Origin of the sequence: Thalassolituus pacificus, from assembly GCF_025318105.1 — a bacterium.
In the GTDB taxonomy this organism is placed as follows: Bacteria; Pseudomonadota; Gammaproteobacteria; order Pseudomonadales; family Oceanobacteraceae; genus Venatoribacter; species Venatoribacter pacificus.
Genome location: NZ_JAOANI010000015.1, coordinates 73725 through 157419, shown reverse-complemented (window position 1 = coordinate 157419; position 83695 = coordinate 73725). Strand labels below are relative to the sequence as shown.

Below are 83695 nucleotides of genomic sequence, written 5' to 3'. Positions count from 1 at the left end.
GCTGTTCGCTCGCTTAACCCGTTAGGCCACACTCTCAGCGCCTTGCCTGAGAAATTTTTAGCCGATAACAGGTCTGTTTAATTAATGTCGACAGGCCCTAGGATAAAAGCGATTGTCAATTTCGTAGGTGCCGATCACCCTTTCTTTCGTTATCGGAAAATGTGAGTAAAGCGAAAAACCAATCAGAACCCCGGGCAATATCAAGATTGTGCTGAGTTTTTTCACATAACTTAAATCTTTTGTTTTTATGTAATTCCATGTCAACACAATCGAATACAGTCCGGTGGCGACCACAAGAAGCAAGAAAAGAAAAATCCCAAAAGATGGCAAGCTATATACTCCATTTCTGAAAAGCGAATGGTATTCATATCAACTCCGCTCATCCTGAGCTGCGAGGCACGAGCGTGTCGAAGGGCTGCAGGTTTGTTTATTCCCATGCATACCCTTCGACAGGCTCAGGGCGAACGCTATTCATATCAACTCCGCTCATCCTGAGCCGCGAGGCACGAGCGTGTCGAAGGACTGCAGGTTTATTTATTCCCATACATACCCTTCGACAGGCTCAGGGCGAACGCTATTCATATCAACTCCGCTCATCCTGAGCCGCGAGGCACGAGCGTGTCGAAGGGCTGCAGGTTTATTTCTTCTCATACATCCCCTTCGACAGGCTCAGGGCGAACGCTATTCATATCAACTCCGCTCATCCTGAGCCGCGAGGTACGAGCGTGTCGAAGGACTGCAGGTTTATTTATTCCCATACACCCCTTTCGATAAGCTCAGGGCGAACGGTAAATAAAAGCCAACCCGCGACGTGGCTGCAAAATAAGCCGACATTATCGCGGCTGAAAGCCGCTCCGGGTACCCGTTTTATCACGAAGCGATTTCTGCACAGCGCGTAGCAGGCCATTGTATATGGCTAGCCTTAGCCCTGATTCCTGCGCCGGTACTCCGTTGGCGTACAGCCACTGAAGCGGCGGAATGCGGTGTTAAAGGTCGATTTCGAATTAAAGCCCACATCAAAACAGATGCGCGACACCGGCGTATCACTGTCGCGCAGTGCCTGCTTTGCGGCTTCAATCCGGTGCTGGTTGAGCCAGTCGTAAAAATTACTGCCTGAGCACTGGTTAATGGCGGCCGATGCCTGATGGCTGGTCATGCCGCAGATGCCGGCAAGTTTACCGAGTGACAATTCGTTATCACGGAAGGCTCCGTTGGCCAGCGCCTGCTGCAGCTCGGCGAAGAGTTCCTGCTGGGCATTGTTGGCGGCAGCTGCGCTGGCATCTGCTGGTGTGGCGTTGCTGCTGGCCGGGTCTGTGCTGCCTGGTTTGGGTGACATTGCCAGCGGCTGGCGCGGCGGATGGCTTTGCGGCAGCTGCACGTGGCTGAGCATCAGATACAGCAGGTAAGCACTGGTCGGAGCGAGGGCAAAGGCCACCGACAGGTTCCAGCCAAAGCCAGTGCTGAGCAGAATACGGCCCAGCAATGACAGGGCAATAATCAGCTGTACGGTCTGCAGTTTATTAATCCAACTGCCGAGTCTGGCTTTGCGTCCCTGGTAGCCCAGAGTGCGCTGCCGCCACCAGTACAGCAGGCTGAGTCCGGCGATAATGGCGAGGTAGTCGTTGCCGTAAGGGGCCAGTGGCTGCCACAGGCTTTCGTCGATCCGTACCTTCAGCATCCAGTCGATGCGTTCGGCGGCGGGCAGGTTCCAGTAAGGAACGTCCATTAAGGCGACGATAAAGGCCGGAGATAAGTGCAGCAGCATTTGCCTGCGCGGGTGAAAAATATTGTCGCCCTGCAGCGCGCGCTGGTAGCCGTACAATGTGAGTGGCAGCAGCACAACCAATGGGTCGACCAGCTTCAGAAAAAACGGCCAGCGCAGAAACATATCGGTGGCGTGATAGAGAAACTCCAGTGATTGCAGCATCACCAGTGTTGCCAGCCCCAAAAGCCAGGCGATGGTCAGGCGGGTGTGGGCATGATTTACCATCCAGCTCAGGGTGGCCAGCAGCAGTACACTGCTGAGGCACAGTCCGATCAGCGCTGCTGCACCTGCTTCGTAGTTCATCAATACCTCTCAGAGAGACCAACTAAAGTTCGGATGGATCGAACTGTACGTCTAAGTTGTTGTTTTTAAAGTTATTTTTCTTTGGTGTCGGATCTATCGATACGGACGATCCTGTTGTCGTTCCGGCGTCTAATACTATTTCCTGTCACATAATGATAACAAGTGAGGAAACCTCAATGCATTTAGGCACCGTCCTGAAGAAGCCCGGCCTGTACGCGCTGAGCGCGTTAAGCTGCGCCTTATTAACAGGCTGCAATGACGATAAGAGCAATGCAAGCCATTCCTACGATGCACAGATTACTTACACCGCCCATGGTGTGCCGCATATTGAAGCCAGGGACTATCCCAGTCTGGGTTACGGTATCGGTTATGCGCAGGCCAGAGAAAACCTCTGCACCTTGTCCGAACAGCTGCTGAAACTGAAATCACAGAAATCCGAATACTTCGGTGCCGGTAGCGGCAACGCGAACCTGTTGTCGGATCTGGGCTACAAAGCCATGGATTATCCGGCTGAAGCCGCCCAGCTGTACAGTGGTTTATCAGTAACGACCAAAGGGCTGCTGCAGGGCTATGCCGCCGGTTTTAACCGCTCGCTGAGTGAGCGTGCCGGTCCGCAGGAATATCCGTCGCCGTGTCGCGGTGCCGACTGGGTCACCAGCATTACAGCGCAGGATCTGCTGGCTTATCAGCTGGATCTGGCCGGGCTGTCGAGTGCACGTAACTTCCTGCCAGCGATGGCTGCGGCACAGCCGCCGGTAGCAACGGTTGCTGCGGTCGACAGTGCACAACTGGATGCCGGTCATGTTTTTACCTCTGAAGGCATTGGCAGTAATGGTTGGGCGCTGGGCAGTGATCGTGTTGATGGCGCGAGCTCTGCGCTGTTAGGAAACCCTCACTTCCCATGGGACGGCGAGCTGCGTTTCTACCAGCAGCATCTGACCATTCCCGGTGAGCTGGATGTCAACGGCGTGGGCATGGTGGGTCTGCCAGCGGTGGTAATCGGTTACAACCAGAATCTGGGCTGGACGCACACCGTGTCGCAGTCGAAGCGCTTTACCCTGTATCAGCTGCAGCTCGATCCGGCCGATCCGCTGCGCTACAAATTTGATGGTGAATACCGCGAGCTCAGCAGCAAAACCGTTACGGTAAAAGTGAAGCAGGGCGACGGCTCGCTGGTGGATGTGCCGCACACGCTGTACTTCAGCCACTTTGGGCCGATGGTGAACCTGGCGTCACTGTCTCCGGCACTGGGCTGGACAACCAGTTCGGCCGTCACCTTCCGCGACGCCAACGCCGGTAACACCCGCATGCTGGAACAGTGGATGGCGATGAATAAAGCCAAAACCCGTGATGAATTCTTCCAGGCCTTTGCCGACCATCAGGGCATCCCGTGGGTAAATACCCTGATGATTGCCGATGACGGTACGGCCTCTTACCTTGACGGCACGCAGGTACCGCAGCTCAGCCCGCAGGCTGAAGCTTACTGGGGTGTGGCTTCCAAGAGCCCGCAGTTAGCACCGATCTGGCAGGATGGCGCTGGCAGTGTGCTGTTGCCGGGTACCAGTTCGCTGTATGAGTGGGTCGACACGGGCGATGCCGGTGCGCCGGGTCTGGTGCCGTTCAGCAAGGCGCCACAGGTTACGCGCAGCGACTATGTGTACAACGCCAACAGCAGCCACTGGCTGACCAACGTGGCTGAACCTCTGACCGGCTACAGCCTGATGTACGGTCCTGAGCAGATTGTGCGCAGCCCGCGTACCCGCTACAACGCCCAGCTGATCAGCGATATGTCGGGAACCGGTCTGGCCGGTGCTGATAACCGCTTTACCCTGGGTGAACTGGAAACCGTGCTGACCCATAATGGCTCGCTGTTTGCCGGTGATTTCCGCAATGAACTGGTAACCCGCTGTACCAACCACAACAGCATTCAGGTAAACGGCTCGGCGTTTGATTTAACCGCCGCCTGTACCGCGCTGGCCAACTGGGATGGTAAGTACAACCTGAACAGCACCGGTGCGCAGGTGATGCGTGAATTCCTCGCGGCTTTCCGTGTTTCCGGCCACCGTGATTTGTCTGACAGCCTGTTCGCCGTACCTTTCAGTGCCCAGCAGCCGGCGACTACGCCATCGGGTCTGGTGGCAATTGACGCCGGTGATGTGGATAACGACCCGGTATTGCAGGCACTGGCCGCGGCGGCGAAACGCCTGACCGATGCTGGTATCGCACTGGATGCCACGCTGGGTTCGGTGCAGTACGTGATTAAAGCAGAGGGCAAAGATCCGATTGCGATTACCGGTGCTAACTCGTATGAAGGCGTATTTAATATGGCTTCCAGTGCCGTGCCATCACGCTCAACCTCCGAGCTGGCAACCAACCTGGTGGGCAGCAAACGCGCCGATTCGCCGCTGGTATCACTGGATGAAGACGGCAATGGTGCGACCGAGCGTTACCGCATTAACTACGGCTCCAGCTTTGTGATGGCACTGCAATACGGTGACAACGGCCCTGAGGCAGAAATGTTCCTGAGCTACGGTCAGTCACATGATCCTGAGTCGGAATTTTTCACCGACCAGACGCTGAACTACAGCAACCTGCAATGGCGTCCGATGCTGTTTAAAGCGGCGGATGTTAAAGCGCAGGCGGTAGAGACGCTGCAGTTAAAAGGTAAGTAATTACCGGGTTAAGATAAATAAAAAGCCCTGCGTTACACGCGGGGCTTTTTTTATGCGGGATTAAAAAGGAATAATAAATACCGTTCGCCCTGAGCTTGTCGAAGGGTGTGTATGGGAATAAATAAACCTGCAGTCCTTCGACATGCTCGTACCTCGCTGCTCAGGATGAACGGAATCGATATAATGCGCGGTGGCTCTGATAAAACACCGTTCGCCCTGAGCTTGTCGAAGGGTGTGCAGTCCGCTACACGGGTGGCTTTTATTTACCGTTCGTCCTGAGCTTGTCGAAGGGTTGTATGGGAATAAATAAACCTGCAGTCCTTCGACATGCTCGTACCTAGCGGCTCAGGATGAGCGGAGTTGATATAACGCGCCGGTGGCTCTGATAAAGCACCGTTTGCACTGAGTTTGTCGAAGGGTTGTATGGGAATAAATAAACCTGCAGTCCTTCGACACGCTCGTGCCTCGCTGCTCAGGATGAACGGAATCGATATAACGCGTCGTTGGCTCTGATCAAGCACCGTTCGCCATGAGCTTGTCGAAGGGTGTGTATGAGCATAAATAAACCTGCAGTCCTTCGACACGCTCGTACCTCGCGGCTCAGGATGAGCGGAGTTGATATAACACGCCGGTGGCTCTGATAAAGCACCGTTCGCCCTGAGCTTGTCGAAGGGGTGTGCAGTCCGCTACACGGGTGGCTTTTATTTACCGTTCGCCCTGAGCTTGTCGAAGGGATTGCAGTTTCCTTCGATGAACTCTGATTAAATCAAATTACACCAACTGCTCTGCGTCACCGGCAGTGCGGTCAGTCTGCCCGCTATTCAACGGCAACGCCGCCTGCAGGCTGGGATAAAACCCCAACACATTATCCTGTGGTTTGAGCCCGGAACGCGCGAGGGTTTTCAGCGGCTGAAACTGCAGGTCGGCAATACGTACCTCGGTATTGTATTTGGCGCTGGCGTTGAGAAATTTCAGCAAGGCCGCCAGGCCACCGGCATCTATCACGGGGACGGCATCCATATACAGAATCACGGCTTTTTTATCGCGGGTATGAGCGGTTAATTCTGAAAAAATCCGGTCGGCGGCGGCAAAAAACAGCGGGCCATTAATTTTGTATACCGCCCAGCCTGCAGGCAGTGGATTACTGATTAATTTACTGTTGTCGCTGATATCGCTGACTTTGGTCATCTCGGAAATATCGCGCATAAATAACAGTGAGGCGAGGACGATACCGACGCCGATGGCGATCACCATATCAAACAGTACGGTCAGGCTCAGACAGGTTGCCAATACTATAATGTCGCCTCTGGGCGCGGTGCGGAAAAAGTGCAGTACCTTATCGGCTTCGCTGATATTCCACGCCACCAGTAATAACAGCGCGGCCATCGAGGCCATGGGTAAGTGCGCCAGCACCGGTGCCAGTACCAGCAAACCGGCCATCACTACCAGTGCATGGATCATGGCGGCGATTGGCGTTTGCGCACCAGCACGGAAATTGGCGGCCGAACGGGCAATAGCCGCAGTCGCGGTAATTCCGCCAAAAAATGGCACCACAATATTGCCGATGCCCTGACCTAATAATTCGCTGTTAGCGCTGTGGCGGGTATTGGTCATACCGTCGAGCACCACGGCGCAAAGCAGGGATTCAATGGCGCCGAGCATGGCTATGGAAAAGGCGGCGGGCAGTAATAATTGCAACAGTGACCAGGACAAACCAATCGGCTGGCCGTCGGCACCGGGCTGTTCCCAGGGCCAGAAAAATTCCGGCAATATCGGTGGAATACCGGCACCAACCGAACCATCTGGCAATAAATAACTGAAACGGCTGCCAATGGTATCCACTTCGTGGCCCTGTAAGCCCAGCAGCCAGGCGGCGAATACACCGATTAACAGCGCCGGAATATGCGGTGGCAGGCTGCTGATTTTTTTCCACAGCAACAGCGTGGCAAAGGTCGCGAGGCCAACGCTCAGGCTGGCACCATCAAAATCGGGTAATGCCTGCGTCAGGGTATGGATTTTTCCGACATAGGTTTCCGGGTATTGAATAGTCAGCCCGAAAAAATCTTTTAATTGCAGGGTGGCAATTACGATAGCGATGCCGGAGGTAAACCCCAGCGTCACCGATTCAGGTATGTATTCAATAAAACGGCCGAGACGGGCAAAAGCCATGGCGATCAGAATCAGCCCTGACAGTAATGTTGCCAGCAGCAGTCCCCCCAGCCCGAATTTTTCCGCAATAGGATAAAGAATCACTACAAAGGCGGCGGTGGGGCCGGAAATGCTGAAACGTGAGCCGCCGGTCAGGGCAATAATAAAACCGGCAATCATGGCGGTGTATAAACCGTATTGCGGTGCGACACCACTGGCAATGGCCAGCGCCATCGACAGCGGAATGGCGATAATGCCGACGGTGATGCCGGCAATAATATCTTTGCCAAAACGTTGTGCGGTGTAGGGTGATTCTTTCAGTGATTCGCGCAGGGCATTGGCGATGCGCAGGGAAAATAAATGAGCGCGGTGCGGCATTCAGGGACTCCCGGCAGGAGATAAGAGGGCGGCACTATAACACAAAGAGTGGGGTTTTTGTTGGGCGCAAGGCTGGAATAAGGGGCGGGAGAAGAAGGGTGCGGGATTAAGACTGTGTGATCAGGGCTTCTGCCGGCAGCCTTTGCGGTTGTGTGATGCGCACGCGTTTATGGCGATTCAGCTCGCCACTGATAATGCTGACAGCACTTTTGCTCACGCCAAACTGTTTGGCGAGAAATTTAACCAGTTCGCTGTTGGCTTTACCTTCAACCGGTGGCGCCTGAATACGGACTTTCAGGGCATCACCGTGTATGCCAGAGAATTCGCTTTTAGACGCTTTGGGCTGCAGGTGGCAGACGAGGAGTAAATCCCCGTCTGTCCATTGGTAATGTGCGGCAGAGTGTTCGGGTGTGCTCACAGGCCGATGATCAGTCCGCGCGGAATCTGCAGCATCTGCACCAGCGGGCCAAGCAGCATTATTTCGACAATTTTAATTGCCAGAAAAACCAGAATCGGCGACAGGTCGAGGCCACCCATATCCGGCATCATTTTGCGGATAGGGCGTACGACAGGTTCGAGAATCTGGTTAATAAGAATCAGTGCCGGATTGTAAGAGCCTGGCGCAATCCAGGAGGCAATCACGGTAATTACCAGACCCCAGAAGTAGATATTCAGCAGCAGCGCAAACAGTCCGACCGGTGCCCACAGGAGAATGTTGGCCCAGGGCAGGCCATATCCGGCAAACATAAAGATAGCGGCAAACAACAGCGCCTGAACAACATAGGCGAGTACCAGTGATGCAACGTCCAGTCCGCCAAAGCCCGGAATAATACGGCGTAACGGAATTAATACCGGATTGGTGGCTTTGACCAGAAACTGCGAAATCGGGTTGTAAAAATCGGCGCGCACCAGCTGCAGCAGAAAGCGCAGAATAATAATAAACAGCGCCATGCTGCCGATGGTATTGATCAGTAACAGTCCGACCTGAGAGAACGGTGACATGGTAACTCCGTGAATATTTAATGGCTGGCGGCCGCTTATGGCCGTCAGCCTTTAACATATAGGCGCCTCAGCGCCTTTTCCAGTCCTGACAATGGTCTTATTTGTCAGGAAACCTCAGCACAACCCGGTACGGCTATTCAGGCTTTACCCAGCTGTTCACTCAGCTCGGCGGCACGGTCGCTGGCGGCTTTTAAGGCAGCATCGACAATATCGCGCATATGGGCGGCTTCAAAAGTGGCAATAGCGCGCTCGGTGGTGCCACCCGGAGAGGTCACGCGGCGGCGCAGTTCAGCCGGGCCAACATCGGATTGCATTGCCATCTGACCCGCGCCCAGTGCGGTTTGCAGGGTCAGTTTGGTTGCCGTCTGTTCGCTCAGACCAAGCTTTTTACCGGCTTCGATCATGGCTTCCATCAGCAGGAAATAATACGCCGGGCCACTGCCGGAAACAGCGGTTACGGCATCGATTTCGGCTTCGGTTTTTACCCACACGGTCAGGCCAACGGCGCGCAGCAGGGAATCTGCCTGGTTGCGCTGGTCGAGGCTGACGTCTTTGCTGCCGAGCAGGCCGGTTGCGCCCAGTCCCAGCAGAGACGGCGTGTTGGGCATGCAGCGTACGATGGCGCGGCAGCTGCTCCAGCGTGCCAGGCTGTCCATATTGATACCGGCGGCAATGGAAATCAGCAGTGGCTGACGCTTGCTCAGGGTGGCCTGCAGGGGTTCGAGAACCTCTTTCATCATCTGTGGTTTGACCGCCATGATGACGACATCGGCTTTGGCGATGGCATCAAGGTTATCGGCGTGGGTGGTTACACCGAATTCTTTTTCCAGCTTGCTGCGTTGTTCGGCGCCGGGGTCGGAAACATGAATCAGGCTGGCCTTGGTTTCGCCCTGTTTGATCAGGCCGCCAATAATGCTGGAGGCCATGTTACCGCCACCGATAAATGCGATTTGAGTCATGCTGGTTCCTTCTTTTGTATAAAGTCGCAGCGCCCGGTATGAGCAGGAGCTGCATTAATTCTGGTCGATTATGAGCAGTTTGCCGTCTGTTGCGGCATTGCGGTATCAGTTGTTGGGTGGATTGTTGGCTGGATAGTCGCGGGCACCAAAAATATCGGTGCCGATACGGATCTCGGTACTGCCACAGGCGATGGCCAGCTCCATATCGCCGGACATACCCATTGAGAGCGTATCCATTGCCGGAAATTCCGCCGCCAGTTGCTGATACAGTGCCTGCATGGCCTGCAGCTGTGTGCTCAGGCGTTGTTCGTCGCCGGTTGCTTCCGGAATGCACATCAGGCCACGCAGGCACAGATTGGGCAGCTCGCTGATCAGCTGGCAGAGCGCGCGCGCCTCATCGGGCAGCACCCCGGCTTTTTGCTCTTCGGCAGAAATGTTCACCTGCACCAGCACGTTCAGTGCCTTCATGTCTGCTGGACGCTGCTCGCTCAGGCGACGGGCAATTTTCTCACGGTCAACGGTCTCTACCCACTGGAAGTGTTCGGCCACGGGGCGTGTTTTGTTCGACTGCAGTGGGCCGATAAAATGCCATTCGATATCGTGCAGATGGGTCAGGGCGGTGATTTTATCCATGCCATCCTGCAGATAATTTTCACCAAAGCTGCGCTGGCCGAGTGCATAGACGGCTTCGACCATGGTCGCGGGCTTGGTCTTACTGACCGCAAGCAGGCGTACACTCTGGCTGGAGCGGTTGCTTTGTGTACAGGCTTGCTGCAAACGTTGCAGTACATGCTGGTAATTCAGTTCAAGAGTAGACATTTCAGGGGCTTGGTTTATCTTTTTGACCTGCAACCCATTCCGGGTTGGTGAATCCTGATAATATAGAAGCTTGTCGGCTGGCGCACCCTTCGCCGGGCCAGCCAGTTAAAAATAACGAGGAGTGGCTATGGATATTACTGAACTGCTTGCCTTCAGTGCCAAACAAGGCGCGTCGGATCTGCATTTATCGGCAGGTTTGCCGCCCATGATCCGGGTTGATGGTGATGTGCGCCGTATCAACCTGCCAGCACTGGGGCATAAAGAAGTTCATAGCCTGGTGTATGACATCATGAACGATAAGCAGCGTAAGGATTTTGAAGAATTCCTTGAGACTGACTTCTCGTTTGAGGTGCCGGGTGTGGCGCGTTTCCGGGTGAACGCCTTTAACCACAACCGCGGTGCCGGTGCGGTATTCCGTACCATTCCATCAAAAGTACTGACCATGGACCAGCTGGGCATGGGGCAGGTATTTAAAGATCTGGCCAAAATTCCACGCGGTATTGTATTGGTTACCGGCCCGACCGGTTCCGGTAAATCGACCACGCTGGCGGCAATGGTCGACTTTATTAACGAAACCAAATACGACCACATTCTTACCGTGGAAGACCCGATCGAATTCGTACACGAATCAAAAAAATCGCTGGTTAACCAACGGGAAGTTCACCGTGACACCTTAGGCTTTAACGAAGCCCTGCGTTCGGCCCTGCGTGAAGACCCGGACGTTATTCTGGTGGGCGAATTGCGTGACCTGGAAACCATCCGTCTGGCGCTGACCGCGGCTGAAACCGGCCACATTGTATTCGGCACCCTGCACACCAGCTCAGCGGCGAAAACCATTGACCGTATTGTTGACGTATTCCCGGCCGAAGAAAAATCGATGGTACGTTCCATGCTATCGGAATCGTTGCAGGGCGTTATCTCTCAGACGCTGCTGAAGAAAAGCGGCGGTGGCCGCGTAGCCGCGCACGAAATTATGGTCGGTACGCCTGCCATCCGGAACCTGATCCGTGAAGATAAAATTGCGCAGATGTATTCAGCCATTCAGACCGGTTCTGCTTATGGTATGCAGACCATGGATCAGTGCCTGCAGAACTTGCTCAGCAAGGGTCTGATCAGCCGGGATGTGGCGCGCGAAAAAGCCAAGATTCCGGATAATTTCTGAGGTAACTGACTATGGCAATGGATAAGTTTTTACGCCTGATGGTGGAAAAAGGTGCCTCGGATCTGTTTATTACCGCCGGGGTTCCGCCTTCCATGAAGGTGAACGGAAAAATTATGCCATTAACCAAAAATCCACTCAGTGCGGAGCAAACGCGCGAAGTGGTGCTGGGGTTAATGAACAGCAAACAACAGGACGAATTTGAGGAGAAAAAAGAACTCAACTTCGCCATTAATGCCAGCGGTATCGGCCGTTTCCGCGCCAGTGCTTTTTACCAGCGCAACGTCTCCGGTATGGTACTGCGCCGTATTGAAACACGTATCCCAAGCGTTGATCAGCTGGGCCTGCCGGATGTGATTAAAGAATTATCCATGGCCAAGCGCGGACTCATTCTGTTTGTCGGTGCCACCGGGGCGGGTAAATCGACCTCGCTGGCCTCGATGATTGGTCACCGCAATAAAAACAGTAAGGGCCATATTCTCAGTATTGAAGATCCGATCGAATTTATTCACCAGCACGATGGCTGCATTATTACCCAGCGTGAAGTGGGTCTGGATACCGAGAGTTTTGATACCGCACTGAAAAACTGTCTGCGTCAGGCACCGGATGTGATCATGATTGGTGAGGTGCGTTCTGCCGAAACCATGCAGCACGCCATTACCTTCGCGGAAACCGGTCACCTGTGTCTGGCCACCCTGCACGCCAACAACGCTAACCAGGCGCTGGAGCGGGTGATTCACTTCTTCCCGCCGGATCGTCACAACCAGGTGTGGATGGATTTATCGCTGAACCTGCGCGCGATTGTGGCTCAGCAATTAATTGCCACGCCGGACGGCCGTTCGCGCCGGGCCGTGGTGGAAGTTCTGATGAATACACCGCTGGCTTCGGATCTGATCCGTAAAGGTGAGGTTCATGAGCTGAAACCACTGATGGCCAAATCCAACGAGCTGGGCATGCAAACCTACGACCAGGCGTTGTATGCGTTGTATGAACAGGGCGAAATCACCTATGAAGACGCCATTGCTCACGCCGACTCACCTAACGACCTGCGTCTGATGATTAAACTCGGCTCCGAAGCCGATGCCGATCATCTGGATGGAGCAACGCGCAATCTGCGATTGCAGGACTGATGCGTTACATTGCTGCTGTGTAAACCATAAAGGCCTCATCCGGGGCCTTTATTTTGTCTGTGGAATAAACCACCGACAAAGCGGTCAATGGTCGTCTTTGTCCGGGCTGGCCTGTCGCTTGCTGCACCTCTGCAGGTTATTTCACAGAGAGTGTTATGAAAGCACGTAAGTTACGTATCCATGCCCCGGCCATTGCTTACTTCGATAAAGTCCGCCGCTGTGGTTCATTCCGCGAGGCGGCGCGCAGTCTTAATGTGGCGTCGTCGGCGGTCAACCGCCAGATCCTTAAGCTGGAAGAAGAGCTGGGCGCGCCGCTGTTTGAGCGTCTGCCTTCCGGCCTGCGCCTGACGCCCGCCGGTGAAGTGTTTACCCGCCATGTGATTGCGGTGATGCAGGATACCGAGCGCGTCAGCTCGGAGCTGGATGCCTTACAGGGATTGCGCAGTGGTCATGTCGAAATCGCCACGGTGGAAGGGGTCACGGTCGATCTGCTGCCAGCGGTGATTGAGCGTATGCGCGCGCTCTATCCCAATGTGTCCGTGGGTGTTTCCAGTCTGGGCTCGACCGCGATTGCGGCGCAGATCAGCAGCGGTAATGCCGATCTCGGGCTGGCGTTTGCCCTGCAGCGCGACAACGATCTGCACCAGTTAGTGCGTGGTCACTTTCATCTGGGGGCAATTATGTTGCCCGATCATCCGCTGGCGCAGCACCGGCGTCTGAGTTTTGCCACCTGTGCTGCGCACCCGCTGATTCTGGCAAAAGAAGAATTATCCATCGCTCATCTGTTGCGTCCGGCGATGAACCACAGCCCGCAATGGGGACGGGCAGTGGTTGAAACCAGCTCGGTAGAGCTGGCAAAAAAACTGGCGTTGCGCGGTGTTGGCATCGCCTTTCAGACCCGCATTGGTATTGAGGATGAGCTGCGTCGCGGACAGTTGGTGCATGTGCCGCTGGTGCATAACCAACCGGTGCTGAGCGATCTGGGTTTGTATACCCGCAGCCAGCGTTCATTACCGGTAGCGGTGGATGCTTTTGCGCGCATGCTTGTGGATGAAATTGCCCGGCGCGAACAACAGGAGCAAGAGCAGGAACAGGCACAGAGTAACGGCCATACGCTTATTTTATAAGGCTTACCGCTGCCAAAACGGCATCAGGGCGAGCGAAATTCTGTTCTTTGGTGTACGCCACGGCTGACAAATACTGGCGACAGTTTCCACAGCCCGCCCTGATGGCGGTTATCCGGAGAATGTATGTCAGCCAATTCGCACAGCCGTCGTCAGCATGCCGGGGATGTTCTTACTTCGCGTCCGGTTCAGGCCGGTACTCTCGCCCTTATCGACGTTGCACCATTACGCAGTAACGATCCTCAGGCACGCGCTGCGGTTGCTGAACAGATTCGGGCCGCCTGCGTGGATAACGGTTTTTTTGTTATCTGCAACCATGGCATCAGTGAGCACTTACAACAGCAGCTGTTTACTCAGGCCGCCGATTTATTCGCCCTGCCTGACGCCGAGAAGCGCCTGCTGGATAAATCGCTGTCGGCTGCCAACCGTGGTTATGAAGCGCTGGGCAATCAGCAATTACAGCCAGGCAGTCTGCCTGATCTGAAAGAGGGTTATTACATGGGGCGTGATCTGGCTGCGGATCATCCTCAGGTAATGGCCGGAAAATTCAATCATGGCCCGAATGTCTGGCCGGCACAGTTGCCGCAATTCCGGCCGTTAATGGAAAGCTATTTACAGCAGATTACCGAACTGGCGGAACTGCTGATGCGTGGCCTGGCACTGTCGTTAAATCTGCCGGAAAACCATTTTGATGATTTTTGCCACGAGCCTCTGACCACGCTGCGCCTGCTGCATTATCCGCCGCAGCCGGTCGATGCGGCAGCCAATCAGCGCGGCGCTGGCGCGCACACCGATTTCGGCGGCCTGACGCTGTTACTGCAGGATGCCGTCGGCGGCTTACAGGTCTGGAGCGAAGCGGATCAATGTTGGCTGGATATCGCGCCGCAGGCCGGTACTTACATCATCAATATTGGCGATATGTTCGCGCGCTGGACCAACGACCTGTACCGCTCAACCCTGCACCGGGTGATTAATCGCTCCGGGCGCGAACGTTATTCCATTCCTTTCTTTTACAGCGGTAACGCCGACCACCGGGTGGAGTGTCTGCCGGGCTGCTGTGACAGCGGTGAAACTCCGCGTTATGCCGCCACCACCGTTGAACAGCACTACCGCGAAATGTATCGCCGTACTTATTCGGCACAGCCGCCTGCGTCACCGCCGTCTGGACGGCAGGCAACGACGGAGGTGCATTGATGAAGCCACCTCTGAATGTATTGCTGATTCACGGTGCCTGGGCCGGTAGCTGGGTGTGGGATGAATTACAGCCCCGGCTGCAGGCGCTGGGGTACGCCACCTGTGCGGTTGATTTGCCCGGTAACGGCCAGGATCAGACGCCGCCGGAGCAGGTAAACCTGGATCTGTATCTACAGCATCTGCAGGCGCAGATCGGCCGTGCCAGTAGTGCGACCAGTAACGTTGCTCCCTGGGTGGTGATTGCCCACTCCGGTGCCGGGGTGATTGCCACTGCATTGGCCGAGGCCATGCCCGAGCGTATCGCCGGGTTGGTGTACATCGCCGGGATGATGCTGCCGTCAGGGATGGGCTTTGCCGAATTAATCCGCCGTTTGCAGCACCAGCATCCGCAGGTGGCGGGTATCGGCCCTTATTTATTGTGGAACACCGCGCACACGCTGAGCCGGGTGCCACCCATTGCTGCGCGCGAAATCTTTTTTCAGGACATGAACGACGAAAGCGCCATGGCGGCTGCCGTGCGTTTAAGCGCACAGCCGGAAAGCGGCCGGGCATTGGTGGCCGAATGGAGTGCGGAGCGCGCCGGACGGATTCCGCGTTTGTATATCGAAGCCACGCTTGATCGTTCGGTGGTGTTGCCGTTGCAGCGGGCGATGCAGGAATTAGTGCCCGGTGCCCATATTGAGTCACTTATTAGTGGGCATGCACCACAAGTAAGCATGCCGGATGCCGTTATTCAGGCGCTTGAGCCATTTTTGCACGGCCTTGCCCCGGAGCTGGGCGCTTTTCCGCTCAAGATGTGCGGCCACGAAAAATAAATCCGCACGCGGGTACGGTTATTGCTGACAGAGAATAAAACCTGTCCGGTTGATCAGAAAATTCTGCACCGGATAAACGACTTAAAAATCAGGAGAAGACCATGTTAAAGAAACTGACCAAACCTTTATTGCAGGTTACCGCACTGGCGGCTGCTCTGGGCTGCTCGGCCATGACACTGGCGGCAGATAAAGTGACGTTCCAGCTCGACTGGTTGCCCGGTGGTGATAAAGCCCCGGTGTATGTCGGTATTCAGCAGGGTTTTTTTGCGGCCGAAGATCTTGAGGTAAAAATCGCCAGCGGCCGTGGCTCAACCGATGCCGTGACCAAAATGGCAACGGGCCAGTCGGATGTGGGTACTGCCGATATTGGTGCCTTAATGGCAGCCAAAGCGCGTGATGGCGTGCCGGTATCCGCCGTGCTGTCGTACTTTTCTCAGGCTCCCCATGCTTTTTTCACCCTTGAAGGCAGTTCGATTAAAAGCCTTAAAGATGTTGCTGGTAAAAAAATCGCAACCTCACCCTTTACCTCCTCCAATGCATTTTTACCGCTGGTATTAAAAGAAAATGGCATGGCCGCTGACAGTGTGACGCTGGTGAAATCGGATCCGGGTGCGTTAAGCCCGATGCTGATGACTGGCAATATCGAAGGCATTATCGCCTGGGTAACCAACGTGGCGTTATACGAAAAACAAGCAGCAGAAGCCGGAAAAACCCTGCGTGTCATTCCATGGACAGACGGTGGTCTGGATTTATACAGCTCATCGTTACTGGCCGCCGATAAATTCCTCAGCGAACGTCCGGACGTTGCCAAGCGTTTTGTTAAAGCCTTCGCCAAAGCGGTGCAGTTTACCTACGCCAACCCGGATAAAGCCGGTGCCGATATTCACGCCATGGTGCCGGAAGTGGACGCTGCGATTGCGGCTGCACAAATCCGCAGCATTAACGGCCTGGTGTATAACGACGTGACCAGTCACGACGGCTTTGGTGCCTTAACGCCAGAGCGTATGGCATTAACCTGGAAATGGGTATCGCAGGCCAACGATCTCGCGGCCGATGCTATGAACCCGGAAGTCGCTGTTAACCGTGATTTTATGCCGGAGCAAAAGTGATATGACCAAAGCGTCTGAACGTGCCTTTGTGCGCATGGAGCAGGTTGGCCATTGTTATGACCCTGCCGCCGGCAACATGGCCGTACAGCAGATTGACCTGGAAATTCACCGCCACGAATTCGTGGCGGTGGTGGGGCCATCAGGCTGTGGTAAATCGACTCTGCTGCGTATGGTTGCCGGTCTGCTGATTCCGAGCGCAGGCAAAGTGAGTGTGTTTGATCGTCAGGTCACCGAGCCGCGCGATGATGTCGGTATTGTTTTTCAAAAACCCACGTTGTTGCCGTGGCTGACCGTGCGCGACAACGTGTTATTTCCGCTGAAACATAAATACGGATTAGTGACTGCCGCCGATAAAGTTCGTGCCGAAGAGTTACTGGCAATGGCCGGGCTGGCGCAGTTCTCGGCACGAATGCCGGATGAATTATCCGGCGGTATGCAGCAGCGTGTTGGTATTGTCCGTGCGCTGTTATTAAACCCGGATATTTTATTAATGGACGAACCATTTTCTGCACTCGATGCCATGACCCGTGAACAGATTGGTTTTGATCTGCTGGATATCTGGACCGGGCATCCTAAAACCGTGCTCTTTATTACCCACTCGATTTCAGAAGCCGTATTACTGGCCGACCGTGTGCTGGTGATGAGTCAGCGGCCTGGCACGGTACTGGATTTAATTGAGATTGATATTCCGCGGCCTCGCAGTTCAGCCACCATTAACAGCCCACGTTTTGCTGAACTGACGGCACGCATCAGGAAACATATTTATGAGCCAGAAGTCCATGCCTAATAAAACAGCGCTTTCTGATACAGCCACTCTGGCGATTCGCCAGTGGCTGCTGAATTATGCCTCGGCATTATTCTTTATTGTCTTTGTGGTGATGTGGGAGTTGATCTGCCGCTTTGGCAAAGTGCCGGTGTATATCCTGCCGTCACCGGTATCGATTGTGAATGCCTTTTTTGATGTCGAATTCAGCCGCTGGCTGGAGCACTTGTGGGCAACGCTGCGGGTTGCATTAATGGGCTTTGCCCTGTCGATCTGCATCAGCATTCCATTAGCCATTGCCATGGTTCGTTCTGAGGTTTTATCGCGCACCATTTACCCGGCTTTGGTCGTCATTCAGTCCACGCCGGTGGTCGCGGTCGCACCACTGATTATTGTACTGATGGGTACCGGTGATATGTCGCGGGTATTAATTACCTGTCTGATCACCTTCTTCCCACTGGTGGTTTCCACCGCAACCGGCATGCTGGAAACACCGGAAGAACTGATTGAACTGAGCAAATCGTTACGTGCCCCCCGTTACCGTGAAACCTGGCAGATCCGTATTCCGTATGCCATTCCGCATATTTTCAGCGGCCTGAAAGTATCCATTACGCTGGCCATTATCGGTGCTGTGGTGGCTGAGTTTGTCGCTGCAGAAAAAGGCCTTGGTTACTTTATTCAGTTTTCGACGTCGTTCTTTAAAATTCCGCAGGCGTTTGCCGGATTAATTTTCCTCGCGGTAGTGAGCCTGGTGTTATTCAAGAGTGTGCAGTGGGCGCAGCAGTGGCTGTATCCGTGGAGCATTCCGAAGAATAAACGCTGAAAGAAACGAAAGTGAATAAGGTAAACCACGTTATGCAACTGAATGAACAGGATCAGGCATTTATGCGCCGCAGCTTTGAGCTGGCGGCGCAGGCGCGCGAACAGGGGATTCACCCCTTTGCCGCGCTGCTGGTCGACGATAAAGGCAACATTCTGCTGGAGCAGGTGAATGGCTATTTGCCAAAACTGGATATGACCGGCCATGCCGAGCGGGTATTAATGACCCGTGCCAGCCAGGAATATCGCCCGGACTTTCTCGCCAAATGCACCATGTATGTGTCGGCTGAACCCTGCGCGATGTGTGCCGGAGCCGCTTACTGGGCAGGCCTTGGGCGGGTGGTGTACAGTCTGAGTGAGCAAAGGCTGAAACAGATTACCGGTAACCATCCGGAAAACCCGACCCTGGATTTACCTTGCCGGGTGGTGTTTGAATCCGGCCAGCGCAAAGTTGAAGTGATCGGCCCGGTGATGGAAGACGAAGGCGCAGAACTGCATAACGATTTTTGGTAAAACGCCCTTGTATGAAAAGTTGCTGTGTCATGCCCGAGCGGGTACATGACACAGCCTTCATGGTTCTGTCTTAATGGTTCATTATTAATAGCTCAGCTAATAAAACGCGCAACAATATCGCGTATTTTCCGCGCTTTATCTTTGGCGAAAATACTGAGGAAAGAACGGCCATTATTCTGCTCTGCGAGCATTTCTACCAGAGTGGCACGGTTCTCGGTATGCAGGAAGGCGGCACAGGACTTCAGCAGGCCGTCATTGGCCAGCGCCAGTACATAATGCTGGCAGGCTTCGAACTGCTGGTTTTTAACGCAGTACAGCAGGATATGTTCAGGGCGGATATCCAGACGCAGTAACCACAGCAATAAAAAGGCTGCAGCCTGTTCTTCATAGTCGTCTTCATCGGCCTCCAGCATGTCGCTGAAGGTTATTTTTCCCTGTTTAACCTGATCGCTCAGATACCCCTGAACAATAGTGTCACGAACCAGTTTAAAGCCACGGTAATTGTTATTAAAAAACAGCCGTGCCAGACGGTCGCGTTGTGCTTCATCCAGCATCCAGATAAAGCTGTCGACCCCGGTCATGGTGTATTCCGGGGCCTCAAGTTCCAGACCTTCACCCAGCAGATAATGTTCTGCCAGAGTGGCGGTTTGTTCATAAGCGGCATTGCCGTCGAGATAATTCAGAATCTGCTGATAAAGCTGTTGCAGGCAGGCTTCGCTGTCGAGTAATTCGTTTGCGCGGGCCATAACCTGCGAGCGGTCAATGCCTCCTTTAAACAGCAGTACATCACCGCGGCACTGGTGCAGTTCTGCCTGCTGCAGTTCAGGGCCGGCGAATATTTCGTAGCAGTCGCCGATATCTTCAACCAGCCACACGCCGAGCCAGGTCATATCACCGGGAACAAAATCTTCCCGTGTGTGGTAGTCAGCCGTAATACGCAGTGGTTTTTTGCTCAGCACTTTGCTGTCGCAATTAAGCTGGCTTACGCCTCTCTCGCTGGCCAGAATGCTGTGCCAGTGCTTCAGGCTCAGGCACAGGCACAGGTTACGCTTCAGTGTGTAGCGGAAGTCGTGTTGCAGCTCGTCATTATTGCTGTAACTGAAGCGCGGATGGCGCAGTTCCAGCAGCCGATAAAACTGAATTTTATCGGCCTCGTTGATATAACGCAGTCCGTGTTGCAGCTCCTGCGCCAGCTTACGGCTGCGACTGCCGAACATTGAGGTGTCGGTATCATCAATGGCGGCATACTGAACAAGCCAGCTAACGTATTTTTCGGTGTGGTAAGACGGCTGGCACTGGCTGAGCTGGAAGGCCATTAAATACCCCTGATTAATTCCGGCTTTTTCCAGTGCTTCGTAATGATTGATTTCCTGCAGTACATCTTCAAATTCCACATCGTAGCTGTCATCAGAAAATGCCTGCATCACCAGCCGGGTGACCCGTACAGGGGCCAGTGCGATCATCAGTTTCCAGATGCGCTTGGCTGGTACGCTGCAGGGCAGAGGCAGACACTGTAGCCAGAAGCAGATTAACAGTATGCGCTGGTAATCATCGTCGTGGTCGTTGAGAAAGTAATAACCATTCTGGAGTTCGCTGAACTGATTAAACGACAATGAGCTGCGGCGGGTACAATCGTCACGCTGGGCATAGCGGTTGATCAGGTCGATCATCTGTTGCTGATTTAATACCGGTTGCTGTGCGCAGAAATAATCGCGGAAAAGCTGTACCTGTTCCGCACTCATACCACGGCCTTCCGGGCAGTAATGACCGCCCTCAATATAAAAGCGTTCTAATGACAGGTTTGCCGCTTTTAACCATACATTGTCCTGCTGCAGGTATTCAGCCAGAACCGGAGTCTGCTCATCGGAAAAATTCTGCTGCCAGTCGTTGTGCAGAATAAATGCCATCAGAGCAAAGTGGCCGATCTCGAGATCGCTTTGTGCTGCTTCGTCTGCCCAATGGGCAGGGTTGGCCAGAGTACGCTCTGAGCTGATAAGCTGTTGCGCCCGCTGCAGCAGCGCTTTAACCAGGCGCTCATCCATATCGCAGAATTCGTCCAGCAGGCTGTGCAGCACTTTCTGTTGCAGCGCTTTTTCCTGATCTTCGGCCGGAATGCGGCTGAAACGGCGGAAATATTCGGCGGTGGTTAACAGTTCATCGTCGTCGACCAGACGTTCGCGCATGCCATCGGGAAATTCATTCTGCTCCAATACCCGGTAAAAAATATCCAGCAGGCGCAGGTATTGCTGAGCGCGCTGCTCTTCACTGTCGGAGGCTAATACATCGGCAAAGTCTTCGGCGTCTTCATCATCGCTTTGTAATTCGCGGCGTACGCTGTACAGAACGGAAGGCAGGTCATCGCAGATATCTTTGTTGCTGTCACCAAAGATCAGCTCATCCTGTAAATCACGGTAAAATTCCGGCGCTGCATTTTTGGCCAGTGTTGCAAGTTCAGTGACGGGTAATTGCTGCAGGGCATCCTGCTGGCTGCCATCATAAACGTAGTGCCACAGTGCTTTGCCCTGAGGCAGAGCGAGGATCAGCGGTTTAACCCTGCGCAGACCATCACCCCAGGCATCCTCCCGGTCCATGGATTCCCGTGTGCGCAAATCACTGGCGGAATAGCAGAATAACGGCGTGCTGCTTTGTGCCTGAATTCTGTTCTGCAGATCCAGTGCTTCGTCTTCAAGGCTGGCATGAATAAAATGCTGCTGGGCAAATTCTGCGCAATCTTCATCATCAAAACGGTCACCATCCATCGGCAACAGCGTCAGATAAAAATCCAGTACCGGGTTGTGCGCCTCGTCATCATGATGGACCGATTCCATCATTTTCGGTGTATCGAGCAGACGGTTCTGCAGAGCCTGTTTAAACCACAGATATTCCTGCGGGTTGGCACGCAGGTATTCTCCGAGAGGCTGATAATGGCTTTCGTTACCCCACTCGTGACCAAACATCTGATAACGGAACGGGTCGTTATCACACCAGATATAGGCACTGATAACCTCGCGGCACCAGCCATAGCGATGTACAACATCGGCAAGAAATTTATGGTACTCGCCGGCGTGTTCATCATCCCAGTAAGGGATAAAAAACTGAGCCAGTAACGGCAAATAATTCAGATCGCTGCGCGCCAGAATATACAGGGCTTCGGCACCGAATACATTCATATCATCAAGCCACATATCGGCCGTATCGTTATTGTCACGGGCATAGGCAACGATACTGCGGGCACAATGGATAACCTGTTCTTGCAGTTGTGGAAACTGTAGCGCTAACGCAAATAAAATGGGTTCGGAGATATACACCGGGTCATTATCTTCGATTGCCTCATGGGAAGATTCGCTGTAACCATCCGGCGTCAGACTCAGCGCGTCTCTGACATAAGTGCGCAGTGTTTCATCGCTGATATCACTCAATTGCAGGCGATGTTGGTTATCGCCCTGAACAGCAACAAATTCGATATTAAAAACCTGCTTCCTGAAGGCACTGCCATCTTCCAGATGCTGCTGGTACTGCAACAGCGCAGCAGCAAGCGACTCACTGTCGTGTGGATTAAAAGCAATAAGAATGGATTTATCGAACTGATGCATGGGGTTCCCTGTGTGGCAGCGGTCTGACAAGAAACACGATGGTACTGTGCTGACTGCGCTTTTCAATGATAGTGATAGCTTTCTCAGAAGTGGGAATGATAGCAGAGGATGCTCTTTGCTGGGGTGCAGAAATGCTAAAAACAGTAACCTTCGGTAATGTCGGAGTCAGACTCACGGGGCCATCGGTCATGCTCTTAAGTGATTGAATAGCATGAAGTTCTCAGGTTTAAAGTCTGGCATCAAAGTTAAGGAGATTCTGCAGCAATCACGCGAAGCTATGCAGAATTATTCAGCGGCACTCGAAACATTAATGTGCGCAGTCAGACTAATATCGTGTTATATGACCTGTTAGGGTATATCGTTATTCATAGGCTCCTTAAAAGAACGAGCAAAGACTTACGGTAAAAATGATCTTTTTAATGGTCAGGGATTACTGTCTTAAAAATATTACCGGTGATTGTCGTATAGCATTTTATGCGATGCAATCCGGTATGCAGGAGCGACTCTGAAATCTGTTATTTCACTGGACCGGATTCGTTTTATTTTCAGCCGCTTACGTGAACACCTTTGGGCCCGACCATTAGCCATCTGTTTGTTGTCCATTGGTGCGGCCTTTATTGCTAAGCTTGCAGATGACACAGGTTTATCGCAGTTTGCGCCCAGTATCGCGCCGGAATCGATCGAAACCTTGCTATCGATAATGGCAACCAGCATGTTGGTAATCGCCACCTTTTCGGTTGGCTCGATAGTTGCGGCTTACGCCTCGGCGAGCAGTACGGCAACACCACGCTCTTTTGGTTTGGTTGTTGCCGATGATGTTTCGCAAAATGCTCTGTCGACGTTTGTTGGTGCGTTTATTTTCAGTATTGTATCGCTGACGGAAGTTAAAAATAACTATTTCCAGGCTGCGGGTCTATTTATTCTGTTTATTCTGTCCGCCATTGTATTCGGTATTGTGATTATTACGTTTGTGCGCTGGGTTGACAGTATTGCCCGTCTGGGACGCGTAGGGTCGACCATTGATAAAGTTGAAAAAGCCGCCAGTGCTGCTCTGAAACGGCGACATAATGATCCAACATTGCGCAGTGTGCCGGTACAGACGCGCGAAGGCGGGCACGCGGTGTTTGCTGCTGTTGTGGGTTATGTGCAATACATTGATATTGCTGTGCTGCAGACGTGGGCAGAAAAAGCCGGTGTTCACGTAGTGGTTGCTGCATTACCGGGCACGTTTGTCGCTCCTGGCCGGCCTCTGGCTTATATCCATGCGGATGATGGCGAAGAAAGCGGGATTGACTGCAAGCATCTGCCTGATTCATTTAAAATCGGATCTGATCGTCTTTTTGCCGACGACCCACGGTTTGGATTGGTGGTACTGTCGGAAATCGCCGGTCGTGCATTATCTCCGGCAATCAATGACCCAGGCACAGCGATTGATATTATAGGTACGCTGCTGCAGTTGTTTGCTTTATGGAGTGAGCCTGCTGCGGAGCGCGACGAACCCGCCGCCAAATATGACCGGGTGGAAGTGCATGAAATTTCTGTGCGCGATATGTTTGATGATGCATTTACCGCAATTGCCCGTGATGGTGCGGGGATGGTTGAGGTCGCGGTACGTTTGCAAAAGGCGTTGAATAGCCTGGCATCAATTGGTAATGCCGATATGCGGGATGCTGCACGGTATCATGGGCAATTGGCATTAAAGCGTGCAGAAATTGCAATGGAAGTGGCAGAGGATCTGGCCATGGTCCGGCAGGCCGCAACCTTCACAGAGAAAAACGCAGCACTTTAATGCGGGAATGTCATCGCTGTGTAGTAATTGAATTTATTTCCACTTATCCAGCGCCTGTTTGTCTTTATCCAGCGCTTCTACCCAGCGCTCACCATCGCTGGTGACTTCTTTTTTCCAGAAGGGCGCACGGTTTTTCAGGTAATCCATTATGTAATAGCAGGCATCGAAGGCGGCTTCACGGTGTGAGCTGCTGACGCCAACAAACACAATCTGATCGGAAATCGCCAGGGTGCCAACGCGGTGTATCAGGCGCACGCGGTTAACTGGCCAGCGGCTACAGGCATCTGCGACGATCTGCTGCAGCGCTTTTTCGGTCATGCCCGGATAGTGCTCCAGCGTCAGGCCACTCACTTGCGAGCCCTGATTCATTTCACGTACCAGTCCGGTAAAGAACACCACGGCACCGTCACTGCGGTTATCTTTGCGCAGCTCGGCGTATTCGTGGGCAACGTCGAAATCCGCCTGTTGCACCGCAATATAGTGTTGGCTGTTGCTGGCGTTTTCTGCACTCATCGTCAGCCTCCGGTCACCGGCGGGAAAAATGCCACTTCATCACCGCTGTTAATCACGGTGTTTTCATCGTTGATTAAGGTTTGATTAATGGCAGCCAGTGCGCGGCCTTGTACGAACAAGTCTGCCTGCTTCGGAAAATGCTGTATTAATGCTGCACGCACGGTTGCCAGGCTGGCCGGTAACGGCAGGGCGATATCACATTGGGCGCAGCCAAGCTGTTCGCGCAGGGCAGCAAAAAAAAGAATATTCATAAACAGATTTTATCCTGTGCTGTCGGCCTGCCAGTGACCGGTTTTTCCGCCCTGTTTTTCCAGCACACGAATGCCTTCGAGTACCATGGCCGGATCAACGGCTTTGCACATATCAAACAGGGTGAGCGCGGCGACAGATACGGCGGTAAGTGCTTCCATTTCCACGCCGGTCTGGCCGGTGAGTTTGGCCAGACTGGTGATACGCACCCGGTTGTGCTCGGGTTGTGCTTCAAAATCGACGGCCACTTTACTCAGCATCAGCGGATGGCAGAGCGGAATCAGCTGGCTGGTCTGTTTGGCCGCCTGGATGCCGGCAATGCGCGCGACGGAAAACACATCGCCTTTATGATGTTCGCCGGCAAGAATTTTCTGCAAGGTGTCGGCGCTCATGCGCACGTAACCTTCGGCCCGTGCTTCACGCACCGTGGCGGCTTTATTGCTGACATCCACCATGCTGGCTTCGCCGCGCTGGTTAATATGGGAAAATTCACTCATAAGCTTTCATTCTTAAATAGTCACTCACAATATTGGCGGTATTTATGTGCTTTAACCGCGGCTGCCGCAGTTTTCGGTATTTTTTAACTGCGGCACAAAGTTACACGGGCGGTGACGGCTGTCGAGCTGGGTCTGAATAATATCGTTCCAGGCGGTACGGCAGGCGTTGGTGGAACCGGGCATGCAGAATACGATGGTCTGGTTGGCCAGCCCGGCAATGGCACGGCTCTGAATGGTGGAGGTGCCGATCTGGTTGTAGGAAATCTGGCGGAACAGTTCACCAAAACCATCCACGGTTTTATCCAGCAATGGCGTTACCGCTTCGGGGGTGGAGTCGCAGCGGGTAAAACCGGTACCGCCGGTAATCAGCACCGCCTGGGTTTTATCGTCGGCAATCCACTGGGATACGGCGGCACGGATTTTATAGACGTTATCTACCACGATTTTTTTATCGCTTAAAAAATGCCCGGCATCGGTCAGTTTTTCGACCAGCAACTGGCCGGAGGTGTCGGTGTCTTCGGTGCGTGAATCGGACACGGTTAATACGGCGATATTCAGCGGAATAAAATCTTCGGTAAAGGTTTTGGCCATAATGATTTCCTCAGTGTTCAGCCCATTCGTCCGGTGTGTTGGTATTGGTCAGTGCATGATTGCCGGGAGAGGGCAGCTGCACGTTGTCAAAGGTATGAATTAACGAACCGACGGAACGCCGTGCCGCCGGATTCTGCAGTTGTTCGTTCAGCCAGTGCAGCAGTTCCTGACTGACTGGTAAATAAAGTGGCAGGCAGATCGGTAAAGAATCCTGCTGATAGCAGGCGGCTTTATTGGCCGCACGTCCGCTGCTGATCAGTTGCTGTAAATCCTGACTGCGGATATGCGGCATATCGACCGGCAGCAATATTAATTCGTCAATCTGATCGTTCAGTGCTGCTTTAACTGCGGCCTGAATACCGGCCAGCGGACCCGCATCAGATATATCATCAGTCAGTATTTTATAGTGACACCCATCAGGTGCCGATAAACCCAGTTCTGCCTGGTGCGTCTGGCGGCTGAGCCAGAGCGCAGCTGGATTAAGTTCAATTAACTGTTGCCAGTTACGCTCGCCCAGATGACGAAAACCATTCACCGGCAGCAGGGCTTTATCCTGTCCCATACGCTGTGACGAACCACCGGCCAGTAATACGGCAGCAAGTTGTGGCGTGCTCATTCAGCCGCCGATCATCGCAAAGTGAGATATCGCGCCGGTGCGTCCGGCCTGCAGATAATGACTTTCTTTTTTCTGGCCGAGCAGGGTGCGGATATGCTGCTGTATGTCAGCACTGGCATAATGCAGCAGTGGCCGTAATTCATGGCCTTCTTCACCGAATAAACACAGGTGTAATTTGCCCTGGGCAGAAATACGCAGACGATTGCAGCTTTTACAGAAATCCTGACTGTAAGGCATGATCAGACCTATCTGTCCGCTGAAATCCGGGTGATAAAATTCCTGTGCCGGCCCGTCGTGGCTGCCGCGTAATTTTGGCTGCCAGCCATCCTGCAATAACTGCTGCTTAATATCTTCGCCACGCACATGTTGAGCGGCAAAAAATTCGGCGTTGTCGCCGGTTTGCATCAGTTCGATAAAGCGCAGGGTAACGGGCGTGGTTTTTAACCAGTTTAAAAACTGGCTAAGGCCGCTTTCATTAAAGGTTTTCAGCAGTACCGCATTCACTTTGATGCGGGTTAAGCCAAGCTCACGTGCACGTTCAATACCGCTGAGAATTTCCTGCAGCTTGTCGTGGCCGGTAATGGCCTGAAATTGCTGCGGGTCGAGGCTGTCGATACTGACATTCAGCTGGTCGAGTCCGGCGGCTACCCAATCATCAATCTGTTTACTTAAACGATAGCCATTGGTGGTGAGGGCAGCCTGTTCGATTCCCGCAGTGTTTTTCAGGATGCGGATAATTTCCGGCAGATCTTTGCGCAGGCTGGGTTCGCCGCCGGTAATGCGGATTTTACGTGTACCAAGGGCGGCAAAGGTTTGCGCCAGCGTGGCAATTTCATCCAGGCTGAGCGGTTCGGGCGTGTCACTGCACTGGTAGCCATCGGGCAGGCAGTAATTGCAGCGGAAGTTGCAGACATCGGTTACCGACAGACGCAGATAGCTGAAGCGCCGGCCATGGGTATCCTGCAGCGTGGTGTCTGATGATTGCGGCACAATGCCGCTGGCAGACGCCGGGGCTGGCGGAATGTCGGCAACAGGCCGCAGGGGAATCAGCGGTTGTTGCGGTGTCATTGTTCACCTTTCCAAGTGTGGGAGGCCCGGGCATTTCTTTGCGGACCCTGGTGGCCGGACGCTGTGTGGTTACAGAGCGTGGCGGCCACGGCTGACTCACCCTATTGCTGGTCTGTACAGACCCGTAACGTAGGCGGGGCAGCTCGGTGGTTTGCGTTCAGTGTATGAGGTTTGCAGGAAAAGCAGAAGGCGAAATGTGCCACTTTTACCGGCTGTTTCAGGATTGGCAGGAGTGACGGCCGGGCTGCTGAAGGGCGTAACCGCACGGGTTAACAGTCTGTTGCGCATTTGCATCAATCCTGTTGATGGCCCCGATTGCCCGCAGGCCGGGGCTTGCACCATTGTCCCGGCTGATGGATCAGGTTGTTCTTGTCAGACTTATTAATTGTCTTATCAGTGGCTGTTAAGGTGCGCGCCTGATGAGACCGGTTGGTATTTCCAGCGGCTTCTGCTGCTGGGCTCCCCATACTGCCGGTCTCTGCTGTTCTCTCTTCTTATTCTTGGCAGTTACTTATGTTTTCAAAATTTCTGCGCCAGCGGATGGCCCTGCTGTTGACGCTTAGCGCGTTGGTTTTTTCATCATTCTCTGTTCAGGCGGCCACCACTCTGCGTACTCAGGGGCAGTGGTATGGCTACTGGGGCTGGAATAATGCGACCTATTCTAACAGTGATATTCACTTTGACGGCGATGACCACGATTTTACGCTGTACAACGTGAAGGCCCGTGACCGTCAGAATCAGGTGTCGTGGGACGAGGTATTCCATTCGTATCTGAACCCCGGACGTCTGACCATTCCACAGTACAACTGGCGCTTTGGGTATTTTGTTGCTGATAACTGGTCGGTATCGCTGGGTTTCGATCATATGAAATATGTGATGGTGGAAGATCAGACCGTGGATATCAGCGGTACGATTAACCGTCCGGGGTTTGAACGCACCGATCCGGCCCGTGGTCAGCAGAAGCTCAGCGATGATTTTCTCACCTACGAACATACCGATGGCTTTAACATGATCTCGCTGGAGACTGAGCGTTTTCTGCCGCTGTGGTCCTGGGGCAATAAAATGGATCTGGCGGTGTTTGCCGGTGTGGGTGCCGGTATTCTGTACCCGAAAAGTAACGTTAAATTACTCAGCGGTGAGCGTAACGACGAGTGGCATGTGGCCGGTTATGCGACCACGGTAAAAGTGGGTGTGGAAGCCACATTGTGGAAAGGCTTTTTCTTCCGCTTCCTGGGTAAGTACGGGCATGCGGATATGGATGATGTCCTGACCAGTAACAAAGGCGATAAAGCCGATCAGAGTTTTTACTTTGATGAGTATATCGGCGTGTTTGGTTATCGCTTCTGAGGCGAGCAGCTTCTTAAATGGGCTGGCGCAGGAGCTTTACGCACACTCACACAGCAAACCGTGACCGCTTAAACCGCCAGTGGTACATTGCGCGCTGCGAAATCTGAGGCCGGAAATGATCATGCGCTTTACTGTCAGGCAGTGTGCGGTTGCCCTGTTGTTGTTTTGTTTATTACCTCTGCAGACGGTGCAGGCCAATCAGGCTGATGGCCTGCAATCTGGCCCGCAATCCTTCCGTGAAGCCAAGCGTATGGCGGCTAAGGTGTACGCCACTCTGCCCGGTGGCCAGCGCACCTTTTATTGTGACTGTGCTTTTTCCGGCAAACAGATCGATGCTTCGGCCTGCGGTTACAGTGCGCGTAAAAATGCCAAACGCGGTGCACGGCTGGAATGGGAGCATGTGGTTCCGGCCTGGGAGTTTGGCCATCAGTTGCAGTGCTGGCAGAACGGTGGCCGCAAGAACTGCAGTAAAAACGATGCGCAATTCCGCCGTATGGAAGCCGACCTGCATAATCTGGTGCCCGCGGTGGGTGAATTAAACGGCGACCGCTCGAACTACCGTTATGGCATGCTCGAAGGCGAGCCGCGGGTGTATGGCCGTTGTGATTTTGAGGTTAATTTCAAACTGCGCCGCGCCGAACCAAAAGACGACCGTCGTGGTGATGTCGCGCGTATTTATTTTTATATGCGTGACCGCTACGGCCTGAAAATCGGCCGTCAGCAAACGCAGCTGTTTAACGCCTGGCATAAGCTGGATGCGGTGGATGATGCTGAACGGGAGCGCGACCGCCGCATCGGCGCGCTGCAGGGCAATGGCAATTGCTATGTGCGTGACTGCAATATAAAGCGATAGCGCTTCAGCGTTTTATAATGTTGTTTTCTTAAGGCATTGCTGAGTTCTTCAGGGTGCCTGCCTCCTTCTTCAGCGCAGCCTAAGCAGCATGCCTTATGGCTGCTGATCTTCCAGTGGTCATTCCTGTATTCCGTCTTCCATTTTCCAGCGCTGAACTATTGTTTCTTAATCATCCTTTCTGACGCATTGACGCTTGCCACTGTGGTGTTGCTGGTCAGTGATTCAGAGCCCGGTTCGTAACAGGAGGTGGTTATGCGTTTGTGGTGTTTGTGTGTGTTGCTTGGGCTGGCACTGAACGCCGGCGCTGACTCTGTGGCCGGATTTACGGCCAGTCATATCAAAATGGTTAACGTGGTGGCACCGGAGTGGCCGGAGTACAGCAATAAAGATGGCAGTGGCCTGTACTGGGATATTCTGCGTGCAGTGTATGAGCCCGCCGGTATCCGCGTTAAACCGTCCACCGTTCCCTGGAATCGCGCGTTGAAGATGGTCACCGAGTATCGGGTATACAACGCGATTATTGGCGAGACCCGCAACAGCAGCGAGCCTCTGCTTTATCCGCGTTATGCCATCGATGTGGAGTACCTGTCGGTTATGTATCCACTGACGGCGCGTATTAACTGGCAGGGTATGAATACGCTGAAGGGGAACACAATAGGCTGGATGAAAGGCGTTGATGTTATTCCCGCCAAGCAGCGTAATTTTACCCTGCGCGAATACCGCAGCAGCGCCGAAGGCTTGCAGTGGTTACAGCAGGGCAAGATCGACATGATGGTGGATGAATGGGATGCCATCCAGCTGGCACTGGAGGATGCCGGTGTGGGCATGGATTATTTTGAAGTGCGCGATATGCCCAACGGCCGTGATGTATATGTCGCCTTTGCTGAAGGAGCGGTGTCGGAATACCTGATCAGTGAATATAACCGCCGCATTCCGGAGCTGGTGGCCAGCGGTGAGTTGCAGTCGCTGTACCGTAAATGGCAGGCGGGCGAGATGCCCGCGCAGGTAAAGGCGCTGCTGAAAACGGCCAGCGCTCAGTAGGTCAGGCCAGCACCAATAATCGGCATGCAGGCGGAGCTGTCACCCAACTCGAGGCAGGTGGCGCCAAGATTAAAGGTGACCCGCTTGCGGTGTATTTTCATGCCGACGTCAGCTTGCCAGTATGAGTAAACGCTGCTGTCTGAAACAATGTCGAACCACAGATCGTCTTTATCTTCGCTCGACAGGTTGTCTGGCCCATCCCAGTAAACCCGGTTGTAGCGCAGATTACCGTACCACTCCGCCTTACCTTTGCTGTAGCTGAACAATGGCCCCAGATAAAAGCCCTTGCTGTTCGCCAGGTCGGTGGCGCTGAACAGTCCGACCAGCCCGGCTGCTGACCAACCCTGTGCCTGATTTAACAGACTGTGCTTAATCCAGATGGATTGGTTCATGGTGATCTGTTGCTCAATGGCGACACCGGCGTCGGTGTTTTCCCCCAGAGCCGCTGCAAAACTGACAGAGGTTGCCGGAGCGATATGAGCGCTGAGCTGGACATTGTCTTTGCCTAAAGAGCGGGCGCTGGTGGGGGTTGTCAGGGGCGCGACAGAACATGCACTGAGCGTCATAACCACCAGACTGAGGATTGGCAAAAGAAGCGTAGGGCGTTGGAAATTCATCGTGGTTTGCAGACCGGTAAAGGCAAAGGCGGCGGATCATACTCCCTGTGCCTGAACGGTACATTAACGTATCATTCGGCCCTGGTTTTCTTTACCGGGGGCAATATGAGTTCACAGGTTTCTGCCGACAATATCCGTCTGACCGAATACAGCCATGGCGCCGGATGCGGCTGCAAAATATCACCTAAAGTGCTCGACAGCATTCTGGCCTCGCAGCTGACATTGCCCACCGATGCCAATCTGCTGGTGGGTAACAGCAGCAAAGACGACGCTGCCGCTTACGATATCGGTAACGGTCAGGTGATTTTAAGCACCACCGATTTCTTTATGCCCATTGCCGATGATCCCTTTGATTTTGGCCGTATCGCCGCGACCAATGCCATCAGCGATATCTACGCCATGGGTGGCAAACCGTTAATGGCGATTGCGATTCTTGGCTGGCCGGTGAATGTGCTGCCGCCTGAAGTCGCGCAGCGCGTGGTCGACGGTGGCCGTCAGGCCTGCGCCGATGCCGGCATTATGCTGGCCGGTGGTCACAGTATTGATTCGCCGGAACCGATTTTTGGTCTGGCAGTGACCGGTCTGGTACAGAAAGACAAACTGAAGCAGAACAACACCGCAACCGCAGGCTGCAAACTCTATCTGAGCAAGCCACTGGGTGTGGGCATTCTGACCACCGCGCAGAAGCAGAAAAAACTGCGCCCGGAGCATGAATTCCTTGCCCGTGACGTGATGTGCCAGATGAATAAAGTCGGCGCCGACGTCGCACAGCTTGAGGGTGTGGAAGCCATTACCGACGTTACCGGTTTTGGTTTAATGGGGCACCTGCTCGAAGTGTGCGAAGGCAGTGGTGTGAATGCGGTGTTGTACGAGCAACATATTCCGCTGTTGCCACCGGTACGCGACTATATTGCCCAGGGTTGTCTGCCCGGCGGCACCACCCGTAATTTTGATTCCTATGGCGATAAACTGGCGCCGTTAACGGATGAGCAGAAAGCGCTGTTCTGCGATCCGCAAACCAGCGGCGGTTTACTCATTGCCGTACAGCCAGAGCAAGCCGCAGCACTGGAACAGGTATTAACCGCCGCCGGGGTATACGCGCAGTGCATTGGTGAATTGATTGCTGCCCGCAGCGATTACCGCATTGAGGTTAAGGCATGAGCCGGGCGGACAGCCAGGATTTTACCCGTCTGTTTTTAACCGACACGCCGATGATGGATACCCGCGCGCCTCTGGAATTTAAAAAGGGGGCGTTTCCGCATACCGTCAGCCTGCCGCTGATGACCGACGCCGAGCGGGCGAAAGTCGGTACCTGTTATAAACAGCAGGGTCAGGATGCCGCCATTGTGCTGGGCCATCAGCTGGTGGGTGGCAAGGTAAAACAACAGCGGCTGGAGCAATGGCTGGAGTTTGCCCGTCAGCATCCGGATGGTTATCTCTATTGTTTCCGTGGCGGCCTGCGCAGTCAGATCGTACAGCAGTGGCTGAAAGAAGCCGGCTGTGATTACCCGCGCATTACCGGTGGCTACAAAGCCATGCGGCGTTTTTTAATTGATACGCTGGAGCGCATTGCGGCGGATGGCCAGTTCCGCGTACTGGCGGGTCATACCGGCTGCGCTAAAACCGATTTATTAAATGCCCTGCCGCACAGTATTGACCTTGAAGGTATTGCTCATCATCGTGGCAGTACCTTTGGCAAACGCCCGACCGGGCAACCATCGCAGATTGATTTTGAAAATAAACTCGCCGTGGCGTTATTGCGCCAGAATCATGCGCACCCCGAGCGCAGTATTCTGCTCGAAGATGAAAGCATGCTGATTGGCCGCTGTGCGATACCGGAAAGCCTGCGCCTGCGCATGCTGGCCGCACCACTGATTATTGTTGAAGCCTCGCTGGAACAGCGGGTGGAACACAGCTTCCGTAATTATATTCTGCATAAACTGCAGGAGTGGCAGCAGGCTGAAGGCGAAGAGGCCGGTTTTGCTGCGTTCCGTGATGACCTGACCAAATCGCTGCAGAAAATTCAGCGTCGCCTCGGCGGCGTGCGCTATCAACAGCTTGATGATTTATTGCAACAGGCGCTGAACGAACACGAGCAAACAGGCGATAACAGCCTGCACCGCGAGTGGATACGCATTATGCTCAGCGACTATTACGACCCGATGTACGAGTACCAGCTGACGCAAAAAAAAGGCCCGGTTGAATTCCGTGGTTCGGCGGCTGACATTAACGACTACCTGAAAAATAATGAGTAAAACCATGAAAAAGACCTTTAAGTTTGCCGCAGCAGCAGGCCTGCTGCTCAGTGCCTTTTCCACATTCGCCGATACCTTCGTATTTACCGCCATTCCGGATGAAGATGAATCGCGCTTACAGCAACGCTTTAATAAAGTGGCCGATTATCTTTCGGCACAGACCGGCGCTGAGGTGAAGTACATTCCGGTAAAATCCTACGCCGCTGCTATTACTGCATTCCGTAACGATCAGGTGCAGCTGGCCTGGTTCGGTGGTTTATCCGGCGTGCAGGCGCGTAAGCTGGTGGCTGGTTCTGAAGCCATTGCTCAGGGCTATGAAGATCAGTTCTTTAAAACCTATTTTATTGCCAATAAAAGCGCTGGCCTGAATGCAGAAGAAACACTCTCTGCAGCACTGAAAGGCAAAACCTTTACCTTTGGTTCCAAAGGTTCTACTTCTGGTCGTTTAATGCCGGAGTTTTATCTGCGCGAACAATTTAACGCGGCCCCAGAGGATATTTTCTCGCGCGTTGGTTTCTCCGGCGATCACAGCCGTACCATTGCTCAGGTACAGTCCGGCGCTTACCAGGTCGGTGCGGTTAATTACACCGTCTGGGATAACGAGCTGGCGGCCGGCAATATCGACCCGGAAAAAATTCAGGTGATCTGGACCACGCCAACGTATCCGGATTATCAGTGGACCGTTCGTGGCGATGTGGATGCCCGCTTCGGTAAAGGCTTTAAAGAGAAAATGCGCAAAGCCCTGCTGGAAATGAAAGATAAAGACCTGCTTGCCAGCTTCCCGCGTGAATCTTTTGTTCCGGCCAGTAACGACGATTACGCGCCGATTGAAAATACCGCCCGCGCGATTGGCCTGCTGGAAGACTGATAACCATGAGTGTGAACGCGGATGCCGCTATCCTGTTTCAGTTACAGCAGTTTGATCTGACGCTGGGTAAGCACCGCGTTCTGCATAACATTAACCTGACTGTTCGTCAGGGCGAAAAAATAGCCATTATTGGTCCCTCCGGTGCCGGTAAATCCAGCCTGCTGGAAGTTCTGTACCGTCAGCAGCCACAGCAGATTGCCCTCTGCCCACAGCAGGGCGGGCTGGTGGATATGTTGTCGGTGTATAACAATATTTTTATGGGCGGGCTGGAGCGCCACAGCAGTGTTTATAACCTGCTGAATTTAATCCGCTCATTTAATACCCCGCGCGCCGAAATTCAGCAGCTGTGTAACGAGCTTGGCTTGGAAGATAAACTCTGGCATTCGCCAGACCGGTTATCCGGTGGGCAACGTCAGCGGGTGGCCGTTGGCCGCGCGCTGTATCGTCAGCAGCCGGTATTTCTTGGCGATGAACCGGTCTCTGCCCTCGACCCGCTGCAGGCCGAGAATATTCTGCAGTTATTAATCAACCGGCATAACACCCTGCTGATCAGCCTGCATAACCGCCGACTGGCACTTGCCCACTTTGACCGTGTGCTGGCGTTACGCGCCGGTGAACTGGTTTACGATGGCCCGGCCGCAGCATTAACCAGCAACGATCTGGACGCTTTTTATGCGTCCTGACAGCGACGCCTTAGTACTGCTGAACCGTTTACCCGGCGTGCGCCCGGCGCACAGCAGTGGTCGTCGTTTGCGCCGTATTTCACTGTTATTTATTGCGATTGCTCTGGTCTGTCTGTTTCTGGCTGATCTGGCGCTTTATCCGACTGACCCATGGCGTGAACTCGGGCGTATTGGCTGGGGCTTTATTACTCCGTACTGGGCTGACAGCAGTACTCTTTTCAGTGCGCTGGGCCAGACCGTTGCCTTTGCCTTGCTGGCGCTTATTATTTCGGTGCCGCTGGGTTTAATACTGGCGGTGTTTTATTACTGGCGGCCGGTGCGTATGCTGGCGGCGGCGGTGCGCTCGGTACACGAGATATTCTGGGGGCTGCTGTTTATGCAGCTTTATGGTCTCAGCGCCACCACCGGCTTACTGGCGATTTTAATTCCTTACACCGGTGTTTTTGCCAAAGTATTTGCTGAAATGTTTGACCGTCAGGCGCCACAGCCAACGCTCGCGGTATCGCCACTCAGTTCCCGTATCAGCCGCTATGCCTACACCTTAATTCCACAGAGCCTGGGCGAGATGCGCAGCTACTGCCGCTATCGTTTTGAGTGTGCATTACGCTCCAGCGCCATTCTTGGTTTTATTGGTTTGCCAACACTCGGCTTTCATCTGGAAACCGCTTTTAAACAGGGGCAATACAGCGAAGCCGCGGCTTTGCTCTGGGTGTTTTTTATATTAATTGCCAGTATCCGCTTCTGGTTACGTGGCTGGTTATTACCTGTCTATGCGGCATTGGCGCTCTGGTTGTTACCCCAGTCGCCGCCACTGGGCAGCAGCTATGCGTGGCAGTTTATCAGTCAGGATATCTGGCCACGGGCATTACAGCAGGGTGATCTGAGCGCAGCCGCGACCTGGTACTGGCGCGAATTCAGTCAGGTAGCCTGGCCGGCATTATTGCAGACGCTGTACCTTACCCAGATTGCTCTGGTACTGACCGGTGTGATTGCACTGCTGTGTTACCCGCTGGCCAGTCAGGCGATCAGTGGCAGGGCCATGCGCTGGCCGGGGCGGTTATTACTGCTGATTATGCGCTCTACGCCGGAAATGATGATCGCCTTTATTCTGCTGTTACTGCTCGGGCCTTCCGGCTTACCGGCGGTGCTGGCGCTGGCATTACATAACGGTGGTTTAATTGCGTTCCTGCTCGCCAACCACAGCGAACAGCAGCCACAGCGTGCCGATGATCCGAAGGGGATTAACCGTTACCTGTATCTGCATACGCCACGCTTATATCCGGGGTTTCTTGCGTTTCTGTTTTATCGCTGGGAAGTCATCCTGCGCGAAAGCGCGATGATGGGAATTTTAGGTATTGCCACGATTGGTTTTTATATCGACTCTGCGTTTGAAGAAATCCGTTACGATAAAGCCTTCTTCCTGATTGTGGTTGCCGCCGCACTGAATATTCTGATCGACAGCTTGTCGCGCCGTATTCGCCGCCGGGCCGGTGCAGATTTGTCGGCTGGTGTGGGCTGAATTGATTTATTATTAAACTTGATCATAGGTGAGTTGGTTTTCTGGCGTTTACTTTATGCTGAAAGTAATTTGATGAAAATATTCGTTTTGCGCACAACGTTGTTATATCCGGTCGGAGTCTTTTGATGTTCCGGTAGCATTTCAGACTTCGGTTAAAATAATAATTATCAATACAGCCTGGTTGTCGCTGTCATTCAATAATATTTATTTAGGTTAAGCTTGGTATATTATTTCGCAGTTTATCTTGCAGGTTGTCGGACAATTTTGTTTGTTATTGGGTGCATCCGTTGGTGCGTAACCTCTGCTTATTAATGCTTGTTCATAATGCACATCATCGCATTCGTTACAGCAGTGGAATAGATAAATGATACGGGCTTTCGTCCTTCCCGCGCGCTTCTGAGATATTTATGTACCGCCATGCCTACGTCAGGCAAATAACATTCACGCCAGGATTGTATCAGTCATGTAAATGCTAATGATTGTGATAATAAGCGGTTGCGATATCTATATGTTGGGGAGGCAGAATATAGCGATAACCTCAGGGACTGGTGAGCAATGAGGACGATATAGTCTCTGAACAGTAGTGCTTTTGGCCTATATAGATAAGTTTTTGGGGTAAATATTCGATAATCAGAGTCGTACATTTACTTTATATCGCGGTAGGGTTACTTTACTATCCCTTTTTATCTCATTCAGCTCGGATGGGATTATCCCTACCAATCATAAAAATTGCAGATATTACACAAGGATTTGGCATGCACCCATTAAGCTTACCTTTTAAGGCCAGTATTCTGGCAACCACTATTGCGCTGACGGCATGTGGTGGCGATTCATCCGGTGGTAGCTCCACCCCGTCAGGTTTGTCCGGTAATCCGGTTGGCACCGCAGTCATCAGCGTGAAAGGTGGTAACGCTAACTATCAGGCTGGTAGTGGCGGCAGTATTGAGATTGAAAAAAAATACAGTGCGGCTCCGCTGAACATTACGGTTAACGGTTTGCCGGACACTAATCATCAGCTGCCTGCCGTGACGGTTAATCTGGGTTCTAACCCCGCGAATATCACCACCAGTACGACGGTGAGTGTCGATACCACAGGCATTACCAGTGGTACGCTGTATTTGCGGGGTAACCGTATGTTCCGCTACGACGGTGCGGTCAGCGACGGGCCATCTCCTGTACCGGTTTTGAGTAAAGAAAGTACTATGATTACTGGTATTAAAGTGGCTTCCGGTGCCGTGCTGACGCTCGATTATAACGGCTCAAATGGCAACCTGTATTTGTATAACGATATACAGAACGATGGTGAAATCACAGTAGCGGCAGCCGCAATGCCTGCCAATGTTGCTGACTTGAGTTTTTACCTATTCAATTATGTTGGCTCTGGCAGCATTAACTTAGCGGGTAAAGAAACCGGCCAGCGTGGCGGTGATTTTGAGATGTATGCCAATATCGTTAACAACAGCGGCAACATTGTTACATCCGGTGCTGATGGCGATGCTTCAACCGTCGTTGGTAACAGTGGTTATGTCCGTATTTTCAGTCAGGCAGCGATTGCCAATAGTGGTGCCATCCAAACATCTGCTGGCTCCAGTAGTGGTTCTCGTACTGCGCCCGGTGCCAATATCGAGATGTACTCTCTTCGCGATCTGGTTAACAGTGGCAACCTGACTGCTTCTGCCGGTAGCGGTGTAAATAGCACTAGCCGTTACAGCGGTGGGAGTATTCGCCTTGGAGCTGGTAGCCTGCTGTTAAATACCGGAAACCTGACCACAGACGGTGCCGACAGCGTACTGAATGCGACAGAAACCGACGGTGGTGAAGGTGGTTTTGGCGGCGAAATTACTTTATCGCTGAGCGGAGAAGGTGCTGAGGGGCTTGCCTATGCGGCACCGCGTTTGGTGAATACCGGTACTCTGCAGGCGAATGGTGGTGACAGTGCTTACGATTCCTATGTAGCGGGTCGTGGCGGCAATATTCGTATTGATGTTGAAGAGTCTGATTACGGTAATGAAGTACCCTCCAATCCTGCTTTGGTTGTTGTCAGTGGCAATTTGCTGGCAGAAGGGGGGAATGCAACGGCAGTCAGTGGTTCAGGTGAAGGATTCGGTGCTCAAGGGGGGAATATTGATATTAGTCATGACGCCCAGATTAATTCTGAATTGCCGACTCAGATCGTTGGTTATGCCCGTCTTGATGCCTCGGGTGGCGATGCTCTGCGTTCAGGCAGTGGTGGATCTATTGAGATCACTGGCGAGTCTAATTCTGACGACGAGGACGATGCTGTTACCTATGCACCAGCACCATCCATTAAAGTGGCAACCGATCTGCTGTTGAATGGTGGCCAGGTTGTGACGTCAGAAACCCTGAGTGCAATTGCCCGTGCTGGTAATGGTGGCTCTACCTACCTCGGTACTTATACAGGTCATGCTTTCCTGCAGCCAGAGCTGTCATTCAGTTTTGATGGTAACGTATCTGCTACAGCGGATGATGTCAGCAATGCCAGTGATGGTAGTGGTGGATTTTTCTTGATCCGCGCCCCGCACAAAGCAACCATTCGTGGCACGATTAGTCTGAATGGCAGTAACGATACGGCTGTTCCTGCTGATGGCGAGAATGATGGTTACAATGAAGGCGGCAATGGCGGTGCCGTATTTGTTAGCAGTCAATTCAGCCTGGTCGACTTTAATGCTCAGGTGAGCGCCAATGGCGGTGCTGGTCAGCTTGAAGGTGGTGATGGTGGTTTCCTCATGCTTGCAAGCGCCAAAGGTTCTGCGATTAATGGTTCTATCAGTGTTGCCGGTGGAAATGCTTCTGCAACAGAAGTGAACGGAGATGAAACCTTTGGTGGCCATGGTGGTATGTTGTCTATCGACAGCGGTGATCTGCGTAACAACCTGCGCGCAAGCTATACCATTACGGCGGGAACGGGTACCACCGCTGGCATTAGCGGTGGTGTGTATGTTGATACCAATTGCATTGTCGGTATCTGCAGCAACAGGGGACCTATGATTCCATAACGACTGAAAGTTAAAATAGGCCGCGCGGGTTAACCGTTGCGGCCTCTTTTTTTATTATTAATATGTCAGGACGATGGAATGAGATTTTTGCTGAAAACCTGTTTCTTATTCTTGCTGAGTCAGGTTGCTATTGCAGCGCCAACGATCCAGTATCAACATGCTCAACAACGTTATATTTTTCCTGAATTGACGGTATCTGCTGAAGCGTTTTTTACTGAATTCAGTCAGTATTCCGGCATTGTTATTTATTACTACCCAGACCTGATTATTCCAGAAGTATTTCGTGGCGCATCACTGCAGGAAAATGAAGTTCTGCGATTACTGGAACAGAACTTTTCGCTGATAAAATCATTTAAAGATGCGGATTTAGCGGCGTTGCAAATTTTGCCCGAAGGTCAACTGCAAAGTGATGGTCTCAGGCTTGCCGGTTCCACTCTGGTTGAGACTTCACTGACCAGTGATGTTGTGCAGCAACAGCCAGCGTTGTTGAGTGACCAACGTGTACGTGTTTTGGAAGAAGCTGCTAGACGCGAAAAAAAGATTGCCGAGATAAAAGCCCAGCAAGAAGAACAACAAGCAGCCCGCAAAAAAAAGAAAGCGGATGAAAAAGCACAGCGCGAACAACGCCTCGCAGAAGAAAAGAAAAACGAATTTGCCAAGTTGCAACACTACCGTGATACCGACCCGGAAATTTATCAACGATTATTGCCTTTTTACCGTCACCGGTTTGGTGAGCCTGACTTTTCCGAACCTGACAATACTCATCAGCCATGATCAGCATACCAACCCCGGAAGAAGCCACTACCATTGCTATGCAGATACGCTTGCAGCAAAGTGAGCGCTTATCATCGGAGCAGCGTAGTGTGCTGCAACAGCAGTCGGTACAAGCGCTTTTGCAACATGCGCTGAATACCGTGCCCTATTATCAACAACATCCGGCCATTATGGCGATGAACGGAAATATCCAGTGGGATAAATTTCCGTTACTGACACGAACGCAGTTGCAGCGTAACGAAAAAGAGCTGTTGAGCACACAGCCACCGGCGGAGCATGGGCGGCACTTTGAATTCCGCAGCTCCGGTTCGACCGGTCGGCCTGTTCAAACCTGGTCGACGGAACATGCTCAGGTTTATTGGCGTGCATTTACCTTACGCGATCATCTCTGGGCTGGACGTAATATGAACGCCTCGCTGGCGGCGATTAAATTTTTACCGGTCGATGAGGCGCGTTATCCCGGACAACAAGGTGATCGCTGGGGGAAGTCAGCGGCAGCGCTGGGGTTTCGTGCTCCTGCAGGCTTGCTGAACAGCTCCGAACCACTGGATGTGCAATACCGCTGGTTGTGCGAGCGCCAGCCACAATATCTGGTGACCTACCCTAGCGTATTACAGGAACTGGCAAGAATTCAGCTGCGTGAGAAGCGTTTAAATTCACTGCATAACGTTTCTTCTATTGGCGAAAACCTGCCACCGTCTCTGCGTGATTTAGTGCACCGGGCGTTTGGTTGTCGGGTTCATGATGTTTACAGTTCTCAAGAAGTTGGTTATATGGCGCTGCAATGCCCACATCATGATCATTACCATATTCAGCTAGAAAATTGCCTGCTGGAGGTACTGGATGATAATAACCAGCCCTGTGCTCCAGGTCAGATTGGACGCGTAGTAATAACACAGCTGCATAATTATCTGATGCCGCTTATCCGTTACGAAATTGGTGATTATGCAATTCCCGGTGAAAGCTGTGATTGTGGAATTACTTTGCCGGTTTTACAGCGCATTATTGGCCGCACGCGAAATCTGGTGACTTACCCCGACGGCCGGAAAAGCTGGCCGGCGTACAATCCCATGGCGTTGATGGAGCTGTTCCCGCAGGCCAGCTTTCAGCTCGAACAGCTGAGCCTGGAAGAACTGCAGCTGAATCTTCAGACACCGGTTACTCCTGGTGAAGAAGATTACATGCAGGCCCGGCGGATTATTTGCGACGCTATTGGTCATGATTTCCAAATACGGATCTGTCAGGTTGAACAACTGCCCCGCAGCGCGGGTGGGAAATTTGAAGAATTTATCTCAAGGATCTGAGTATGTTTGATTCAGCTGACAGTTATCAGGACATTTTTAATCAACGTGCGGATGCTTATCACCAGGCAATGCTTAATTGGCCGGATGCACGTGAGCAGGAATTCAACGCCATCCTGCAAGGGCTGGTCATAACCGCGGGCACCCGCATGCTCGATGTACCGGCCGGTGGTGGTTATCTGGCGAGCTATCTGCCGCATAACGTACAACTTCATCATCTGGAAACCAGTGAATTGTTTGCCCGCTTGTTTGATCAGCATTGCCACTCTGGAAGTCGTCATCCGCTGAGTTTATGTTCGCTGGATCATCTCCCGCAGGCGGATAACAGTACAGACATCGCACTCAGCCTCGCCGGTCTTCACCATACTCAGAACAAACAACCATTATTTGATGAGATTTACCGCTGCCTGCGTCCGGGAGGAATACTGGTGCTGGCCGATGCCCATGCCGAATCGGCCACGGCCCGCTTTCTCGATGGTTGGGTTAATACACACAACAGTATGGGCCACCACGGCTGGTACTTTGATCAGCAAACCACAGAGCAGCTGCGCAGCAGCGGTTTTAACGATATTCATGCCGCCTGCCGCGACTATCACTGGCATTTCGACAGTGCTTTGCAGGCAGGAGAATATTGCCGCCTGATGTTTGGCATAGACCGGGCTGAGGCATCAGATGTCAGTGCGGCACTGGCCCGGGAACTGGGTTTTGACAGGCTGGCAGATGGGCGGATCGGGTTGCGCTGGCAGCTGAACTTCATCACCGCACATAAGCCAGCAGGATGAATAATCCGGCGTCCGCCCCCTATGTAACGCTTGCTGTAATACTAGAGGCCTTCGGGAAAACCGTATACAATGCGGGCACTTACAGCGTCAGCCTCCCCGGCAGAACTGTAAACCGCCCTTAGCTCAGCTGGATAGAGCGTTGCCCTCCGGAGGCAAAGGTCAGAGGTTCGAATCCTCTAGGGCGGGCCACTTCCAGCAAGACTTTCCGCGATGGTAACCACTAACCAATTTGGTTTTGAGAGCAAATTGAGACCAAAAAGTGGCCATGTTGAAAATACAGATTTCCGGTTGGAGCCGGTTTTGATCGCTGCTTTGCAATGGTCACGGTGCTGCTGCCGCGCTGCCTTCAGACAGATCAGCCGGTTATACTGTCCATTCCCAGGGTTCTTCTCCACGCTGATAAATCGCCTGCGCAGCGCGCTCGGATAAATGCTGAAATAAATCCAGCTCCCAGTTTTCCGGACGGAAACGCCCCAATGTGCGCTGCAATTCGTGCTGAAATACCGTTGTTTCAATCTGCTGGGCAAAGCGCCAGTTGCTGACAATGGCATCTTGCCGGCGGCGCAAAAATTCTGGGGTCGGAACTTTATCGCTTTTAGCTCGGTTCACTGCACTGGCCGCAGGTAATAAATTCCACAGGTCATTGTTGTGCCAAAGGGAGAATGGCAGCACATGGTCAATATCCATCGTTGCCATATTAATGGAGCGATCACTCCAGACGCAGGTAAGCGGCGATGCTTCAGCATATAAGCGCCGTGCCAGTCCTTGCTCACGTTCCGGATCTTCTGGCTGAATTAAATACGGCAGAACGACACCCCGATGAATGGCAGGATTAATGCGCTGGGAAAAACGTTCGCATAATTCCGCCCAACGCAGTAACAGAGAATCACGTATCCAGTAACCGGATAAACAAAACTCCCGCCACAAATCGACCTCCAGCAAGACCAGCTTGCTGGCTTTGTCGTAGCAGAACATTTCTCCCTGAGCGGCGTGTTGTACCGGGCCAACAATCAGCGTGCGACTTAAAACGCTAAGCGTTGTGTGCAGTTGCGTGGCGAGCAATGAGGGCAAATTGTTTTTCTTCCAGCCCAGCATGCACAGGCTGTAAGTCACTACTGGATCAGTACCGTATTCAGCCTGTGCCAAGCGGATCAGTTGTTCCAACGCCTGCCGGAATGCCGGCGGCTTACTGCTGCCTGGTGCATCGATATTGCTCTGCGGAATATGCAGCGGTGCTGCCATCAATGGCCAATAATAGTGCAGCCAGCACTCCGCCAGTGCCTGTACCGGCATGCCGACATAACCGTTGCCAAGCCAGCTTACTGCGCCGGCATCGCGGTCGGCCATATCACAGAAAGCACGCAACAACGCCAGCTTGTAGGTGGCGACTTTTTTATCGTGTTTAAGTACCGACTCAATCCGGTCAAGCGGCCGGTTATGTTCAGCTGATTTTTCAAATAACAAAATATTCCAGCTGACACCGCCACGGCCAAGCGAATCCTGAGTTGTGAATTGGCTGATTAATACCAGGCCTAATTGTTCGGACAGCAAACGAACCCGGTCGGCTTCCATCGGTAAAAATAAGCGCCCCTGAGCATCGCGAAAATCGGCATCCAGATCATCGCGAGCAGCCGGTACGGACATTAATAATCGCCCACCAGCCTTGAGCAGATTGCGCAGATTAACGAAGGCTTCCAGCTGTTGGCCGGCGGGGATGTGCATTAATACGGCGCTGCAAATTACGCCATCAAAACGCTCATGTGTCGGTATGTCCGGAAGATGGCCTGGCTGTATCCGTTTGTATAATTCCGGACTATGCGTGATCGCCATTTCTCTCATCGCTGCGACAGGTTCAACACCATGTGCGTCATAGCCCTGTTTCAATAGCGCTTTAACGTCACGGCCAGAACCACAACCAACGTCCAAAACCCGACTTCCAGGTAAAAACGCCATGGGGAAATAAGGCATTAAAGGGCTTTGCACCGACTCATAACGGGCAAAAACATCCTGTACGTTGCGCTGGTAGAAAGAGAGGGTGTTTGCGTCGGTCATATCCATCGGCCGTGAATTGTTATGAATGTATCAGTAAGTCGCGAGTATGATCAGCCTTGGTCCTCATGAGCGCAACTGTGTTGATTCGCGACACCGTTTTAGATTCGTGTCACATACATAGCGGGCCCGGGACAAAGTCGTTTTTGCGCTCGGAGAAGCTGGTGCCAGGAGCGGGATTTGAGTGCTCTTATCAAGTGAAGACAGAGGAAAGCAGTGGATCTGAGCCCCCAGGAAGACATGCGACTTGCAACCCAATCAGTGCTGCAGTATGTTCAACATCATTGAACGTTCATTTTTATTGAACAATTGGAGCTGGCGATGCCCCACTCAGATTCACTCAACGATGGTATCCATTCACTGGCCACAGCCGTTCAGCTCCCGGTAGAGATCGTTGGGCTTAACAGTCCGTTGTCCAATAACGGCTTGGGTATCAGTATCGGAACAGCAACAGCCATACCGCTGTTCTCTCTGGTTCAGGAAGCTGACAAAGCGGAGTTTGGTGAGCTACTCAGCCGGGATGGTGCGCATCGGGTTGTCTTTATGGATCACATATCACCTGCAAAGGCGACGAAGTTGAGGGAAGCGGGTATCCAGTATCTGGATGCTTCGGGCAATGCCTTTATTCATCAGCACGGCCTGCACATCGTTGTGATCGGAAAGAAGCGTGCGACCGCTGCATTGAACAGAAAACAGCTGCCGGCCGAGATCAAAACCGGAAAGGCTTTTCAGCCGGCTGGTTTGAAAGTTGTTTTTGCGTTGCTGGCCGACCATGAGCTGGCAAGAGCTTCGATGCGGACCATTGCTGAACGGGCTGGAGTATCGTTGGGATCGGTCAGTGCCATCATCAAAGATCTGACTGCCCACGAGTATCTGGTGGGCAGCGGGAATCAGCAGGAACTGATCAACACCAGCCAACTGGCTAACCGTTGGACAGAACTCTACCCCTATAGCATTCGGGATAAGGCTCATATCGGCCGCTTCACGGCTCAGGCCCCGGATTGGTGGCAGGCATTGCCGACGGATGTGGATTATCAGATCAGCGGCGAGATTGCTGCACTCAAACTCACCGGATACCTGAACCCCAAAGACGGCATCCTCTACGCTGAAGACGCTCAGTTGCCTGCCCTTATGAAAGCCGGTCGGTTACGGCAATTGAAAACCGATGAAAAGCCAGAATTCATCATTGATATCTACCGACCCTTCTGGAAAGTGGATAGCGCAAAGCATATTGCGCCTGAACTGATAGTCGTCAGCGATTTGTTGTCAACGAGCGACCCCAGAAATGTGGATGCAGCCAGAAGGGTAATGAATGAATACCTTGATTGATGTGACCGGTAAGCTGCCACGCGGTCTGGTCGAGATGTATCGGAAGGTCGATAACTGTGCCAAAGGTCTGGGCATTGACTACCTGATTGTCGGAGCCATGGCACGAGACCTGGTTATGCACCATGGCTTCGGCGCTCATATTGAGCGCGGAACCCGGGATGTGGACTTTGCGATCCGGGTGGCCTCATGGCAGGAATTCAGTACATTAAAAGAAGCACTGTCTGCCCAGGGGCTTTCCGTGGATCAGAAGCTGGCCTATCGGCTGGGCTTCGTCGATTCAGACAGCTTGCCCTGGGAACTGGATATTCTGCCTTTCGGCAACGTGGTCGATGCGCATCACGACATCAGCTGGCCACCTGATGGTGACTTTAAAATGTCGACACTGGGCTTTGTGGAAGCACTGCATCAGGCATGGCAAGTAAAGATCACGCAGGCCCCTGAGTGCTTGGTTAAGGTCGCAAATCCTGTCGCCATGATCATTCTTAAAATGGTCGCATGGACGGAGCGGGACCGCGAGCTAAGAAAGAAGGACGCTGCAGACATCGGCTACATTCTGCAGAATTACGCCAAAATCCCCTCAGTCCTCAGCCGTCTTTACGAGGATGGGCACATGGAACGTTGCGACTGGGATGAGGACATGGCTTCCGCTGAACTTCTGGGGATTGAAATAGCTGACGTATCAGCAGAGCCAACCCGTCAGTACATCATCAAACATCTGGTGGAAAACCAACCCAACAGGGCAGCTTTTGCCCGGGATATGAATCCCATCCATGGCACTCAATGGTTAGACCGGCTTACTGATCCGCTGGTCTGAAATCATTCTGAACGTTAAGCATCCGGACGTAACGCCTTTAGCGGGTGTCCGGATTTATTGAACCACTACACTCGGGCTGCTTTCGCGAACCCATACTCAAAAACTCATTTTATGGTGCCAACCTGTGTGAGAAATAGATCCGGCCGATAGGGCTTGATGAGTCATTCTCTGGCCACTGCATACTGAGTAAATTGCGCAGTGTTCAGCTTCTCGACTCAAAAAATCCAGTACATGGCCTTCGGCGCCGGGTGTGGTATAGGTAGTCTCAGGTTTCAGACTCAGGTACGGACTTCCGAACAGACTCGGGAGTAAAGCTGAAATAGACGCCGGTTCCCCCTTCGTTACGTCGTTTAATTTCCGCATTGCCGGAAAGCTGATAAGCCCGCTCCTGAATAATCGCCATGCCATAGTGGTTACGCTTTTCCGGATCAGTATTGATACCGATGCCATCGTCTTCGATTTCCAGTGTTACTTCTTGCTGGTCATTACTGCAAAGACTGATGTGTATGTTTTTGCCATGAGAGTGGTGGATGGCATTCTGGCTGGCTTCGCGGATTATCTGTAATAAATGAATTTCTTCCTGAGGTGATAAGGGGATGTTAAAAATATCGTAGTTCAGGGATATCTCCATTTTAGATTGCTCATGAAACTGATCCACGGTTTTCTGCAGTGCATCAAGTAACCCTTTGCCATCGACTTTAAGGCGGAAAGTTGTCAATAACTCGCGCAATTGTCGGTAAGCAGAATCTAAGCCTTGCTTAAGTTCGGTGGATACATCCATCATCATTTCGAAATCTGAATTGCCTATTGCCCGGTTAAGACGGGTTACCTGAATTTTCAGATAAGATAGAGCCTGAGCGAGAGAGTCATGTAGCTCACGGGCAATGACGTTGCGCTCTTTCATCAGCGTAATCCGGCGGATGTTTTCCTCCTCACCCTGCAGGCTCATTGCAATAGCAAAAAGGTTGGCAACGGAGGTAAACAGATCACGCTGCCAGCGCAGCAGCGACTCCGGATGACTGTTTAGGGTCAGAACACCATAGTCTCTGTTTTCTCTTGAGATCGGGAAATTAATCTGGGATGTATTGTCGGTAGTTTGCGTCAGGCAGTCTCGGCAATTGCGTGAGCGGCAGTCATCATCCAGCTCTTTACTGCCATTAATCTGCAGATATGGAATATCCCCGCTTTCTGTCAGCAGGCAGAGTTCAATATTGTCGATACCTGTTACTACGGAAAGCTCTTTCAGGATGTTATTAAAATCTTCTTTCCTGATTTCATGGGTACTGGTTCGTCTGGCCAGATTGTAGAGAAAGCTGAGCGTTTTATTGCTGTTCTGCAGCTCGGCTGTTTTCTCTTCAACCTGTTTCTCCAGCGATTCATACATATAAGAAATGGCTTTGCACATATGTTCAAAAGAACGGGAAAGCACACTCAGTTCATCGGTTCCTTCCGGTGGCGAGATATTGCAGGAAAAATCACCACGGCTGATCTGGCGGGCGGTATTGGTCAGCTCACTCAGCGGTACGGTAAAGCGCAGATGTATCCAGTAGATAACAATGGCAGACAGAATCACGGTAATAAAAAACGCAATAATCTGGAAAGTTCTTAACGTCCGTATTTTTCCTTCGGCGTTATGCTGAATAATCAATACTAGGTGATTCAGGTCATCAACAAAGGCATTAACAAGATTTAATTTTTCTTCGGTTTCTGTTTCTGAATCACTGACTTTATCGGCCAGTAATATTCCCCGCTCACCCAGCTCGTTAAAGAACTCTGTTGATTTGGCATTTCTGACGACATTTTTCATTATTGGGTTGTTGAAAATACTGCGGATGATTTCTTTATTGTCACTTGCTGCTTCAGGATCTGTCAGCAGACGATAGCTGTGCATTCGTAAAGAGCCTGCACTGTTAATGGCATAAGCATCATTGTCGGTCTGATCTGAGAGCCAGTAAGAAACCAGAATTGTTGATATTGCCATCAGAATAATGGCGCTCATGGCGAGGTTGATGCGGGTAATAACCGATGTCTGTTTCATAGTTTAAAAACGGTAAATACGACTGAACGGTTATCTTACCCGCAGGATGTACTCAGGGATATGGCTGTTATCACCGGACTATATGCGAATGCTTATTATTAGATAGGATTACTTTTAGCTACTCCCCTTGCTTCCGCAGTCTTGATTCAGCGCAGTATTTTTTAATAGTAAAAAATAAAATCATTTAAAATCAATGATTTGTAAAATAATTTATTTACCACTTTGTGAGTATTTTTGTGCGCAGGACGACGTTTTCCGGCCCGTGACGCCGGCCCGGCCCCATCGTTAATTGGTGCAATCTGAGTAGTATATCTCCGTATGTTTATAGCCGGTCTTTCGGGACACATCAGGAGTTAGCTATGAGTCACCTACTGGAGAAACTTCGGTTTTTCAGAACTCGTAAAGAGTCTTTCGCCAATGGCCATGGTGCCACAACGGATCAGGATCGCAGTTGGGAAAAAGGTTATCGTCAGCGTTGGCAGCATGACAAAGTCGTGCGTTCTACCCATGGTGTGAACTGCACAGGTTCATGCAGCTGGAAAATCTACGTTAAAGATGGTCTGGTAACCTGGGAAACCCAGCAAACCGACTACCCGCGCACCCGTCCGGATTTACCTAACCACGAGCCCCGTGGTTGTCCGCGTGGTGCCAGTTATTCCTGGTATATCTACAGTGCTAACCGCCTGAAGTATCCGAAAGTCCGTGGTCAGCTGATGAAACTTTGGCGTGAAGCCAAAGCGCAGCACAGTGATCCGGTAAAAGCCTGGGAATCTATTGTTTCTGATCCGGTAAAAGCAAAAAGCTACAAAGAGCGTCGCGGTCTGGGTGGATTTGTCCGTGCCAGCTGGGATGAAGTCAATGAGCTGATTGCGGCATCCAACGTTTATACCACCAAAACTTACGGCCCTGATCGTGTTTCCGGTTTCTCGCCGATTCCGGCAATGTCGATGGTTTCCTATGCTGCCGGTGCCCGTTATCTGTCGCTGATCGGTGGTAACTGCCTGAGTTTTTATGACTGGTACTGCGACTTACCGCCAGCCTCACCGCAAATATGGGGCGAGCAGACCGACGTGCCGGAATCGGCCGACTGGTATAACTCCAATTATATTATTGCCTGGGGTTCGAATGTTCCTCAGACCCGTACGCCTGATGCGCACTTCCTGACTGAGGTTCGTTATAAGGGTACCAAAACCTGCATTATTACTTCGGATTATTCTGAAGCTTCTAAATTCGGCGATACCTGGCTGGCTCCGCGTCAGGGTACCGACTCGGCACTGGCTATGGCTTTCGGTCATGTCATCCTGAAAGAATTCCACGTTGATAAGCCAAGCACTTATTTTACCGACTACAGCAAACGCTACACCGATATGCCAATGCTGGTCATGCTGGAAGAAAGCAATGGTCATCTGACCGGTGGGCGCTTCCTGCGGGCAGCCGATCTGGTAAACAATCTGGGTGAAGATAATAACCCTGACTGGAAAACCATTGCCCTTAACAGCAACGGCAGTATGACCAGTCCGAACGGTTCTATTGGCTATCGCTGGGGCGAAAAAGGTAAGTGGAACCTGGAGCAGAAAGACCGCAGTGGTGATGTTGATCTGGTTTTATCACTGAAAGATCAGAACGACGGCATTGCTGATGTTGCTTTCCCATATTTTGGTGGTGCACCGCACGAATATCAGTATTTCCAGCACACTGAGCACAATGAAATTCAGCTGCGTAAAGTACCGGTTAAATCGGTTGAACTGGCCGATGGTACAACCGCTAAGGTAGCAACTGTATTTGATCTGATGCTGGCGCATTACGGTGTTGATAACGGCATCGGCGATAGCAACCGTGCCAGCAGTTATGATGATGACGTGCCTTATACACCTGCCTGGCAGGAAGCTATTACCGGTGTTAACCGTGCCGATGTGATCCGCGTTGCCCGTGAGTTTGCCGATAACGCCGATAAAACCCGTGGCCGTTCCATGGTTATCGTTGGTGCTGCACTGAACCACTGGTATCACATGGATATGAGCTATCGCGGTCTCATTAATATGCTGATGATGTGTGGCTGTGTTGGTCAGACTGGTGGTGGCTGGGCGCACTATGTGGGGCAGGAAAAACTGCGTCCGCAAACCGGCTGGACTCCGCTGGCCTTTGCACTGGACTGGCAGCGTCCGCCACGCCATATGAACGGTACTTCGTTCTTCTATAACCACTCCAGTCAGTGGCGCTATGAAAAGCTCAACATGAGCGAAGTAATTTCACCGCTGGCGCCAAAAGAGCGCTGGACCGGCAGTATTATCGATTTCAACTCCCGCGCCGAACGTATGGGCTGGTTGCCTTCTGCGCCACAGCTGGGAACCAACCCTCTGCACCTGGCGGATAAAGCCAAAGCGGCTGGCCAGGAAGTGCAGGATTATGTGGTTGATCAGCTGAAGAAAGGCGATCTTAAATTCGCCTGTGAGCAGCCGGATAATCCGCAGAATTTCCCGCGCAATATGTTTATCTGGCGTTCTAACCTGCTGGGTTCTTCCGGTAAGGGCCATGAATATATGCTCAAACATTTCCTGGGTACCAAGCATGGTCTGCTGGGTAAGGATCTGGGCGAGTTTGGCGGTCAGAAACCGGAAGATGTTGAATGGGTTGATCAGGGTGCAGAAGGCAAGGTTGATCTGTGGGTGACACTGGACTTCCGTATGTCCACCACCTGTCTGTATTCCGATATCGTTCTGCCGACGGCCACCTGGTACGAAAAAGACGATATGAATACCTCGGATATGCATCCGTTTATTCATCCGCTCAGTGCTGCCATTGATCCGGTTTGGGAAGCACGCTCTGACTGGGAAATCTTTAAAGGCATTGCCAAAGAATTCTCCCGCGTCTGTGTTGGCCATCTGGGTGTGGAAAAAGATCTGGTAACTATCCCGATGCATCACGATACACCGGCAGAACTGGCGCAGCCTTATGGTGTAAAAGCCTGGTGGAAAGGTGAGTGCGAACCGGTACCGGGTAAAACAATGCCACACCTGAATGTGGTTGAGCGTGATTATCCGAATACTTATGCACGTTTCACCTCGATCGGTCCGCTGCTGGAAAATATCGGTAATGGCGGTAAAGGCATCAGCTGGGATACCAAAGATGAAGTGAAACTGCTGCGGCAGCTGAACTACACCCATACCGATGAAGGTATTAATAAAGGTATGGCCAAACTGGATACCGCGATTGATGCCTGTGAAATGATTCTTACCCTGGCTCCGGAAACCAACGGCCATGTGGCTGTTAAAGCCTGGGAAGCTCTGGGTGAATTTACCGGCCTCGATCACACCCACCTGGCGATACCGAAAGAAGAAGAGAAAATCCGCTGGCGCGATATTGTTGCCCAGCCACGTAAAATTATTTCGTCACCAACCTGGTCTGGTCTGGAAGACGAACATGTGTCCTATAACGCCGGCTATACCAACGTTCACGAACTGATTCCATGGCGTACCGTTACCGGCCGTCAGCAGTACTATCAGGATCATGAATGGATGCGCGATTTTGGTGAGCAGCTGTGTGCTTACAAGCCACCGATTAATCTGAAAACCGTTGAGCCTGTTCTGAACAAAAAGCCAAACGGTAATAAAGAAATCGTTCTGAACTGGATTACGCCACACCAGAAATGGGGTATTCACAGCACCTACTCTGACAACCTGCTGATGCTGACACTGTCACGCGGCGGTCCGATTGTTTGGATGAGTGAAGTCGATGCCAAAGAAGCCGGTATTGAAGATAACGACTGGATCGAAGTCTTCAACGTTAACGGTGCCATTGCCTGTCGTGCGGTTGTTTCTCAGCGAGTGCCTGAAGGCATGAGCATGATGTACCACGCACAGGAACGGATCGTAAACGTACCGGGAGCAGAAACAACAGGCACCCGTGGTGGTATTCACAATTCGGTTACCCGTGCGGTGATGAAACCAACCCATATGATCGGTGGTTATGCTCAGCAGGCCTATGGCTTCAACTATTACGGTACGGTCGGCTGCAATCGTGACGAATTTGTCATCGTGCGCAAGATGAATAAAGTCGATTGGCTGGACACCAAATAAGGGTGGAGTGAGGTAATTATATGAAAGTCAGAGCTCAAATCGGCATGGTGCTGAATCTGGATAAGTGTATTGGTTGTCACACTTGCTCCATCACCTGCAAAAACGTCTGGACCTCCCGCGAAGGGGTCGAATACGCCTGGTTTAATAACGTAGAAACCAAGCCTGGTATTGGTTTTCCGAAAGAATGGGAAAATCAGGAAAAATGGAATGGCGGCTGGAAGCGTGACGCTAACGGCAAGCTGCAGTTGAAAATTGGCGGCAAATTGCGGGTTCTGGCGAATATCTTCGCTAACCCGGATCTGCCGGAAATTGACGACTACTACGAGCCGTTCGATTTTGATTACCAGTATCTGCATAACGCGCCGGATAAAAAGCATCAGCCTGTGGCCCGTCCACGCTCGCTGATTACCGGCCAGCGTATGGAGAAAATCGAATGGGGTCCGAACTGGGAAGAAATTCTCGGTACAGAATTCGAAAAGCGTAAAGCGGATAAAAACTTTGATGATGTCGTGCAGAAAGATATTTACGGACAGTTTGAAAAAACGTTCATGATGTATCTGCCACGTCTGTGTGAACACTGCCTGAATCCGGCCTGTGTTGCGGCCTGTCCATCGGGTGCCATCTACAAGCGTGAAGAAGACGGTATCGTTCTGATCGACCAGGAAAAATGCCGCGGCTGGCGCATGTGTGTATCGGCCTGCCCGTATAAAAAGATTTATTACAACTGGAAATCCGGTAAGTCCGAGAAGTGTATTTTCTGCTTCCCGCGTATTGAAGCCGGTCAGCCGACCGTCTGCTCGGAAACCTGTGTAGGCCGTATCCGTTATCTTGGTGTATTGCTGTACGACGCTGACAAAATCGAAGCGGCAGCCATGACACCAAATGAAAAAGATCTGTATCAGTCACAGATTGATCTGTTTCTTGATCCGGAAGATCCGCAAGTTATTGAAGCCGCTCGTAAAGAAGGCATCAGTGACAACTGGATTAAGGCGGCCCAGCGCTCTCCGGTTTATAAAATGGCAATGGACTGGAAAGTGGCTCTGCCACTGCATCCGGAATACCGCACTCTGCCAATGGTTTGGTATGTACCGCCACTGTCTCCGATTCAGACCGCTGCCCAGGCAGGTCATGTCGGTATGAATGGTGTGATTCCGGATCTGAAATCACTGCGTATTCCACTACGCTATCTGGCTAATTTATTGACTGCCGGTGATGAAAAACCGGTTGAGCGGGCACTGGAGCGCATGATCGCTATGCGTGCTTTCAAGCGTTCACAGCAGGTGGACGGTGTGGAAGATCTGGATGTGCTGCAACAGGTAGGGCTGACCGCCGTTCAGGTGGAAGAAATGTACCGCTATATGGCGCTGGCTAATTACGAAGACCGCTTCGTTATCCCGAGCAGCCATACCACCTATGCCGAAAACGCTTATGACCTGAAAAGCAGTTGCGGTTTCAGCTTCGGTAATGGCTGTGGTGATGGCAACAACAGTGTGAACCTGTTCGGATCTCAATCTGCCGGTGTGCGTCAGGTTATCCCGGTTGTGGTAGAGGAATAAACATGAAAATACTTCGCCTGATTTCATTACTGATTGATTATCCGACCGCAGAACTGATTGCGGAAAAGAATGCGTTGCTGGCCGTGGTGGCCAGCTCCGAACTGCCGGCGGAACATGCTGAGTCATTATCGGCTTTTATTGAAAACCGTTGTCGCGGTGACATCGTTGACTGGCAGGAAGAGTATGACGGCCTGTTTGAGCGTGGTCGTTCACTGTCCTTATTGTTGTTTGAACACGTGCATGGTGAATCCCGTGATCGTGGTCAGGCCATGGTGGATTTGCAGAACCAATACAAAGAAGCCGGTCTGGAAATCAGTACAAAAGAGCTTCCGGATTACATTCCTTTGTACCTTGATTTTCTCAGCACCCAGGGCAATGACAATGCCCGCCTGGGCTTGCAGGAAGTTTCCCATATTCTGGCATTGCTGGCCTGTCGTCTGGAGCAGCGGGAATCTGATTACGCTTCTTTATTCCATGCTCTGGTTGGTCTCAGTGAAGTGGCACTGGATCTCAATGATCTGCGTGGCCAGATTGCCGGGGAAGTTCCGGACAATACGCCTAAGGCGCTGGATAAAGTCTGGGAAGAGGAAATGGTCAACTTTATGGATAACGCAGAATCCTCCTGCAGCAGTAACAATCGTCCGGCAGAGGGGCAGCGGCGGGATCAGTATATTCCGCTGAATACCGAACTGCTAAAAACATCTTCAGCGGGCCAGGTGTAAAGGAGTCAACTATGAGCTATTTCAATACATTGGCATTCGGTGTTTATCCATATGTCGCAATGGCAATTCTGTTTATCGGCAGCTGGATCCGCTATGACCGGGAGCAATACTCCTGGAAAGCCAGCTCCAGTCAATTGCTGGAAAAAGAAAAACTGCGCATGGGCAGTATTCTGTTTCACGTAGGTGTATTAGGCATTTTCTTTGGCCATTTATTTGGTCTGCTGACACCGGTTGAAATCTGGCATGCTATTGGTGTGACCGCGCCAATGAAGCAGCTTGTGGCAATGGGGGCTGGCGGCCTTTTTGGTCTGATCTGCTTTATCGGTCTTACCATTCTGATTCAGCGCCGGTTGTTCAATCCCCGTATCCGTGCGACCAGTAAAAAAATGGATATTGTTATTCTGTTCTTACTGTATGCACAGCTGATTCTTGGGCTGATTTCGATCGGTGTTTCTGCGGGTCATCTTGACGGTCATGAAATGATGAAGCTGATGATGTGGGCACAAAATATTATGACACTGGATCTGGTTGACGCTGTGGAAAATATTTCCAGCGTACACTGGATTTTCAAAATGCATATTATGCTGGGGATGACACTGTTTGTTGTCTTTCCGTTCAGCCGTCTGGTGCACATGCTCAGTGCACCGGTGCAATATGTCACCCGTCAGCACCAGATTGTACGTAAGCGTTTTGCCCGTTAATACATGAGATAAGGCCCGTATTCGCTGTTAAAACAACGAATACGGGCCACGCGGAGTCAGTAATGATTAAAGTAAATGATGTTACTATTCCTGAGTCGGCCATTCTGGAAGAAATGCAGTATCACCCGGCCGAAAGCAAGCGCCAGGCGATGCTGAAAGCAGCAGAGTCCCTTGTTATTGGTGAAATTCTCCGTCAGCGGGCAAGCTCTCTGGATTTGCCTGTTTCTGACAGTAGCAGTCAGGCCGGCCAGGACGATTTCATTGAGAAACTATTTGATCAGGATGTTTTTCTTCCGGAAGCAACGGAGGATGAGTGCCGTCTGTATTTTGAAAAAAATCCCATGCGTTTTACCACGTCACCTCTGCTGGAATTGCGCCACATCCTTCTGGCTGCAGCCCCGGATGATGAAGTACAGCGTGTTGACAGTAAAACGCTGGCTGAAACACTGGTGCATAAATTACGCGCCGGAGAAAATTTTTCTGACCTGGCCAGGCAGTTCTCAGCCTGTCCGTCGAAAGAAACGGGTGGCAGCCTTGGGCAGATCAGTACCGGACAAACCGTTCCGGAATTTGAGCGTCAGGTATTTACTGCTAACGAAGGCTTGTTACCTGCACCTGTTGAAAGCCGTTATGGTTTTCATGTGGTATTTATTGAACGTAAAATTGCGGGAAATCCATTGCCTTATGAGCAGGTCGAGGCCCGTATACGACAGTATTTGAATGACAAAGTAAAAGCAAAAGCAACGGCTCAGTACATTCAATCCCTTATTCAAGAAACCCAATTAGAAGGTTTCGATTTCTCTGTATCAGATTCGCCATTGATGCAGTGATAAAATGGTACTCAGTGCTCATTTGCGAAAGGAGAGCACGATGATCTTTAAACTAAGTTCTTTAGCCAGTGCTTTATTACTGGCTTCCCCTGTGGTTTTTTCCCAGAGCTTTGATGGCGTTCCCGGAAACTTTCCGGCTGATTTTCGTCTTCGCTATGAAACAAATGACACAGACAACCTGACAAAGTCGGCCACCGCATTAACATTGAGAAGCCGCATTGGTTATGAGACAGATAACTACAATGGGCTGAAGGCTCTTGCTGAAATTGAGGATGTCAGAAGCATTATTGACGAGTATTCACCTGAGAGTAGCGGTTATGATCCTGTGGCTGATCCGGTCAATACCGAAATCAATCGGGCACAGCTGTTTTACACAAAAGAAGCATTAACGGCTGTTGTTGGCCGTCAGCGTATTATTCTGGATAACACCCGGTTTATCGGCAACGTAGGCTGGCGGCAGAATGAGCAGACTTATGACGCTGCGCTTCTGCAGTATAAAAAGGACAATATTGGGGTTGCCTACGCTTATATTAATCAGGTCAACGGTATCGATTTCTCCGAGACTGATATTTCCGGCCATGCACTGAATATTGCCTTTGATCAACTTCCGGTTGGCAAGCTGGTAGCTTATGCCTATCTGGTTGATATTGATGACACCGATTTTTACTACGATACCTATGGCGCCAGCCTGAGTGGTCAGAAACCGCTGAATGATATCAAGGTCAATTATCTGGCTGAGATTGCTATTCAATCAGCATATGAAAATGGTGATAAAGACGCGATTTATTATCATGTTGAAGCCGGAGCAACCCTGCAGGACGTCAACCTTACTCTTGGTAATGAAACCCTGGGAAGTAATGATGGCGAGTACGGTTTCCAGACTCCGCTGGCAACCAAGCATGCTTTTAATGGTTGGGCGGATAAGTTCCTGAATACACCGGATAATGGCCTTTCAGATACTTATGTCCGTTTATCCGGGTCCTTAGATAAGCTCAAGGCTCTGGTCATGTACCATGAGTACTCAAGTGACAGAGGAAGTGACAATCTTGGTTCGGAGCTTAATGTTCAGCTCCTGTATCCATTCTCGAAGAATCTTTCCTCAGGGCTTAAATACGCAAGTTATGAAGCTGCGGACAGCGGTTCTGACACAGAGAAATTCTGGCTCTGGTGCGGCCTTTCTTTTTAGGTGAAGCCTCCTCCTTTACGCCTGCTCTGCAGGCGTTTTTTTTTGGGTAGATATTGCCCAAAGTAGGTACTCCCTATGCCCTTGAATGCTGTCGATAATCAGCTTTCAGCATCAACTCTCCGGATCTGATTGATCTGTGTCATAAATCCCTAATCCCCTTATGGGTAGAGCTTTTAATAAGCGCTTTTTTTGCAGTTTTTACGCCTATTGCTGCCTTATTAAGACAGGGTGAATATGAAGTCATGATCTGATTAACAGGGGAATATCATGGCGACTAAAGGTTCAGCTTACATTGAAAAATGGGACGTGGAGGACAAGGCGTTCTGGGAGAAGGAGGGGAAGCAGGTTGCCAGCCGGAATCTGTGGATTTCAATTCCCAGCCTTTTGATTGGCTTTGCCGTCTGGCTAATGTGGGGAATGATCACCACGCAGATGAAAAATCTCGGTTTTGATTTCAGTACCGAGCAGTTATTTTCTCTGGTTGCTATTGCTGGCTTATCCGGAGCAACGCTGAGGATTCCGGCATCCTTTATGATCCGCATTGCCGGTGGCCGTAACACCGTCTTTCTGACTACAGCATTGCTGATGGTTCCGGCGCTGGGTACCGGTATGGCGCTTATGGAACCCGGAACCCCTTACTGGGTGTTTCAGTTAATGGCATTGCTGTCTGGTATCGGCGGCGGCAACTTCGCCTGTTCCATGAGTAATATCAGTACCTTTTTTCCGAAAAGCCAGCAGGGCTATGGTCTGGGTATGAATGCCGGGCTGGGTAATTTCGGTGTGACCACTATGCAGATATTGATTCCGCTGGTGATGACTGTCGGTCTGTTTGGTCCTCTGGCTGGTGATCCTATGATTCTGCAATCTGCCAGCGGAACTCTGGTCGGTCGTATTGAGGCAGGTTCAGAAACCTGGATTCAGAATGCCGGCTTTATCTGGCTGTTAATGTTAATCCCACTGGCCTTTGCCGGTTGGTTCGGTATGAATAATCTGAACGTGGTGACTCCTGAGCCAGGACATCCTTTAGCTGCCTTCGGAAAAATCATTGGCTTGTATGCCATTGCTCTTTTTACTGCAGCGGTTGGTATCTACATGATGGGAATGATTGGTATGTGGCTGGCTCTGCCATTCACAATCATTCTGACTCTGATCCTTCTGCGTATGATTCCCGGAAGTATTCAGCCTAATATCAAAAACCAGTTCAAAATTTTCCGCAACAAACATACATGGTCAATGACCGTGCTCTACATCCTCACCTTCGGTTCTTTTATCGGTTTTTCTGCTGCATTACCTCTGTCTATTACCGTTATTTTCGGAAAAATGATGCAGGTCGGCGTGGATGGCGAAATGATCCGTGTGGTAAATCCTGACGCTCCAAGCGCTCTTACCTGGGCATGGATTGGGCCTTTTGTTGGTGCATTAATCCGCCCGGTTGGTGGCTGGATTTCCGATAAAGTCGGTGGCTCTATTGTTACGCAAATTATCTCGGCGGTTATGGTCGTGGCTTCTGTGGCAACAGGCTATGTAATGATGCAGGCCTACAACTCTGCCAATCCTAATGACTACTTCATGGTGTTTATGCTGCTGTTTATTGTGTTGTTTGCAGCCAGCGGTATTGGTAACGGCTCAACATTCCGCAGTATCGGTGTGATCTTTGACCAGCAGATGAAAGGCCCTGTTCTTGGCTGGACTTCCGCGGTTGCTGCCTATGGTGCTTTTATTGCCCCTAAAGTGATGGGTGCTCAGATTAAAGCCGGTACTCCAGAGCTGGCAATGTATGGCTTTGCAGTTTTCTACGCACTTTGTCTGGTTATTAACTGGTGGTTCTATCTGAGAAAAAGTTCAGAAATCTACAACCCTTAAGACCTCTGTAAAAATTTAATTCAGGTGACTTTATGAGAAATAAGAGTTTAAAAGCCGGAGATCTTATTAATGGTGAAGTTTTTGTTGCCCATGAAGGATGGACTATACAGCGTCTTGCTGACTTCTTCGTTAGCCATGATATCTCTGCTGTTCCTGTTGTTGCTGATGACCATAAACTTGTTGGCGTTGTCAGCGTCAGTGATGTCTTTCGCTTTAATAGTCTTGATATTAATGAGAAGGAAGCTGCACTGAGTCGTCTTTACCGGCGCGAATACGATATGAAAGTGCCGGAAGAGGATCTGAAAAACTGGGTAAAAGACATTAATAAGTCATGCATGGTTTATCAGATCATGACTCCCGATGTTATTACCATTGATGTCAATGACGATATCAAAGTCGTTGCTGATACCATTCTTGAAAAACATATTCACCGCGTGTTTGTTACCCGTGACGGCAATGTCGCGGGGGTCATAACCGCCATGGATCTGATCCGGTTTGTGTTTCACGGAAGCGCAGAATTCTGCGCTGATGAGCGGGAGTGCATGGTATGAAAATCATGATTGCTTATGATGGTTCGCGTAATGCGAAGCTGGCGCTGGCACGAACCATTACCATGTTTGGGGAGCTTAAACCGCAGCTTATTCTGGTTGCGGTTGCCGAAAATCCCCGCGATATCACCGAGAACAACGAAGCGCTGTTTAATGACGAAGTTGATGAGCTAAAAGGCTTTCTGGCTGAGGCTCAGACGTTATGTCAGAACGAGAAAATAAGCGCTGAAGCTCTGCTTCTGGATGGTGACGCGCGGAAAATGTTACTCGCGGCGACAGAGAAGTTACGCCCTGATCTCCTTGTTATTGCCCGTCACAGTCATGAACCGGACGGCGGCTTTATCGCCCGTTCACTGACCTACTTTGTGGATGAACTCGATTATATGACCTTTGGCAGCGTCAGTTCATTTTTAACCAGACGGGCGCAGTGTCCATTACTCATTCTGCCCAGCATGTAGAAATCATTACAGGAGATCGTTATGCAAGTTGCAGACGTCTTTAAATTTAAAAATCCTGAAATAAAAGCACTGCACCTGACCTGGATTGCGTTTTTTATCACCTTCTACGTCTGGTTCAATATGGCTCCGCTGGCCAGCAGCATGCTGAAAAGCGTTAACTGGCTGACCGCAGAAGACCTGAAACTTTTTGCTATCTGTAACGTAGCGCTGACCATTCCGGCACGGATTATTGTTGGCATGGCGCTGGATCGTTTTGGCCCGCGGCGGGTGTTCTCTGTACTGCTGGTAACCATGGCCATTCCGGCGCTGGCGTTTGCTTTTGGCGAAACCCGTACCCAATTACTGGTCAGCCGTCTGGTGCTGAGTTCTATTGGTGCCAGTTTTGTGGTTGGTATTCATATGACTGCAATGTGGTTCAAGCCTAAAGATATTGGTTTTGCCGAAGGCTTTTATGCCGGCTGGGGTAACTTTGGTTCGGCTGCAGCAGCTATGACTTTGCCGACTATTGCCATCACTATGTATGGCGGTGATGACGGCTGGCGCTGGGCAATTGCACAGAGTGCATTTGTGATGGCGGCTTACGGCGTTTATTACTGGTTTGCTATTACCGATGGTCCGGTCGGAACCGTGCATCGTAAACCGCGGAAAACCGCTGCACTCGAGGTCAGTAGCTGGGGTGACATGGTTAAGTTGATTTTGTGGACCATTCCTCTGGTGGGTATTCTGGCTGTGCTGGTATGGCGAATCCAGAAACTGGGTTATCTGGATGCGACAGGTGCGGCTATTGCGTATGCCGTTATTGCTGCCATTGTGGTTTATCAGATTGTGCAGATTCTGCGGGTAAATGTACCTATTCTGAAAAAGGGTGTACCGGAAGACGATAAATATCCGTTTAACAGTGTGGCTGCTCTGAACAGCACCTATTTCGCTAATTTTGGTGCAGAACTGGCGGTTGTTTCTATGCTGCCGATGTTCTTTGAAAAAACCTGGAGTCTGTCTCCGACCGCTGCGGGTTTAATTGCCGCTTCTTTTGCCTTCGTTAATCTTGTTGCCCGGCCTATGGGTGGGCTGGTTTCCGACCGTCTGGGTAACCGTCGTTTTGTGATGTTGAGTTATATGCTGGGTATTGCGATAGGCTTTGCATTAATGGGGCTGTTGAATTCTTCCTGGCCGCTGGTTATTGCCGTTGCGATTACGGTATTTACTTCATTTTTCGTACAGGGAGCAGAAGGTGCCACTTTCGGTATTATTCCATCCATTAAGCGTCGTCTGACCGGACAGATCTCCGGTATGGCGGGTGCTTATGGTAATGTGGGGGCAGTGTTTTATCTGACCATCTATACCTTTGTGGATGCGAATCAGTTCTTCTTTATTATCGCTGCCGGTGGTTTTATCAGCTGGCTTGTTTGCCTGATGTGGCTGAAAGAACCGGAATCCGCTTTCTCTGACGAATACTATGTATCGTCAGTCGACAGGCAGATTGAGCAGGAACTGAAAGCCTGAAAGCCAAAGCTCTAAGGAGAGTTATGAATATGTCCTCTGTATCCGCTCACCCTTTGTGGGGCCAGGCGTTCCGGCCGATGTTTCTGCTGGGAGCCGCCTTCAGTGCTTTGGGCATTCTGCTCTGGGGGCTGGTGTTGCAGGGGATTATTCTGCTGCCGGGTAGCGGCAGTGTTTTCTGGCACAGCCATGAAATGCTGTTTGGTTTTGCCCTGGCCATTGTCGCAGGGTTTTTACTGACAGCCGTACAAAACTGGACCGGGCAGCAGGCAACCCATGGCCGGCCACTGTTATTGCTGACACTTTTATGGCTCGCTGGCAGGCTGTGTATGTTAGTCGGTGATCTTTTGCCCTGGTGGTTTACCGCGCTGGTTGATATGGCATTTATGCCGCTGGTCGCCTGGTTTTTCTGGCGACTGTTGTTTGCTGTTAAGCAACAGCGGAATTATTTCTTTGTGCCGGTGTTGTTGCTGATGACCTTTGCCAATGCGGTGATGCATTGGGGCAATGCGGTGCAGGATATGTCACTGGTGCAGTGGGGTAGTCACAGTGTCAGCTGGATGCTGATATTAATGATTACAGTGATTGGCGGTCGGGTAATGCCGATGTTTACCGCCAATGGCAGTATGACGCCGAAAACAGAAGCGCTTCCCTGGCTGGAAAAACTGGTGCTGGGGGCGAGTTGGTTGTTGCTTGTGATTTATCTGCTGCGTCTTGATCTGTTATTACCACCCTTTGTGCTGGCGTTGCTGCTGGTGCTGACGGCAGCCAGTCAGGCGCTGCGGATTGTGCGCTTACGTATCGGGGTTACCTGGAAAATCCCCTTGCTGTGGTCATTGCATCTTGCCTATTGGTTTATTCCACTTGGCCTCTTGTTGCTGGCGATGCACTACCTTGGCTGGCCGGTCACCTTCAGTGCGGCTTTACATGCACTGACCGCCGGAGCGGTTGGCGGAATGATCCTGGCCATGATTGCCCGCGTGTCATTGGGGCACTCCGGCCGGCCACTGCAGCCAAGGCCGTTAATGTCACTGTCGTTTGCGCTGCTGCTGCTGGCTGCGCTGCTGCGTTCTCTGGGAGCGATACTCTGGCCACAACAGTCTTTGCTGTTTTACAGCCTGTCGGCCTTGTTGTGGAGTAGCGCTTTTATACTCTTCGTCTTTTGTTATGCGCGCATTCTGCTTGGTCCACGGCCGGACGGCCGCGCGGGCTAAGTCATTGTGCCAATATTCTTTAGCCGGGTAATAACCCGGCTTTTTTCTTTCTGCATTGCCACTGCGCCATTAATGGGCATTGCGCTGACGGCCCTTTTCCTGATCGTCCGTTCTCTGTATCGGATACCCATGTCGGAGTAGTTTGCGAATAAAATTGATTTGGATCAATTTTATTCGGCCGTCTCTCGTTAGTCTCTGTCCATATCTTGTGCCTGTTTATTATTTAAGGCACTACATATGGGGTTTTATGTATTTCAGTCGTGAACAGGTGGTCTTCCAGGAAGTGCCGGGAGAAGTCTCTCTGGCCTACACCATCAGCGGTTGTCCGCTGCGTTGTCCCGGTTGCCACAGTGCCGATACCTGGCCCGCGATGGCGGGTGAACCGCTGTCCGAAGAGTACTTCCGGCAGCGTCTGGAGACATACGCCGGTCTGATCAGCTGCGTGCTGTTTATGGGTGGAGAGTGGCATGAAGCGCAGCTGTTACTGTTGCTGAAGCTGGCCCGCCGGCAAGGACTGAATACCTGTCTTTATACCGGGCTCGATACGGTTGCTCCGCGCCTGCAGGCTGAGCTGACCTATCTGAAAACCGGTCCCTGGTTACGGGATCTCGGGGGGCTGGAATCTCCCTTAACAAATCAGCGTTTTATGGATTTACGCAGCAACCGCTGCCTGAATCATAAATTTCATCAATAACAATTGCCTACTCTGAAGGAGCGGAATCATGCTGAAACTGAGCGCAGAGCACATTAAGCATAAGCTGGATTTTATTGAACATTATCTGGCTGCACAAAATGCCGCCGACGGCTCACGGATGGATGCCAATGCCAATGTGACCGAAAAGAATATCGCCACGCTCGAAGCGGAGATGATGAAAGATTATTTTGTGCAGATTAACCGTGCGCAGGTTTCAGCAAAAATTGCCGATTTATTCGGGGATGATCTGGCACAGGAATATATCCGCCAGATAGAGAACCATGAGATTTATGTACATGATGAAACCAGCCTGAAGCCCTATTGTGTATCGGTAACTATGTATCCGTTTTTACTGGATGGGCTGACTAAGCTTGGTGGCGAATCTCAGGCACCGAAGCATATTGAATCGTTCTGTGGTTCATTCGTAAATTTTGTCTTCGCGGTCAGCAGCCAGTTTGCCGGTGCAGTGGCTACGGTCGAATTTTTAACTTACTTCGACTATTTTGCCCGTAAAGATTACGGCGATGATTATCTGAATACCCACCGTCAGCAGATTGCCAACCATCTTCAGCATGTCGTGTATGCCATCAATCAGCCGGCTGCCGCCCGGGGTTATCAGAGTGTGTTCTGGAATCTTTCGCTATACGACAAAAACTATTTCGACAGCATGTTTGGTGAGTTCGTCTTCCCTGATTTCAGCAAACCCTGCTGGAAGACGCTGGATAAACTGCAGCATTTTTTCCTGGATTGGTTCAATGCTGAGCGCAGCAAAAGCATCCTCACCTTTCCGGTTGTCACCGTGGCCATGCTGACCGAAAAAGGGCAGTGTAAAGATCAGGACTTTGCCCGCAGTATGGCCGCTCACCTGAACCGGGGCAGCTCTTTCTTCGTCTACCTTTCTGACAGTGCAGACAGTCTGGCATCCTGCTGCCGTTTACGCAGTGAAATCAGCGACAATACATTTTCTTACTCGCTGGGAGCCGGTGGTGTGGCAACCGGTTCTATTAATGTAATTACAGTTAATATGAACCGGCTGGTTCAGGATGGCCGTGATCTTGCCGAAGAAATCAGTAAGGTGCAGCGTTATCAGGTGGCCTATCGTCGCTTAATGGAAGAGTATCTTCAGGCCGGAATGCTGACGGTTTACAACGCCGGATTTATTAATCTGGACAAGCAATTCCTGACTATCGGCATTAACGGTATGGTCGAGGCTGCTGAATCGCAGGGGTTGGTTGCCGGTAATAATCAGGCGTATAAAAACTTTGTCAGAGATCATCTGAAAGCGATTTATGAGGCCAATAAGGCCGCTAAGCTTGAGTATGGTTATATGTTTAACACGGAGTTTGTTCCGGCTGAAAATCTGGGCATCAAAAATGCCCGCTGGGATAAATCCGATGGCTATCGTGTGCAGCGGGATTGCTACAACTCCTATTTTTATCAGGTCGAAGATGAGCAAACCAATGTGCTGGATAAGTTCCAGTTGCATGGCCGTGAGCTACTTGATTATCTGGATGGCGGATCGGCACTGCATCTGAATCTGGAAGAAAAACTGAGTGAAGACGGTTATCTGGCCTTACTGAATATTGCGGCCCGTACCGGCTGTAATTATTTCTGCGTGAACGTCAAAATCACCATCTGTAACGAATGTGAAAAAATTGATAAGCGGACGCTGGAATATTGCCCGGCCTGTGGCTCTGACGATATTGACTATGGCACCCGGGTTATTGGCTATCTTAAACGCACCTCTGCGTTCAGCGCCGGGCGCCGTAAGGAGCATTCCATCCGTCACTATCACCGTCAGCAACGTCAGGAAAATCCGGGTAATCGTCAGCGTTTACAGGCTGTCAGCTGATCTGCGTCATGGTCTGCGCCGGTCTATCCCCTGCGGGGTATAGATCGGCGATGTCAAAACGCGTTTCATCAGAGACTCCTGACACGGAGTTGCTATGACGCTTAATTTATACCAGCAAACCAGCCACCCGATGACTCCGGAATATCTGGATCATGAAGCGCAGAATCTGCGCGATCAGAATCCGGAACTGGCGCTCTGGGCTGCAGGTCTGGGAGTGATTGAACACCGCCCGGCTACTCAGATTCAGGCACACCTGATGGCTGAGTCGTTGCTGCAAAAAGGATTAATTGCTGATACCGGGTATTTTTTTCAGCGTTTGCGTGCTCTGGATTGCCTGACCCAGCAGGCGATGTGGCTGGTGGTGCATATGACCTATGCCCGCCGAGTCTATACCGATGGCCGTAATCTCACGCCTCAGGATTTTAAAACCCACCCACGCGGACATACCGGCGGCGCTCTGAATATGGTGCCGGCTTATGCCGGTTTGCTGGCGTTAAATCATTTTACCGGCCAGCCGCGGGATTGGCTGATGGGGCAGGGCCACTGCGTTGCTGCCATTGATGCTTTGCAATTGCTGACCGGCACCGCAGCACCTGAACGTCGCCGGCAGTACCCACTGGATGATGACGGCCTGAGTCGTTTTGTCGCCGATTGTTATGACACCCGTCTGGATAATACCGGGCAGCGGATATCAACACTGGGCGCTCACGTTAATGTGCATACGGCCGGTGCACGAATGGAGGGTGGTTATCTGGGCTTTGCCGGAATGCAATATGCGCATATGCCGCTGCCGGGAGAGCGTCTGGTCGCTTTTTTAAGTGACGGAGCCTTTGAAGAACAGCGTGGTACCGACTGGGCCGCACGCTGGTGGCGTGGAGAAGATACCGGCCTGATTGCGCCGGTAATGATTGCCAATGGCCGGCGTATTGATCAGCGCACGACCATTGCCCAACAGGGCGGCTGCAGCTGGTTTGTCAGTCATTTACGTAATCAGGGTTTTGCGCCTTTTGTGATTGATGGGCGGGACCCTGCGGCCTTTATGTGCGCCATTTATTATATGGAAATTCAGCTGTCCCAGGCGTTTGAACGTATTCGTCAGGGCGAGGCGCAATATCCGGTTGCCTTGCCTTACTGTATTGCTGAAACGGTAAAAGGGTTTGGCTTTCCTGCGGCAGGCACTGGCGCCGCGTATGGTTTGCCGCTGGGAGCCTATCCGGCAGAAAATCCGGAAGCGCTGGCCTTTTTTCATCGGGGAGCAAAAGCACTGTTGCAACCGGATGCGCAATGGCGCGAAGCCGCTTCTTTATTGGGGCAACCTAAACAAAAAAGCACGCCTATGCTGGCCGTTAATTGCCCTGAACCGGAATGGGCTGACCGGCGGGAATCCGCTATGGCGGCTATCGATCGTTATTTTATTGAATTAACCGAAGTTAATCCGCGCTTGCGGGTCCGGGTTGGTAATCCTGATGAGCTGCGTGGCAATGGTATGAGCCAGACGCTGGATCAGTTTCGTCACCGCGTTACCCGTCCGGAAATTACCGCCGCAGAAGCTATCGATGGCTGTGTTATTACGGCTTTGAATGAAGAGGCCGTTGTCAGTGCCTGTCTGGCGAATCAGGCGGGTATTAATCTGGTCGTTGCCTATGAAGCCTTTGCCATAAAAATGCTGTGTGCTTTGCGGCAGGCCATTATTTTTTCACGCCAACAAAAAGAAGCGGGGGATGCAGCAGGCTGGCTTGGCTTCCCGGTTGTGACCACCTCGCTGATCTGGGAAAACGGCGAACATGACCAGAGCCATCAGGACTCCAGTTTATCGGAAGGACTGATGCTTAAAATGGCCGATATGGCACGGGTAGTATTTCCTGCTGATGCCAACAGTGCGATGGCCTGCCTGCGCACCTGCTATGGCGATTTAGGGGTGGTCTGGAATCTGGTGGTTACGCGCAGTGTGATGCCACAGTTTTTTTCTGCCCGGCAAGCTACCCAACTGGTTCAGGATGGTGCTGTCTGTCTGCGCGGACATTGCGGCGCTGAATTGCAGCTGGTTGCCTGCGGTACCGTGCAACTGCAGCAAATGCTGAAAGCCTCCGACCGCTTACGTCAGCAGCGTGTAGCGCATTCACTGATTTATTTATTAGAGCCTGGACGTTTCCGTCAGGCGCGCGACCGTTGGGAAAAATCAGCGCTGGCTGATCCGGCGGTTGTGCGCGCACTGTTTCCTGCCAGAGTGCGTTACCGGGTTTTTCTCACCCATGGCCGGGCTGAGGTGCTGCTGGCAACCTGCCGGCAACTGGATCTGGGCGCGCAACGAACCCGGGCATTGGGGTATATCAACCGTGGTGGAACACTGGATACTCAGTCGCTGTTATTTGTAAACGGCTGTACCTGGGCTCATGCTCTGGCAGCGCTGGCAGAATTATGTGGTCAGAAACCAACGCTGTGGCTGACCGAAGAAGAGTGGCGGGCGATTGATGGGCGCGGAAATCCCTACCATGTTATCCCGGAACCCTTATGACTCCGGCGACGACCAGCGCTGAGCGGCCTGGTTGTCACTGTCTTTTGCTTCCACCCAATAGCCGGCTGCTGTTGTCTGTTCTTTTTTCCAGAACGGTGCGCGGGTTTTCAGAAAATCCATAATAAATTCACAGGCGCGGAAAGCGGCTTCGCGGTGAGCACTGCTGACCAGTACCAGCACAATCTGCTCGTTAACGCTTAATGTACCAATGCGATGAATAATGGTGATATTGCCGAGGGGCCAGCGTTGCCGTGCCTGTTCGGTGATCTGCAATAATGATTTTTCAGTCATGCCCGGATAATGCTCCAGCGTCATGCTTAATAACGAGTCGCCGGCCAGCTCGCGAACACTGCCGATAAAACTGACGATGGCTCCGCAATCAGCCTGATTACCCAGCGCTGCGTATTCGTCGGCCAGATTAAAATCTTCCTGCTGCACTTTTATCCGGGTTAAATGTTCCATATCAGCCACCGGTTACCGGAGGGAAAAAAGCAATTTCATCACCGGCAGTAATTGCTTCGTCAGGTGTACACAGTTGCTGATTACGGGCACAGAGCAGATCGGGCCTGGCCAGTGCTGAGTCCCAGGGAGCACCCTGGGCGCGTAATTCCTGTATTAAACCGGCAATACTTCTGGCTTCGCTTTTCCAGCTCAGCTGTCCGCAACCGAGGGTTTCGCGCAGGGCGGCAAAAAAAACAATATTAAACATGATCAGATTCTCCGCTACGCAGCCAGTGGCCGCTTTTACCGCCTTGCTTTTCCTGCAGGCGGATATCACTGATGACCATGGCCGGATCAACCGCTTTGCACATATCGTAAATGGTCAGGGCAGCGACAGATGCCGCCGTGAGCGCTTCCATCTCCACGCCGGTCTGGCCGCGCAGACGGCACAGGGTCGTGATATGAATTTCCTGTTCTGAAAGAACAAAATCTACGCTGACTTTGCTCAGGGCCAGCGGATGGCAAAGCGGAATTAAATCGCTGGTACGTTTGGCCGCCATAATGCCGGCGATGCGTGCCGTTGCCAGTACGTCACCTTTTTTAATTTCAGCCCGCTGAATACGGGCGATAACATCCGGGCGGGTGATGATTCTGGCGCTGGCATAAGCACTGCGCAGACTGCTTTCCTTGGCCGACACATCGACCATGTGAGCATGACCGTGCTGATCAATATGGGTCAGATCTGACATACAAATTCTCCAGGGTCTGTTAGGGCATAACGACAGGCATTAACAGGGCTTTTTTTAACATGGGCAACGAAATTACAGGGCCCGGTACGGCTGTCCAGCTGTGGCGAGATCAGTGCTTCCCAGGCCTGGCGGCAGGCGCCGCCAGAACCGGGAACAGCAAAAATAAGGGTTTTATTGGCAATCCCGGCCAGTGCCCGGGACTGCATACTGCTGCTGCCAATATCGGTAAAACTTAACTGCCGGAATTGCTCGCCGAAGCCCTCGATCTCTGCATCAAATAAGGGGCGGATGGCTTCTGGTGTGCAGTTGCTCTCAGAGAAACCGGTGCCGCCATTAATAATAATGACCTGAATATCCTGGCTGGCAATCCAGTCGCTGATGCAGGCGCGGATGTCATAACGGTTATGCTTTAACAGGGCGCGGGCGCGGATTGTGTGGCCGCTTTCCTGAGCCAGTGCCAGCAGCAGATTGCCACTGCTGTCTTCGGCCGGAGTGCGATGATCCGACAGCGTCAGAATGGCAATGTTTAAGCGGAAAAATTCTTTGCTGGTATGTTTACTCATATTAATGACCGCCTTGCGAAGCGTGACAGGCCAGCTGCCAGTCTTCGGGAGTATTTGTATTCAGCAACAGCTGTGGTGATGGGCAGGGAATTGCTCTGGCCGCACAATAAGACAGCAGGGCACCAACAGAACGCCGTCCTTTTTCATGCAGTTGTTTTGCAATATAAGACTGTAAATCGCTGCTGTTATGCAGCACGCAGGGCAGATAATGATCTTTAAAGAAAACCGGCTGTTCCTGTGAATGACGTATCAGAGTGCGCAAAAGTGCTGCCGTCATCCAGGGCATATCGACAGCCAGTACCAGTACACGCTCATGTTCGCAGAATGGCAGCAGAGTATGTAGGCCGGACAGGGGCCCATGCCCTGCCTGCTGGTCGGGAGTGCCCAGTTGCGGATGGCTGAGCTGAATATCGTCACAACCTGCCTGTTGCAGCCGTACCTGCTGTAACAGCCATAGTGGCAGACCGTTCATCGGCAACTGCGCTTTATCGGTCCCCATACGTGAAGAGCGTCCACCGGCAAGAATAATGGCGCTGAACATATCTCAGCCCCCGATCATGGCCAGGTGGCGGGTCTGGCCACTGCGTTGCTGATGTAGATGGTGGCTTTCTTCTTTTCCGCCAATGGCCCGCTGTAAAAATGCTTCGACCGGTGCGGGGTCGTCGCTTTGTAATAACTCGCGCAGACTTTGGTGTTCGTCGGCAAATAAACAGAGAAATAACTCTCCCTTACTGGAGACCCGCAGTCGATTGCAGCTGGCACAGAAGTCTTTGCTGTACGGCATAATCAGTCCGACCCGGCCGGCATAATCCGGATGGGCATATTCCAGAGCGGGACCATCGGTGGCTGTCTTAGGTTGCAGTTGCCAGCCATCCTCCATCAGCTGATGACGGATAAATTCACCGCTTAAATGCTGTTCCTGATAGAAGTCGATATTGTCGTTGGTCCGCATTAATTCAATAAAACGCAGTGATACAGGTCGGTCTTTTATAAAACGCAAAAAGCCAGGAAGAGAATGGGTATTGTGCTGGCGTAATAATACGGTGTTCAGTTTTACTTTCTGAAAATTCAGCTGCAGGGCCTGATCGATCCCCTGCAAAATATAATGCAGACGGTCGGCCCCGGTTATGCGTGAAAAGATGGTAGGGTCAAGGCTGTCGACGCTGATGTTCAGAGCATCCAGTCCGGCTTTTTTCCAGCCTGAAATCTCTTTTTGCAGGTTATAACCGTTGGTGGTCAGGGCCACTTTTTCTATGCCCGGAATTGATTTGCACAGTCCGATAATTTCACCGAGATCACGGCGCAGTGCCGGCTCTCCGCCGGTCAGTCGAACCTTGCGGGTACCCAGGCGGGCGAAGGCTGTCAGTAGTCGACGGACTTCATGGATATTCAGATCAGACTCAGCTGTATCACAATCATTACCTTCTGGCAGGCAGTAGGTGCAGCGGAAATTACAGCGTTCGGTCAGTGACAGGCGCAGGTAAGTGAAGCGCCGGGCAAAGCGGTCGGTCAGCATAAGACACCTTTCCAAGCATGGGAGGAAGCAGGGTTTCCCCTGAATCCCGGTGGCAGAATTGCCACGGCTGAGCTGCCATAACTCACCGATGAGGGGAGTGAGCGTTAGGCAGATCAACTCGGCGTCAGTTGAATATAGCGGTATGAGGAGGCTGCTACTATCCGCTTCCCGGGATAGTGACATGCCTCTTTATGGGTAGGTCACTGCAGCCTGATGTCCGCTGAAAAGCAGCTGGTCCCGGCAGTAACGGATGTCCCGGTGTGTCAGCATCATATCCGCAAGGGTTTCGCTGCCGCGCACATCACCGGCAAGAATAAAACCGATAATGCGATCTCCGGCAATGATGATCTTGCGGTAGATGCCACACTCCGGAATATGCATCGTGAGGCACTGATTGTTCTTTTCGGCGTTCAGGCTTCCGGCATAATGAATGGCGAATTTATTGATCGAAATCCGGTGTGGCAGATCTGGTTTGCCAAGCCACAGTTCCCGCAATAACGAAAACTGATCGGAATTCTCGTTCATTTTTCGCCAGCAGCGGGAGGCAAACATATTAAGAATTGATTCCGGCGGTGTGAAATGATCTCCGCCATCGGGCAGGTCCAGATTATCAGTTTGAGAAATTTTTATGTTCTGGGTTTGTATCTGAGCATGATGGATTTCTTTATTTCTGCCGCTCAGCGGCATGTAAATTACAGGTATGGTTTTGGGTATGGCGTTTTTTTCTTCAAGCCGAATTATTTTAACGCCAGAGTTTTTTATCTCTCTGTAAATCAGCCGCTGAATATTTTTGTCAAACCCGGAGTTTATAAGGGTGGCTTTGTCGGCAATCAGGTATGCCGGAAATCCTGCACGGGCAACACTGGTTGCATATTGGATTGCCAGTTCAGAGCTGCCGATGATAGTTATACCGCCGGATTTCTGTAAATGGTTCTGGGCAAGCTGAATATTTTCAGGTGTGTGCAGTGGAATATACAGACTCCGATCACCGGCCGTTTTCAGTACCGATACATGCCTGGCATCAGGACGTGTATCGACGACGGCAGCATAATTTATGTCGGGTTCTGTATGGCGGCAGATGTAGCGGATTTTCCGTGCGTGATACCACTCCGGGGGCGTTTCCATTTCTGCTATCGGCAATACACCGGCAAGCAGCTGAGGAAGGCAGTGACGAGGGAAATACCGGTGGTCGGATTGTGACAGCAGGTGAATATGGCTGAAACAATGACTGGCTGAGAGTTTGTCCTGCAGCCGGTGTGACGTGTTGTTGTCGCCGATGATAAGAATGTTTTTATTATTTCCCGCCATGTCGAATGCCTCTGACCTGACGGTGATATTGGGCCGGATACTATGCACAGGCAATACTAAAGAACGCATACCTCATAAAGGGTATAACGAATTTCACCCGATTTAATCTCAATTGACTTTGATTGGGTGCGCCTTAGTATGGAACGATAATCAGCGAAAACGGTTAAAAAAATGGATAGCAAAAAATCGACAATCATGTTGGTTGATGATCATCCCCTTTTGCGTAAAGGATTAAAGCAGCTGCTTGCATTTGAGGATGACCTTGAGGTTATCGCCGAAGCCAGCAGCGGTGCAGAAGCGATTGATCTTGCTGTTGAAGATGAGCCGGATCTTATTATTCTTGATCTTCATATGCAGGGCATGGATGGTCTGCAAACGCTGACAATATTGCGCGATCGTGGTGTTACTTCAAGAATCATTATGCTCACCGTATCTGATGCGAACGATGATGTGCTGGCAGCCATTGGTCAGGGGGCTGATGGTTATCTACTGAAAGATACCGACCCGGATATGCTACTGGAGCAGATTAAGCAGGCTGTCGGCGGCAAAATGGTGTTGAGTGAAGCGGTGACCAAGGTTCTGGCTGCTGCTATTCGCCGTCCGGCGGTGCGTCCTGCATCTGAACTGGATGCCCTGACCGGACGTGAAGTTGAGATTCTGGAATGCATTGCCAAGGGTATGAGCAACAAAGTTATTGCCCGCGAGCTGGATATTTCCGACGGTACGGTCAAGGTTCATGTGAAGCATTTGCTGAAAAAACTCGGACTGCGCTCCCGTGTGGAAGCGGCGGTCTGGATGGTGAACCAGCAGGGTGAAGATAAGGGGTGAGTATGCAGTCTGTCGCCGATGCTGTTGCCGGTATGCTGGCGGCGACATCCGGATATGCCCTGGGTGAAGAGAGTGTCGTTCTGCAGCAACTGGACGGACGCATTCTGGCAAAACCTCTTTATGCACCGGAAACCGTGCCGGCGTTTGATAACTCGGCGATGGATGGCTATGCGCTGCACAGCCGTGATGCAGAGCTGCTCTGCAGCACCGGTTTAACGCTGGCTGGTGCGGCACTGGCGGGGCATCCCTTCCGTGGTGTGCTGCAGCCGGGGCAGGCGTTACGGATTATGACCGGCGCCGAAATGCCGGCCGGCGCCGATACCGTCATCATGCAGGAAGATGTACAGGTCGATGTGCAGGCAGATGGCGAGCGTATTGTTTCGCAGGTACCACTCCACCCCGGCAGCCATGTGCGTCATGCCGGAGAAGACATCCGTCGCGGTGAGGTGATGCTGGCTGCCGGACAACGTTTAACTCCGCTGCATATTGGCTTATTAGCCAGCGTCGGTCTGGCGCAGGCTGAGGTCTTCCGTAAATTACGGGTTGCCCTGTTCTCCAGTGGCGATGAATTATGCCAGCCGGGCAACTCCCGCGAGTCACACCAGATTTATGACAGCAATCGCTTTGCTTTACGGGCGATGCTGGAGCGCATGCCGGTTGAAATTATCCACTTTGCCTGGCTGCCGGATACCCTTGAGGCCATGCGCTCTGCCATTGCTGCAGCAGCACAGGAAGCCGACGTTATTATCACCAGCGCTGGTGTTTCAGTCGGTGATGCCGATTATACCCGTCAGGTGCTGGATGAACTGGGCGAGGTTAATTTCTGGCGGGTTGCCATGAAACCGGGTAAACCTTTCGCTTTCGGACGCGTAAAAAACAGCTGGTTTTTTGGTCTGCCGGGCAATCCGGTATCGGCCATTGTAACCCTGGATCAACTGGCTCAGCCGGTATTGCGCCAGCTGTGTGGCGAACGTGTTCAGGCGGCGCTGCCGCTGCTGGCAACCGCTGCAGAAGCCTTCAGAAAACAACCGGGAAGGCAGGACTTTCAGCGCATCCGTCTGGACTCTGAAGCGGGTGTATTAATGGCCTCGCCGTGTGGCAGTCAGGGCTCTGGCCTGTTGCATGGTTTTGCTGATGCTCAGGGGTATGCCGTACTTGACGCGGAGCGCGGTCATGTCGCACCGGGCGAGCAGGTTCGTGTAATGCCTTTGGGTGCATTATTGAATTAGGGCCTGTTGACACTAATTAAACAGGCCCGATTCACTTAGTGTTAACAGGTCCTAAGGCACCTCTGAATAATTCAGTGCCCGCTTCGGCTTACTGAAAACGTTCAGATCAAGGCGCCATGTTGAAGGCATAGCGGGTTACGTCAAAACGTGGCAACACCGAGCTGGATTTTTTCAGCAAGCCCCGAAGGGCGTGGGCTGCAGAGCGTTTTGACGGTGTTGTCGATTTTATAAAGGGCTCGCCATTTACTGCAATCGACGCCTTGTCAAAAGCACTCTGCAGCACTCACGCGAAGCTGTGCAGAATTATTCAGAGGTGCCTTAACACCATGAACGACGAACAACTGCTGCGTTACAGCCGGCATATTTTCCTCCCCCAGATTGATATCGATGGCCAGCTGGCCCTGTGTGACAGCCATGTTCTGGTGATTGGTCTGGGCGGTTTGGGCGCGGCCGCTTTACCCTATCTGGCGGCCAGCGGTATCGGGCAGCTGACGCTGGTGGATGATGATCATGTTGATCTCAGCAATCTGCCACGCCAGATTATTCATCCGCAGGATCGGGTGGGAATGAGCAAAGCCGAGTCTGCCGCGGCAACCGTGATGCAGCTGAATCATGATGTGCGGGTGCATACCGAAATCCGCCGCGCAGATGCTGCCTGGCTTGAGCAGGTTTTACCGCAGTTTTCTCTGGTGCTGGATTGCACCGACGAGCCTCTGGTCCGTTACGCCCTCAATAAAGCGGCGCTGAAACACCGAATTCCCTGGGTCAGTGCGGCCGCTGTCGCCATGGACGGTCAGCTGACGGTGTTTGATCCGCGCCGGGCCGACAGCCCCTGTTACCGTTGCCTGTATCCGGATGTGCAGCCGGACCAGCGTAATTGCAGTGAGAGTGGCGTGCTGTCGCCTCTGGTAGGAGTTATCGGTACGTTACAGGCGGTGGAAGCCCTGAAGCTGCTGAGCGCTGCCGGTGAGTCTCTGTGTGGGCGGCTGCTGTCGTTTGATGCCCGTGCCAGCCGCTTTCATGAATGGCGGATTACTCGCCGCCCGGACTGTGCCGATTGCGCTGCTCAGTCCTGAGTAAAGCGGTACGGTTTATTTAAGCCCGAGCTTCTGTGCCAGCTTGTGCAGATTACTCGGGTCCATACCCAGAGCCCGTGCGGTTTTGCTCCAGCTGCCTTGCTGTTGCTGCAGTTCGTGCAGAACCAGAGTCTGCTGAAAGTATTTAACGGCTTCTTTCATTGGCATTCCCTGCACCGCTTTCAGTAATGAATCACTGCTGTCTTCGCCTGTTGCGTGTGCATGGTGACGGGAGGTCGGCAGCTCAAGATCCAGTGAACGGCAATCCAGAGTCACAATATCGTGCCGTTGTGCTCCCCGGCTCAGCGCCTTGATGGCTGCCCGGCTGATAACATGCTCCAGCTCACGGATATTTCCGGGCCATGGATAGGTCTGCAGTGCTGCCTCGGCATCGGCCGATAAGCGCAGGCTGCGCAACCCTAAGCGGGTGCGGTTTAATTCCAGAAAATGCCCGGCCAGCAGAGGAATGTCCTGCCCGCGCTCACGCAGGGGAGGAATCGGGATAGGATAAACAGACAGGCGATGATACAGATCGGCCCGGAATGCGCCTTCGGTAATCTGCTCTTTCAGGTTGCGGTTGGTCGCAGCCAGAATACGGACATCCACATGGCGGGTCTTATCGCTGCCCAGTCTTTGTATTTCACCATTCTGCAAAACCCTCAGCAGCTTGGCCTGTACCGGCAGCGGTAATTCACCGACCTCATCAAGAAAGAGTGTGCTCTTATCTGCGGTTTCAAACCGCCCGGCGCGGTCACTGGTAGCACCGGAAAATGCGCCTTTAACATGGCCGAATAATTCACTTTCAGCGAGGTGTTCCGGCAGTGCCGCACAGTTGATATATACCATTGGCCGTGCGGCGCGTGTCGAAAGCCGGTGCGTATAGCTGGCAAAAATTTCTTTACCAACGCCGGTTTCTCCCAGTAGCAATACCGGCAGGTCGGAAGCCGCAACAACATCCAACTCTTTTTTTATCTGACGGATAGGGCTGCTGTTGCCGATGATTTCATTATCGGCTTCGGTGCCAGTCGCAAGATTGCCGGCACCATCCAGCCGGACCCGGCGCAGACCGCGTATTTCTTCTTCCAGCATGCTGATACGGATGGCCGTTTCCAGTATCGGGCGATAGCTGTCCAGCTCGTCAATGCGGCTCTGATCAAAGGTGCCCGGAGTCAGAGAGTCGAGGGTCAGGGCACCCCAGCGCTCACCGTTCAGCCAGAGGCTGGTGCCCATGCAGTCATGTACCGGCAATGCTTCCCCCGGCTGGGCCTCCAGCAGGCCGTCATAGGGATCGGGGAGAGGGCTGTCCGGCGGAAAGCGCAGGGCATGGCTGGTGGTCATAACGGCCGACAGGCGTGGGTGCTGAGCCAGACTGAATTTACGGCCATGCGCTTCGGTAACCAGACCGGAGACGGCGACAGGGCGCAGATATTCACCCTGCAATCGCAGCAGAACGACAGCGCCGCAGTTAAAGCTGGTGCGGATACTTTTAACGATATGCTCAAAGCGTTCGCCGGCCGGCATATCTTTGATGAGTTCCGTAAGCAGCTGTTGTCCGGGCATGAGAAGTCTCTGTGTTGGTGTGTGCTTGGTGGTATTTACCAAAGTGTAGATTTTACAGGGAATATCCGGGTTATTTATACCCACCCTCTGTTGACCGGCAGCAAGTATGCGCTCTGGCGGCTGGCCTGCATCTTGCTGATCACTTCTGTTGAATCAAAACCTTTATATATCAGGAGAGTTTATGGAAATTCTGAATCGTTCTCTGAGTGATATTGCCACAACCATTCCCGGTGCTTCTGCTTTGTTACGTCAGCTGGATATTAATTTCTGCAATCAGGGCATGGTGAGCTTGCAGCAGGCACTGGAACATAAGGGACTTGATCCGGAAGAGGTGGTTGCGGGTTTGGCTGAACTTGAAATGACAGAGCATCGTTATGATGAGTCGGCAATCAACTGGGGTAAGGAGCCCCGTATGAAACTGATTGGACATATTCTGGAACGGTATCATGCCCGTCACCGTGAGCAGTTGCCGGAGTTGATGTTTCTGGCAGCCAAAGTTGAACGGGTGCATGGCGATTCCTCAAGTTGTCCGCACGGGCTGGCTGATCTGTTGCGCGATATGAGTCATGAGCTGGAAAGCCATATGATGAAAGAGGAGCAGATCCTGTTTCCGATGCTGGCCGGGGGAATTTATCCGAATGGCCCTATTAATGTGATGCAGGATGAGCATCTGGAACATCTGGAAGCTATTAACCGCCTGTGCAGTCTGACCAATAATATGAAAGTTCCGGCCGGTGCCTGTAACAGCTGGCGTTCGCTGTATCTGGGCCTGCAGACGCTGGTGGATGATCTTATGCGGCACATCACGCTGGAAAATTATTTTCTGTTTGTCCCACCTAAAGCAACGTCTTCAGACTGCTGCGGCAGCTGCCAGTAATATAAAACCTGCGAAGGGCCGGTGCGAATCGGCCCGTCTTCGCACGGATTTCTCAGTGATTTAAGAAAAATCTTAATTGTTCACATCAGGTTTCCGCATAACAATAACTGATAGCGGCGGTATATCGTTGTATATTTACCCCTGTTACTGAATTTCCGGAAACTTCAGGAGTTATCATGCAGAAAAAAATCCGTATCGGCATTCTGACGGTCAGCGACAGAGCCAGTGCCGGTATTTATGAAGATATTTCGGGCCAGGCTATCCGTGAAACATTAACGGAATATTTATCCGGTGAGTGGGAAGCGGTTTATCGTCTGATCGCCGATGAGCGTCCACAGATTGAAGAAACACTGTGTGAGCTGGTGGATGAGGAAAAATGCTGTCTGGTAATTACTACCGGAGGTACAGGGCCGGCTCTGCGTGATGTGACGCCGGAGGCAACCGAGGCGGTCTGTGATCGTATGATGCCGGGGTTCGGTGAGCTGATGCGTATGGAATCCTTAAAATATGTGCCTACGGCCATTCTTTCACGCCAGACTGCCGGACTCAGAAAACAATCATTAATTATTAATCTGCCGGGCAAGCCGAAAGCAATACGTCAGTGTCTGGATGCGGTTTTTCCCGCTGTTCCCTACTGTATTGATCTTATGGATGGGCCCTATCTGGAATGTAATCCGGAGGTCATCAGTATTTTCCGTCCGGCGAGCTGATTATTTTCTGCTTTTGTGCCGGCATAGCAGCTTTTTAGATATTTGCAGAAGCTGCCTGCCGGCATCCGTGCCGAATCAGGACTATTGTTCGCTATCCTCGGGTTGTTTGTCGGCGGCTTTACGAAAATCCCGGATCGCACCACCAAGATCACCTCCCAGAGAGCGCAGCCGTTTACTGCCAAATAATACAAGTACAATCAGCAGCACGATCAGTAACTGCCATGGACTTATTCCCATAATAATTCCTACCTTAATGATGCATGCTGTGATCTTCGGAATGGTTGTCGCCCATCATTTGCTGATGCTGCAGCAGTGCGTCTTTTAACTGGCTGAATGTCATCACGCTGGTCTTTCTGTCAGAGGCAAATATCTCTGCGTTTTCTTTATCCGCAAAACTGGCAATTGGCGTACCCATCGCGCCTGCCATGTCCGGAGCAACAACATAAAATGCCTGCATGGCATCAATCAGATGTGCATCATCCGGTTGGTTCCAATCACTGCGGCTCATATCGTGAACGTATAACGTCATTTGCTGAACCTGATTTTCAGGCTGCAGCCACCAGTGCAGCATTTCAGCGGATGAGCAGAATTTTCTGATTTTACCGTTGCCGGTTATCGCCTCGCCCTTGGGGCCAGGAAAACGGGTGATGGCCATACCACACACGTGGCATTCATCTGAGGAATGAAAGGCGACAGGTGACCGCTTCGTGGTTTCACTGTTGGTGGGCTGGCTGCAACCGGCCAACAAGGCACTGAGCATCAGGGTGACAACAGAAATGAAAGAGCATACTTTTTTCATAAACTTATCCTTTCTAAAATTAAATCGCACGGCGGCGTAAGGTGAAATGAGCAATACCCAGGCTGAAAATCAACCAGATAAATAATGAGATCCACAGTCCAGGATTACTGATGGGTAAATCCTGCCCCAGGGCCATAACCCCGTTCATTGCACTGCTGTCGCCAAGACCGGACAGATTTATTTGCCGGAATATATCGGTGGGATTAAGCAGTAAAAGCCATGGCAGCAGGTCAGGGTTCAGCTGTCCTTTACTGAAGACCAGCAGTGCCAGCAGACTGAGATCAAACACCAGCACAAACAAAAACCACACGCCAAGAGCGAGGCCGGCTGCGGTCGATTTTTCGCTGGCTTTGCTGCTGAGAAAATAAGCCAAAGCAAGGAATACCCAGCCCAGTAACGTGGCTGAAAAAATAAACCGTGAGAACGATTGAATCAGAAGCCAGATATCCAGATCGCTGACCAATAATGCAATGGCGACGGCGGCACTGCCAAAGCCAATAGACGTGGCGAGCGCAAGAATCAGTCCGTGACCGATAAACTTTCCCAGCAGTAACTGCCCGCGACTGAGCGGGTAGGTCAGCAATAACAGCAGGGTTCCGCCTTCTTCTTCACCCACGATGGCATCGTAAGCAAGCAGCAGAGCAATCAGCGGAACCAGAAACGTTGCCAGGCTGGCCAGACTGGCAATGGTTGCCGGAATGGAGCTGAAACCCACCTGGCCAGCGGCGGCTGAGCCAAGCCAGGCAATGCCCGCAGCGAGAATGGCAAACAGCAGGCTGATGGCCAGCAGCCAGCGGTTACGCAGGCCATCATTCAGCTCTTTAATGGCGATATTCCAGACTTGCATCATTGCGATTTCTCCTGTGCCGGAACGACCGCAAAATGGCGGTACAGATCGTCGAGAGACGGCGGGCAGACTTCCAGATCGGCGGCTTCGCTGCTGTTTATCAGGGTGTTAAGTAACTCCCGGCGGGCGCCATTGTGAGTTAAAACTTCGAGAGCATCGCGGCCAATACAGCGGGAATCGAAGCCGAGGCCGGATAACCGGGTTTGCCAGTGCTCCGGTTCCGAGAGGCTGCCAAGGCGAATGCGCGTAGGTAATGCTACCTGACGGCGTAATTCACTCAGGGTACCGACGGCCTGTAACTGACCGCCGGCAAGAATGGCGGCGCGGCTGATATAAGGTTCAACACCGGGTAATACGTGCGAACAGAGAATAATGCCGGTGCCGTTCTGACGCAGCTCGTTCAGCAATTGATAAAGTTCCTGCGTGGCTACCGGATCCAGACCGACGGTCGGCTCGTCCAGTAATAACAGACGCGGATTTGCCAGCAGTGCCTGAGCCAGACCCAAGCGCTGACGCATACCTTTGGAATAGGTTTTTACTTTACGTGTGGCGGCATGGGTCAGCCCGACTTTTTCCAGTAATTCTCCGACCTGATGGTTATCTGCACTTTTCAGACGGGCAAAATAAGTCAGTGTTTCCTGTCCACTTAATTGCGGATAAAACATAACGTTTTCCGGTAAATAACCAAGCCGCTTACGGACTTCGGTATGATCCGGTGTATTACCAAATACCTGAACATGGCCGCTGCCGGGCGCGAGCAGACCGAGGATCATTTTTATAGTGGTTGTTTTGCCGGCACCGTTATGGCCGAACAAACCAAGTACTTCACCTTCTGCCAGATGCAGAGAAAGGTTTTTTATAACCTCCATCCGGCCATAAGCAAGACTGACATTCTGAAGTTCTACCAGGTTCATTTTAAGGGACCTCTGTCAGCGGTGGGCGCATCAGGGGAAAGCTGTCCCGCACGCCAGGGGATTTAACGACCGGAAACGCTTGCTGTACCCAGCGCAGTAATTCAATGGCCGGGCTGTTCAGCAATAAACGCATTTGTGGATAAAGCCACAGTAAGCGGTCGATATTGTCGTTTGGTTCGTAAATAAGATCGCCGATATCATCGCTATTCCGATCCCAGCCAAGGTAATCGCTCCAGTAATTTCCGCGACCATTTTCAGACCACTCCTGAGTTCGGGTTGCGACATATTTAACTTGCTGTTGATTAGCGATAAAGGCATTGCCAAAGATTTTATTGTCTTCAGAGCCGGCGGTAAGGTGAATACCCATCACACTGTCGGCAAAGTAGTTGTGGCTGATGGTGTTGAATACGGAGTTGTACATAAACAGCGCCTTACCCTCAGCTCCCTGAATCATACTGTCACCAGTGCTTCCGCTAATCACCCCCTGCACTCTGTTGTTGCTGATGGTGGAGTAGGTGATGTAGTTCATCAGGATGCCGTAGTTCTGGTCATTTTCAGAAATATTGTTACGAACATCCAGGCTACGGCTTTGCATAAGTGCATAACCGGTGCGGGTACGGCGGGTCGTGTTGTTATGCACCACATTGTTATTGGAAAACATATAGTGAATGCCGTAGCGCAAATCCTCCAGTACATTGCCGGTCAGTGTGTTGTGGTTGGAGGTGTCGATGTAGATGCCATCCCGGGTGTGGCGGATAACGTTGTCGGTCACACTGGCCTGACGGACGGAAAACAGATGAATGCCATTGCCACGGTCCTGTGAGCGCACAGTGTCATCGCCGCTGATCTGATTGCCGTGGATTTCAATATGCTGGCTGGTGTCGGCCCAGATGCCGAATCCGGCCCCTTGCAGATGATTATTCAACAGACGTACATGGTCGGCCCGGGCAGCAACAAATATGGCTGAATCCATATCGGTGAGATTACGTCCCCAGTTAATAATATGGCAGCCTTCAAGGCTGACTTCGGCGGCGATAATTTTCACCGCATGGCCCTGCGCTCCGGCGTCGATAACGGCGTTGGCTGCACAGCGGATGTGGCCGGGCTGATCAATCAGAAAATTCCCCTGATAGTGACCGGCGGGTAAAACCAGAATATCCCCCTGCGGTTGCAGGGGTAATGTCTGATATTGTGCCTGCGCACCGGCACTGGCCAGCAGCAGTAAAAAAAAGACAGAAAGGATCATAGTGTCCCGCAGTTGTGGAGGGGCGGCGGGCATCACTGCCCGCCGCCAGCCAATCAGGCTGGTTCAACCAGCATTCGACCTACCATCTCCATATGCAGAGCATGGCAGAACCAGTTGCAGTAGTACCAGTGCATACCCACTTTGTCGGCCACAAAGGTAACTGACGCAGTTTGCTGTGGGCTGATTTCCATCGATACACCATGATTAACCATGCAGAAACCATGAGTAACGTCTTCTATCTGATCCAGATTGGTGACTATCACGGTAACCTCATCGCCCTGCTTTACCCTGAACTCGTTAATGCCATAGGCTGGCGCTACGGAGGTCATGTAAACCCGGACTTTATTACCATCGCGAATAACCTTGTTGTCGGTCTCCAGATTGATACCATCTTTTTTTGCCATGGCAACAGTGCCGGCAAAGAAAGGATCATCCCGCTTCC

74 protein-coding genes, 1 tRNA gene and 2 riboswitches (1 of these 77 running past the window's edge) are annotated in these 83695 nt (G+C 51.9%); of the genes, 45 read left to right on the top strand and 30 right to left on the bottom strand.

The window, feature by feature from the left end:
• Positions 1–922 precede the first annotated feature (922 nt).
• Positions 923–2068 carry a helix-turn-helix domain-containing protein gene (locus NYR02_RS07865; RefSeq protein WP_260975821.1) on the bottom strand — a complete coding sequence of 382 codons (1146 nt, stop codon included), beginning with the start codon at positions 2066–2068 and terminating at the stop codon, positions 923–925.
• Positions 2069–2244: 176 nt separating this feature from the next.
• Here NYR02_RS07865 and NYR02_RS07860 point away from each other — a divergent pair, with 176 nt between their 5' ends.
• Positions 2245–4740: a penicillin acylase family protein gene (locus NYR02_RS07860; protein WP_260975820.1), complete on the top strand. Its 2496-nt coding sequence runs from the start codon at positions 2245–2247 to the stop codon at positions 4738–4740.
• A 771-nt stretch (positions 4741–5511) separates the two neighbouring features.
• Here NYR02_RS07860 and dauA read toward each other — a convergent pair.
• The 5 genes from dauA to NYR02_RS07835 all read right to left on the bottom strand — a co-directional run bounded on the left by dauA (position 5512) and on the right by NYR02_RS07835 (position 10046).
• Positions 5512–7266 carry a C4-dicarboxylic acid transporter DauA gene (gene dauA / locus NYR02_RS07855; protein ID WP_260975819.1) on the bottom strand — a complete coding sequence of 585 codons (1755 nt, stop codon included), beginning with the start codon at positions 7264–7266 and terminating at the stop codon, positions 5512–5514.
• A gap of 106 nt (positions 7267–7372) precedes the next feature.
• On the bottom strand, positions 7373–7684 hold the full coding sequence (locus NYR02_RS07850) for a DUF167 family protein (protein WP_225691086.1): 312 nt from the start codon (positions 7682–7684) through the stop codon (positions 7373–7375).
• Complete coding sequence (locus NYR02_RS07845) at positions 7681–8268, bottom strand: YggT family protein (protein ID WP_145467864.1); 588 nt, start codon at positions 8266–8268, stop codon at positions 7681–7683. The genes NYR02_RS07850 and NYR02_RS07845 overlap by 4 nt, the downstream gene beginning before the upstream one ends.
• Before the next feature lie 137 nt (positions 8269–8405).
• A complete protein-coding gene (gene proC / locus NYR02_RS07840) occupies positions 8406–9227 on the bottom strand; it encodes a pyrroline-5-carboxylate reductase (RefSeq protein ID WP_225691085.1) in 822 nt (273 codons plus the stop codon).
• Positions 9228–9332: 105 nt separating this feature from the next.
• Entirely contained in the window at positions 9333–10046 is a 714-nt protein-coding gene (locus NYR02_RS07835) for a YggS family pyridoxal phosphate-dependent enzyme (RefSeq protein WP_260975818.1), read from the bottom strand.
• A gap of 127 nt (positions 10047–10173) precedes the next feature.
• On the opposite strand from NYR02_RS07835, the gene NYR02_RS07830 reads away from it, so the two are divergent.
• From NYR02_RS07830 to NYR02_RS07790, 9 genes are all read left to right on the top strand, one after another.
• Complete coding sequence (locus tag NYR02_RS07830) at positions 10174–11208, top strand: type IV pilus twitching motility protein PilT (RefSeq protein WP_260975817.1); 1035 nt, start codon at positions 10174–10176, stop codon at positions 11206–11208.
• Between the two features lie 11 nt (positions 11209–11219).
• Positions 11220–12335 (top strand): PilT/PilU family type 4a pilus ATPase, encoded by a 1116-nt coding sequence (locus tag NYR02_RS07825; protein WP_260975816.1) that lies wholly within the window; start codon positions 11220–11222, stop codon positions 12333–12335.
• 155 nt (positions 12336–12490) lie between these two features.
• Positions 12491–13462, top strand: a complete 972-nt coding sequence (locus NYR02_RS07820) for a LysR family transcriptional regulator (RefSeq protein WP_260975815.1) — start codon at positions 12491–12493, stop codon at positions 13460–13462.
• Positions 13463–13585: 123 nt separating this feature from the next.
• Positions 13586–14653 carry an isopenicillin N synthase family dioxygenase gene (locus tag NYR02_RS07815; RefSeq protein ID WP_260975814.1) on the top strand — a complete coding sequence of 356 codons (1068 nt, stop codon included), beginning with the start codon at positions 13586–13588 and terminating at the stop codon, positions 14651–14653.
• Entirely contained in the window at positions 14653–15468 is an 816-nt protein-coding gene (locus tag NYR02_RS07810) for an alpha/beta fold hydrolase (protein WP_260975813.1), read from the top strand. The genes NYR02_RS07815 and NYR02_RS07810 overlap by 1 nt, the downstream gene beginning before the upstream one ends.
• A 101-nt stretch (positions 15469–15569) precedes the next feature.
• The gene (locus tag NYR02_RS07805) at positions 15570–16577 is read left to right on the top strand and encodes an ABC transporter substrate-binding protein (RefSeq protein WP_260975812.1); all 1008 of its coding nucleotides are present in this window, start codon (positions 15570–15572) and stop codon (positions 16575–16577) included.
• A 1-nt stretch (position 16578) separates the two neighbouring features.
• On the top strand, positions 16579–17364 hold the full coding sequence (locus NYR02_RS07800; protein ID WP_260975811.1) for an ABC transporter ATP-binding protein: 786 nt from the start codon (positions 16579–16581) through the stop codon (positions 17362–17364).
• Positions 17342–18163 carry an ABC transporter permease gene (locus NYR02_RS07795; RefSeq protein ID WP_260975810.1) on the top strand — a complete coding sequence of 274 codons (822 nt, stop codon included), beginning with the start codon at positions 17342–17344 and terminating at the stop codon, positions 18161–18163. The genes NYR02_RS07800 and NYR02_RS07795 overlap by 23 nt, the downstream gene beginning before the upstream one ends.
• 11 nt (positions 18164–18174) lie before the next feature.
• On the top strand, positions 18175–18672 hold the full coding sequence (locus NYR02_RS07790) for a nucleoside deaminase (RefSeq protein WP_260975809.1): 498 nt from the start codon (positions 18175–18177) through the stop codon (positions 18670–18672).
• A gap of 92 nt (positions 18673–18764) precedes the next feature.
• On the opposite strand, the gene NYR02_RS07785 is transcribed toward NYR02_RS07790, so the two are convergent.
• Positions 18765–22265, bottom strand: coding sequence for a hypothetical protein (locus tag NYR02_RS07785; RefSeq protein WP_260975808.1), 3501 nt, complete (start codon positions 22263–22265; stop codon positions 18765–18767).
• 469 nt (positions 22266–22734) lie between these two features.
• Between NYR02_RS07785 and NYR02_RS07780 the strand changes: the two genes are divergently transcribed.
• Complete coding sequence (locus NYR02_RS07780; protein ID WP_338055943.1) at positions 22735–24054, top strand: DUF2254 domain-containing protein; 1320 nt, start codon at positions 22735–22737, stop codon at positions 24052–24054.
• A 33-nt stretch (positions 24055–24087) separates the two neighbouring features.
• On the opposite strand, the gene moaE (NYR02_RS07775) is transcribed toward NYR02_RS07780, so the two are convergent.
• The 6 genes from moaE (NYR02_RS07775) to moaA (NYR02_RS07750) form a co-directional block, all read right to left on the bottom strand.
• The gene (gene moaE / locus NYR02_RS07775; RefSeq protein ID WP_260975807.1) at positions 24088–24567 is read right to left on the bottom strand and encodes a molybdopterin synthase catalytic subunit MoaE; all 480 of its coding nucleotides are present in this window, start codon (positions 24565–24567) and stop codon (positions 24088–24090) included.
• A gap of 2 nt (positions 24568–24569) precedes the next feature.
• Positions 24570–24818: a MoaD/ThiS family protein gene (locus NYR02_RS07770; protein WP_260975806.1), complete on the bottom strand. Its 249-nt coding sequence runs from the start codon at positions 24816–24818 to the stop codon at positions 24570–24572.
• 9 nt (positions 24819–24827) lie between these two features.
• The gene (gene moaC / locus NYR02_RS07765; RefSeq protein WP_145467893.1) at positions 24828–25313 is read right to left on the bottom strand and encodes a cyclic pyranopterin monophosphate synthase MoaC; all 486 of its coding nucleotides are present in this window, start codon (positions 25311–25313) and stop codon (positions 24828–24830) included.
• 51 nt (positions 25314–25364) lie between these two features.
• A complete protein-coding gene (gene moaB, locus NYR02_RS07760; RefSeq protein ID WP_260975805.1) occupies positions 25365–25904 on the bottom strand; it encodes a molybdenum cofactor biosynthesis protein B in 540 nt (179 codons plus the stop codon).
• Positions 25905–25914: 10 nt separating this feature from the next.
• Positions 25915–26520 (bottom strand): molybdenum cofactor guanylyltransferase, encoded by a 606-nt coding sequence (gene mobA / locus NYR02_RS07755; RefSeq protein WP_260975804.1) that lies wholly within the window; start codon positions 26518–26520, stop codon positions 25915–25917.
• The gene (gene moaA / locus NYR02_RS07750) at positions 26521–27588 is read right to left on the bottom strand and encodes a GTP 3',8-cyclase MoaA (RefSeq protein WP_260975803.1); all 1068 of its coding nucleotides are present in this window, start codon (positions 27586–27588) and stop codon (positions 26521–26523) included.
• Positions 27577–27749: riboswitch (molybdenum cofactor riboswitch) on the bottom strand. (Overlaps the previous gene by 12 nt.)
• A 352-nt stretch (positions 27750–28101) precedes the next feature.
• On the opposite strand from moaA (NYR02_RS07750), the gene NYR02_RS07745 reads away from it, so the two are divergent.
• The 3 genes from NYR02_RS07745 to NYR02_RS07735 all read left to right on the top strand — a co-directional run bounded on the left by NYR02_RS07745 (position 28102) and on the right by NYR02_RS07735 (position 30829).
• Entirely contained in the window at positions 28102–28935 is an 834-nt protein-coding gene (locus NYR02_RS07745) for a hypothetical protein (protein ID WP_260975802.1), read from the top strand.
• Between the two features lie 121 nt (positions 28936–29056).
• Positions 29057–29788 carry an endonuclease gene (locus tag NYR02_RS07740; RefSeq protein ID WP_260975801.1) on the top strand — a complete coding sequence of 244 codons (732 nt, stop codon included), beginning with the start codon at positions 29057–29059 and terminating at the stop codon, positions 29786–29788.
• 252 nt (positions 29789–30040) lie between these two features.
• Positions 30041–30829, top strand: coding sequence for a substrate-binding periplasmic protein (locus NYR02_RS07735; protein ID WP_260975800.1), 789 nt, complete (start codon positions 30041–30043; stop codon positions 30827–30829).
• Here NYR02_RS07735 and NYR02_RS07730 read toward each other — a convergent pair.
• Positions 30823–31446: a hypothetical protein gene (locus NYR02_RS07730; protein ID WP_260975799.1), complete on the bottom strand. Its 624-nt coding sequence runs from the start codon at positions 31444–31446 to the stop codon at positions 30823–30825. The genes NYR02_RS07735 and NYR02_RS07730 overlap by 7 nt on opposite strands.
• A 105-nt stretch (positions 31447–31551) precedes the next feature.
• Between NYR02_RS07730 and selD the strand changes: the two genes are divergently transcribed.
• The 10 genes from selD (at position 31552) to NYR02_RS07680 (ending at position 42834) form a co-directional block, all read left to right on the top strand.
• On the top strand, positions 31552–32607 hold the full coding sequence (gene selD, locus NYR02_RS07725) for a selenide, water dikinase SelD (protein WP_260975798.1): 1056 nt from the start codon (positions 31552–31554) through the stop codon (positions 32605–32607).
• Entirely contained in the window at positions 32604–33701 is a 1098-nt protein-coding gene (gene mnmH / locus NYR02_RS07720) for a tRNA 2-selenouridine(34) synthase MnmH (protein WP_260975797.1), read from the top strand. The genes selD and mnmH overlap by 4 nt, the downstream gene beginning before the upstream one ends.
• A 4-nt stretch (positions 33702–33705) precedes the next feature.
• Positions 33706–34569, top strand: coding sequence for a putative selenate ABC transporter substrate-binding protein (locus tag NYR02_RS07715; protein ID WP_260975796.1), 864 nt, complete (start codon positions 33706–33708; stop codon positions 34567–34569).
• 5 nt (positions 34570–34574) lie between these two features.
• Positions 34575–35252: an ATP-binding cassette domain-containing protein gene (locus NYR02_RS07710; RefSeq protein ID WP_260975795.1), complete on the top strand. Its 678-nt coding sequence runs from the start codon at positions 34575–34577 to the stop codon at positions 35250–35252.
• Positions 35242–36771, top strand: coding sequence for a PhnE/PtxC family ABC transporter permease (locus tag NYR02_RS07705; protein WP_260975794.1), 1530 nt, complete (start codon positions 35242–35244; stop codon positions 36769–36771). Before NYR02_RS07710 ends, NYR02_RS07705 begins: the two co-directional genes overlap by 11 nt.
• 755 nt (positions 36772–37526) lie before the next feature.
• Complete coding sequence (locus NYR02_RS07700; protein WP_260975793.1) at positions 37527–39788, top strand: hypothetical protein; 2262 nt, start codon at positions 37527–37529, stop codon at positions 39786–39788.
• A gap of 78 nt (positions 39789–39866) precedes the next feature.
• Positions 39867–40562, top strand: a complete 696-nt coding sequence (locus tag NYR02_RS07695; RefSeq protein WP_260975792.1) for a cell envelope integrity TolA family protein — start codon at positions 39867–39869, stop codon at positions 40560–40562.
• Complete coding sequence (locus tag NYR02_RS07690; RefSeq protein ID WP_260975791.1) at positions 40559–41866, top strand: phenylacetate--CoA ligase family protein; 1308 nt, start codon at positions 40559–40561, stop codon at positions 41864–41866. Before NYR02_RS07695 ends, NYR02_RS07690 begins: the two co-directional genes overlap by 4 nt.
• 2 nt (positions 41867–41868) lie before the next feature.
• Positions 41869–42645 (top strand): class I SAM-dependent methyltransferase, encoded by a 777-nt coding sequence (locus NYR02_RS07685; protein WP_260975790.1) that lies wholly within the window; start codon positions 41869–41871, stop codon positions 42643–42645.
• A 112-nt stretch (positions 42646–42757) separates the two neighbouring features.
• A tRNA-Arg gene (locus NYR02_RS07680) sits at positions 42758–42834 on the top strand.
• Between the two features lie 174 nt (positions 42835–43008).
• On the opposite strand, the gene NYR02_RS07675 is transcribed toward NYR02_RS07680, so the two are convergent.
• Positions 43009–44697 carry a class I SAM-dependent methyltransferase gene (locus NYR02_RS07675; protein ID WP_260975789.1) on the bottom strand — a complete coding sequence of 563 codons (1689 nt, stop codon included), beginning with the start codon at positions 44695–44697 and terminating at the stop codon, positions 43009–43011.
• A 318-nt stretch (positions 44698–45015) separates the two neighbouring features.
• Here NYR02_RS07675 and NYR02_RS07670 point away from each other — a divergent pair, with 318 nt between their 5' ends.
• Both NYR02_RS07670 and NYR02_RS07665 read left to right on the top strand, forming a co-directional pair.
• Positions 45016–46023, top strand: coding sequence for a type IV toxin-antitoxin system AbiEi family antitoxin (locus NYR02_RS07670; protein WP_260975788.1), 1008 nt, complete (start codon positions 45016–45018; stop codon positions 46021–46023).
• A complete protein-coding gene (locus NYR02_RS07665; RefSeq protein WP_260975787.1) occupies positions 46007–46837 on the top strand; it encodes a nucleotidyl transferase AbiEii/AbiGii toxin family protein in 831 nt (276 codons plus the stop codon). The genes NYR02_RS07670 and NYR02_RS07665 overlap by 17 nt, the downstream gene beginning before the upstream one ends.
• A 265-nt stretch (positions 46838–47102) precedes the next feature.
• Here NYR02_RS07665 and NYR02_RS07660 read toward each other — a convergent pair whose 3' ends face one another.
• Complete coding sequence (locus tag NYR02_RS07660) at positions 47103–48875, bottom strand: histidine kinase (RefSeq protein ID WP_260975786.1); 1773 nt, start codon at positions 48873–48875, stop codon at positions 47103–47105.
• Between the two features lie 359 nt (positions 48876–49234).
• On the opposite strand from NYR02_RS07660, the gene NYR02_RS07655 reads away from it, so the two are divergent.
• The 14 genes from NYR02_RS07655 (at position 49235) to NYR02_RS07590 (ending at position 68590) form a co-directional block, all read left to right on the top strand.
• Positions 49235–52951, top strand: a complete 3717-nt coding sequence (locus tag NYR02_RS07655) for a nitrate reductase subunit alpha (RefSeq protein WP_225691047.1) — start codon at positions 49235–49237, stop codon at positions 52949–52951.
• A gap of 20 nt (positions 52952–52971) precedes the next feature.
• A complete protein-coding gene (gene narH / locus NYR02_RS07650) occupies positions 52972–54507 on the top strand; it encodes a nitrate reductase subunit beta (RefSeq protein WP_225691046.1) in 1536 nt (511 codons plus the stop codon).
• 2 nt (positions 54508–54509) lie between these two features.
• Positions 54510–55229: a nitrate reductase molybdenum cofactor assembly chaperone gene (gene narJ, locus NYR02_RS07645; protein ID WP_260975785.1), complete on the top strand. Its 720-nt coding sequence runs from the start codon at positions 54510–54512 to the stop codon at positions 55227–55229.
• Positions 55230–55240: 11 nt separating this feature from the next.
• Positions 55241–55930 carry a respiratory nitrate reductase subunit gamma gene (gene narI, locus NYR02_RS07640; protein WP_145467952.1) on the top strand — a complete coding sequence of 230 codons (690 nt, stop codon included), beginning with the start codon at positions 55241–55243 and terminating at the stop codon, positions 55928–55930.
• 62 nt (positions 55931–55992) lie between these two features.
• Positions 55993–56760, top strand: coding sequence for a peptidylprolyl isomerase (locus tag NYR02_RS07635; protein ID WP_260975784.1), 768 nt, complete (start codon positions 55993–55995; stop codon positions 56758–56760).
• A 40-nt stretch (positions 56761–56800) separates the two neighbouring features.
• A complete protein-coding gene (locus tag NYR02_RS07630) occupies positions 56801–57946 on the top strand; it encodes an alginate export family protein (protein WP_260975783.1) in 1146 nt (381 codons plus the stop codon).
• A gap of 267 nt (positions 57947–58213) precedes the next feature.
• Positions 58214–59809 (top strand): MFS transporter, encoded by a 1596-nt coding sequence (locus tag NYR02_RS07625; RefSeq protein ID WP_260975782.1) that lies wholly within the window; start codon positions 58214–58216, stop codon positions 59807–59809.
• Positions 59810–59841: 32 nt separating this feature from the next.
• Positions 59842–60360: a CBS domain-containing protein gene (locus NYR02_RS07620; protein WP_260975781.1), complete on the top strand. Its 519-nt coding sequence runs from the start codon at positions 59842–59844 to the stop codon at positions 60358–60360.
• Positions 60357–60815, top strand: a complete 459-nt coding sequence (locus tag NYR02_RS07615) for a universal stress protein (RefSeq protein WP_260975780.1) — start codon at positions 60357–60359, stop codon at positions 60813–60815. The genes NYR02_RS07620 and NYR02_RS07615 overlap by 4 nt, the downstream gene beginning before the upstream one ends.
• A 21-nt stretch (positions 60816–60836) precedes the next feature.
• On the top strand, positions 60837–62318 hold the full coding sequence (locus tag NYR02_RS07610; protein ID WP_145467962.1) for an MFS transporter: 1482 nt from the start codon (positions 60837–60839) through the stop codon (positions 62316–62318).
• Between the two features lie 23 nt (positions 62319–62341).
• Complete coding sequence (locus tag NYR02_RS07605) at positions 62342–63529, top strand: NnrS family protein (RefSeq protein WP_260975779.1); 1188 nt, start codon at positions 62342–62344, stop codon at positions 63527–63529.
• Between the two features lie 247 nt (positions 63530–63776).
• Entirely contained in the window at positions 63777–64223 is a 447-nt protein-coding gene (gene nrdG / locus NYR02_RS07600) for an anaerobic ribonucleoside-triphosphate reductase activating protein (RefSeq protein ID WP_260975778.1), read from the top strand.
• 28 nt (positions 64224–64251) lie between these two features.
• On the top strand, positions 64252–66075 hold the full coding sequence (gene nrdD / locus NYR02_RS07595; protein WP_260975777.1) for an anaerobic ribonucleoside-triphosphate reductase: 1824 nt from the start codon (positions 64252–64254) through the stop codon (positions 66073–66075).
• Between the two features lie 94 nt (positions 66076–66169).
• Entirely contained in the window at positions 66170–68590 is a 2421-nt protein-coding gene (locus tag NYR02_RS07590; RefSeq protein ID WP_260975776.1) for a phosphoketolase family protein, read from the top strand.
• Here the strand turns inward: NYR02_RS07590 and moaE (NYR02_RS07585) are convergent.
• The 7 genes from moaE (NYR02_RS07585) to NYR02_RS07555 form a co-directional block, all read right to left on the bottom strand.
• Positions 68585–69052, bottom strand: coding sequence for a molybdopterin synthase catalytic subunit MoaE (gene moaE / locus NYR02_RS07585; protein WP_260975775.1), 468 nt, complete (start codon positions 69050–69052; stop codon positions 68585–68587). The genes NYR02_RS07590 and moaE (NYR02_RS07585) overlap by 6 nt on opposite strands.
• 1 nt (position 69053) lies before the next feature.
• Entirely contained in the window at positions 69054–69299 is a 246-nt protein-coding gene (locus NYR02_RS07580) for a MoaD/ThiS family protein (RefSeq protein ID WP_260975774.1), read from the bottom strand.
• Positions 69292–69780, bottom strand: a complete 489-nt coding sequence (moaC, locus tag NYR02_RS07575) for a cyclic pyranopterin monophosphate synthase MoaC (RefSeq protein ID WP_260975773.1) — start codon at positions 69778–69780, stop codon at positions 69292–69294. Before moaC (NYR02_RS07575) ends, NYR02_RS07580 begins: the two co-directional genes overlap by 8 nt.
• Positions 69768–70343: a molybdenum cofactor biosynthesis protein B gene (gene moaB / locus NYR02_RS07570; RefSeq protein ID WP_260975772.1), complete on the bottom strand. Its 576-nt coding sequence runs from the start codon at positions 70341–70343 to the stop codon at positions 69768–69770. Before moaB (NYR02_RS07570) ends, moaC (NYR02_RS07575) begins: the two co-directional genes overlap by 13 nt.
• A 1-nt stretch (position 70344) precedes the next feature.
• Positions 70345–70884, bottom strand: coding sequence for a molybdenum cofactor guanylyltransferase (mobA, locus tag NYR02_RS07565; RefSeq protein ID WP_260975771.1), 540 nt, complete (start codon positions 70882–70884; stop codon positions 70345–70347).
• A gap of 3 nt (positions 70885–70887) precedes the next feature.
• A complete protein-coding gene (moaA, locus tag NYR02_RS07560) occupies positions 70888–71859 on the bottom strand; it encodes a GTP 3',8-cyclase MoaA (RefSeq protein ID WP_260975770.1) in 972 nt (323 codons plus the stop codon).
• A riboswitch (molybdenum cofactor riboswitch) is annotated at positions 71848–71995 on the bottom strand. It overlaps the preceding gene by 12 nt.
• A gap of 53 nt (positions 71996–72048) precedes the next feature.
• A complete protein-coding gene (locus tag NYR02_RS07555) occupies positions 72049–73167 on the bottom strand; it encodes a hypothetical protein (protein ID WP_260975769.1) in 1119 nt (372 codons plus the stop codon).
• Positions 73168–73338: 171 nt separating this feature from the next.
• On the opposite strand from NYR02_RS07555, the gene narL reads away from it, so the two are divergent.
• The 3 genes from narL (at position 73339) to NYR02_RS07540 (ending at position 76300) form a co-directional block, all read left to right on the top strand.
• Positions 73339–73995, top strand: a complete 657-nt coding sequence (gene narL, locus NYR02_RS07550) for a two-component system response regulator NarL (RefSeq protein ID WP_260975768.1) — start codon at positions 73339–73341, stop codon at positions 73993–73995.
• 2 nt (positions 73996–73997) lie between these two features.
• Positions 73998–75224, top strand: coding sequence for a molybdopterin molybdotransferase MoeA (gene moeA, locus NYR02_RS07545; protein WP_260975767.1), 1227 nt, complete (start codon positions 73998–74000; stop codon positions 75222–75224).
• 326 nt (positions 75225–75550) lie between these two features.
• Positions 75551–76300, top strand: a complete 750-nt coding sequence (locus NYR02_RS07540; protein ID WP_260975766.1) for a HesA/MoeB/ThiF family protein — start codon at positions 75551–75553, stop codon at positions 76298–76300.
• A gap of 15 nt (positions 76301–76315) precedes the next feature.
• On the opposite strand, the gene norR is transcribed toward NYR02_RS07540, so the two are convergent.
• Positions 76316–77860: a nitric oxide reductase transcriptional regulator NorR gene (norR, locus tag NYR02_RS07535; protein WP_260975765.1), complete on the bottom strand. Its 1545-nt coding sequence runs from the start codon at positions 77858–77860 to the stop codon at positions 76316–76318.
• A 181-nt stretch (positions 77861–78041) separates the two neighbouring features.
• On the opposite strand from norR, the gene ytfE reads away from it, so the two are divergent.
• Together ytfE and mog are read left to right on the top strand one after the other, a co-directional pair.
• Positions 78042–78737 (top strand): iron-sulfur cluster repair protein YtfE, encoded by a 696-nt coding sequence (ytfE, locus tag NYR02_RS07530; protein WP_260975764.1) that lies wholly within the window; start codon positions 78042–78044, stop codon positions 78735–78737.
• Between the two features lie 176 nt (positions 78738–78913).
• Complete coding sequence (gene mog / locus NYR02_RS07525; RefSeq protein WP_145467992.1) at positions 78914–79447, top strand: molybdopterin adenylyltransferase; 534 nt, start codon at positions 78914–78916, stop codon at positions 79445–79447.
• Between the two features lie 81 nt (positions 79448–79528).
• On the opposite strand, the gene tatA is transcribed toward mog, so the two are convergent.
• The 6 genes in view from tatA to nosZ are tightly spaced (at most 53 nt apart) and all read right to left on the bottom strand, a layout consistent with a single transcriptional unit that may run on beyond the window.
• On the bottom strand, positions 79529–79684 hold the full coding sequence (gene tatA / locus NYR02_RS07520) for a twin-arginine translocase TatA/TatE family subunit (protein WP_260975763.1): 156 nt from the start codon (positions 79682–79684) through the stop codon (positions 79529–79531).
• 13 nt (positions 79685–79697) lie between these two features.
• A complete protein-coding gene (locus tag NYR02_RS07515) occupies positions 79698–80246 on the bottom strand; it encodes a nitrous oxide reductase accessory protein NosL (RefSeq protein WP_260975762.1) in 549 nt (182 codons plus the stop codon).
• A gap of 19 nt (positions 80247–80265) precedes the next feature.
• Complete coding sequence (locus NYR02_RS07510) at positions 80266–81096, bottom strand: ABC transporter permease (RefSeq protein WP_260975761.1); 831 nt, start codon at positions 81094–81096, stop codon at positions 80266–80268.
• Positions 81093–82007, bottom strand: a complete 915-nt coding sequence (locus NYR02_RS07505; protein WP_260975760.1) for an ABC transporter ATP-binding protein — start codon at positions 82005–82007, stop codon at positions 81093–81095. The genes NYR02_RS07510 and NYR02_RS07505 overlap by 4 nt, the downstream gene beginning before the upstream one ends.
• A 1-nt stretch (position 82008) precedes the next feature.
• A complete protein-coding gene (locus NYR02_RS07500; protein ID WP_260975759.1) occupies positions 82009–83253 on the bottom strand; it encodes a nitrous oxide reductase family maturation protein NosD in 1245 nt (414 codons plus the stop codon).
• A gap of 53 nt (positions 83254–83306) precedes the next feature.
• A protein-coding gene (gene nosZ / locus NYR02_RS07495) for a TAT-dependent nitrous-oxide reductase (RefSeq protein ID WP_260975758.1) crosses the window boundary here: on the bottom strand, positions 83307–83695 show its end. 1534 nt of this gene lie beyond the right edge of the window; 389 of the gene's 1923 nt are visible here — the last part of the coding sequence; the start codon falls outside the window, past its right edge; its stop codon occupies positions 83307–83309.

What these genes read in the sequence shown, in the direction of transcription:
- NYR02_RS07865 (WP_260975821.1), bottom strand. Translation starts at nt 2,068, where the DNA reads ATGAACTACGAAGCAGGTGCAGCAGCGCTGATCGGACTGTGCCTCAGC.
- NYR02_RS07860 (WP_260975820.1), top strand. Translation starts at nt 2,245, where the DNA reads ATGCATTTAGGCACCGTCCTGAAGAAGCCCGGCCTGTACGCGCTGAGC.
- dauA (WP_260975819.1), bottom strand. Translation starts at nt 7,266, where the DNA reads ATGCCGCACCGCGCTCATTTATTTTCCCTGCGCATCGCCAATGCCCTG.
- NYR02_RS07845 (WP_145467864.1), bottom strand. Translation starts at nt 8,268, where the DNA reads ATGTCACCGTTCTCTCAGGTCGGACTGTTACTGATCAATACCATCGGC.
- proC (WP_225691085.1), bottom strand. Translation starts at nt 9,227, where the DNA reads ATGACTCAAATCGCATTTATCGGTGGCGGTAACATGGCCTCCAGCATT.
- NYR02_RS07835 (WP_260975818.1), bottom strand. Translation starts at nt 10,046, where the DNA reads ATGTCTACTCTTGAACTGAATTACCAGCATGTACTGCAACGTTTGCAG.
- NYR02_RS07830 (WP_260975817.1), top strand. Translation starts at nt 10,174, where the DNA reads ATGGATATTACTGAACTGCTTGCCTTCAGTGCCAAACAAGGCGCGTCG.
- NYR02_RS07825 (WP_260975816.1), top strand. Translation starts at nt 11,220, where the DNA reads ATGGCAATGGATAAGTTTTTACGCCTGATGGTGGAAAAAGGTGCCTCG.
- NYR02_RS07820 (WP_260975815.1), top strand. Translation starts at nt 12,491, where the DNA reads ATGAAAGCACGTAAGTTACGTATCCATGCCCCGGCCATTGCTTACTTC.
- NYR02_RS07815 (WP_260975814.1), top strand. Translation starts at nt 13,586, where the DNA reads ATGTCAGCCAATTCGCACAGCCGTCGTCAGCATGCCGGGGATGTTCTT.
- NYR02_RS07810 (WP_260975813.1), top strand. Translation starts at nt 14,653, where the DNA reads ATGAAGCCACCTCTGAATGTATTGCTGATTCACGGTGCCTGGGCCGGT.
- NYR02_RS07805 (WP_260975812.1), top strand. Translation starts at nt 15,570, where the DNA reads ATGTTAAAGAAACTGACCAAACCTTTATTGCAGGTTACCGCACTGGCG.
- NYR02_RS07800 (WP_260975811.1), top strand. Translation starts at nt 16,579, where the DNA reads ATGACCAAAGCGTCTGAACGTGCCTTTGTGCGCATGGAGCAGGTTGGC.
- NYR02_RS07795 (WP_260975810.1), top strand. Translation starts at nt 17,342, where the DNA reads ATGAGCCAGAAGTCCATGCCTAATAAAACAGCGCTTTCTGATACAGCC.
- NYR02_RS07785 (WP_260975808.1), bottom strand. Translation starts at nt 22,265, where the DNA reads ATGCATCAGTTCGATAAATCCATTCTTATTGCTTTTAATCCACACGAC.
- moaE (WP_260975807.1), bottom strand. Translation starts at nt 24,567, where the DNA reads ATGAGTGCAGAAAACGCCAGCAACAGCCAACACTATATTGCGGTGCAA.
- NYR02_RS07770 (WP_260975806.1), bottom strand. Translation starts at nt 24,818, where the DNA reads ATGAATATTCTTTTTTTTGCTGCCCTGCGCGAACAGCTTGGCTGCGCC.
- moaC (WP_145467893.1), bottom strand. Translation starts at nt 25,313, where the DNA reads ATGAGTGAATTTTCCCATATTAACCAGCGCGGCGAAGCCAGCATGGTG.
- moaB (WP_260975805.1), bottom strand. Translation starts at nt 25,904, where the DNA reads ATGGCCAAAACCTTTACCGAAGATTTTATTCCGCTGAATATCGCCGTA.
- mobA (WP_260975804.1), bottom strand. Translation starts at nt 26,520, where the DNA reads ATGAGCACGCCACAACTTGCTGCCGTATTACTGGCCGGTGGTTCGTCA.
- moaA (WP_260975803.1), bottom strand. Translation starts at nt 27,588, where the DNA reads ATGACACCGCAACAACCGCTGATTCCCCTGCGGCCTGTTGCCGACATT.
- NYR02_RS07745 (WP_260975802.1), top strand. Translation starts at nt 28,102, where the DNA reads ATGTTTTCAAAATTTCTGCGCCAGCGGATGGCCCTGCTGTTGACGCTT.
- NYR02_RS07740 (WP_260975801.1), top strand. Translation starts at nt 29,057, where the DNA reads ATGCGCTTTACTGTCAGGCAGTGTGCGGTTGCCCTGTTGTTGTTTTGT.
- NYR02_RS07735 (WP_260975800.1), top strand. Translation starts at nt 30,041, where the DNA reads ATGCGTTTGTGGTGTTTGTGTGTGTTGCTTGGGCTGGCACTGAACGCC.
- NYR02_RS07730 (WP_260975799.1), bottom strand. Translation starts at nt 31,446, where the DNA reads ATGAATTTCCAACGCCCTACGCTTCTTTTGCCAATCCTCAGTCTGGTG.
- selD (WP_260975798.1), top strand. Translation starts at nt 31,552, where the DNA reads ATGAGTTCACAGGTTTCTGCCGACAATATCCGTCTGACCGAATACAGC.
- mnmH (WP_260975797.1), top strand. Translation starts at nt 32,604, where the DNA reads ATGAGCCGGGCGGACAGCCAGGATTTTACCCGTCTGTTTTTAACCGAC.
- NYR02_RS07715 (WP_260975796.1), top strand. Translation starts at nt 33,706, where the DNA reads ATGAAAAAGACCTTTAAGTTTGCCGCAGCAGCAGGCCTGCTGCTCAGT.
- NYR02_RS07710 (WP_260975795.1), top strand. Translation starts at nt 34,575, where the DNA reads ATGAGTGTGAACGCGGATGCCGCTATCCTGTTTCAGTTACAGCAGTTT.
- NYR02_RS07705 (WP_260975794.1), top strand. Translation starts at nt 35,242, where the DNA reads ATGCGTCCTGACAGCGACGCCTTAGTACTGCTGAACCGTTTACCCGGC.
- NYR02_RS07700 (WP_260975793.1), top strand. Translation starts at nt 37,527, where the DNA reads ATGCACCCATTAAGCTTACCTTTTAAGGCCAGTATTCTGGCAACCACT.
- NYR02_RS07695 (WP_260975792.1), top strand. Translation starts at nt 39,867, where the DNA reads ATGAGATTTTTGCTGAAAACCTGTTTCTTATTCTTGCTGAGTCAGGTT.
- NYR02_RS07690 (WP_260975791.1), top strand. Translation starts at nt 40,559, where the DNA reads ATGATCAGCATACCAACCCCGGAAGAAGCCACTACCATTGCTATGCAG.
- NYR02_RS07685 (WP_260975790.1), top strand. Translation starts at nt 41,869, where the DNA reads ATGTTTGATTCAGCTGACAGTTATCAGGACATTTTTAATCAACGTGCG.
- NYR02_RS07675 (WP_260975789.1), bottom strand. Translation starts at nt 44,697, where the DNA reads ATGACCGACGCAAACACCCTCTCTTTCTACCAGCGCAACGTACAGGAT.
- NYR02_RS07670 (WP_260975788.1), top strand. Translation starts at nt 45,016, where the DNA reads ATGCCCCACTCAGATTCACTCAACGATGGTATCCATTCACTGGCCACA.
- NYR02_RS07665 (WP_260975787.1), top strand. Translation starts at nt 46,007, where the DNA reads ATGAATACCTTGATTGATGTGACCGGTAAGCTGCCACGCGGTCTGGTC.
- NYR02_RS07660 (WP_260975786.1), bottom strand. Translation starts at nt 48,875, where the DNA reads ATGAAACAGACATCGGTTATTACCCGCATCAACCTCGCCATGAGCGCC.
- NYR02_RS07655 (WP_225691047.1), top strand. Translation starts at nt 49,235, where the DNA reads ATGAGTCACCTACTGGAGAAACTTCGGTTTTTCAGAACTCGTAAAGAG.
- narH (WP_225691046.1), top strand. Translation starts at nt 52,972, where the DNA reads ATGAAAGTCAGAGCTCAAATCGGCATGGTGCTGAATCTGGATAAGTGT.
- narJ (WP_260975785.1), top strand. Translation starts at nt 54,510, where the DNA reads ATGAAAATACTTCGCCTGATTTCATTACTGATTGATTATCCGACCGCA.
- narI (WP_145467952.1), top strand. Translation starts at nt 55,241, where the DNA reads ATGAGCTATTTCAATACATTGGCATTCGGTGTTTATCCATATGTCGCA.
- NYR02_RS07635 (WP_260975784.1), top strand. Translation starts at nt 55,993, where the DNA reads ATGATTAAAGTAAATGATGTTACTATTCCTGAGTCGGCCATTCTGGAA.
- NYR02_RS07630 (WP_260975783.1), top strand. Translation starts at nt 56,801, where the DNA reads ATGATCTTTAAACTAAGTTCTTTAGCCAGTGCTTTATTACTGGCTTCC.
- NYR02_RS07625 (WP_260975782.1), top strand. Translation starts at nt 58,214, where the DNA reads ATGGCGACTAAAGGTTCAGCTTACATTGAAAAATGGGACGTGGAGGAC.
- NYR02_RS07620 (WP_260975781.1), top strand. Translation starts at nt 59,842, where the DNA reads ATGAGAAATAAGAGTTTAAAAGCCGGAGATCTTATTAATGGTGAAGTT.
- NYR02_RS07615 (WP_260975780.1), top strand. Translation starts at nt 60,357, where the DNA reads ATGAAAATCATGATTGCTTATGATGGTTCGCGTAATGCGAAGCTGGCG.
- NYR02_RS07610 (WP_145467962.1), top strand. Translation starts at nt 60,837, where the DNA reads ATGCAAGTTGCAGACGTCTTTAAATTTAAAAATCCTGAAATAAAAGCA.
- NYR02_RS07605 (WP_260975779.1), top strand. Translation starts at nt 62,342, where the DNA reads ATGAATATGTCCTCTGTATCCGCTCACCCTTTGTGGGGCCAGGCGTTC.
- nrdG (WP_260975778.1), top strand. Translation starts at nt 63,777, where the DNA reads ATGTATTTCAGTCGTGAACAGGTGGTCTTCCAGGAAGTGCCGGGAGAA.
- nrdD (WP_260975777.1), top strand. Translation starts at nt 64,252, where the DNA reads ATGCTGAAACTGAGCGCAGAGCACATTAAGCATAAGCTGGATTTTATT.
- NYR02_RS07590 (WP_260975776.1), top strand. Translation starts at nt 66,170, where the DNA reads ATGACGCTTAATTTATACCAGCAAACCAGCCACCCGATGACTCCGGAA.
- moaE (WP_260975775.1), bottom strand. Translation starts at nt 69,052, where the DNA reads ATGGAACATTTAACCCGGATAAAAGTGCAGCAGGAAGATTTTAATCTG.
- NYR02_RS07580 (WP_260975774.1), bottom strand. Translation starts at nt 69,299, where the DNA reads ATGTTTAATATTGTTTTTTTTGCCGCCCTGCGCGAAACCCTCGGTTGC.
- moaC (WP_260975773.1), bottom strand. Translation starts at nt 69,780, where the DNA reads ATGTCAGATCTGACCCATATTGATCAGCACGGTCATGCTCACATGGTC.
- moaB (WP_260975772.1), bottom strand. Translation starts at nt 70,343, where the DNA reads ATGAGTAAACATACCAGCAAAGAATTTTTCCGCTTAAACATTGCCATT.
- mobA (WP_260975771.1), bottom strand. Translation starts at nt 70,884, where the DNA reads ATGTTCAGCGCCATTATTCTTGCCGGTGGACGCTCTTCACGTATGGGG.
- moaA (WP_260975770.1), bottom strand. Translation starts at nt 71,859, where the DNA reads ATGCTGACCGACCGCTTTGCCCGGCGCTTCACTTACCTGCGCCTGTCA.
- NYR02_RS07555 (WP_260975769.1), bottom strand. Translation starts at nt 73,167, where the DNA reads ATGGCGGGAAATAATAAAAACATTCTTATCATCGGCGACAACAACACG.
- narL (WP_260975768.1), top strand. Translation starts at nt 73,339, where the DNA reads ATGGATAGCAAAAAATCGACAATCATGTTGGTTGATGATCATCCCCTT.
- moeA (WP_260975767.1), top strand. Translation starts at nt 73,998, where the DNA reads ATGCAGTCTGTCGCCGATGCTGTTGCCGGTATGCTGGCGGCGACATCC.
- NYR02_RS07540 (WP_260975766.1), top strand. Translation starts at nt 75,551, where the DNA reads ATGAACGACGAACAACTGCTGCGTTACAGCCGGCATATTTTCCTCCCC.
- norR (WP_260975765.1), bottom strand. Translation starts at nt 77,860, where the DNA reads ATGCCCGGACAACAGCTGCTTACGGAACTCATCAAAGATATGCCGGCC.
- ytfE (WP_260975764.1), top strand. Translation starts at nt 78,042, where the DNA reads ATGGAAATTCTGAATCGTTCTCTGAGTGATATTGCCACAACCATTCCC.
- mog (WP_145467992.1), top strand. Translation starts at nt 78,914, where the DNA reads ATGCAGAAAAAAATCCGTATCGGCATTCTGACGGTCAGCGACAGAGCC.
- tatA (WP_260975763.1), bottom strand. Translation starts at nt 79,684, where the DNA reads ATGGGAATAAGTCCATGGCAGTTACTGATCGTGCTGCTGATTGTACTT.
- NYR02_RS07515 (WP_260975762.1), bottom strand. Translation starts at nt 80,246, where the DNA reads ATGAAAAAAGTATGCTCTTTCATTTCTGTTGTCACCCTGATGCTCAGT.
- NYR02_RS07510 (WP_260975761.1), bottom strand. Translation starts at nt 81,096, where the DNA reads ATGATGCAAGTCTGGAATATCGCCATTAAAGAGCTGAATGATGGCCTG.
- NYR02_RS07505 (WP_260975760.1), bottom strand. Translation starts at nt 82,007, where the DNA reads ATGAACCTGGTAGAACTTCAGAATGTCAGTCTTGCTTATGGCCGGATG.
- NYR02_RS07500 (WP_260975759.1), bottom strand. Translation starts at nt 83,253, where the DNA reads ATGATCCTTTCTGTCTTTTTTTTACTGCTGCTGGCCAGTGCCGGTGCG.